The sequence below is a fragment of the Bacillus sp. HMSC036E02 genome (assembly GCF_001836235.1).
In the GTDB taxonomy this organism is placed as follows: domain Bacteria; phylum Bacillota; class Bacilli; order Bacillales; family Bacillaceae_G; genus Bacillus_A; species Bacillus_A cereus.
The window spans coordinates 95,602-210,944 of the sequence record NZ_KV827854.1 but is presented as its reverse complement, the minus strand read 5'-3'; the positions used below and the strand labels follow the sequence as shown (position 1 = coordinate 210,944).

The window sequence follows — 115,343 nt, the reverse complement described above, 5'->3', positions numbered from 1 at the left end:
CTTTATGTAAATAACGTTCACTAAACGCAAATGCTTGATTAATTGCTGTACTATTTTTTACAGCATCAATAATTTCTTGCATTTCACTTGCTGTTGAATTTTCATGTACAGATGTGATTTTCTGACGAAGTACTGGATCTTCCATCGCATATAAAGCAGGAAGTGTAATATTCCCTTGTAGTAAATCTCCGCCAGCAGGTTTTCCAAGTTTCTCTTCTGTGGAAACGAAGTCTAAAATGTCATCAATAATTTGATAAGACATCCCTACAAAATACCCATACCAAAATAGACGATTTACCGTATCACGATTAGCACCAGCAGCAATCGCTCCCAATTGACAACTCGCGGCAATTAATAATGCTGTTTTTCGCTTTATTCTTCTTAAATACGTTCTTAAATTTTGGTCATAATTGTATTTATCTTTAATTTGTTCAATTTCACCTTTACAGACTTCTAAAATAGTATGTGATAACGCTTGATGCGCCTCTGGAATTTCGATATTTGTTATACATTCAAGAGACTTAGCGAACAGATAGTCCCCTGTATACATCGCAATACGATCTCCCCATTTCGCATTCACAGTCGCACTGCCGCGTCGTAAAAATGCAGCATCAATAACATCATCGTGAACAAGAGAAGCCATATGAATAAGTTCTAACGCAACAGCAACATGCTTAATCGCATCTAACTTATAATCTCCAAATTTCCCTGCAAGCAACACAAATACAGGACGAATTCGTTTCCCACCAGCTTCAATAAGCTGTAATGCTGCCTCTTCTACTAATGGCTGTTCAGAAGCGACTGTCTTTTTTAATTCTTTTTCTATCACATTAATATCCGATCGTAAAAAAGAGTACATAAGTTGTAACTTCATATTGTTCACCTTAACCTAAAACTTCTTTTTTCTATTTTGATTCTGGTTTAATACCTAAATGCATCGCTGCTACCCCGAAAGTAAATGGTTTCACTTGCACACGTTCAAGTCCAGCTTGCTCAAACATTTGAGCCAATTCTTTCATCCCTGGGAACGTACTAGCAGATTCTTGAAGCCATGAATATTCTTTATAACTTTTCGCAAACATCTTTCCAAATAACGGCATGATATATTTAAAGTATAAAATATACCCTTGTCGAAAACCAATCATTGTTGGTTGAGATGTTTCTAAACAGATTACTTTTCCACCTGGTTTTACTACACGTGTCATTTCTTTTAATACGTGCATATAATCCGGTACGTTACGTAAACCAAACCCAATCGTCACATAATCAAACGTATTATCTTCAAACGGAAGTTCCATTGCATTCCCATGTAGAAGTTCTACTTGTTTTAATTGTAACGCCTCTACCTTTTGCTTACCGACAGATAACATATTTTCACTGAAATCTAAGCCAACAACCTTTCCTTGTTCACCTACGGCTCCAGCTAGCGCAATTGTCCAATCTGCGGTTCCACAGCATACATCAAGCGCTTGACTACCTGGTTGTACATCCATAATTCGCATCGTTTCTTTACGCCACGCTTTATGTCTTTGAAAACTAATTACAGAATTCATCACATCGTATTTATCAGAAATCTTTTCAAATACGTCATGTACTCTTTCTTCTTTTGATTGTTGCATGCTCGTACCTTCTTCCAATGTAAAATTGCTTATGTCTTCTATTTATTCCTTAACACAGAATTTATTTCATTTATGTCTGTGTGATTTTCTAAAAATTGTTTTTCTTTCTTTCTCAATTCCTTCATCCAACCATTAATCACTACTTCTGCTTTATCCCCTAAAGCATCTTGCATAGCTTGAAAAACAGGTGAATGTTGCTTATCAGCATACAATTGAATTTCTTTTTGAAGGCGATTTCCACCTAATACGTATGTAATAAATGGCTTCCAATGTGATAAATGAAAATGATCACATGTTTTTTGAAGGAGCGCAGATTCAATCGCTACTACGCTTTTCATTATGTCATCCGTCGTTTCATGCGCTTTTTGGTATAACATAATTTTGTGTTCATTTATCTCTTTAATTCCTTCAGCAAGTGCACGAATTAAAACAATATCACGATTCATAGACAATAAATAATAATATAGTCCACTATAGTAATCGCCTGCAAGTACTGTTAATTGACGACATTTATGGAATTCAATCTCTTCCTCGCCTGCTTTATTTGATACCCTTTCATGCGTATCAAGCGCAATTTGTACAAGCATAATTGTTACTACGTAATGCTCAATTTGTTCTATATGTAAGTTTGCACTCTTTAAAGCACCATATAACAATGCTATCTTTTCTTCATCAATAAATGGTTCTTCAATATAGTTTATAAAGTAAGGATGGCGTAATTTCTCCATCAATTTTTCTTTTATACCCGCATACCCTCCGTAGATGTCACACACAAAAAATCACCCTTGTTTTCTAATTCATAAAACTTATTATAACACATACACTCTATTTTCTATAACCAAAACTTGGCTACACCTACCATTCATGTAAGCAATCTTTCTAATCTCACTCTGTCTAGTTAAAACTATATCATTTATTTACTAAAAAAAAAAAAAGAAAAGCAGTTTCCCGCTTTTCTTTACTTCGTTTTAATAAACGATAAAATTTCACTGCGCGCTGCAGCATCATTTTCAAGCACACCACGCACTGCTGTCGTTACTGTTTTCGCACCTGGTTTTTTTACACCACGCATCGTCATACACATATGTTCTGCTTCTACTACTACCATTACACCATGAGGCTCTAGTACTTCCATAATAGAGTTCGCTACTGTTGATGTAATACGTTCTTGCAGTTGTGGGCGACGTGCAATTGTATCTACGGTACGAGCTAATTTACTTAACCCTGTCACCTTTCCACCTTGCGGAATATATGCAACGTGAGCAACTCCATAGAATGGAACTAAATGATGCTCACACATCGAATAAAATGGTATATCTTTTACTAGTACAAGCTCTTCGTGATCTTCTCCGAATACTTTATGCAAATGCTCTTTCGGATCTTCATGCATACCTGAGAACACTTCTGCGTACATTTTTGCAACACGCTTTGGTGTATCAAGTACTCCCTCACGATTTGGGTCATCCCCAATCGCCTCTAAAATAAGGCGTACTGCATGTTCAATTTGTTCTAAATTAACTTTTGCCATCCGCTAGCCCTCCCGAAAACCTAAAAGTGATACGAACACATTCTAGCATATTTATGTTTTTAAAAGCAAAAAGAAGAGTTCCCAAAAAGGAAACTCTTCTTCCCTGTTAATATGTAAGGATTATTTAACCGCATCTTTTAACGCTTTACCAGGTTTGAATGCAGGTACTTTACTTGCAGCGATTTCAATCTCCTCACCTGTTTGTGGGTTACGACCTTTACGAGCCGCACGCTCACGAACTTCGAAGTTACCGAATCCGATCAGTTGTACTTTATCACCTTGTTTTAAAGCTTCTAAGATAGAATCAAAAACAGCGTCTACTGCTTTTGTTGCGTCCTTTTTAGAAAGGGAACTTGCTTCTGCAACAGCATTGATTAAATCTGTCTTGTTCATGCCATTCACCTCCTCCCAAAGATAAGACTGTATAATGATCATAAAATGAGTCTTACTTTCATTTGTAGGCAATTTTTGCAAATTCTATACTACAAAGATGTAGATAAATCATTATCAACGCCTATATTATACGATTCTCCTTTATAATTCAATATTTTTAAGGAAATTGTTACTCTGAAAATGTGAAAATCTGATGAAACTTGACAATTTACAACAATGTATTAGATAATGACTGTTTATTTTTCTATTTTATAATCAAAAAAAAACAAAAAATCCCTCTACAGTGAGAGGGATTTTTTCTTATAGTATAATCGCAATTAATCCGCCAGATCCTTCATTAATAATTCTTTCTAGCGTTTCTTTTAATTTATATCTAGCATTTTCTGGCATTAAAGATAATTTCGCTTGAATTCCTTCTCGAACAATCGAGCTAAGTGAACGTCCAAATATATCAGAATTCCAAATTGATAACGGGTCATCTTCAAAATCTTGCATTAAATAACGAACTAATTCTTCACTTTGCTTTTCAGTACCAATAATCGGCTCAAACGTTGACTCTACATCTACTTTAATCATATGAATAGATGGCGCTACCGCTTTTAACTTCACACCAAACCTTGAACCGTGACGAATAATTTCTGGCTCATCTAAGCTCATATCCGCTAATGCAGGCGCTGCTACACCATATCCTGTTTGCTTAACCATACGCAGTGCATCCGCCACTTGATCGTACTCTATTTTCGCATGAGATAAATCGAGCATAAGCTTTAATAAATGATCTTTCCCTCGAATTTCTACTCCTACTACTTCTTTTAAAATCTGATCATATAATTCATCTGGCGCATATAAATCAATCTCCGCCACACCTTGCCCCATATCAATGCCAGCTAGGCTCGCTCGATCAATAAATTCATATTGACTAAACTGCCAAACAACGCGATCCACATCACGAAGACGTTTTATATCCTTCACAGTTTCTTGAACTGCTTCTTGATAACTTTGACGCAACCAATGCCCTTCATTTAGCACCATTACCCAGCTCGGAAGGTTCACATTCACTTCTAATACAGGGAATTCAAATAGCGCTTCACGAAGTACATTATATACATCTGTTTCTCTTAAACTCTCCACACTCATTGCAATAACCGGGATATCATATTCTTCTGATAAACTTTGGCGTAATTGCTCTGTATCTGGATGATACGGCTGTACCGTATTAATTATCATAATGAAAGGTTTTCCTACTTCTTTCAACTCATTTACAACGCGTTCTTCTGCCTCTATATAATCTCTTCTTGGAATTTCACCAATTGTTCCATCTGTTGTAATTACAACACCAATTGTTGAATGTTCTTGAATTACTTTACGCGTGCCGATTTCTGCAGCTTCATGGAATGGAATAGGTTCTTCATACCAAGGGGTATTAATCATGCGCGGGCCATTCTCATCTTCATAGCCCTTCGCTCCAGGAACCGTATATCCAACACAATCTACTAATCGAATATTCACTTCAAGTCCTTCATCTACTTCGATAGAAACCGCTTGGTTTGGAACAAACTTCGGTTCCGTCGTCATAATTGTACGACCAGCAGCACTTTGAGGCAATTCATCCTGCGCTCTTTGACGGTCAGACTCATTCTCAATATTTGGAATAACTACAAGTTCCATAAATTTTTTAATGAATGTTGATTTCCCTGTTCGAACAGCTCCTACAACTCCAAAATAAATATCACCGCCTGTTCGTTCTGCAATATCTTTAAAAATATCTACCTTTTCCAAGTGATTCCCTCCCTCAAAATTTTTGGGAATAATTCCGCGTTTATAGTCAACTAATACCTTCTCTAACGTTGCCTATAATATCTGATATAATATAATGGTATTCTAGAAGTTCGGACAATATATCATATAATTTTGTCCAATTTCATATGACTATTAAAAAATATCTTTTGTTTGCATCGTAAGTTGTATAACATAAAAAACCTTTCTTCTAGAACTTATTCACTAAAAGAAAGGTTCATGACTTATCATTTTAAAAAAATTGGTTCTCCATCCTTTACTGTGTACGGTAAAGAATAAGCTGGTACAAACGGGGAACCTTTCGAAAGTATATTTCGAATATCTTCTCCCTCCGTAAACTGCCCTTCATTTTTTTTCAAAGCGTCATATAAGTCGATTCTATAATCAACAAAAACTTCTCCTTTTTCATTAATTACAAAAGGAAGTCCTTTACCAGAATATGGGCTTGTCACTTGTGGCACATCTTTATATCCTAGTTTTTTGAAATCCAATTCATATACACCATCTGAAATTACTTTTTTAAAAGGTGGATATTGATGTTCATCACGGTATATCCTAAGCTTTAAAGATAGTTCCTGAATTTGTTCAGCCATCCTAACATCAATTAACTTTACTGTTGGATTTGTTTCAACGTCTATTAATACGTATTGATATACTCCTCCACTTTCATACGCATTCCCTGGCGCTTCTTGTATGTAACGCGGGGCAATCTGTTGAAAATCGATCGGATACTTTTGATAAATAGGTGTACTCATATCCCTCGTCTTAATTGGCAATATCCCATCATTTTGCTCCTTAAATGTCACAACAGCTTTTTGAACAACCTGTAGCTGATCTTCATAAGGAACCGCATTTTGCTTCATATTTTCTTTCGGATACAGACACCCCGTTAAAAGGCTCATACAACAAAATATTAAAATAATATGTAATTTTTTCACTAGCATCACCTTTTCATACTAATCTAATTTGCTCTGTATGTAGTATTTTCGAGACCATTCCATTTACTGCTGTACAGGTCCACTAAATACAACAAGAAAAATAACAATTCCTGACACAATCATAAGGGTGTACGCTACTAACGCTGTAATCCCTTTCAAAAATTTATTCTTTATTTTATGTCTACTTAATAAAATAAAACTTACTGCAAAAAACATAAATCCAATTGCCCCTAAAGCTAACCACATTTTCATAAGCCCTTCTGACATATACACACCCCTTTTTATTAATCTATTTTTATACTATTTTAACAAATTAAAATCTTTAAACAAATACAAAAAGAACATTTTACTACAAATTGCGAATATATAACTTTAATCAATAGGTTTTCCAGCATTTCTCACCAATCTAAGCAAAAATAAAACCGAAGCGATTGTATCTCTCGCTTCGGTTGACCAAATATGCCCAAAAACAGCTCTATTCCCATTCTTTCATGGCTATCATATGCAATCTACAAACTCTTTGTTTCTCATAATTTATTTTTTAAACATTTTGCTTAACGAGCCAAAATCTGTTGGCATATTATTATTAATAATCGCTTTTACAATTTGATCCTCTTGCTCTTTCGGCACTTCACGTCCCGCCATAAGAGCCACTTGATGAATTAATTGACGAAGTACAGTTTCATCACGTAAATTCGCATTTTGCACAGATGATGCTAATTTAAAAATATCCTCTTTATTTACTTTCGCTTCCTTCTCAATATTATTAAAAATGTTATTATCCATTCTTTTCACCCTCTCCTCAAGTTACTCTTCATCCTATGCAAAAATGAAAAAATGGTGAAAAGACCCAAAAAATAAAAAAAGCGACAGAAGTACAAATGTACTTCTGTCGCTTTTCTTTACAGTAAATCAGGTATAGCTTCCACTTCATGTTTTCGAACACGTCCCATCAATGAGCCTACCGCATCTTTTACGTTATTCCCATTGAACAGCACGTCATATAAAGCAGCTGTAATCGGCATTTCAACTTCCATTTTCTCTGCCAATTCATGAGCAGCTTTCGTTGTTCTTACACCTTCCACCACCATACCCATGCTTTCTAACACTTCTTCTAAAGAGTGTCCTTTTCCAAGCATATTTCCAGCACGCCAATTTCGGCTATGAACACTTGTACAAGTTACAATTAAGTCTCCCATACCAGTTAGACCAGCAAACGTTAACGGATTCCCGCCCATTTTTCTTCCTAAACGAGCAATCTCTGTTAAACCACGTGTCATCAATGCCGCCTTTGCATTATCACCTAATCCAAGACCATCAGTTATACCAGCAGCTAATGCGATAATATTTTTTAACGCACCACCAAGTTCAACTCCAACGATATCTGGATTTGTGTATACACGGAAATAACTATTCATAAATAAATCTTGTACTTCCTCAGCCGCTTCCATACGCTTTGCTGCAGACGTAACTGTTGTCGCTTGTCGTAAACCGACTTCTTCAGCATGACTCGGTCCAGACAGTACAACAACATCTTTAATTAAGTGCTCTGGAATTTCTTCCTCAATCACTTCCGAAATACGTTTTGACGTACCAGGTTCAATTCCTTTGCTCGCATGAATCCAAGTAATTGGTTCAGTAACAATTTCTTTCATCTCTTGTAATACATCTCTGTACGCTTTCGTTGGTACTACTAACAGTACTGTATTTACATCTACTAATGCTTCTTCTAAAGAAGAGTAGGCTACGATCGTGCTTGGCAATGTAATGCCTGGGAGATATCGACTATTCTCATGTTTCGTATTAATTTCATCCATAAGTTCTGGGCGATTTCCCCAAATACGTACATCATGTCCATTGTCAGCTAATACCATCGCTAACGCTGTTCCCCAGCTACCTGCTCCTACTACTGTGATTTTTGTCATAAAATCACATCCTCTCCATTAGTCTCTTGCTCTAGCGATAATGTGAATCGGCGTTCCTACGAAGCCAAATGATTCACGTAAGCGATTCTTTAAGAAACGCTCATATGAGAAGTGCAATAATTCTGGATCGTTTACAAACACAACAAATGTCGGTGGTTTTACCGCAACTTGTGTTGCATAGAAAATTTTCAGACGGCTACCATTATGAGTTGGCGTCGGATTCATCGCTACCGCATCCATAATTACATCGTTTAATACGTTCGTTTGAATACGGATACTATGACTTTCATTTACCTCATCGATAACCGGTATTAATGTTTGTGTACGTTTTCTTGTTTTTGCAGATAAGAAAACAATTGGTGCGTATTCTAAGAATTGGAAATGAGCACGGATATTTTCTTCAAATGCTTTCATTGTTTTTTCGTCTTTTTTCACTGCATCCCATTTATTTACAACGATAACAACAGCTCGCCCTGAATCATGAGCATATCCAGCGATTTTTTTATCTTGCTCAATAATTCCTTCTTCACCATCTAAAACGACTAAAACAACGTCAGAACGTTCAATCGCTCTTAGCGCACGAAGTACACTATATTTTTCTGTACTTTCATACACTTTTCCTTTTTTACGCATACCAGCTGTATCAATAATTACATAATCTTTTCCATCTTTACTATATGGTGTATCGACAGCATCACGAGTTGTTCCTGCTACATTACTAACAATTACACGCTCTTGACCAAGAAGAGCATTTACAAGTGATGATTTTCCTACGTTTGGACGTCCAATTAAAGAGAAACGAATTGTGTCTTCATCATATCCATCTTCTTCAATCTTTGGAAAATGTTGTGCAGCTTCGTCTAGTAAGTCACCTAACCCTAATCCGTGTGTACCTGAAATTGGGAATGGTTCGCCAAATCCTAATGCATAAAAGTCATAAATGTCACTGCGCATTTCCGGATTGTCCACTTTATTTACTGCAAGTACAACCGGTTTATTTGAACGATATAAAATTTTTGCAACTTCTTCATCAGCTGCTGTTACACCGTCACGACCGTTTGTCATAAAAATGATAACATCCGCTTCATCAATTGCTACTTCAGCTTGTTGACGAATTTGTGTCAAAAACGGCTCGTCTCCAATATCAATTCCGCCCGTATCAATAATGTTAAATTCATGATTTAACCATTCTCCAGCGCTATAAATACGATCGCGCGTTACACCTGGAATATCTTCTACGATTGAAACTCTTTCTCCAACAATTCTATTGAAAATAGTAGATTTCCCTACGTTCGGGCGACCTACTATCGCTATTACTGGTTTCGGCATATACTTTCATCCTTTCAACTTGCTTCTGTTTATTATGTAAAAAACCCTTCTTTGTGCAAGAAGGGATTTGCATTCCAGAATATTTCTCAACGTATCAAAACACCTCACATTATAACACACGTTGCTAATGTTTCACAATAATATATACATTCTCTTGTAAGCGATGTGCAATACCATCTAAAATTGCCTCTAAATTATTTGCAACAAATTCTAGTTCCTCTGTCGATTCGCAAACGAATAAAGGAGCACCACCTGCAAATTTTTCTGGAGTCGTTGTTATAACTGCCAGAATAACACTTTCTAACATCATCTCTTATCTCCCCTTCCTTTCGGGGCTTCCGATGACATATGGACAGCACTTTCTAACGTTGGTACATTTCCTATGACACCTATCGCTTTCTCTGCATCTTGATCTTGCGGCAGGACAAAAATCCCAACCCTGCCATCCTCTAAATCACGCTTTGCTAACGGTACAAGCGCTGGTGTACCAGAATCTCTATAAATCCCTAACGCTACTGAAACATCGTGTAAAATAGCTTGTCGTTGCCCTAAATTTGAGATTGTAACCATCGCATCAATTGATTTCGGCTTTAAAATAAAACCCATACCATATTTCATAATTTCTTCTTGTCTTGCTGGCAATCCAATATTCATAATGTAAATATTATCAATATATAGCCCCGCTCCTTCAAACCGAAGCGGAACATGCTCGATATCAACAAGATCATGTAACCTTCTGCCAGACATTAATTTTTTCGCAATAAAAAATGCGATGATCGCCATAATTACTCCAGCAATCCACGAACGAAACCCTATATATGCAAACGTCGTCACAAACGACGTTAACATTGCCAAATAGTTGCGACTTTCAAAAACCAATGCAATTCCTTCAATGTATGTATTTCCACGCGGTACGAGCTCATACCCATCTAATTGTTGAAGCGTATTTCTTTCCATATTACGTACATCACGAAATTGTGTCGCTGCTAATGTAAGAAATGTAATGGCAGAAAAATCTTTTTTCAAAATAGACGGGATTGCAATCGCTCCTAAAGCAGCTGCAATTAACCCCATTGCAATATGAATAATTTTCCCATGTAGCCTCGTCGGATATTGCCGCGTATCTGTCCGAAGCATTAGCACCCTTGTAACTGTCCCCGCTATTACGCCGCATAAAATGGCTGGTGTATATTCAGTCATGTATTACCCTCGCCTTTCTTTTACGTGTTTTTCTCTTAAACCGTTCCATGTATACTGATGCTTTTGCAATCCAAAACAATATTGCCATGAATAATGTAGAAATGGCGACGATATCAAAAAATGCTAAACTACCGTAATCATATGGAAAATTCAATTTCCTAAAAATAAATGTCACTAGCAGCTCTCCTTGTAACATCCCTACATATAGAGAACATAATCGTAATATGCGATCTCCATGCAATAACACCGATGCATACACAAGAGCACTACTTAGCAGAAACACTCTATCCACCACAATCCAAATCGGATCATATATTTCTAACAGATGAAAACTTGTATATAACATTGCAATAATAAGCGCCGAAAGTAAGCTATATAATTTTTTCCAGACAGAATATAGCGTGATCCCTATAAAAGAAATAATACAAAGTAAAAGAGCATTTACTGATACCACGAATGAGGCGATCGTTACATGTAACGGAGAGCAAATTATAAAAATCAGTATACAAGCGCCTAACTTCCACCGAATAAGGTCCTTTTTCATAAAAAAGGTTACAATGATCCACCCTATCCAAGCTACAAAATAAAAAGTACTTCCATCCATCAACTTCACCTCCTATGTTTTCCATTATGGGAACTTTTTATGAAAGTTAATCCACTTTATTTACGCATAGTTTTTTCTTATAACAGCAACACTTTTAACAAGGAGGTGTTATTCATTATGGGTAAAGATCGCCAAGAACGAAAACTACGAGAATCACGCCGCGTTGAATCCGATCGTGATCAATCACTACAATATCCAGGTGCAACTGGACTTGATACACCAGAACAGGCTCGAAAACAAAACCAGCACTAATTAATACAAAAAGACGGTTTCGATATTGTACGAAACCGTCTTTTACATATTTCTTCATAATTTCTACTCATAATACAATTCTTTTGTGTTCGCATTATAGATTCGATTACTTGACGTGGCATCAATCGTCACTATACCTATTGGTTTAGACTATAATTTACAAATATATCTGAGAATAGCGATTATCTCGATACCTATTTAAATTAATATTATATCTCTAACGAATAAGTATCTTTATCATTAATTGTACAAAATACTTCCTCGGCCTTTACAATATTATCAACTTTGATATACGAGTTTACCAATATAAACTTATAATAGTCAGATAGCATAACATACCCAGATAAAAGGTTTATAATTTCCAATTCATTTTCCCCTAATTGAAAATACAAATCAGCTAATTCTTTCGCTGCGTTTTCCATTTTAATAATATTTTGCTCTTTACTATTCGCTTTTTGTACCCTCTGCATAACGCTTAACAAATCACGCAATTGTGTTTTTCCAATTTCCCTCTCATTATATTTCTCAATCTTTAATTGGTACTGACAGTAAAGTACTAGCGCCTCGTATTTATAAAAATTCTTCAAATAAAATTCTATTAATTTTTTTGCTATATTTTTATCAATAGCCATATAACATAATACCTGCTTTACTAACTCTTCTTCCTCTATTTCCAAATCTAATTCATTCAAAATATCTACATTTTGGATGGCCCTATAGTCCTTCATCTCATAAAAATTAAAAATATAGTTAATATCATATTCTTCAACTTGTTTTTTGATTTCCTTGCCAATCCCGATAATTCGCTCTAATGAAAAAAAGACAGTTATAAAGATAGATAACGTTTTAACTACATCAGAACTATTAAACACATCATTAGCTAATATTACAATAGGTATAAACAATACATAAACTACTAATTTTCTAACTAGTTCTATTACTTTATTAGAACTCGAATTCATCCATATTAACAAAAATAAAGAGAGACCAATCAAGGCATTCATCTTAAGAGATATACCCCAAAAAATCATTTTCGTACAATAAGTCACGACAAAAAAGCTAATTAAAATTACTAACCAATAGCTAAACCGACTCTTGATAACCCTCGCCTTTTCTTCTGCTTTATTTAAATGATAAATGCGAATTGCACCACTTAAATACATAAAAAAATTAACATATTTTAAACTTCCTACACTTATATATCGTGTCATCCAAAAAAGAATTACTAGCCCAATTATTAATGCAAAAATCATATTTTCTTCAAGCATTATCAAATATACAAAAGACAACACACTTTGTACAATCAATCGAACTTTTATAGATTTAAATACCACTCTTATCACTTGACTAATTAACATAAAAATAAACACGATAATTGTCCATTTTATGTACAGACTAAAATCGCTTATATATTCATTCGTAAATTTCATTAACTTATCTGTCATCATGATTAATTTATTTTGCGTTTCGTAGCTAATATCCCCACGTAAAACCCCTTTAAGTATATCAAACAATTCAACAAAGTAATTTGATAATTCTATTATACCGACTTTTTTTAACAACATAGGAACCAACATTAATATACTAATAAAATATATTATATATAAAATCGCTATCAAATCTGATGTTTTTTTATTTTCTTCACCTTTTTCTAATAAATGAATTCGAAATTTGTCCATAAAAAATGCTATATCCCTCAAAACATTTGCTCCTTTCTAATACTGCCTTTCTATATTACAGCAATAAATTCACTAAAGAATAGCCTCTCTATATGAATATTTTTATATATTTATATACAAATTTAAAAATTCTATACGCAATTCATATTAATTTAATATCAACCGGATATAAATAATTCTCCGGTTGATATTAAATAACTTTATCTCCTACTATAATGCGCAGTATCAATACCACGCTGCATTAACCAATGATATGTTTCACCCTTTACAACAAGAGGTACAGATTGCAACTCTTCTATCGTCTTCGCACCAAGAGCTGTCATTATAAATTTCAAATCTGTATGTAGAAGCTCAATTTCATCCACTAACTTCTCGATACCATCTTGCATTAAAATACGTAAAAAGTAACCAGCAAACGCAGTTGTATTCGCCCCTAATGCGATCGCTTTCGCTACGTCAAGCGCTGTTTGTATGCCCCCAGATGCAATAAAAGAGAGGTTATTATTTGTAGAGGTTGCTTCAATAATCGAGGTTGCTGTTTGTATGCCCCAGTTATTAAAATAAGAAAGCATTCGCTGTCTTCTTTCATTTTCAACAGCAGCAAAATTCGTACCACCTTGCCCACCAATATCAATTGCTGTTACACCTACGTTCGCTAACTGCTGCACTGTTTCCTTACTCATCCCAAATCCAACTTCTTTTACAATGATAGGAACTTTACTATTTAAAACAATTTTCTCAATGCGCTGAAGTACTCCAGTAAAATCACGGTCTCCTTCTGGCATCGTTAACTCTTGTATGACATTTAAATGAATTTGCAATGCATTCGCTTCAATCATATCAACGGCACGCTCTGCCTGTTCGATAGTTGCCTCACTACCTAAATTAGCAAAGAAAATACCATTTGGATTTACCTTTCTGATCACCTTATAAGAAGCAGCTTCACTTTCATCTTTTAACGCCGCCATTTGCGAACCTACAGCCATAGCAAGGTTATGATGTTTCGCTACATATGCTAATTGCTCATTAATATGTAACGTTTTCTCTCCTCCACCACCAGTCATCGCATTGATAAAAATCGGCGAACTTAGTGAAAGTTCGCCGATTTTTGTTTCACATGTTATTGTGTCATAATTTGAATTTGGCAAGCTTTGATGCACAAAATCAATATCATGAAAGCCATGCGTACGAGACTGACCAGTAGAAAGAGCGTATTCAATATGATCTAATTTACGTTTTGCCCTTACCACTTGTACCCCTCATTATTTCTTTAATTTTTTCAGTTGTTCACCAATAATATCACTTAATTGGAAAGTAGCAGAATCAGCATTTGGCTCATACTGACTATAATCTTCAGTTACATTATTTTCCTCAAGCGCTTCTTTTATACTTAAAGAAATACGTTTCTCTGCTACGTGAACTTCAAGTACTTTCACTTTTACTTCTTGTCCCATTTCCAATACTTCATTCGGATTTTTCACGTGACGATTTGCAATTTGAGATACGTGTACAAGTCCTTCAATGCCCGGTAAAATCTCAACGAATGCACCAAATGTAACAAGGCGTTTTACTACTCCCTCACGAATATCTCCAGCTTTTATTTCGCCAGCAACGTTTTCCCAAGGTCCTGGTTGAGCTGCTTTAATTGATAAAGAAATACGTTGTGTATCAGCATCAACAGATAACACCTTTACCTTAACCTTTTGACCTTGCTCTAACACTTCAGAAGGTTGCTCTACACGTTCGTGTGAAATTTGTGAAATGTGAACTAAACCGTCCACTCCACCAACATTAACGAATGCGCCAAAGTCAGTTAATCGTTGTACTGTTCCTTCAACAACGTCCCCTTCTTTTAATGAAGAAATTGCTTCTTTTTTCTTAGAATCTAGTTCTAATTCTACTACCGCTTTATGTGAAAGGATTACACGATTTTTTTCACGGTCTAATTCAACAATTTTCACCGCTAATGTTTTACCTTTATAGTCAGTAAAGTCTTCTACATAATGTACTTCTACAAGTGAAGCTGGAATAAAACCGCGAACACCAAGGTCCACAACTAATCCGCCATTCACAATATCTTTTACAGTAACATCAAATACATGACCAGAAGTAAATTTCTCTTGTAGTTCTACCCATGCTTTTTCTGCATCAACAGCACGTTTAGATAAGACAAGATCATCTTCTTCTAATTTAATAATTTTCAACTCTAGTGTTTGATCTAATTCTACAACATCGCTTGCTTTTTCAATATGAACGTTAGCTAATTCACTAATTGGAATTACGCCATCTGTTTTGTATCCAACATTTACAAGCACTTGTTTCTCTTCAACCTTCGTTACAGAACCTGTAACAACGTCACCAACTTGTAATTCTTTTGAATCCATAACTTCTTCATTCATTTTCTCTACCATGGAAATACCTCCCTACAGAATTGACAAAGCATTTTTTATGTATATACGAAATGAAAACAAAGTTTTCATTTGCATGTTTAAGAATTTCTCATCACATACTCTTTTTCAATAACATTCACAAGAAAATATATTAAACCTATATAAATAGTATACAGCAAAACCAGCTTGAAAAAAGTATGTTTTGAAATATAATAGCGAATATATTCTGACAGTTTTATTCCTCTTTAACTAACTTCTTACAAATCAGCTCATTTGTCAAGGAAAGAGACTCACAATTCACGTATCCTTTACATTTCTATTTAAACAAAAAAAGAAAGAGGATTATCCCCTTTCTTTATTTCGCAAACACTCCAGAAACAATGCTCATAATTTTTTGGACAACTTCTTCAATTGATAAAGAAGTCGTATCTAATTCCAATGCATCATCAGCCTTTTTTAGTGGAGAAACTTCGCGTTCTGAATCTAATTTATCACGCTGAGCAATTTCTTCTTTTAGCTGCTCTAAATTAGAATCGAAACCTTTATTTAAATTTTCTAAATGCCTTCTTTCCGCTCTTTCTTCAACAGAAGCAAGCATAAAGATTTTCACTTCAGCATCCGGTAATACATGTGTACCAATATCACGGCCGTCCATTACAACGCCGCCTTTTTTCGCTAACTCTTGCTGACGACGTACCATTTCTTCACGAACAAGGCGATGTTTCGCTACAATAGATACTCGATTCGTCACATCAGGTGTACGAATTACTTCAGAAACATCTTGTCCATTTAAAAATACAAGCTGTGTATTTTCTCCTTGCTGAAACTCAATATTTACATTCTTTACAACTTCCATTAACTGCTCTTCATTTTCAATGTCTACTTTTTGTTGAAGGGCTGCATATGTAAGCGTACGGTACATTGCGCCTGTATCAATATAAACATAAGAAAGTTCCTTCGCAACAACTTTTGCCACTGTACTTTTCCCTGCAGCTGCTGGACCATCTATAGCAATTGAAATTCGTTTATCCATTGTAACACCTCATTTTTTCACTTATAAAACAAAACGAAAAGCAGGTGTTCACCCTGCTTCTTCTCATTTGCTTCGCGTCATTAAATCCTCAATTATTGTAGCATAATCCTTCATAGAAGAAAATGAAAACTACCGATTCACCTGCAAGATTTCCACTTTGTTTTTTACCATAACACCCTCATAATAAACAATTTTAGATAAATATTTCACTGATGACTTATGTATAAATAACAATTGTACAACAGAAAGACAAATGAATTGTATTATTAATATACGAATAAAAATTCTCTCCATCTTTTTCACCGTAATTTCTCCCTCCTATACTATATTTGCACATTTCGTTTCGTAATTTTATACATCGTACATATAGCAGTTAATTTTATTGTCATTTTCCAGGCATACTTTTATACATTTCCATTGTCGAATTTACTCAAAACATGTTATGTTCTAAATGTATTTTTTTACTTGAAAGGGGTATAAGCATTGAAAAGAATCCTAGTTTTACACACAGGTGGAACAATTGCAATGGAGGAAGATAAAGAAACTGGGGTCGTACAACCAGGTAAAAAAAATCCTCTTTTAAAATTCATTCCTGATTTAGAAGGCGATGTTGATTTAATCGTTGAAGATGTGTTCCATCTACCATCTCCTCATATGACACCGAGCGAAATGTTACAATTACAAGTCATCATTGATGAAAGAGTAAAACAAGACAACATTCATGGCGTAGTTATTACGCATGGTACGGATACATTAGAAGAAACAGCTTATTTCTTAGATTTAACAGTACAAGCAACTATTCCGATCGTAGTGACAGGTGCAATGCGTTCTAGCAATGAGTTAGGTGCTGATGGTCTATATAACTTCTTATCAGCTGTAAAAGTTGCTAGTTGTGATGAAGCTGCAGAAAAAGGTGTTTTAGTCGTATTAAACGACGAAATTCATTGCGCTACAAATGTAACGAAAACACATACAAGTAATGTCGCAACATTCCAAAGTCCACAATACGGACCAATTGGAATGGTAACAAAACGCGGCGTTGTCTTCCATCACGCTCTAGTACATCGCGAATCATATACGATAAATAAAGTGTCTAAAAATGTAGTTGTTCTAAAAGCATATGCTGGCATGGATGATACATTATTAGCAGCAATCGAAAATCTTCCTGTAGACGGCATTGTTATCGAAGCTCTTGGACAAGGTAATCTCCCTCCAAGAACACTACCTAGCCTAGAAAGATTATTAAATAAAGGTATTCCTGTCGTATTAGTTTCTCGCTGTTTCAACGGTATCGTTCAAGACGTATATTCGTATGAAGGTGGCGGTAAACACTTAAAAGATATGGGCATTGTATTCACATACGGCTTAAATGCACAAAAAGCACGCATTAAATTACTTGTTGCATTAGAGAATACAAATTCTCATGAATCCATTCAAAATATGTTTATGCACGAATAAAAAGGAGCTGTCGAGATTTTCCCGACAGCTCCTTTTTATTTTTCTCTTGATGCAATGGTTTGCGCAATCCCATCTCCATGAAATCTACCGTTCTCAATAAATATTTCATTTGCATTATTTCCAGCAGCAATGACACCTGCAATGAAAATATTTTCAGCATTCGTTTCCATTCTATCCTCTGTATAAATTGGACGTCCTGTTTCTTCATCAATCTGAACACCCATCTTCGTTAAGAAGCTATGATCAGGATGATAACCAGTCATCGCAAATACAAAATCGTTTTTGATTGTAAAAGCTTCACCATCAACTGTAAACGTTAATGTATGCTCAGTAATCTCTTTCACATGAGCTCCAAAATGCATTTGAATTGTACCGTTTCGTACTAACGCCTCAAATTCCGGCAAAATCCAAGGCTTTATGCTTGGTGAATACTCACTTCCACGATACAGTACCGTTACACGTGCACCAGATTTAACAAGTTCTAACGCGGCATCTACACTCGAGTTTTTCCCACCTATAACTACTACATCTCGATCAAAATAAGGATGCCCCTCTTTAAAATAGTGAGCTACTTTCTTCAATTCCTCACCTGGAACATTCATATAATTTGGATTATCATAATATCCAGTTGCTACAACAATATATTTCCCTATATACATTTCCTTACTTCCGTCACGCTTTGTCGTCTCAACCTGAAAAACTTCTCCATCTTTTTGAACTTTCTCCACTCGCTCAAAAGCATTTACACGTACAGATTTACGTTTTACTACTTCACGATAATACGCAAGCGCTTGATTTCGAAATGGCTTACGATTTTCTGTAATAAAAGCTACATCACCAATTTCTAATTTTTCACTAGAAGAGAAAAATGTTTGATGAGTTGGATAATTATAAATGGCATTTACAATGTTTCCTTTTTCAATTACTAACGGATTTATCCCTACCTTTTGCAACGAAATTGCAGCCGCTAATCCGCACGGACCGCCTCCGATTATAATAACTGTTTCTTTCTGCATACTCGTCCACTCCTAGTCTTCTACCAATGCACTTTTTATAAAAACAAGAAAAAACCTACTTACAGCAGTAGGCACCTATCTTTATTGTATTCATTTTTCATATATTTGTCATCTAAACGAAACGTACATCCGATAGACATCTGCTAAAAACTGCTGAAATTTAATACCTTGTTTCCCTAATACATTCTCAGGATCAATCTTTCTAGCTGGATCAAGCGTTTTATGTGACACGATATCTTTTTTCGGATTTAAGCCAAAGTTTTGGCATAAATACGCATGATACCATGTAAAACGATTATACGCTTCCCAAAAGTTAACATCACCACCATAACAAAGTTCCACTCCAATGGCCGCCTTATTCGCGTCATAGCCATATAAGTCATTATCCGTCGGCACACCATATCGAACATGATACGCAACTTCATTTATAGGAATAATCTCCAATATTGTTTTATCATCTATAAATGTATGCGCCGAAGCTTTCGGTTGTAATTCATTAAAGTAATCTCGATTGCCTATCGCATTGCTTCCAGGATTCCCCGTATCATGGCTTACGATAAATCTCACTTTAGTCAGAGGAATCCCCGGTCGTGAACTTCCATATCCAATATAATTGCGCTCTATAGGAAACATCGCCATTGCTACCAACTCCCGCTCTAGAAGATTACCTTACTTCTTTATATATGTATTCGGTAGCAATGTCCTTATCGCATATTTCTTACGCGAAGAGAAAATCGAAAATATTTGAAGTGAACACCATAAACAACAAGATACTTACAGCCACTCCATAAAAACCGTAAAACCAAACACAATCTTCTTTCGTATCTAAACCGAAAAATTTATTTACCGATTGTAATAATGTGCCACGCTTACTTTGTTTGTTGCGTAATACTTCCACTCGCTCTACAACATCTGCTGGCATCATAAATCTTTGGTCTACTGTCATTTTCATCATTTATCTCTCCTTAAAATCATTTCCGTTTTGTTTATCTAAGGAGAGTATAGCACATCTGTTCGCATAGAACAAGCGTTCTTTTTTGTTTTTATTTTATTTTTCAGCAAGCCAAGTAAAAATTGAGATTACAACGGCAATAATCGGCCCTACTACAACCACACCAAATATCAGAAACAGTAGCCCTTCCCCGAACATCCGAACGGTACTTATTTTGCGAGCTTTCATCGTTCTTGCGAGTTCTCCCTCTAACCTATTAACCTTTTCTTCTAATTGTTCTACTCGTTCCAACATTTCATTCTCCATATACAACACCTCATTTAATACTTCAACAAAAAAACGTGATTCCCTCGAAAGGAAATCACGTTTTCTCAAGATATAATATTTTATACCCAACCTCTGAAGCGGCTTGCTTCAGCCATTTTACGAACACCAACCATGTACGCCGCTAAGCGCATGTTCACTTTACGAACTTGTGCTGTTTCATAAATAGAATCAAATGATCTTACCATTACTTTTTCTAAACGTTGTTCTACTTCTTCTTCAGTCCAGTAGTAACCTTGGTTATTTTGTACCCATTCAAAGTAAGATACTGTTACACCACCAGCACTTGCTAACACGTCTGGAACAAGTAAAATTCCGCGATCTGTTAAAATTTTAGTCGCTTCTAATGTTGTTGGACCATTTGCAGCTTCAACAACGATTTTCGCTTTAATATCATTAGCATTTTCTTCTGTAATTTGGTTCTCAATTGCAGCTGGAACTAAAATATCGCAATCAAGTTCTAACAATTCTTTGTTTGAAATTGTATTGTTAAATAGCTTTGTTACTGTACCGAAGCTATCACGACGGTCTAATAAATAATCAATATCTAATCCGTTTGGATCATGTAACGCGCCGTAAGCATCTGAGATTGCAATAACTTTCGCACCTGCATCATGCATAAATTTAGCTAAGAAGCTACCAGCATTACCGAATCCTTGAACAACAACGCGTGCCCCCTTAATATCAATGCCACGTTTTTTCGCAGCTTCGCGAATACAAATTGTTACACCTTTCGCTGTTGCTGTTTCACGTCCATGTGATCCACCTAGTACAAGCGGTTTACCTGTAATAAATCCTGGTGAATTAAATTCATCAATACGGCTATACTCATCCATCATCCATGCCATAATTTGAGAGTTTGTGAATACATCTGGAGCTGGAATATCTTTCGTCGGTCCTACGATTTGGCTAATTGCTCGTACATAACCGCGGCTTAATCTTTCTAACTCACGGAATGACATTTCACGTGGATCACAAATAATTCCACCCTTACCTCCACCATATGGTAAATCAACAATACCACATTTTAAACTCATCCAGATTGAAAGTGCTTTCACTTCATTTTCTGTTACATTCGGATGGAAGCGAATTCCACCTTTCGTTGGACCAACAGCATCATTATGTTGCGCACGATATCCTGTAAATATTTTAACAGTCCCGTCATCCATACGAACTGGTATTTTCACTGTCATCATACGAATTGGTTCTTTTAATAATTCATATACTTCGTTTGGATAACCCAATTTTTCTAACGCTTCACTAATAACAATTTGTGTTGAATTCAATAGTTCAAAATGTTGTTCCCTTTGTTGTTGTGTTTTTGTTTGAGTTCCCTTTTCGGCTACCATAGTAAGTAAACCCCCTGTAATTTCACTTGTTTAGTAAACCTTCATTGCCTAGTATACACCCTTAAATTTGGAATGCAATAGAAAACGCTAACAAATATATACAAACTACTTTCTATTGCAAGCGTTTTCACTATTATTATAGTCCTTTTATTACTTTTAGAAAAGTAAAATACTTAAATATTTAAATATTTTTTATTTTCATCAACCACACTCCCATAAAACTGCATATTTTATTTTCAAAAAGTATGTTCGAGTATTTACAATCATCCCTTCCCTTCTCCAAATAAGAACAAAACCTCAGCTATGTTGTATTAGCTGAGGTTTTGTTTTTTCACAAAGTAATTGTGTATTTGTTCTATCGCGTTAACATCCATTAATTCTTTACCGTACTCCATGATGCGATAAATGGTTGCTGTAGACGGATTACCGTATTCCGCTAAAATAGCTATAAAATCCGCCTTTAACAATTGAATTTGTTCCTCTTCTTCCACCCAAAGATAGAAGCGCTCATCCCACGTATATAGCTTTCCGCCAGTTACACCAAGGTTATATAAGCGATTCGACAGGTTAATTACGTCATCTAGCGTAGCAAACTCATATAATATATGCTCACTTTCATCTAGAGTCACTTGCATTTCAATAAACTCGTCACGGAACTCATCATCTGTATCTATTTCTTGATTTTCTTTCGTTACAATTACAACCATCCCTTGTGCTTGTAGAGAAAACACTTCAACTGCAATCGGACCATCTGCTTCAAATCCTAATTCCTTATTTGCTTCTTGCATCATATCACGAAATAATTGCTGTACTTTCGGTGCATTTCTCCATAAATCTTCTTTCGTTAATCCTCGTTCAGATAAATCATCAAATGTTAGAAAAATTTTTATCTTATTGTAATTTAATCGTTCCAGCCTCATCTCATACCCTCCCTACGTAACCAATGCATCTAATTTTTATTATATGAAATAGAAAATAGATGGTTCTTTTCGAACAACTATTCCGACATTTTTAACCATCCATCCCATTCTTCTTTCGTATCACCAATTAAGATTGTTTCAATGTCCAACTGGTTTAGAACGCCTAGCTTTCCGATAAATCCAACTAAAAGAGATTCCCTTTTTTCTTGTAATAAATTTATAAAGTTCATCGTCTTTTTCATTTCTTGTTCGTCAGCAAAAGATATAAATACATATTTCGGCTGTATTTCCTCTACCGCTGATAACATACCATCTTCAGCTAAGCTTGTCCTAATATATATCGCCTCATATCCTTTTAAGCGTAAATAAGTTGAAAAAATAAATCCTTTCAATGCATCCTTTTCTAACACAATAACTTTGTGTAAAGAGGAAAACATTGAGGCATTGTGATACACCATCCCTAGACGCGTTTGTAAAAATGATAGTGCATATTGAAATTGCACCATTGAAATCTCATTATTATTTTTTGACGTTAATAATTTGTCTGTCACTCGAAGAACAATACTGGCAACAACCTTCTCTGTTGAATATATACTAAAAGCTTCGTTTAATAATGCAGCAATTGTAATTTCATCAAATTTTAACAAAGCTTGTAGCAAATCGTCCACTAAAACAACTTCTTTATCGAAATGTATCTCTTTTTGAACTGTACTCTGCAAACGATTCTCTTCTAATAATTGAACTGCTTGTCCAATCATCATACCGGAAGAAACTTTTTCCATTAACCATTTTAAAATTTGAATATGCTCTTCTGTATATAAACGATGCCCAGCTTGATTCCGCTTTGGGGCAATAATTTGATATCGTCTTTCCCATGCACGAAGCGTACTCGGCTGAACTCCAATTATATTCGAAACGGCTTTTATATTGTATTTCCCATTAAGAGTTGGCATCATTTCCCTCCGCACAATGTAATGATGTGTGTTTGAGCAGGTGCTCGGAAACGAAGTGGTATCAATGTTGTTCCATACCCATTACTAACAAAGAGAATCGTATTTAAATGGTTATATACGCCACCTTTTAAATATTTTTTAGATGGGAATAATCGGATTTGCCCTCCATGCGTATGTCCACTTAAGACAAGTGAAATCTGTTCATTTCCAGACATTTTTTTTATTATATCAGGGTTGTGACTAACTAGGATACGAAAACCATCTTCTTTACAATCCGCCAATGCCAAATCTAGACGATCACGGTGCAATCCAACATCATCTATACCGAGCAAACAAATTTTCTCGCCTAATTCAGACTCAAATACCACTCTTGTATTATCTAAAACTTTTACGTTATTTTCTAATAATAACGCATCTAATTCATGATATTCTATCTCATAATCATTGTTTCCCCACACAAAATATACAGGAGCTATCTCTCTTAACTTTTGAATATTCGCAGAGATTTTTGATAAAGAGACACCTTTCTCTGCTAAATCTCCTCCGATAATTACGAGATCTACTTTTCCTTTTACTTGTTCAATTAACAAATTCGAAATGACTCTTCTATGAATATCAGAAATAAAAAACACATTTACTTTTTGAAAACTTTTCGGAAATTCTTTAAATACTAAAGTATGTTCCAACACCGTATTACGCATCGCTTCTTTATACATCACAAGAAGCAATAAAATCCCCATGCCTATGAGAGTACTGAATAATATAATCCATATCATATTTTTGACTCCCCTCCTCATAAAGATAATCCTAGGCTTTTATAACAAACTGTGATCGCTTAACTCACTAGCTTTCTTGCTTTGTGGACTTATCTTTTATCGGAATTTTTAATTCTTGACCTGCACTCACTTCATCGTCTTGCAAGTTATTATACTTTTTAATTACTTCAATTCCATTTCCATCTGAAAAATATTGCTTCGCTATACTTTCTAAAGTTTCTCCCTCTTTCACAGTATGCGTTATTACTTTTTCAGAATGTTTCTGCGACTCAGATTTAGCTGAATCAAAGAAGATTACTTCAAACGCACTTTTTCCGGCATTATTACTATCACCCTTCACCTGAATATATTTATCCGTGTACCACAAAATACTAATCGGCAGCAGAATGAATAGAAATGTTAAAACCCGGACGAAAATGTGATTTATTTTAAACTTTTGTTTTTTTTCTTTATTTCTATGAATTTCACTACGCGGCGGTAAACTTTCTTTTTCTTCCACTCGCTCAACTTCTAATTCCTCTTCAAAATCAGGAATTCGTTTCCTCATGTTGTTCACCACCACCTTCCATTTATTTTCTTAATTGGAGTCCCATTATAAAATCAACAAGAAAGTGTGCAAAGATTGTTATAAACAAATTTCCTGTCCATTCAAATACATAACCAAAGACAAAACTAATGAAACAGACGAAACAAAACAAAAATGGCTTTGTTATATAACGAATATGTAACACTGCAAATACGAAGCTCGCAATTACAATTCCAAAATGAGTCTGTACTACACCTCTAAATAAAAATTCTTCTGCAAAACCAATTAAGAACGTAATAACGAGTAAATGCAGAACGGACATTCCTCGAAACATCTTATCGTTAATACCACCATCATCAAACCAAGACTCCGGAAACACTCGCATTGCAACATAATCTAATAACACAATACCAATCGCTAACAAACCACCTATAATAAGTACAGATACTGGTTCCCATTTCCATAAATTAAAGACTTCTTTTACATCTTGAAATAATATATATGCCAGTAAACAGCCAATACCGATAATAATTAACTGTGTTATATATAGATTCAGCCTTATTTCCTGCGGACTCATATCTTCAACATTATGCCTTTGAATGTTCATCATTCCTCCATCTTTTCTAGGCCGAAAAGCTTTTGTAACTCTGTTTCCCAATTATAGTCGAAATCCGATTGTTGCGCTCGTCTTTTTTTATAATCTTCTTTTGTAATACCGCAATAATCGCAGCAATTAATTAACTCTTGCTCTTTCCTATAACCGAACTGTTGCAGCACATATTCACGTCTACATCCTTTAACTTGTATCCATGACTTCATATTTTCTAGCTCACTATATTTATTACGCAACCTTATTTCTACTTCAGCTATTAATCGGTTCATAATTTCATCTGACAAACCTTCTAATAATAATCTTCGTTGTTGTATAATTCCAACCTGTTCGAGATGATAACGAACGAAACGCCAATATTGCTCATTAAATCTTGCTGCATTATAACAAATTTCTTCTACATCTTCTATTGGTAATTCTTTCGTTTGAAACATTCTTTCTTGTAGTAAAGAAAATAAAAATTGTATTTGTGACTTACTTGGCAATTCATCCTCAATGATTGAAATTGGTAAATCATGATCCAACGGACTACATAATAAAATAGCTATACTCGGTTCGCCATCTCTTCCAGCTCTTCCGATTTCTTGTAAGTAAGAAGCTATATTAGTTGGATAATGAAAATGAATAATATATCGCGTATTCGCCTTATTTACCCCCATACCAAATGCACTTGTGCATATTACAAGTTGCAATTGATCGTTCATAAACTGCTGTTGAATTAACATACGCTCTTCATGTTCCATACCACCATGATAAAAAGCTACACCAGTAACACCTTTTCCTCTCAAGTATTCCGTTAACCTTTCTGTCCACGCTCTACTTGAGCAATATACAATCCCCGGCCCTTGTAAATACATCACCTGCTCTAAAAGCGCCTCTTTCTTTTCTTCTATCGTCTCTACAAATTGCACATCCATTGCAATATTAGGACGGTCAATAGAGTATACATGTTCCGCGGCACCCTTTAAATTTAAACTATTTGCGATATCCTGCAGTACCCCTTTTGTCGCTGTGGCTGTCAATGCTAATACTGTAGGAGAACCAATATTTTCAATAACTACATTTAGTTTTTTATAGTCCGGTCTAAAATCATAACCCCATTGAGAAATACAATGAGCCTCATCAACAACAAATAATGAAATATGAATTTTCTTCAATTCCCTAATTAATAACTCCGACTGTAACATCTCTGGTGAAACAAAAATAAATTTATATGAAGATAATTTTTTCATCGCTTCTCTTTTTTCATTTAATGTCCGAAAACTATTAAATGCTATTACTCGGTTTTTCACAACATACTTTAATTGTGTTACTTGATCTTCCATTAAAGATAATAACGGTGATACAACAAGCACTGTTCCTTCTCGCATAAGCCCCGGAAACTGATAGCACATAGATTTCCCTCTTCCAGTCGGAAGCATTGCTATCACATCTTTTCCTTCTAATAAATCTGTAATAACTCCTTTTTGACCTGGACGAAATTCAGAATATCCAAACCACTTATATAAATATTCTTCAAGTTTCATTTACACCCTCCATCCGCGCTAATACAAGACGAACTTCAAAATAAGAGATATCTTCTCCAACCGCTTGTTTCAAAACACGTAACTTCCGCGTTTGCAATGCTTCAATTACTTTTATTACTTTGTCTATCTTTTCTTTTTCCATAAACATTTCAATAGAAAAATCTTTTTCTCGCAAAGCAATTTCAACAAAATGATCTTCTATCGTTGCAACCTTTAAATTCCGAATCGTCGCTATTTCTTCTAAAGAACGTCCTTGTCTCCAAAAATTATATGTTTTTTTCGTCGATAAACTAAATAATTCAGCTCTCTCATTTGGATAAGATATAATTTCAGCTAATAGTGGAAATTCATTTTCTTTATCACGAACTTCTTGTATAAAGAAATGCATTGTACCCCAAAATAAAAAATACACTCTGAATATATCTTGTTTCGTAATTTCTGCTAATTGTTGCAATGTACAACCAATACGTTCATAACCCGTTAGTCGATATGTTACAATCGTCGCTTCTATCGTATTGCTCTTTTCTAAAAGATTATGTACTTCCGTCCATAGTTTTCTCGCCAACTCACTTCTCTTATATGGTATTCCTGTTAGAAAACGTTTCACCCACATCATTATTTCTGTATCTTGCTGAATTGGGATAAACTTCGTATTATTCTGTTGTAAATTTGATATAGTTTGAATAATTAATGATAATCTTTTCCAAAATGTTTCACCTAATTCACCATAATGTAAACCATGCAAATGCGCCGGAAAAGCATAAACTTCCTCCCATTTATGTAACTGCATTTTACCCGTAGGTGTTAACACATATGTATTTTCATGTATTTCTTGAATAAAATTCGCTTGCAACAACTTTGCAACTTCACCATCATAGTCATTTCTATTCAATGATTTGTATATTCCGAACAAAAAAGAAATTCGGAACATATTTCCATCTTGTAAAGTTTGCGAAGAACGTTTGCCCTTTAGTAAATAATAAATAGAAGAAACGGTTCTTTCACCATTCAATTGTTTTAAACAATGCAACAAAGTATATTGTATTTGCATGACCGCTTCCACCTTCCAATCTTAACTTCATTCTTTTCAGTACAATTACACTATCTACTTTCGCTCATTAAACTTATCATATGAGAACTATATACTTGTATATATTCTATTGTATCAAACGAAATCATATTTACGTATTTTGAAAATCTTATGACATAATTCAAAAATAAGTTGACACTCTAATTGATAAGCATTATCATTATAATTTTATGTTGAAAAGTTTTACAAACCGTTTTACAATAAGGTTATAATTTTTATGGCGAGCTTTTCACATACATATTATCAGGAGGGAAAAAAGATGGCAAAATATACAATCGTTGATAAAGATACTTGTATTGCATGTGGTGCTTGTGGCGCTGCTGCACCAGACATTTATGACTATGATGATGAAGGTATTGCATTTGTAACATTAGATGATAACCAAGGTATCGTTGAAATTCCAGATGTATTAATTGAAGATATGATGGATGCATTCGAAGGCTGTCCAACTGACTCAATTAAAGTTGCTGACGAATCATTCGACGGAGACGCTTTAAAATTCGAATAGTCTTTTATTAACTTCAAAAAATGCCCCTCATCAATATGAGGGGCATTTTTTGTATCTAAATTTTATTTTCCTTAATAAAAAACCATTAGTAGTTTCACACTACTAATGATTTTAATATATATTATGCATTTTTCATTTTTGCAAACACCCATACTTTCAGGCGTGAGAATAATGCTACAAATACAATTGTTACAACAATCCCTTTAATTAAATTAAATGGTAAGATTGCCGTTACAACCGTTGTTCTTATAGCTTCGCTAGACATAGCCGGTGAATTTAAAAACCAAGTGTAAGCCGGGAATATGATGATGTAGTTTAATACACTCATAATAAGCGCCATTGTAATTGTCCCTAGCATTAATCCTGTAGTTAAACTCTTCACAGTACGATACTTTCTAAATAAGAAAGCTGCTGGTCCAATAAATAAACATCCTGCAATAAAGTTTGCAATTTCTCCAACTGGTACTCCCGTTAAACTTCCTTGAATCCCGTAATGTAAAATGTTCTTTATCGCCTCTACAATCACTCCTGCTACTGGTCCAAAGATAATTGCTGCAATTAGAGCTGGTACATCACTAAAATCAATTTTCAAAAATGGCGGAAGCCCTGGGAACGGGAAATCTAACATCATTAGTAAATATGCAATACTACTTAGCATCGCTACACTCACCATCTGCACTACACTGTTTTTTTGTTTCATCTTTCTCTCTCCTTTTCCATCGATCATCTCATGGAAAGTGGAAAGGTTCTGCTATGCCTATTTTTTCATAGAACGAAAAAACCCTTTGTGTTTTACACAAAGGGAGAATTTAAGGCACATCAAACAGACGTTCAAATCCATATCTTTTTTGAACGCTTGAACCTCCATCTTCTCCCATCCAGACTATACTGTCGGCTTTGGAATCACACCAAATCCTGCCTTAACGGCTCGCGGGCTTAGAACAAAATCATAAATAGTTCATCACCGCCGGTCGGGATTTTCACCCTGCCCCGAAGATAGACCGATATTCTATTTTCCCCTTCATTATACAACAACCTCATAACATTGTGAACTAAAAAATTGTAACTTATTTAAAATTAGTTATTTATTTTTCGTAACAAAAAAAATAAATTGCGAGATATTTTACAATACAATCCATATTTTTTATTATTCGGCATTTCTCTTTTGAATTACCTAGTCATATATAATTAAAAGTGATAAGATATTGAATTGTTAAGATAAGAACATTTTCTGAGTTATGGAGGAAATGTCATGAAAAAAGACAAGAGACATTCTATTCGAGAAGCAATGAAAAAAAACTTAAGAAAAGAATACTTTTACTTAAAAAAAGAATTACTTTTCTACTGCCCAATTGATTTAGGCACATTCTCAAACGAGACATACTATGCTACTTTCGATGAAGATGGCATTAGTATTTATCAGTATGATAAAAAAACAGAAAGTAAATTAAAATTGTGTGAGCGTCATCCGTGGAAGAGTTGGAATAAAGTGAAGATTGATCACTATTTGACAACTTCTCAATTTATTTTTCAGGGTGAGCGAAATTGGATCTTATCTCTTTTTCAAAAAGGAAAAGAAGCTCAAAAAATTATTGAAGAGCATACATCTTTACAAACAGAAGTTGTTTCCCGCTCTTTCTTAAAAAAACTTCCTGGTTTTCGTTCTAATACACCACTGAATAAATACATCGGTAGTATTTGTTACACTGCACTTATTGCATTTTTATTAAAATGGATGATTCCATTTCAAGCACCACAAATCGCCCTGTATTCTATTTCGATTGGTTGTATGCTTCTTGGCCTACTTTGTTTGACAATCGGTTTAATTGAACCGACTATCGTACTGTTTCGAACAAAAGAGAAAACAAGAACAAAAGTTTTTTACTTATATAGCTATTTAGCTATTTCTGGATTTATATGTGTCTTTATTTTTTGGTAAAAGAAGCCGTCCCAAAATAAATTTTGGGACGGTTTTCTTTTAGATATAGATGCTCTAATTCACTCAATAGTTCTAGCAAAAGCGCCCATATAATTTCATTTACATTGAACCTTATTTAAGAAGAACATAAATTTGTTCAAAGTTTAATTTTTGAAATGTTTCCTTCACTTAACATATAATTGTTGATTAGGATAAATTAGCTCTTGCTGCAATCCATTTTTTTCTTTAATTTCCTTAAGTGTCATACTAAATTTCCGTGCAATACTAACTAAAGTATCCCCTTTTTGTACGACATATAATGATGAAGAAACAACTTCATTTCTTTGTTCATTTAAAACAAGCAATGGGTTCATCGCATTCTTTTTCGCCATCGTCCATCTTCCTTGATGAAGTTCTAGATGTAAGTGTGCACCTCGCGATTCTCCCGTGTTCCCTACTTCTCCAATTTTTTCTCCTTTGGAAATATAATCTCCTTGCCCCACATATCTCTTATTTAAATGTGCATATACAGCCTCATATTCTCCGTGTTTAATAAATACAACATTTCCATAACTACTTGAATAATAAGACTTCGTTACCCTACCATCTTGAATAGCTGCCACAGGCGTTCCAATCGGCGCAGCTACATCAATACCATAGTGTTTTCCATGCCTTGTCCCAAAATAATCACTTATCTGACCTTCAACAGGCCATGTCCATCGATTTTCTTCTGCATAAACATGTAATTGAGATACAAACAGCATACTCAATAACATGACGCCGCATTTTAAAACTTTCATATACATCCTCCGTTTTCTAATTACCACCATACCTTCTCTATTTTGGTATATTACAGAAAAAAGTATACAAAAAAAGAAAGTGAATTACTCCACTTCCTTCTCTTTCTTATCACGAAAAACTAATGCACTACGGTTATACTCCACATCTTTCACTTGTAATCGGGCATTTATTACTCGAGCTATCGCAAACAAATAATCAGATAATCTATTTACATACTTTAAGACAACTTCATTTATTTTCACTTCTTTTTGCAATGATACTATAGAGCGTTCTGCTCTCCTTACAACAGTACGTGCAATATGAATAGTAGCCGCCGCCTCGCTACCACCTGGCAAAATAAAGCGTTCTAATGGCGGGGCTTCTTCTATATATAAATCAATCTTTCTTTCTAAACTTTCAACCATCTCAATTGTCACTTTATAAGGAATTTTTTGTTCCACTATTGCCAAGTCTCCTCCGCAATCAAATAGTTCATGTTGAATATTTTCGAGCTCATTGTAAATATCTCTAAAAGCCCCGCCTTGAACCTTAGTCATTGCATATCCAATATGAGAATTTGCCTCGTCTATTGTTCCATACGCTTCCACACGGATATCATCTTTATCAACCCTGCCACCTATTACACTTGTCGTTCCTTTATCTCCTGTTTTTGTATATAATTTCATTTCTTCACAGCACCCTCTCTTGTTATTCTTGATTCGACCAAGATAGAAAAAAGTTCTACCATTCTTTATTTAATTGAGTTTACAAAAAAATAAAAAACAGCAGAACTTTATTCATTATCAACTTTAAAAAAGCATATCTAAATTATACGATTCGGTAAATATACAGAGAATGTAGTTCCTTCTCCAACAACACTTGATACAGAAATTTTACCGTCATGGCCTTGAACAATATTTTTCGCAATTGCAAGCCCGAGTCCTGTTCCACCCTTTTTCCCACGTGTTCTTGCTTTATCAGCTTTATAGAAACGATCAAATAAAAATGGAATATCCTCTTCTGGAATGCCTACACCCGAATCTTGTACTTCAAAAATGAGGCCATTATTTTTCGTATCAATTACAAGCGTTACATGTCCACCCGCATTCGTATGACGAATTGCGTTATCAATCAAGTTCGTCAACACTTGTTCCATCCGATCTGCATCAAACGCATATTCTTCAATCTGATTCCGGAAATCAACTGTTAGTTCAACTTCTTTATCCTTTGCAATCCCTTGGAATTTACGACCAATTTTTTCCACAAACGGATGTATGTCCACTTCACCAATATGTAACTCTACGTGACCGCTTTCCATACGAGCTAAATCTAACAATTCATTTACAAGTTTACCTAAACGAACGGATTCATCATAAATGATTTGAACAAACTCATCTATTTCCTCTTTCGTTTGCACAATATCATCTAAAATCGCTTCACTATACCCTTGCAGCATGACCATCGGTGTACGAAGTTCATGTGATACATTCGCAATAAAGTCTTGACGCATTTTCTCAAGACGACGTTCTTCCGTCATATCTCGCAGTACCGCTACAGCCCCACGAATTTTCGTTTGATTGTAAAGTGGTGTCATAAGAACTACATAGTTCCCTTTTTGTAAATTAATTTCAACAACTTGTTGTTGCTCGCTTTCTACAACGAGATGGAATAGTTCCACAAGTTCAGAAGGTAATTTTTTACTTAACTCTATCTCTTTTTCTTCTTGCCAAACTTGTAAGAAATGTTCAGCCGGTGGATTAATAACTACGACTTCACCTTCTTGATTTAACGTAATAACTCCATCTGCCATACTACTCAAAATACTAGCTAACTGTTCTTTTTCTTGCTGCAAAGCATTCATATTAAACTTCAACTGTTTACCCATTTGATTTAAGGCCGTTGCCAGCTCACCAATTTCGTCCTGAGATACCATAGGAGCCTTTGCATCAAATTTCCCACGTGACACTTCAAAAGCAACCTCACGCATTTTACGAAGCGGTGCTGTAATCCGAGTAGATAAGAAGAACGCAAAGAAAGTTGTTAATATAATCGCAATCCCAGCGGCTAAGAAAATGAAATCAGTCGTTCTCTCCATATCTTTTATTGGCACTTGTAAAGATTCATATACGAACACTGCGCTTTGATTTTTTGATTGCACTGGTTTCCCAACGATCACAATATCATTTTCAGTGCTTTTATTCTTTCTACTATCAGAAGCTTTTCTAATGTTGTTCTTAATTTCTTTTTTGTCCGTAAAAACAGCGGCTAATTCTTTATCTTCTTTTAAATTATCCATTGTAAGGGTGACTAACCCTTCTTGTTTCGGTGAAGAAGAGATTTCCTTGCCATCTTCTACAATAATAATCCTTGAAAGTGGATCAGAGAATTTGTACGCGATGTTCTCAATCGTTTTTACATCGGCACCTTCTTCAATTAATTCCGTAACACTTGTTGCGACTTTTTGAAGTCTATTTTCACTCATATCAACATAATACGTTCTAAAAAATTGTGAAAGTAAAATCGCAACAAATCCAAGAACAAACGAAACGAGAAGTAATATGGTCATCCATAACTTCCCTACTACACTTCTCCAAAGCATCAGTCGTTCACAACCTCAAATTTGTAACCTACACCCCAAACAGTAACAATCATTTTCGCTGCATCTGGTGATTTTTTGCTTAACTTCTCACGTAAACGCTTTACATGTGTATCAACTGTACGTAAATCTCCGAAGAATTCATATTGCCATACTTCTTTTAACAGCTGCTCACGATCGAATACTTTATCAGGAGCTTTCGCTAAAAATAATAGTAACTCATATTCTTTCGGCGTTAAGTTTACTTCATTGCCATCTGCAGTAACACGGTGTGCATCGTTATCAATTGTTAAGTGAGGGAATACAGTAACATCTTTTGTCGTTGTATCTTGTGTAAAGAATGTTGTTGGTACAGCACGACGTAATACCGCTTTCACACGTAGCACGACCTCACGTGGACTAAACGGCTTTACAATATAATCATCTGTTCCAACTTCAAATCCTTGTACTCTATTTACTTCTTCACCTTTTGCTGTCAGCATAATAATTGGTGTCGCTTTCTTCTCACGAACCCCTTTACATACTTCAATGCCATCTTTACCAGGCATCATAAGATCTAATAAGATTAAATCGTAATCATTTTGCAACGCCATTTCTAAAGCTGTATCACCATTATCTGCTTCTTCAATCGTATATTGTTCTCTTTCTAAGTACATTTTCAATAAACGACGAATACGATCCTCATCATCTACAATTAAAATTCTTGATTCATTTTCCATCTCTACCCGCTGCGTACTCTCACCTCAGCGGTTCACACCTACCCTTCTTTAACTATTATGTTGCGCTATTCTCGTTTATTTAAGCAATCTTCTAAATGTTTCACTTCCCATATTATGCTTCACAAGAATAATAAATTTTGTTCAATTTTTTTCCAAAACTATGTATTTTTTTTGAACTGTATATAATGTCCTCGACATCATTTTACAAAATCAACCGCTACTTTGTCATGTTTTTCTCAAAAAAGAAGAAAAGTTGACAAAAATAAAATAGGAAAGTGACATGCACTCTCCTATTTTATTTCTCTATGCATATGAATGTAAACCGGCAATAATTAAGTTTACTACAATAAAGTTAAACATAATGATTGCAAAACCAATTACTGCAAGCCAAGCTGATTTCTCTCCATGCCACCCTTTAGATAATCGTAAATGTAGTACTGCAGCATAAAAGAGCCACGTTATAAGTGCCCAAACCTCTTTCGGATCCCAGCCCCAAAAGCGCGTCCACGCTATTTGAGCCCAAATCATCGCAAAAATTAATGCACCTAATGTGAAAACTGGGAATCCAATTGCAATAGATCGATATCCGATTTCATCTAGTAAATCACTATTCGTATTCTTTACTAACGGCTGAAGTGCCGCCGATACTCGCTTCCGTAAAACGAGTCTTAATACAATATACAGTAATGTTCCAACTAACACTGACCAAATAACAGTATTTAATTTTTTTGCATTTACAATTACTGGAACTTCAACTGCCGGTTCTAATTTATTTTCTGTCAGTAACTTCCCTTCATGCGGTCCAACTAAAGCCGGAAGATTGTACTTCATTTCCAGTTGTTGTTCATTTTTATCAATCCATTGAAACTTCGCTTCATATTTCATACTAGAAAATACCGTTGTTACTCCAATAAATCCAACTGTACAAACAAGTGTAAATACTACCGTCTCTAGCCAAAATGTACGTTTACTTCTCGTCGATTGATCTACATTTTTCAATAAATACATAACGCCTGTAATAAAACTAATCGCTAAAATGGCTTGTCCTGCTGCTGCCGTCGTCACGTGAATATGTAACCAATTACTTTTTAAAGATGGAATAAGCGGAGATATTTCCCTCGGAAACATACTTGCATAGGCAATTAATAAAAGCGCAACTGGTAATGCAAATAGTCCGATTATGCTTACACGGTACATAAAATACATGACAATAAATGCTCCTACAAGCATCATGCCGAAAAATGTACCGAATTCAAAAAAGTTACTAACTGGCGCATGCCCTGATGCAATCCACCTTGTAACAAAATATACTGTTTGTGCTATAAACCCTAAAATTGTAATCGTTATTCCTACATTTGCCCATTTATGACCCTTTTCTTTAATGGCTCCCCCAAAAAATAGAGTCGCAATTAAATATAAAATAAATGCGGTAAAGAGAAAGTTACTACTTATTTGCACCATATCGTTTCCCCACCTTAACTAATTTTTTTATCAATTACTTTATCATTTGGCTGTGGAATTGCTGTACCTTCTATTACTCTTTCAATATCTTTCTTTAAACCGAACCAATTTTTATTTGTATGCCCTGCAATCCACCATTCATCATTAACACGTTGTATCCAAATACGGCGATGATTCCAATACATACCTTGAATGACACCAACCATAAATATAAATCCTCCAATGCCGAGAATCCAAAGCGTTAAATCTTTTCTTACAGTAAGTGCTGTTGCATTCTGCATTTCAACACCTGCAAACGACATTTTATATTTGTTGTTTCCATCTGGTTCTATATTTTGCTGAATACCAACAAAACTCACTTCACCATCTGGTGTTTCAGGTGTAAACATTTTAAATACAAATGCAGGATTGTTTGGTAATTTCGTTTTCGTATTTGGTTTTCCATTCTCATCAAAATAAAAATCAGGAAAATAGCTTAATAGTTCTAGAGAATAACCAGTTCCTAAATCATATTTTTCCTTAGGATTCGTTAAATCTACTTTAATCGGTCCCCACTTTTGATTATTTTCTTTATTTTGTAAGTTAAAGGACATACTTTTAAATTCACTTTCTTTATAATCCACTTGATACACTGCAAATTGATCAAATTTCAGTGGTTCATTCACTCGAATTTCCGCTTCTTTTACTTTTTCTAATTTCGGTTTTTGTCCTGCTATATTTTCTCCTACTGCTTTATATAATACGGCATTCGTTTGGAAGTTTTTCGCAATCATTTTATCGCCTACACGATCAATCGCTTCATCAAAAACTTCCTTGTCCTTACTTTTATCATAAACTTCTTTTATAAATTTCTCGTTTTTTAAGTAGTATTGTCCATCCGTCCCTGGTATCTCTTTCGTTTCACCGTCACGTAACCAAAGTGCTTCGTCTACGTACATACTCGGTAAAAAACGAAGCATCGCACCGAATAAAAAGATAATAAGACCGATATGATTTACATATGGACCCCAACGCGAGAAGCGTCCCTTTTCTGCTAAAACGTTTCCGTCTTCCACTTTCACGTTATAGTTTCTTTTCTTTAAATTCTTTTGCACTCTTTCCAGGTCACCTTCTTGCGGTGTACCAGTCCCATATAATCTCTGTCTCTTTAAAAAGCTAGGATGTCTTTTTACGCCTTGCTTTTTTAAAGCTTTATAAAGTGGAATAACACGGTCTAAACTACATATCACAAGTGAAATACCGATAGAAGCAATCAAAATCATATACCACCATGAACCGTATAAATTATTAAACCCTAATTGATAGTATAATTGTCCTAAAAATCCGTATTCTTGTTTATAATATTCAGCTGGTGCAATCCCTGGAGTTATGTACATTTCTTGCGGAAAAATAGTTCCTATCGCTGATGCAGCTAAAGTTATTACGATTAGCCATACACCCACTTTTACAGAAGAGAAAAAGCTCCAAATTTTATCGATTATCGTTTTTGTCTGCGTGAGAGATCTCCGTGCACTCCCCTCATAGCGCATATCCAATAGTTTTGTATTTTCATTGCTTTCAAATGGTTTCCCGCAAGCTTCACAAAAAACGGTTCCTATCGGATTAACATGTCCACATTCACATTTAATTTCTTTCAACACTCTCACCGCCCCTGTATCTATATGTACTATTGTATATTCTAACCTCAAGTTACCGCAATACTCAGAATTTTTAAACCAGAGGCACTATAGACACGCACCCCTTATGTAAAGGCTTTCTTTATTACGGAGTAATTTTCTTTAAATACCCTTCTAACTGTTCTTTCGTTTGTTCACCTATAATTTGCTCCACTACTTTTCCATCTTTATCAATCAAAAAGCTTGTCGGTAATGGACCTACTCCATATGTTCCTATAATCTTTTGTCCTTTATCAATGGCAACTGGGAATTTCAAACCATACTGGTTCACAAAGTTCTTTACTGCAATATCCGTTTCATCTGCATCTAACGCTATGATTTCAACACCTTTTTCTTTATACTTTGGATATAATTCATTCATATAAGGCATTTCTTTTTCACAAGGTTTACACCACGTGCCCCAAAAGTTTAAAAATACACCTTTTCCCTTTAAATCTTTTAGTTCAATTTTCTTCCCTTCTAAATCCGTCACAACAAAGTTAGGTGCTTCTTTTCCGATTTGCATTTTCTCTTTATTAGCAAAGAATCCTTGATAAAGGGTAAATCCTACAGCACCACATAAAATGAGTAGAATAATAACGCGAAATAATAAGCGATTTTTCTTCATATTACTTCTCCTCTCCTCGATAAATGTTATGTATTATCTTCTGTAAATGTTGTATTGAATAAATCACCAGCAGAGCACTCCACTGGTGAATTTTTAACTCTATAGCTTATCTTGGCTTTGTAGAAGCAAGCGCGCGTAATTGTTTCACCTCATGTGGTGTCAATTCTCTCGCATCACCAGGTCGCAGGCTTCCTACTTCTAAGAAAGCATAACGTTCACGTTTTAATTTCACTACTTTACAGTCTAACGCTTCAAACATACGACGTACTTGACGATTACGTCCTTCATGAATTGTTAATTGTACAATAGCCATCTCTTTACGCTTGTCCCAAGAAATAATTTTCACACGTGCTGGTGCTGTTTTACCGTCTTCTAACGTAACACCGCGTTCTAACATGCGAATTTTCTCACCTGTTAATGGCCCTTTTATTTTTGCAACATATGTTTTTTCAACTTTATATCTAGGATGCATTAATACGTTTGCGAAGTCCCCATCATTTGTCATTAATAATACGCCAGACGTATCATAATCTAAGCGTCCGATTGGGAATAAACGTTGTGTAATTTCCGGGAAAAAGTCCGTTACAACACTTCTTCCTTTATCGTCTGATACACTTGAAATTACGCCAGTTGGTTTATATAGTAAAAAATAAACAGGTTCTTCTTTTTCAAGAGGGATGTTATTTACTTCTACTTTATCTTGAGGAGTTACTTTTGTCCCTAACTCCTTCACTATTTTTCCATTAACTTTCACTTTTCCTTGCTGAATTAATTCCTCAGCCTTTCTTCTCGATGCAATACCTGCTTGCGCAATCACTTTTTGTAATCGTTCCATTTCTTTTTTTCACCTCGAATTTATCTTACCTTACATTAGAAAGACTTGGCAACCGCATACGCTTTACGGCTATTCGCTTCATCTTACTTAAACAACATAGCGATGATAATAAACATATAAAGGTCAAATCATGTTTTTACCTTTTATTATTGTCCATATTTTTCATATTTCTCACAATAAAAGTTCATCATTTTGTCAAAAATACCACATAAAAAAACCACTATTAAGCTACACCTTAATAGTGGTCGTATACGTATTATAAGCGAAATAGCGTAAAAAATGAATAGTATTACTGAAACAATAAAGAAACGAACACAATTGAGCATATAATCCCGATTAAATCTGCAAAAAGTCCTACTTTTAGTGCATCACCCATTTTTCTAATCCCGACCGCTCCAAAATATACAGTTAAAATATAGAAAGTCGTATCTGTGCTCCCCTGCATCGTAGAAGCCAATCTCCCAATAAACGAATCTGGCCCATATGTGGCAATTAAATCGGTCGTAATACTTAAACCAGCAGAGCCTGAAATAGGGCGTATAAGTGCTAGTGGAACAATTTCTGCTGGAACATGGATCAAATCTAACATTGGCTTCATTACCGATATCATTGCATCTAACGCACCTGAAGACCGGAATATAGAAATAGACACAAGCATTCCAACCATAAACGGTAAGATGGAAATTGCAATTTGAATCCCTTCTTTTCCTCCCTCAACGAACGATTCATACGTCGGTACTTTCTTTATTGTGCCATATAAAAGGATAAAACCAATTACACAAGGAATTACCCATAAGGAAATTGTATTTACAATACTCATTTTTTCCGCCCCTTTCTACTCCTTCTTCGGTAAAAATAGCGGTCAATCCAAATTGCTCCAATCATAGAAAGTACTTGTGCAATAAATGTTACCCCAACAATTTCAGTAGGATTCGCTGATTCATACGTCATTCGAATGGAAATGACTGTCGTAGGAATTAATGTAATGGCTGATGTATTTAATGCTAGAAACGTCACCATAGAACGGCTCGCCGAATCCTTTCCTCCATTTAACTCTTTCAGTTGTTCCATCGCTTTAATACCAAGAGGGGTTGCTGCATTACCTAGACCAAAAAAGTTTGCCATCATATTTGATAGAATAAATCCCATGGACGGATGATCCTTTGGTATTTCTGGAAACAACCTTTTTACTATCGGCATAAAAAGTGTAACTAATTTTTTTAACAATCCGGCTTCCTCTGCAATTTTCATTAAACCGAGCCAAAATACTAAAACACTAATAAGTCCTATACAAATCGTTACCGCATCTTTTGCTCCGTCAAATACAGCTTTATTCACTTCTTCCATCGTGCCATTTATCATGGCGTATACAATCCCAATGACAGCCATCGCTACCCATACGAGATTAACCATCGTTCCCAACACCTATCATGTAAGAAAAAATTTCTTTCACATTATTCCAGTAAAGTCCCGTTGTAGCTACTAACTTCCGTTTACTATAAAATAAATTCCGTTCTCCAACTTTTTCATTACCAACATAAATGTCTGTCTTCCCAACCTTTACTCCATCCGTAAGTTTTATACTTTTATGGAGTTCAACTTTTAATACTACGTTCTTTTTTTCTTCTTCAGTTAACGGTACCGAAAAACTATTTTTCGTATAAACATGGTTGGCATACTTCTTTTCATTTATTTCAGCAATTGCTCCTTGTCCTAAAACTTTCGTTTGTTTGAAACGTTCAAAACCTTTATCAAACAAATTCATATGATCATCCCAATCACTAGAGGCACTCAAAGTTACGACAATTAAATCTAGTCCATCTTTTGATGCCGTTGTCACAAGCGTTCGCCCAGCTTTCTTCGTAAAGCCTGTTTTTCCTCCTGTTGCAAATTCATAATAAGACGTTACCAGCTTATGTTTATTTTTCCACGGGTAATCCCAAGAATCTGATTTATATGTTTTGGTTCCAAAGATTTTCTTAAATGTCTCGTTTCCCATTGCATATTTCGTTAATAATGCCATATCGTAAGCCGACGAATAATGTGATCCATCTCCATCTAAGCCGTGAGGGTTTGAGAAGTGCGTATCTTTCATTCCAATTTCTTTCGCTTTTTGATTCATTAAATATACGAATCCATCTATACTCCCACCCACACTTTCAGCAATTACTTGCGCTGCGTCATTACCAGATCTAAGCATGAGTCCGTATACTAAATCTTCTAACTTCACTTTTTGTCCAGGCTTTAAATAGATTGCCGATCCTTCCACCCTCACCGCTTCATTACTAACTGATACCATTTCTTTCATCTTCCCTGATTCAGCAGCTAATAAAGCGGTCATAATTTTTGTTATACTAGCAATTTTTTGAGGCTCATGTTCTGCTTTTCCGTATAATACACGACCAGACTGTTGCTCCATTAATACAGCATTTCGAGCACTGACATTGCTGTTCATCTTTGCATATGTAGGAATCGGCATAACGCTTGCATACATCATAAGAAGCGTAATGATTACACAAATTCGTCTCATATTTCCCCCCACGTCCTTTTGGCACTTTTTGTACAAGTGTATGCTTGGCCTTTTAAAATATGAACGAAATCTTCCTTCTACTTCCATTAAAAAAGACGCAGAGAATTTGCGTCTAATATGGTGTCCATTCAATTTGTTTCGCAGTTTCAAACCTTTTTTCTACATCAGGCCAATTTACAACATTCCACCAGTTTTTAATATATTCATCTTTTCGATTTTGGTATTGTAAATAATACGCATGTTCCCAGACATCTAGTACAAGGAGCGGTATCGTATCCCATTGTGTAAATAATTGATGAAGTGTACTTTGCAAAATTTCTAACCTTCCAGACCGGGGTACCCAAACGAGAATTGCCCAGCCTGAACCTTCTACTTTAGAGGCCGCTTCTGTAAAATGTTTTTGGAAACGTAAAAAGCTCCCAAAATCTTGTTCAATTTGTTGTGAAAAAGCTCCTCTTGGACTTCCACCACCGTCTTTTTTCATGTTATTCCAAAATATCGTGTGTAAGTAATGACCTGACCCATGAAAAGCCGCTTCCCTTTCCCAATGCTTAATTAAATCAAATTTATTTGTTTTTCTCGCTTCTTCCATCATCTTCTCTGCTTTATTTAACCCTTCCACGTAACTCCGATGATGTTTATCATGATGTAACATCATAATTTCTTTAGAAATATACGGTTCTAATGCATTATACGGATAAGGTAATGGCGGGAGTGTATGTCCTCCAATTGGGACAGCTCGTTCACTATCCCCTCTTTCATATAATTCATATTCCTCTTCTTCTTGCATAAATACTTCCTGCAAGTGATGCTGAATATGTTCTACATCATCGCTTATTTCATACATAAACTCTGCATCTGTTTCATACTCATGCTCTTTCATACGCTCTAATAACGTCTGAATTTTATAGGCAAGCATATGGACATCATACACTTCCATTGCGCGGCTATCTAATACGTGAAGAACACTTTCACACCAATTTTCTACTTCATGAAAGTAATCTGTAAATACACCTTGCTGATTCATGTTGCACCTCCCTAATGCTATCCACTTAACTATATTCAATGAAAATCCCTTATATAACTGTACAAAAGGAAAAGAAGCTAAGTAACCTTAGCTTCTTTTCCTCAATCAATATTTGTGTAACATCTTTGTCTGATAATCCGTCTCATAATATTCTAGTTCTTCACGCATCAATTGAAATTTACCTTCTAAACTCTTCATCACTTGCTCCAAAGATGCAGGTGGTGTTTGTTGAAAAACGATAGAATTTTTCCCTGTATATGCAGACCGACTATTTTCATACCAATGATCACTCTTCGGTGAAAAAAACTCTGCAATTACTTGATGGTAAATCTTATATAAAATTTTTTCAGCTGCTGTTTTTCGAAATGGCTGGCTATTCAACAAAACAAAACATGCATCCTGTCCTTCTTCGCAAAAAACGAGAAGTCGTCTCATTGATGCTAATACCCCTTTATAATATTGCTCATTCCCTGCTGGTGTTTCCTCTAATAAAGAAGGTAACGTATGATAATTTACATAATTGGTTATCAAATTAATAGCATCTTCTAAAAATATAGAAACTTGTTCTGTTTGATTTTCAACCATCAAATTAGACATTTTTCTCTCTCCTTTGCCATTTCACGCTATTTCTACTCTTTTATTTTTATGTAATTCAGCCAATATTTCTTGTACTTTCGACACCGTTCCCTCATCAAAATATTGTTGAAATTCTTCCATATTATTTAAATACAAACGTTTTTGCGCACGAAGCTCCTTATCTTTCACTAAACAACATATCGCTACAATATCACGCAAATATATGTTTTGTTCTTCTACTTTATACACTGGATTTCCTTCAAAAGGAGTAATTTCTTGTAAAACTTCTTCAAAATATCGAACGTATAAAACCGAAAAAGTTTTCTCTTTACCATTTAATATATATGTCACTTCAGATCTGTTAAAAAAATCTTCTGATGTATTAGGTTTCGCTTTTTCTAACTCATATCCTACGTAACCTTTTATAATCATATACTCCCCTCCCCCTCTTTCATCTTATTCTAACTTAATTTTCTGATAAACAAAATATTCTTTTAAATATACCTATATAAAAAATAGCTCGCCTATACAGGAATTTACCTTTTTATTTTTCTGGAAGTTTGTCATAATAATATTATTGTCTCAGTTTTCTTATACAAGGAGAGTTGTATTTATGTCGTTTTCATGGAAACGTTTCTTACAAATCGGGAAAATTGTCTTCCCATTTGTTGTATTAACAATTGTATTCTTTCAAGCAAAAAAAGAATTAGCGGGCATTTCTTTTTTAGAAGCGATTGATACAATTAAAAACATTCCAACTGGAGGAGTCTTTTTAGCAATTACACTTGGTGCATTCGCTGTATCAACAATGTTCTTTTATGACTATGTTATGCTTCGTTACTTAAAAGCTGATATCCCTGTCCAAAAGATTTTCCGTATCTCGTGGATTGCTAATACTTTAAATGGATTTATCGGGTTTGGTGGTCTTGTTGGAGCCGGCGTACGCACAATGCTTTATCGTCCATATATAAAAGAAAATGGAAAACTTATTAAAAGTATCGCTTGGATGACAACTGCCTTTATTAATGGATTAGCCATTCTTTCATTTCTTGGTCTCATCGGAATATTAGACACGAGATTTATTTTGCATGAAAAACCATGGCTATGGCCTGTTCTTATCTTCTTCGCTCTTTTCGTCCCTATATATATCGGATTTTCTAAATTAAAAAATAGAAAAGCGACGCAAACAGAGGAACAAGAAGAAGAGGAGAAAAACCCAACTGTTTTATACTCATTAGTTTCATTAGTCGAATGGGTATCTGCTGGTATTGTTATGTACGTCATATTACTATTATTTGGCATTGAAATCGAATTCCAAAAGTTTTTAGGCGTATATGTTATTGCTGCTTTAGCTGGTGTCGTTAGTCTTGTTCCTGGTGGCCTTGGATCATTTGATCTTGTCTTCTTAACTGGGCTTGGGCAATACGGCATCGATACAGGTGTTTTACTCCCTGCTATGTTATTATATCGTCTCGTCTATTACATCTTGCCCTTCTGCCTTGGTCTCATTTTTGCAGCTTTTGAAATGACAGGAGTAGCCATTAAAAAGTTTGAAGATAAACCTTTTATTGCGCCTGCATTAGAGACAACTGGTGTTATATGGACTTTGCAGCGTGACTTTCTAGGAAAGTTAGGTTCTTGGGCATCTGCTGCTTTAACAGTATTTGCTGGCTTAATGGTTATTTTATCAACCATTCTACCGACAAGTATAAATCGGGCACACGCCTTACATATTCTAGCTCCAAAACATCTTATTCAATTTTCTTTTAGCTTATCGCTAACATTCGGTATTCTCCTCCTCATTCTTTCGCGGGGGATATATTACGGAACAAAACGTTCTTATTATATGACGATTGTTTCTTTAATTGGAGCGGCTATTTTTAACACACTAAAAGGAATTGATGTTGAAGAAACTTTTATTTTATTAATCGTACTCGCTGTATTGTATATGCTTCGTAAAAGGTTTGTACGTGAGAAAATGGAAGTCTCACTTTCCGATATCGTAAAAGTTTTTATATTCCTACTTGTAACGTTATATTTATATAAAAACTTAGGTATTTTATTTGCAGGTGCAAAAGAAGCTTTCAAACCTGATTTTGTCGTTCGTAATATTACACAAGTGAAACGAAGTGCATTAGCAGCTGCCTTTTTTGTTCCTACTTTTTTACTAATTGGTTCACTCATTGCAAATCGTTATCGAAATGAATTTCCCGGGCAACCAGCTAATGATAAACGATTACAAAACTTCTTAGATGAACATGGTGGAAATGTACTTAGTCATTTAGGTTTTTTAGGAGATAAACAGTTCTTTTTCAGTAGTGATGGAAAAGCACTCATTCTCTTCTCAATAACTGGAAAACGACTTATTGTACTAGGTGATCCAATTGGGGACCCTTCCTCCTATCGTACTGTATTGCAAGAGTTTTTAGCTGAGGCTGATCGATTTGGATACATTTGTGTATTCTATCAAATTGAAAGTAAATGGATGAGTTTATACCACGATTTTGGTTATAACTTCTTTAAGCTTGGTGAAGAAGCTGTTGTTGATTTAAATACCTTTACAATAACAGGAAAGAAACGCGCTGGCATGCGAGCTACTTTCAACCGTTTTGAAAGAGAAGGCTATACATTCTCTATTCATGAGCCACCTTTCTCCGACGAATTATATGAAGAGTTAAGAAAAGTTTCAGATGCATGGCTTGGTGGAAAAAAAGAGAAAGGTTTTTCACTCGGATACTTCGATCGTGAATATATTAGTCGCGCTCCTATCGCAACATTATCTGATGCGGATGGAAAAATTATTGCATTCACAACATTCATGCCTGTATATCAAAACGGATCATTATCTGTCGATTTAATGCGATATTATCCAGATGCGCCTAGCGGCATTATGGACGCAATTTTCATCCACTTATTCCAGTGGGCAAAAGAAAATGAATACCACTCCTTTAATATCGGTATGGCACCACTTTCAAATGTTGGTTTATCCACACAGTCTTTCTGGTCTGAACGAGTGGCTGCTGCAATCTTTAATAACGTTCGTTATACGTATAGTTTCAGCGGATTACGACATTTTAAAGAAAAATATAAACCAGCATGGAGCGGTAAATATTTAGCATTTAGGAAGAATCATTCTTTACCAATTACAATGCTCTCTGTAACAAAATTAATAGGAAAAAGAAAAAACAGCTAAAATCTTAGCTGTTTTTTCTTTTTTGAACTTGTACAATAAATTCTTTTTCATACTTCTTACCATTTATATAGAAATTCCCCCACATTTTATACGTGCCTTCGGCAGGAAATGTAATTCGGTATTGTAATTGTTCATCCGTATCTACAGGCATAGCGTATAAAAAATTCTCCTTCGTTTCATCCACGATATAGAGTGACTCTACTTCTCCTCTCTCTGAATGCAATTTCAATTTTTCACCCTTTTTCGCTTGAAACTGAAATGTTAACGTAACTGGTTCATTCGGATGTAATGCGCCAAATAAAAGAGAAACTTCATACTCTCCTATTTTTTTTGTAAGTACACTGTCGATTGGAAATTTCACTTTTTTCTTATTGTTCTCCTCTTTCGTTCTACCAAAATTCTTCCTAGCGAATGACTCTACGGACTTATTTTTGTCTTCGTATAAAAATATTGTATATTCTTCGTCTTTCGCTATTTTGGAAGATAACTTATATGACCCGTTCCCTGCAAATGTGGGTTTAATTTGTTGTATGTTTTTTAACTGTCCATCTACAATCACTGCCCGCATTTGATCATTTACACCACGAATTTCATTATTCTTGTTGTTTAACAACTGAAATACAATATCTACTTTCTCATTTCCCTTTCCATTTGAAACACCCCACTTTACTTCCTGAACATCTCCTACAGTCTCTTCGTTTTCTTGATATTTTTTTATGTAAAATCCTCCTGCCACAATAAGTACTAACGCAATAAGCCCGATGACAAGATTTTTCAAAACATCACCTACCATTTTTATTGTCTCTATTCATACAAAACTTCTTAAGATATATATTCTAGATTATGATTTATGAAATCCTCCTATTTTGCACATATTACAAATAATAAAAAGATTTTAATTGAAAGGATTCGTAGTGTATAATGCAAATGATATTGATTTCTATCAATACATTATAAGGAGGACTTTTTTATGAGTGTACATATCGAAGCAAAACAAGGTGAAATCGCTGAATCTATTCTATTACCTGGTGATCCATTACGTGCAAAATATATCGCTGAAACATTTCTAGAGGACGTTACTTGCTATAATAATGTGCGTGGTATGTTAGGTTTCACTGGAACTTATAAAGGAAAACGTGTATCTGTTCAAGGTACAGGTATGGGTGTTCCTTCTATTTCTATTTATGTAAACGAATTAATCCAAAGCTACGGAGTTAAAAATTTAATTCGCGTTGGAACTTGCGGTGCAATTCAAAAAGATGTAAAAGTTCGTGATGTTATTATCGCAATGACGGCTTGTACTGATTCTAATATGAACCGTTTAACATTCCCAGGATTTGATTTTGCACCAGCTGCAAACTTTGACCTTTTAAAGAAAGCTTATGATGCTGGAACTGAAAAAGGATTACACGTTCGTGTCGGTAACGTTTTAACAGCAGATGTGTTTTATCGTGAAAGCATGGACATGGTTAAAAAACTTGGAGATTACGGTGTATTAGCAGTAGAAATGGAAACAACTGCTCTTTACACATTAGCAGCGAAATACGGTGTAAATGCATTATCTATATTAACAGTTAGCGATCACATCTTCACTGGCGAAGAAACAACATCTGAAGAGCGTCAAACTACATTTAACGAAATGATTGAAATCGCTTTAGATGCAGCAATTCAACAATAATACACTAAAGAACTTGTCATACGTCTGGCGAGTTCTTTTTATGTGACTTTTTATAAATAACTACTTTATAAAGAGACAGATTTCTCCCCTCTACTTTCTTGTAACGTTTGTTATAATAAAGTGAAACTTTAATCAGTGGAGGTTTTTTCCATCCCCCACTGATTATTAGTTGAACCAATCGGATTTTACGGGCAATTGATTTCCCACTTAACTCCCTTGTATTCGCCGAATTTTGAAGTGGGAGTCTTATTGCCCGTTAAAGCGGGATAAAGAAATCATTTACAGTATTTCTCATAAGAGGTGACGTAGTGAAAAACAGAAGTATCGTCTTTAAACTATTTTTATTAACATCCACTTTATTTACAATCATATTCCTACTTTTTTTCCTAGGACAATCTCTATTTTTAGAGAAATTTTATATTAATAAGAAAGTAAAAACAGTCCAAACTGCTTTTGAAAAATTCGTAGATAATTATGATAAAAGTGATAAAAGTTATGAGCAGGTTAGAAAACTAAAACAAGAATTTCATGATAAAACAAATGCCGATATGCAGTTTTTGGACTCTAACGGTATTATTAAAAGTGATAACAATTACTATATCGATGTATTTAATCCCAACAATAATAAACAGTATTCCATTCCACTCAATAATCTTTTAACACCAGAAGAATATAATAAATTCGAAAATTTAGGTTTAAAAAAAGATGTAATAATCAATGTTGATGGAGTCGTGCAAGAGAATAATATAATCACACCACAAAAATTAGGAACGAATTATAATCAATGGCAAAACGAACATTTCTATTCGGATTTTCAGTCAATTAATGGTAACCCTTCTAAGAACAGACTTGCAAGCCGATACAAATCTACAACTCGAATCGTCTTTACAGGTGTTATAACTAAGTTACAGCTCCCATCCAAAGCTGAGGTTCGTCTTGCAAATGATATTGAAACATTACAAGCCGTTCAATATTTTGCAGATATGATTAGAGAGGGAACTTCTAACTCGAACCAATTAAGTACTTTCATATTAGATGGCGGAGAAAATATAAAAAATAGTATCTTTGTAAAACCGATTATAGAAAATGGAAGGATTACAGAATACGCTTTTGCGATAGCATCTTTGCAGCCTGTTAATGAAGCGATGCTCGTTTTAAAAGATTATTATGTCTATGCCTTAATCATCGTGTTTCTCGTAATTATTTTGTTATCCTTCTACTACTCAAAAATCATTGTTAAGCCATTAATTAAAATAAATCGTGTTACAAAAAAAATGGCTAATTTTGATTTCAGCGAGAAATTACCTGTTACAGCTGACGATGAAATTGGCGGGCTTTCTGGCAGTATCAATACATTATCTGTAAATTTAAAAGATCGAATCGATCGATTAAATGTTGCTAATACAAAGTTACAACAAGATATTGAACGTGAACGTCAATTAGAAAAAACAAGAAAAGAATTCATTTCTGGCGTATCACACGAATTAAAAACACCGCTAAGTGTAATTAGAAGTTTTGCAGAAGGAATTAAAGATGGTGTTAGTAAGGATACTTCGTATTATACTGATGTTATTTTAGAAGAAACAGAAAATATGAACAGGCTGATTGTTGAAATGTTAGAATTAGCAAAGTTGGAATCTGGTACTTACAAACTAGATATGACGACGTTCTCAATCGGTGAATTAACGCAACAAGTCTACACAAAATTATTATTTAGCATGGAAGAAAAACATTTACAAGTGAACATCGATGCAGACCCTTCTATACTTGTTACAGCAAATCGCAGTCGCATTGAGCAAGTAGTTGTGAACTTACTAAGTAATGCAATCCGTTATACGCCAGAGGGAGAAAAAATACAAGTCTCCATTATAGAAGCAGAAGATACCGTAAAAGTCGAAATCGAGAATACAGGAAACCCTATTCCTGAAGAAAGTCTTGAAAAAATTTGGGATCGCTTCTATCGTCTAGATGCATCACGTAGCCGTCACACTGGAGGTACCGGTCTCGGATTATCTATTGTAAAAAACATTTTAGACCTACATCATGCCGAGTATGGTGTGTATAATACGACTAACAGTGTTGTATTCTATTTCAATTTACAAAAAGTAAAAGAAGTCAAATAATTTGTCTTAATTTCACTAGGAGTTCACATGAAATTCACACTCTCCCTTTATAGTAAGAAACAAGTTAATCCTTTCCTTTACACATATAAAAGAGGAGAGTGCGTGAAATGAAACAAGCAGGACAACCTATTCAAAATGAAAAACAATTAGAAACTATCAAAAATATACTTTTACAATCTTCGAAACGTGATGGCTTATTATTCGTATTAGCTGTAAATTCTGGCTTAAAAGTAAGTGAAATCTTACAATTAAAAGTTAGTGATGTAATCGATGAAAATGAAAATGTTCGCCATTCCATTTTATTTTACAATGAAAAAGTGAAGAAACATAAATGGTTTGCTGTAAATGAAGACTTACAGCACGCAATCGAAGACTACATGAAAGAACGTAAAACTTGGAAACGTAATGAACCATTGTTAAAATCTCAAAAAGGAACAAAATCTATTACGAGACAACATGCATGGTACATTTTAAACAAAGCTGCAAAAGAAGTTGGATTAGAAGGGATTAGCTCACATACACTTCGAAAAACTTGGGGTTATTGTGCATACAAATCAGGTGTTGATATTGCGTTTTTACAACACTTCTTTGATCACAGTACTCCATCAAAAACTTTAAAGTATATCGGTATTGCTTAATAACTCTTATACATAAAAAAGGTTACCATTTTAAAATTTGGTAACCTTTTTTATATTTCATATTCTCTTTTCTTGTCTCTCCTATACTGTAGTGGTACTCTAGTAATAAGGGGGAGAAATTATGAACACACTTACAATTGAATTACCAAAAGAAACGGCTGAAAAACTTGATTTATTAAAACAAGCTTATGAAAAGAAAACAGGTGCTTCTATCTCTGAGAGCACTCTCGTTCAAACACTTATCTCAAAAGAATTTATCCAAGCGATAACTCCTTTTGATTTACAACAATTCGTCAATGGAAAAGAACAGCATTAATCGCTGTTCTTTTTTTATCTCTATTTAAAATACACAAAGTTTTATATATATTTTTAGAAAAACCATTGACAATGATAATGATAACCATTATCATTTATTATGAAGCCAACAATTGATGAATCAACCAAACGCTCAGTAACATTGTTACCCCTCTTTTTCATATAGAAAGGCACTGTACATTCCCCCTGTTTGTACAGTGCCTTTCTTGTTTATTATCATTCAAAAAAATTTAATTGCTCCGGCTTCGGCTCACCATATGTAATGTTCATCATTTTCATAAGCTGTTTCGCATTATCTGCTGCATCCCCACCTGAATTGTTGTTAAACAGTACGTATATATCCTTTGTTTTCTTTTTTAATTGCTCTAGTCGTTCAACCCATTCTTCGAGTTCTTTATTGTTGTAGCGATATAAACAGCGAACCGCTCTCCAATTTTCCCCTTTATCAAGCCAACCATGAACATTTCGACCGTGAAAACGTATTAATGCCATGTCTGAATTTGTAACCTCTAACACGAGTGGCACAGAACCTATCCCAGCCTGTGGTTCATCACAAATTGTATGAATCCATTTCTCCTGTTCTAGAAACTGTAACGTCTTATCTCTCATTTCTGGATAAAACCATGTTTGATTTCGAAATTCTATTGCACATGGTAAACCTTCCATTTTTTCTTTCGTATATCGAAGAAAATCTACATTTTTCTTTTTGCAATCAAACCATGGTGGATATTGAAATAAAATTGTTTTTAATTTATCAGCTTCTATTAAAGGAAGAATAGACTGTTTATACACATCAAACATCTCATCGAACGTAGAAAAAGGAATTTCACCTTTCATATGTCCTGTCATTCCTTGATACGCTTTTACGATAAAAGAAAAATCTTTCGGCGTTTCCATTGCCCATTTTATATAATTTCGTGCAGGTTGCATCGCGTAAAATGAACTATCCACTTCCACAATAGGAAAATACTCGCTGTATGTTCGTAATTTATTTCTATTTTCATAGGGATTTATGTATAAAGAATCATGATCTCCCCATCCTGTCACTCCAATAAACAGCACATATACCCCTCCCTTTTTAACTTCATCTTCTATTCACTTTGCATCATGTAGCCTTTTCTTTAAGGGTATCCTTATAAAAATATGATATACTATATGGAAGAATTTTTAAAATGAGGGGTTATTTATTTATGCTTCCAAACGATGCTACTGTATCTCATGAAAAACGAATTGAAGAACTAGAAAATAAAGTACGTTTTTATGAAGAACTTGTGAATCAATTACCACATCATTTCACATACAAAAATCCACATATTGGTTTACGAATAAAGAAAACTAGAACGACTCATTCCATTCAAGAAATACCAAAAGAGAATAAAGAGGCTCATTTTCAACTTACTTGTGATTCATTATTTTTATTTGAACAACTTGAAAAACACTTTGTACATATTTTTGATGCCTTTTCACATCATGTAACCTTTATCGATAGTAAAGGGAATATTACTTTATGTAATCAAGTTGCTGCAGATGATTTCGGTGTAATACGAAATGATATTATCGGAAAACCGATTCAACAATTACTAAACTTGCCGGAAGAAAAAATTAAAGCAATTGAAACATTAAAAACGGGAACAGAAATATATAATGAAGAAGTTTTAGACAAAAACTATGGCATTATAAATAACCGAATTATTCGCGATTATAACGGGGAGATTTTTAGAGTTATCAGTGTCTTTCATTATTTAAATACAGAACGTGATGCTGAGAAGTTTTCGTTAGCAGGGCGAATCGCAGCTGGAATTGCACACGAAGTACGAAATCCTCTTACAACAGTACGAGGATACTTACAATTTTTACAAGAAAGCATTTCTCCATCAAATAAAGAGTTATTTAAAAACTTGCTTATCCCTGAATTAGATCGTGCAAATAATATTATTACAAAATTTTTAGCCATTTCAAAAACACGGGAATTTACAAGAGAACCGTTTCCCATCAATACATTTTTACGTGACTATATTCAACAGTTACTAGCTAGTGAAGTCTCCTTGCATAATATTTCAATTGATTATAACTTCTCTAATGAATTAGATGATATTTTAGTCAATATTGATCGACATGAACTTGTTCAAGTGTTTTTAAATCTATTTCAAAATGCCGTCGATGCTCAAGGCGACAAACCTCTTTCTATTCAAATTACTAGTTATCGCCTTAATAACTTCGTTCGGATTACTTTCACAGATAATGGAATTGGTATTCATCCAGCTATTCAAGAATATATCTTTGATCCATTCTTCTCAACGAAGGATTCGGGAACAGGACTAGGCTTGTCAGTAACAAAAAAAATCATCCAAAATCATAACGGCACATTAAAAATGACTAGTAATGAAGATGGTACAACTTTCACTATTTCAATTCCAATCTTACCTAAAACAACCCTTGAAAAATTAAACCAATGTAAATAAAGGACTAATCCACGAACTACATGCCAATTGTTAAACACTCCCAACAATTAGCATGTAGTTTTTTATGTTGTACTTTTCTTCTTTACATTATATAAACCTTTCTCTATATCTTACTTATTTCTTTCTAGGTGGGCCAATTTCTTATTTTTTTAGAAATGGTAGTTTGTCCATCACGAATTTAGTATAAATTTCATTTTAATATATAGTAATGACTAATGATTCTATGAAAGAAAAGAATGAAAAGATGAACAATAAAAATAAAGGAAAAGTATTTTATGGTAATGATTGTTGCAAATTAAGAGCATGTAGCCATATTAACATCCCTAAGTCAGAACTTACAGAAAGACTTCTTCAAGCTCTTGGTCAAGCTATTCTAGTTCAATATAGATCTGGTTGCCTAGGCGGAGGAACTACGGGGACTACTGGTGCTCAAGGGCCTCAAGGCGCTCAAGGACCTCAAGGCGCTCAAGGACCTGCGGGCGATACAACTGCGACACTATCTGTCTTCCGAATTTACTAACCACAATTTCCGAAAATATTTTGGGAGGACTAAGCACATTTATAAGTAATAGATGTGATTTTGATTGTCTATTAAATCTCTCTTTTAATAAAAAGGAGCACTTGTTTGGGAGGATAAGTGCTCCTTCTTTACGTTTCTTTACCTCAAATTTACTCTATCTTAATCCTCATTTTGTATGATAAATAATGAAGTCAAAGATATGAAAGAGGGATGAAAAATGAGAGTTATGTCACCGATACGCATTTGGATTGCTCTTATGATATGCATTATTTTATGTGTAGGATTTTTTTTAACTCTAAAATATTCCACTATTTCAAAAGCAGATAGAAAAACTGTTCCATACAAAATTTTGTATACGAAACAAAGCAACATCCCTTATTCCAATGCAACAAAAAATGAAAAGAAAGTTATAACGGGAATGCTTATTACGAAAGCTTCTAGTTCCGAAGCATTACTTCAAATTGCTGAAACGATTAAAGATCAGTATACAAATAAAAAAATCGATGAAATTACACTTTCTATCCACAATAAAAATAATGGTAATTACGAAGAAGAATTACCTTACGAACCTATTAGTAAAGGAAAAATAATTGTCACATACGATTCTCAATCCTTTGGCAATACGAACATTATACTTAACGAGTAGTAACTAGTACGGAGAAGGGATAATTTCAATCGTTTAAAATTTCATTTTGTTTTTCATACAAAAAAGAGGCGAATTTCATTATTCGCCTCTTTCTTTTACCAAAATGAAGGAATCCATTCTTTCACTTTATCAATCCACTCTTGTTGCTCTTTTTTTCTTTGTTGTTCCTCTTCTTTCCTTCTCTTCTCTTCTTCTTTTCTTCGTTTTTCCTCTTCTATTGTAGTCAATTGTTTTTTATAATCAGCCTCAGATATGAGCGATAACTGAAATGCTTTTTGAGCTGGATTTGCGTTCGCTTTTTTCATAATATCCCGGAACATTGTCGTCGTAATTTGACTACCACCCGGAACATAATGATCGCTATCTGTTTTATCATATCCTACCCAAATCGCACCTACCAAATCTGGTGTGTATCCAACAAACCATGAATCCTTTGCGCCGGTGCTTGGGCCATTTACAATTTGAGTAGTTCCTGTCTTACCAGCCGTATCAACATTATTAACTTTCGCCTTTTCGCCCGTTCCCTTTTCGACAACGCCTTTTAATAAATATGTCATCTTTTGAGAAATTTTCTCGCTTGTCACTCGTGTCTCTTTCTTATACCACTTTCCAATCGTTTCACCTTCCGCATTTTGTATCTCTCTAATCGCATGAGCTTCCACTTGAACACCATCATTTGCAAATGTACTATACGCTTGAGCCATTACAAATGGGGATGTTCCTACATGCATACCGCCTAAAGCGATTGGATACGTACGATCTTCTGGCGCTAATGGAATACCAAATCGCTCTAAAGATTTCAACCCTTTATCTAATCCAATCTGTTCCAATAGCCAAACAGCCGAAACATTGTACGACTTTGCCACAGCTTCATACATTGTCACATCACCGTGAAAAGTATGATCGCTATTTTGTGGTTTATATTCTTTAATATTAAATGGTTCATCTTTCAATATATCGTATACTTCATACCCTTGCTCTAACGCGGGTACATATACAGCTAAAGGCTTTAACGTTGAGCCAGGTTGTCTTTTTAATTGGGTTGCATGATTAAACTGTAAAAACTGGTACGGTCCTCTCCCTCCAACTAAAGCTGGTACACCACCTGTTTTTGGATTCATAAGAACTACACCCGTTTGCATCAGTTGGTCTGAGCCATTATCTTTGAAATAACTATCATTATTCACAACGTCTTCTACAGCCTGTTGTTTTTTCGGGTCAAGCTCTGTATAAATACGATAACCACCCGCTAAAATTTCATTTTGTGTCAATTCGTACTTGTCCATTGCTTCTCTAACAATATAGTCTACATATTGAGAATATTTTCCCTTGTATTTATCATCCACACCACGTTTTAATACAAGACCGCTCTCTTTTTCTTTATTATACTGTTCGTCAGAAATATACCCTTGCTCTTTCATTAAGCTTAATACGACATTACGTCTTTCAATTGACTTGTTAAAGTTTTTATAAGGTGAATATGCAGATGGTGCTTTAATCAAGCCTGCAATCGTTGCAGCTTCTGAAATTGATAAATCTTTTACATCTTTATCAAAATAAGATTTTGCTGCCCTTTTTATACCCCAAGCACCTTCCCCAAAATAAATTTGATTCATATACATTTCAACAATTTCATCTTTTGTATAAGTACGTTCTATTTTTTTTGTTAAAAAGTATTCCTTTATTTTACGAGAAAATGTACGATCTTGTGTCAGAAATACATTCTTCGCAAGCTGCTGTGTAATTGTACTTCCCCCAGCTACAACTTCTCCTGCTGTAATATTTTTAAAAACCGCACTTATAATTCCACTATAATAAATACCATGATGGTTAAAAAATTCCTTATCTTCTACTGCAACAATTGCCTGAACCATAATATCAGGAATATCTTTTCTTTTAACGCCTTCTGTTTTCGAAGAAGCTAATTTAGTTGCGACCTCATTATTTGCATCATAAATTAAAGTCGGTTGTGGAACAGCTTGTTTTAGTTCAGATATGTCTTGAATGGAAATTATTATATTTACAGCAATAAATAGAGTAACGAATACACTTCCCAATACAATTAATGAATTACGAAGTTTCTTCCTCTTATTGAACCACTCAAGCATTTTTTTAAAATGAGTGTTCTTCAATTTCATTCGTTCACTTCCTTCATTTATTTACACTCTTCTTTTTAAAAGGAAGAATATACCGCCTTTTAAATTTATTATAATAACGTAGTCATTCCTATAGTGTAAAGCTTTTCTTTTACATTCATACTTTTTGCAAGAAAAGGACATTCTACAAGTAAGATATTCACTATTGGATATTAATATTATTAATAGAACAACGAGAGTTATGTTAAGTTTTTGTAAACTTTTCGATAAAATGTTTTAAAAAACGACAGTTTTTTGTTAGAATTGATTAGCCAATATATTTTACATATATTACTTTTGTGGGGGTAACAATAATGGTCTTTAAATCAAAAAAAGATAAATTTTCTGAAATGTTAATGAATGTTTCCGAAAATTTAAAAGAAGGCGCGCAGTTTTTCGTGGAGTATAAAATTAAAAATGCTAGCGATTTAAAAGAGTTTTCTATGCGCATGAAAGAGTATGAGTCAAAAGGTGACTCATTTATTCACGAAATCATTATGGAGTTAAACAAAGCGTTTATCACTCCGATTGAGCGTGAGGACATCCTACAACTTGCAATGAGTATGGATGATGTATTAGACGGATTAGATCACAGTGCTGGTCTGTTCGAAATGTATTCTATTACAGAAGCTGATGAATACATGATTAAATTCGTAGAAGCAATTAATCAATGTGCGATTGAGATTGCAAACTCTGTTGAATTAATGTCTAACAAAAAATTAGTCGACATTCGTACAAATGCGATTAAGATTAAGGATTATGAATCACAGTGTGATGATATTCGCCGTCATGCGATTAAGCACTTATTCTCTCGTGAAAAAGATCCGATTAAGATTATTCAATTTAAAGAGATTTACGAAGAGCTTGAAGAAGTAGCTGATAGCTGTCAAAGCGTTGCAAACGTATTAGAAACAATTATTATGAAGAACGCGTAAGGAGTTTGATCATGGATACACTCTTGATACTGACCGTTTTAGTAGTCATTTGCGCTTTAGCTTTTGACTTTATCAATGGATTTCACGATACAGCAAACGCTATTGCAACGGCTGTTTCAACGAAAGCTCTAAAGCCTAGACATGCCATTATTATGGCGGCTATTATGAACTTTTTAGGCGCAATGACATTTACAGGTGTAGCAAAAACGATTACAAAAGATATCGTTGATCCATTCGCCTTACAAAATGGTTCTCTTGTAATTTTAGCTGCTTTGCTTGCGGCAATAGCTTGGAACTTAATTACTTGGTACTACGGTATTCCAAGTAGTTCTTCGCATGCAATTATCGGCGCAATCGCAGGTGCTGCAATTGCGGCCGCTGGGATTAGCTCGCTAAATCTTAAAGGATTCATTAAAATTATTGAAGCTTTAATCATTTCACCGATTATCGCTTTTGTTATTGGTTATATCGTATACAGTATTTTTAAAGTAGTATTTAAAAACTTTAACTTAACGAAAACGAATAAGAACTTCCGTATATTCCAGATTTTCACTGCAGCATTACAAGCCTACACACACGGTACGAATGATGCACAAAAAGCAATGGGGATCATTACGATGGCACTTATGGCTAATAACTATCATACTTCTAGCGATATCCCGTTCTGGGTACAATTATCTTGTGCTGTCGCAATGGGGCTTGGTACTTCTGTCGGTGGATGGAAAATTATTAAAACTGTCGGTGGACAAATTATGAAAATTCGTCCTGTAAATGGTGTAGCTGCCGATTTATCATCATCACTTGTTATTTTCGGTGCAACATTCATTCACTTACCGGTTAGTACGACGCACGTTATCTCTTCTTCTATTTTAGGGGTTGGTGCTTCTCACCGTGTGAAAGGGGTAAAATGGGGAACTGCAAAACGTATGTTAATTACATGGGTTATTACACTTCCTATTTCAGCTTCTTTAGCTGCTCTGTTTTACTACCTATTACATTTTGTTTTCTAATCAAAAGTCGTCTTCCTTATTTTTCTAGGAAGACGACTTTTTTGTGAACAAGCCTATTTCTCATTAAAAAGCGTGTATAATAATTGGTGGATAAGTTATTTAGAGGAGTTGGCAATTTTGGAATACATCATGTTACTTTTCATCGGACTAATCGCCGGAACAGTCGGCAGCCTAGTTGGGCTTGGAGGCGGAATTATTATTGTTCCGTTATTAATTGGATTACACAGTTTATCACCACAACTTGCAGTAGGGACTTCCATGGTAACAGTCGTTTTCACAGGACTATCTTCCACCCTTACTTACATGAAGCATAAGCGAGTAGATTATAAAAGTGGACTTATTTTATTTATCGGAAGCGGCCCTGGTGGTATTATCGGATCATGGGCAAATAAATTTTTAAACCAAGACACATTTTCTTTATACTTTGGGATTTTCCTTATATTCGTCTCAATTCTACTTATGCTTCGAGACAAATTAAAACCTCTTTCCCTCTCAAATACGTCTGTAATTAAGCGTTCTTTTACAGATAATGATGGAAATACTGTACACTACCAATTCCCACCGTTTCTTGCTATCTTTATCGCCTTTATAGTTGGGTTTATATCTGGATTATTTGGAATTGGTGGCGGTGCCTTACTTGTTCCAGCAATGATGCTTCTTTTTGCATTCCCAGCACATATTGCAGTAGCAACTTCAATGTTCATCGTATTTCTATCAGCAATTGTAAGTTCTGCAACTCACATCTCACTTGGAAATGTCAGCTGGATTTATGCATTAATCCTGATTCCGGGTGCATGGATTGGCGGAAAAATCGGGGCTTACATTAATACAAAACTAAGTGGTAACGCCGTAATTAATTTATTACGTATTACGTTGATTATTCTTGGAACTAGATTAATCATTATTTCCCTTTTATAACGTATTCTTTTTAGAATGCGTTTTTCTTATACACATGAATATAAAAATCCTCCGAGGAGAACAAATAAAATTAAACAAACACATAATAACATATAATTTGAAATATGTACTTTCTTCAAGTTGACCACTCCTATAACTGCGACTGTTATCTTTATGATAGCGAAAAAATAGTTCACTTGCAGTTACAGAGTGCTAACAATGCAAAATCAATTATTACAAATTTTATCCTTATATTTCATTTCTTTGTATATTCTATCGATTTAATAAAAAAAGATGTCATATTGACATCTTTTTTAATGAAGAAGTGACCACCCCATGAAGTCTTCATGTACTTGGCACGCCCTCTTATCGTTTCGATCATATAATTCAGCATAGCTATCTGTTTCTTCATCATAAGCCATCGTATAAATAATTTGGCCGTCTACTTCAACGGATAAAACGACTCCACCTTTCATCTCTTCTACATGAATGATAGCATTCGCCGGAATTCTCATATCCGTCATTCTCATCGCATCTAACAATATACTAAACCCCCTACAGCGTATTCATTGCTAGTACTATTACACACTAAATAGTATACTACTGTAATAGCATACATTTCGTCAATGAAATTGCTGTTGAAATAGCATATTGTCTATATACATATACGCTAAAATAGAAGAAATAGAAACATATTAATGGGGGGCTAACATTGATTCTACACAAAGGAGATGTACTATTCCGTCAAGGCGAGGACGGTCCTTTATACTTTATAAAAACAGGCTTATTAAAAGTAGTTCGGCTAGAAGAAGACGGAACACCATTTTTATTCAACATTATCGTTCCAGGTGAAACGATACCTCATCATTCTTTAATTTCACCGAAAGAATATCACGGTACAGCTATCGCTTTAATAAAAACAGAAGTGGAACCGATCACTAGTAGTGAATGGTACGAGAGACTTCAAGCAAATCCCGAATCGTATGCTAACATCGCTATGCAATTGCAATCTAAATTAAGAATGATGCAACAACGAATTGATCAATTGACAACCGTCTCTCCGAAAGAACGTCTTCATCGTTTACAAGAATGGTTCACCCTATATTTAGGTGACATTCCTATATATGAAATATTAACACAAACCGAAATTGGTCAACTGATAGGTATACGCCGTGAAACAGTAAACCGTTTATTACGAGAACAAATAAAAAACGAGGTAAAATAAATACCTCGTTTTTTTGCTTATTGTAAGCTTGTTGCTGGGCCGAAAAATTCATAATGAATATGCTCTTGTTTCACACCTAAATCAGTTAGTGCAGCATTTATATGCTTCATAAATGCTACTGGACCACAGAAATAAAACTCTGCTTCAGTTGTCGGAATAATAGTTTTTAACCATTCACTTTCAATGAAACCTTCTTTATCAAAGTTCTTCATTTCTAAATCTTTTTCAGTCGGTGCAGAATAACAAGTATATGCTTTAACTTGTTCATATTCATTTTCTACTGCCTTAACGTCTTCTTTCATTGCATGTGTATTACTATTTATTGCTGCATGAACAAAATATACATTACGTTTTGAATCTTGTTCAATTAACGTATTTAACATACTCATCATCGGTGTAATCCCTACTCCACCACTAATTAGTACAACTGGTAATGTTGAATCCATATTTAACACGAAATCTCCCGCTGGTGCACTTACTGGTAAAACATCTCCTTCTTTTACATGTTCATGTAAGTAATTAGACACTTTACCGTCTGGTGTATCTACACCTTTTTCTTTTTTTACACTAATACGATAATATTCTTTCCCAGGAGCATCGGATAAACTGTATTGACGATTATGTGTATATGTCTCACCTTCAATATTGATTTGAACCGTTACATATTGACCTGGGATGAATGAAGAAACTTTACCTCCATCTTCAGGTTTCAAATAAAATGACGTAATAACATCGCTTTCCTTCACTTTTTTAACAATCACAAAGTTGCGGAAGTCTTTCCATCCACCTTCTTTATGTGCAGCTTCTTCATACATCTCTGCTTCAATGCTAATGAATGCATCAGCAATGACACCATACGCTTCTCCCCATGCGTTTAAAACTTCATCAGGTGCACCTGCGACCTCTTTAATGGCACGCAGTAAACATGTACCTACAATCGGGTAATGCTCTGCTTTAATACCTAAACTTCTATGCTTATGACCAATTTGTTTTACAACTGGAATAATAGCTTCTAAATTATCAATGTACGTTGCAGCTGCATAAACAGCATTCGCTAACGCTTGTTGTTGTCTTCCCTTTTTCTGATTTGTATGGTTGAAAATATTCAATAACTCCGGATGTTCCGAAAATAAAATTTCGTAAAATCTCGTTGTAATTTCAACGCCTTTTTCTTGTAATAATGGTACTGTTGACTTTACGATTTCAATTGTTTTTGCACTTAACATTGTATCCCACTCCTCTATTTCCTTAACTATTTTTAGTTTAACTGAATCTTATAATGCAGATTGTGATTTTAATCACTATTAACACGGTGTTTTTGTGAATAATATATGAACATTATATTTACAAAAGAAAATAAGCTAACTAGAATTCTAGCTAGCTTATTATTTTGTTTGTATAGCTTGTTCAATTACTTTTATATCTTTCCCATCGCCAAACTCCGTATACCCCCAGATATTCGTTTCACCTCTATATTTATTTACGATGATATCCAAGTCATGATATACACGGTGGGCATACACTACATACTCAATATTTTGAAGTTCCACACCTTTTTTTACAATTTCATAGCTTCTATTTACATCGCGTTTTATTTTTTCATTCTTTATTTCCATATGTATATTTTTTAAAGATTGTTCTTGCTGTTGAAACCATTGCTTAAATTGATTCCAATCCCCATCTGTATAATTCTCTGCTTTACCGTAATTTAAGAAATTATTATAGCTTTCATGTGTCATTCGAATAAAATCTAGCACTTTTGTCTCTTCTTGCACATCTTCTATTTGAGCTATTGTATTTACCTCAGCAGGCTTATTCGCATAATGTAACAGCACATTCATAAGACTATAACTCGCAATAATCATCACGATAATAATACCTAATACACTTAACAATTTCTTCATATACAGAACTCCTTCTCTACTAAAAATATTACAACGTATGACTATACTTGTAACATTCTCTTGTAGAAATATAATTCCTGTATAAATTCTTCCTATCATTTCGACAATATTTTTCTATACATTTCTCGTTGGCAAATGTTCTTGTAAAACAATATATCCTTCATAAGCTGTGTAACCGAGTATAGCCATTAATCCGATATAACAAGCAAATACTGTCCATTTCGTTTTCGCATCCACTTTATAATAGTTTTCTTGTTGTTCCTTTTCTGTTTTCCATTCATTTAATTTTCTTTCTGACGCTTCAAATGCTTCCCTTATGTGAATTGTATACTCATCTTTTTCATCTTCATATGGAACATAATCTAACGGTTCGAACTTCGGTAAAAGATACTCTAACACTTCCATTTTTTGAAGTTCACCTATTTGTAACTCTTTTTCCCGTTCTCTTTGTCTTAATGCATTCATCTCATGATGCATCACGTATATAGTCCGATGTACAGCACCCGTTTCTTTTAATTCCTCTTCAAGCCTAGTAACATATTCTTTCATCCCATCAATTTTATGCCCTAATTCCTTAATCGGCTCATCTCTCTTTATTACTCTATATAGCTCCATACAACCGATAATAACAATAAATCCTCCCAAAATACTTTTAAAGTAAATTGAATAGCCAAGTAATAAAATAAGGCCTGCTCCCCAAATTTTAGTACTGACAACTGAAATAATTCGCCCACCATCTAGCGGCGAAACGGGAATTAAATTAAAGAAATTAATCATACTTCCAAGCAAAATAACAAGCGCCCAAAATGGCTCTTTCGTCATTATATAAAGCGGTATCGCTGGTAAAAATGACAGAAGTCCGAAAAACGGACCCATATAGGCAATGTAAGCTTCATCTTTCGCATTTTTCGGCATCTCTTTCATTCCAATAAGGGCCCCCATAAATGGAATAAAGATTGCTGGCGATGTTGGGATCCCCTTTCTTTTCGCAGCCCATAAATGGCCCATTTCATGAACAAACAACAAATAAATGAGCGCCACTCCAAATTTCCAACCATATAGAACTGCGTATGCGCCAAGCGATAGAAACATACTAAATACCGTTGAAAACTTTGCTAATTTAAAAATTGCAAATACCCACTTTAACTTAGACAGTAAAAATAGACCTATCGCAACAATAATTCCCCATAATCCTTTTTTATTATTTTTCATATTCCTCTCCTTTATCTCTCATTAATGAATCATATTCATTCATTAAAGCTTGTTCTTTTCTCTATTATGACATATTTTTTTCTATTGTTAGAAATAATGTTTATATAATCCATTTTCAGCCAAAAATATAAATAAAAGGAGGTGCACAAAAATGAATTTACAATCTCTTATAATAGGTGCTCTATCGTTTTTAGCTTCAACTCTTATTTTTTATACCGTTAGTTACGTATTATTATTAGATTTGTTGCCCAATCACGTATTTATTGCCCTTGTCATCCTTTCCGCTCTTATGATTTCTTTTCTTATTACACGAAAATCAATGAATGAGCCATCTGCAAAAGCAAAGTAATAGAGAGGGGTGCTTTCCCCTCTCTATTATCATTTCCTAGGAAAAGTCATATAGATTTGACGAGTTTATATTCATTCCAATCCGTAAGGGCTAATTAAAGTCTTACTTTATCTTTGAAAATTCATTTTTTTACCATAATCTTTAACAATCTGAATTATATTTTGAAACACACCTATTTTTTCTTTTTTACTGTTTAATATTTTCAAATCATAACTTTCGTAATATGTTTCTAATGATTTTAATTGTGATTCTGAAGCGCTTTTTATCGGAACAGTAGCATGTAATTCATATTGCTTATACCCTTCCTTTACTTTTTCACCTAAAGTCATTTCACTCTCTTTTGCTCCAATTAATTTTTGAACTTTTTCTGGAAAATTGAGTTGTAAATAATATTCTTGCTCCTTCACTAACTTATTGTATAGTGATTGTGAAATCGTATACCGTACCGTATAATTCACGTTTTGATCGCCTGTTTTAATATGAAACGCGGTAATCTGCAAATCTTTTTTTGTTACTTCCGTTAAAGGGCTTACCTGCATCTCATCTTCTTTTTGTTCTGAGACATTTGGAAATATATCCAAAAGCTTTTCCGTATCTTTTTCATTCAACATATACATAGCTTTCTTATATTGCACCCATCCTCGTCTATCTTCTCCCCTTAACCATGCATAATAAGTTTCTTTTTTCCCATCTCTACTAATTTGTATTTCATATTCAGGTTCACCGAAGCTTCCTGTTATTTCTTGTTTCTCAGCTTTATTCAAAATGTCTATTACTAACTTCGCTTCTGATTCCTGCAACTTTTTCTCTTTATATTTTTTTTGTATAACGGTTACCCCTATTGTTTCTTTCACTTCATTCACCGTCTCTTCTACTTTTTTTGTTTCTTTTTTCGGCTCAACTTGACCACAAGCTGCTAGTAACATAACAAACAACAACACCAATACATATTTCCCTTTCAAATTAATCCTCCTCTTACGATAAGAAATCCTTATAATCTTCATACATAAAACAAAAACGTGACATCCTATTAAATACGCTATACTAATCATTGAAAGGAGGTCTTTATCATGTCCATTAATTTTCATGATGAAAATAATAAGTACACATATGCAACAAGAAACGCTCATATTTCTTGGGCTGAAATGGTAAAAAACATTACAGAAATACAAAACAAGCAAATAATTGATATCGGCTGTGGTGGTGGGATTTATACGAAAGAACTCGCTCTTATGGGAGCCAATAATGTTGTGGGACTTGATTTTTCAAAAGAAATATTACAAGCTGCAAAAGAAAATTGTAACAACTTTTCAAACATTTCATTCATCCACGGTGATGCACATAATATCCCATACCCTAATGAAACATTCGACATAGTTATTTCACGTGCAGTTATTCATCATTTACAAGACATTCCTACATTTTTACGTGAAGCTTCTCGTATATTAAATAAAAACGGTGTACTTATTTTACAAGATCGAACAATTGAAGATTGTACAATTCCAGGAAGTCCCGAACACATTCGCGGATATTTTTTCTCTCTATTTCCAAAACTTATTGAAATAGAGTCAAAAAGACGTCCAAAAACCAACACTATACAGACTGAATTGCAAAAACATTCTCTTCATGTACTTCCCACACAAACACAATGGGAAATACGAAAAATACATGATTCTGTAGAAGCATTATTGCAAGATTTATCTCCTCGAACAGGTCGATCCATTCTATATGAGTTAACAGATGATGAACTTTCTCAACTTCTACAACATATACAGACCGCATTACAAAACGTCTCTCCTATTATTGAAAGAGATCGATGGACAATTTGGAGCGCGATGAAGTTGTAAGGAAGGAAGCCTCACAAAATATTGTGAGGCTTCCTTTCTTTCATAATCTAATTTTGCAACACTCTTGATATCCTCCACTTCTGGCCTGTGCACTTCCACACTTCGGACATACTAAATATCTAGACTGATTTGTCAACAAACTACCTTTTTGAAAGAGTAAAACTTCTGCTTGTTTAAACGAACGCGAATAATATAACCACATAAAACCAATTATAGCAATAATGCCAAATAATACTCCCATCGCAAGCATTTCAGTCACCTCTTTTGGTTTGTTCTTTCCAGCAAGTGGATTGTTGTATTATTCTCTATAAATTCAAACAATCCCTTCTTCACTCCTATAAATATCAATTTTCTCTATAAAATTTACAATTCATCATTACCTTTACAACAACGAATATCACTTTCGATATTTCCGTATATAAATATATCTTTCCAAAAACATATTGACTTTCTAAAAAAAACATGCAACAATACTGTCAGAATACTTGAATAAAAATTCATTGACGAGAACGAGTACGTTATAGAACTGTTCCCCAGAGAGTTGGCGATTTGCTGAAAGCCAACGTTCAGTGCGTAACCGAAAATCATCTCCGAGAAGTAGAACCGAATGTTACAGTAAGTTCTTACCGGCCGTCCCCCGTTACAAGGAACACGTATCATGTTGTACGTTGCAAAGCCGTATACATATAGATTAATTTCTACATGTGTAAATTAGGGTGGTATCGCGGGTAAATATAACTCGTCCCTTTCTTTAGGGACGAGTTTTTTGTGTTCTTACAAATGAATGAAAAAGGAGGAAAAACAATGAACACTGTATCAAAAAAACATATTTTTTTCACGGGTCTTATGCTATTTTCTTTATTTTTTGGGGCAGGTAATTTAATTTTCCCTCCCATGCTTGGGCAAAACGCAGGTGAAAACTTTTGGCCAGCAATGATTGGATTTTTACTAACAGGAGTTGGCTTACCACTACTTACTGTTATCGCAATTTCTCTATCAGGAAATGGAATGCAACAACTTGCAAGTCATGTTCATCCATTATTCGGAATTTTCTTTACAGTGGTTGTATACATTGCCATCGGTCCATCCATGGGCATCCCACGTGTTGCAAATGTCGCTTATGAAATGGGTGTTAGTTCTTTCTTGCCAGAAACAATCCGCTCTAGCAGCCTAGTACTATTTGTATATACAATCATCTTCTTTACTATCGTATTTTGGCTGAGTTTGAATCCATCTAAACTTGTTGATCGTATTGGAAATGTATTAACACCTATTTTATTACTCTCTATTTTCTTATTGTTTGTTAAAAGTGTATTTACACCACTTGGACAATCAGGACCAGCAATGCAAGAGTTTCAAACTTCTCCAATCTTCAAAGGCTTTATGGAAGGCTACTTAACAATGGACACCATTTCAGCACTTGCATTCGGAATTATCGTTGTAAATGCAATTCGCTCTAAAGGTGTGAATGATCGTAAGTCCATTGCCATCGCCACAGCAAAAGCAGGGCTTATTGCCGCTACAGGGCTCGTACTTGTATACGGTGCACTCGGCTGGCTTGGGGCAACTAGCGTCTCGCTCGGATATGCAAAAAATGGCGGACAGCTACTTACTGTTATCGTACAACAATTATTCGGTCCATATGGTTTGCTCCTATTATCTCTTATCGTTACACTCGCTTGTTTAACGACATGCGTTGGACTCGTCTCTGCGTGCAGCCAATATTTTTCAACATTATTGACTACATTTTCATACAAAACGTTCGCGAGTATCATTTGCGCATTAGGATTACTAGTTGCCAACTTAGGTTTAACGAAAATTATCGCAATCTCTGTTCCAATTCTGCTTGTTGTGTATCCAATTGCAATTGTACTCGTACTACTATCATTGCTTCATAAATACTTCGGTGGATATCGCTCTGTTTATGTAGGTGCTTTAATCGGAGCAGCTGTAGTAAGCGTATTTGATGGATTAAAACAAGGTGGTATTTCAGTTTCATTTATCACACCATATTTTGAATTTATCCCTTTATATAATGAAGGAATCGGCTGGCTAATACCAGCATTAGTAGGAGCTCTTATTGGTCTTGCAATGGCTAAGCTAAGCGGTACGAAAAAAGTTCCATTAGTAACCGACTCTCACGAAGTAAAAGCCTCCTAAAAAAACTCCCAAAAGGGAGTTTTTTTACATTTGATACGCAGTATGATTAAAACTGCTTATTTTATAAGCTTTCGTATAATATTCAATATTCGTATCAACTGTTTCTACCTTGACAACATCATAGTGCTCTTCTTGCTTTACTAAAAATAAATAGTATTCCTCTGTTGCCTCAATAATCGCAATTTTATCTGTTTCAACATTATATTGTTCACAAAGCGCTTGTAATGCGTTCACATAATCCCCTAATTTTTTAGACTTATCCATTCCGAATATAGTTTGAACTAACATATACATTCTCCCTTTTATATGTACTGTTAACACCTCAATGATAACGCTTACATTATTTATCGTCAATAAAAACATTCAATTGTTTTAACGCCAAATCTATATTGTATCTAGCCAATAATTAGCGAGGAATTCCCCGCCAATTAAAGCTTCACTTTATCCCGCATTAACTGCCCGTAAAAACCCGATTGGTGAGAGCTGATAATCAGTGGGGGATGAATCCCTCCCACTGATTAAAGTTTCACTTTATCACTTCGTTAATTGATGCCTAAATGCATAAATAACCGCCTGAGTACGATCACTTACATTCAATTTATTTAATATATTACTCACATGTGTCTTTACCGTTTTCAGTGCAATAAATAACTCGTCCGCAATCTCTTGATTACTTTTCCCCTCTGCAATTAATAACAAAATCTCAAACTCTCTTTCCGTTAAATCATCATGCAAAGGTTGCTCTTTCTTTTGACGCATACGGGACATCATTTTCCCGGTAACTTTTGGCTCTAATACTGTTTCTCCATCATAAGTAGCTCGTACAGCATCAGCAATATCACTTGCCCTTGATGTTTTTAATAAGTAACTGGTCGCCCCAGCCTCAATAACAGGATACAATTTTTCGTCATCTAAAAAGCTTGTTACAACTACAATTTTTGCTTCTGGCCATTCTTGGATAATAGCACGTGTTGCTTCGACACCATCCATCTCATCCATAACAAGGTCCATTAAAATAATATCCGGTCTTAATTGCAATGCTAATTCTGATCCTTTTCTTCCATTTTCAGCTTCTCCTACTACTTCAATATCTGGCTGTGTAGATAAATATGCCGATACACCCATACGAACCATTTCATGATCATCGACAAGCAATACTTTTATCATACTTCTCCCCCTCTCTCAATCATAATCGGTACTTTTACTTCTATTTGTGTACCTTTTGCTGGGAAACTAAGTACCTTGAGTGTCCCACCAATTTCATGAACACGCTCTTGCATCGATCTTAGGCCATATGAACCAGCCTTATTAACCCCTACTTCAAACCCAACGCCGTCATCAATGATTTTTAAAATCGCATATTGATCAATTTTTCGAAGGCGCACTTCTGTTTTCTTTGCCTTCGCGTGTCGCAACGTGTTTGATAGCGCTTCTTGCACAATACGGAATAAATGATCTTCTACACCTTTTTTTAATTCTATTGGCTCAATAAGCCATTCAATTTTCATATGTTGTTTTCGCGATAATTCCGTTAATAATTCCTCTATACCTTCTGTCAGTTTCTTACCTTCCAATTGTACAGGACGTAAATGAAGGAGCAATGCTCTCATTTCTGATTGAGCATTTACAACCATATTTTCAACAAGTTGCAATTGTTTTTTTGTCACATCTGGAAATTCAGTTATTTGTTCATTAATCGCTGACATCATCATCGACATTGCGAAAAGCTGCTGACTTACTGAATCATGCAGCTCCCTCGCCAATCGATGCCTTTCTTGGGAAATCGCTTCTTGTCTCATCTCTTCATTCCAATGAGCTCGTTCATTCGTTACTTTTTGAAAGAGTCCAGCTTGCTCCTCTAATCGACGAGCCAGAACGATTACTTTTCGTTCCACTTCATGAAATTCATCATCTGCAGTAAACGAAACATCGCTCGGAAAATTCCCTCGCTCTACTTCAAATAGAAACGTATTTAATCCTTGTATACGCTGCTCTATATAGTAACCGATTGCATATCCTACAATTCCCCCGATAAGTAAACTTGTAGTCATAATAAACAAGCCAATTGGAACAGAAGCGATGGATTCCTTCCATAATAAATCATACACTTGTTGCTCGCTTTTCCATACATATACAATTGTACAAATGAGTGCGATACTAACAGAGGACAACATAGAATAACGAATATACATCCACGAAATATTTTTTTGTTTCTTCATTATACTTTCCTCACTTCCGTGTCGCCTACGACAAGCGAAGAAATAATTTTAATACGACGAGGAGCCTCTTTATACTGCTCTGTTCTAAATATAACATTGCGGTTAAACCCTGTCTCTTCATGACCTGGCAAGAGCACACGTCCGACAATAACAGAATGATTTAAAGAAAGTTCAATATCATATGGCACATATAAACGAATATTACCAACGACACCTCGAATAACAATTACCGTTTCTCCTTCTGGAATCATAGCAGTCGTTAAATCTATTTCCACATCACAGGCACCATATTGAACATTAATATCCTCAAGTTCATAAATATGATCCATCATTCGTACATTGCCTACAAACATATTTTTTAAATATGGTTCTGTACGATATATTTGCTTCTCTTCGTCTATAATCCCTTTTTCTTTAATTTCAACCTTCATTGCTTTTTGCTGATGTCCTTGTTGAATCAGTTGATAACCTATTAAAGCTAAACAAGCAAATACGACAAGAACAAATGCTGCTGATGAAAATAAGAAGAATAAAAATACGATACCACCAACAAATAAAAATACATTTCCCCGTACATGACGATTCTTTTTACGATAATGCCTTCCAAACATAAGCATAATAAATGCAAAAATGAGACCACCTGGTTCAAAATGTCCAAGTATCATATCAAGAAAAAGACCGAATCCAAATATGATGAGGAGCATCCCCATTAATTGTGTCTTTGAAAAATGTTTCTTCATTTCAGCTCCCCCCCTTCTTGTCACATATACATAGAAGAAAAGGCATTGCTTTCCAACACCTTTTCTCCTATCACTATATCATAAGCCTGTTTTATAATATACTACTATTATTTTGTTAACTCTTTCGTTAACGATACATCATTCTTTTCTTTCATTTCACGCTCAAGTTTTGCAATTTTCATATCAAACGTGTCACGCTCATGCTCTTCATTCATACGAGTTTCTAAGTCACGAATATGATCTTCAATCTCTTCAAATCGTAAGAACGGATTATTTTCATCCATTTTATGCATCGCAGTATTCATACGACGATTTGCATGTGCCATATTTTCACGTGCCATTAGTTCCATACGCTTTGCGTGCATTTCTTTTAATTTATTTTTCATTTCAGAAAGACGACGCTCTAACTCATCAATTTGCTCTACAACACCTGCATACATTTCTTCTAATCGAGTTACTTGCCCTTCATAATAAGCTACCTCTTCTAACGCACGTTCGTGCAATTGTAATTCGCCTGCTTCTTGAGCAATGATAGATTGCTTTGATCTTTTATTAACGAAATAACGTGCTTGCTCAAGCTCACGAGCAAAATTAGATTTTAATGTTTTATGACGCCCAATTAACTTCTCAATTTTTGTTATTTCACGCTCACTATCACGTAAATATTGGTTTAACATCGCAATTGGATTTTTTCTTTCCTTCTCATCTAACACGTTATGAAAATCAGCTAAAATTGCATCGCGTACACGTCCGAATAAAGATTGTTTCATTATAAATCTTCCTCTCTTCTACTTTATTTATAATTTGATTTATTGTTTTAGTTTTTCATTAATTTGTTCCACTCATCTTCAAAGTTGCTATATGGTTTAGAACTTTCTGGAGCAGATTCAACAACTACATCTTTTTCTTTTTTCCACTCACGGTATCCGTAGTATAAAACCACTAAAGCAGCGATACCGATTAATGCTGGCGAATGAGAAAGTGCAATGGATAAACCGATTAAACCAACAATACCCCAAGCTAACTTTCCAAAAAATGATTTAGCTCGCACAAATGATTTATAGCTCCAATATACAACTCCTGCTCCGATTGCGAATCCTACAATACCAGCAAGACTACCAAGAGCAATTAAAGCCAAAATACCGGCTGCGATAAACGCTAGAAATTGTTTCATCTTGTGCTTGCCTCCCTTCGATTTGATACTCTTATCTTAACTAATTTTTCATCTTCCCATAACGAGCTTAAGAACCGTTTTTAACTCAGACTTAAGACCGAGTCATATTCAGCCCTTTACGCAAAAAAACGCGCAGAATCTATTCTCTGCACGTTTTTTAATTACTAACATTCATATTAAATTAAGCTGTTTTATGATACTCTTTTTTCTCAGCTACTTTCGAAAACCTTGGAAACCCAATTAAAATAGAAACAATCCCACATACTCCAACTAACATTGGATAAAATGCATATGGCAACAATTCAACCGGAGATAACGCTGCAAATCCTGCTGCCGTTAACATTTGGGCACCGTACGGAATTAATCCTTGCACACAACATGAGAAAAGATCTAATACACTCGCTGATTTACGAGGGTCTATTTCATATTGATCTGCAATATTTTTTGCAAGAGGGCCTGTAAAGATAATTGAAATCGTATTATTCGCTGTACACATATTCGTCATACTCACTAAACCAGCAATACCAAATTCCGCTCCTTTTTTCGAACGAATATTACGTGTTAATACATTCATTAAATATTGAATACCACCATTATATTGGATTAATTCAACCATACCGCCAATTAATATAGCAAGTAATACTAACTCCATCATACCGCCCATTCCAGTCGTTACACTTTTAAAGAAACTTTCTAACGTGTAACTTCCATCTATAAGACCGATAACACCAGATAGTACAGTTCCACCAGTTAATACAATAAGTACATTCCAGCCAAGTAGCGCTGTAATAAGTACTCCTGCGTACGGTAAAATCTTTATCCAATCAAAGTTATGTGCTTTAATGTGCGTGTCACTTCCTGAAGTAACTATTACTAATAGTACAATTGTAATAATAGCCGCTGGTAACACAATTAAAAAGTTCGTTTTAAACTTATCTTTCATTTCTGTTCCTTGTGAACGAACAGCTGCAATTGTTGTATCTGAAATAAATGATAAATTATCACCAAACATCGCTCCGCCAACAACAGTAGCCATTGCAAGCGCAATTGAGATATCAGTTTGACCACTAATACCTACAGCAATCGGCGCTAATGCTGCAATTGTTCCCATTGAAGTTCCCATCGCTAATGAAATAAATGCACCAATAACAAAGATTCCAGCTACGATAAATCCTGGCGGTAAAATAGTTAACGCTAAATTAACAGTTGAGTCTACTCCGCCCATTCCTTTAGCAGTTTCAGAAAATGCACCTGCAAGCACAAAAATTAATACCATAATCATAATATCCGGATTTCCTGCACCTTTAGCGAACCGCTCTACTTTCACATTAAAACTTTCTTTACGATTCATCACTAAAGCGACTCCTACAGCAATTGAAATCGCTACAAGTATCGGCAATTTATAGAAATCACCTGTAATAATTCCAGAACCAATAAATAGCGCCAAAAATATCCCAAGTGGTAATAAAGCTAAACCATTTTCTCTCGTTTCTTTCAAAGTACCATCTCTCCCTAGTTTCAACCTTTTTCTAATGAATAACAAAAGACCTCTTCCGATGAGAAGAGGTCTTATACATCTATAAGAAACACTCTTCTCATCTTTCAAGCACACGCTTGCTGGATTTGGCACAGCACTCTGAAATCGAGTCCGCTGCCGAGGCATCGTAGGGCCAGTCCCTCCGCCTCTCTTTATAAGAAGGTTTCATATTTATTTTTTAATAATAATTTCTTCCCTAACTTTACTCGCTTACAAAACAAAAGTCAATTATTTTTTGTATAGATTTTTTTGGTAATTATACAAAAATTTGAATACAACAATCATTTCAACTTTTCTATTTCTTCTTTCAATATTGAAATCCAATAAAATTTACTATTATTTATTGTTGCTAATATCCATTTCGTAGTACACCAAGCCAACTCATACTCTTCCTTCGTGACATCGCCACTTTTATAAGCATACTCTAGCTCCTCTTCATCTAATACATACACCTTACCGCTAGGTAATAATACTACATCTAAATATAAATCATCAAAATACGGTAAACCACGATCGTCTATTTTATATTCTTTCGCCACATCTATATAATATTGCACTAATTTTTTCTGATCATCTAACATAGCGGTAATCGCAAAGTTTTTCCCGTCTATGAAATATTGAATCCACGTATACTGATCCGCTGCAATACAAAGTTCTTCACCATCATATTCTTTACAACTAGGCTCTCTCACCTTTTTTATATCCAGTATTCCGAGCATTCCCTCTCCCACTTGCTTAACCGTATAACTCTTTTCTATTAGTCTCTTCCACGAAGAACCGTCACCATATTTTCGTTTCATTATGTCTGCTCCTCTTCTATATACAGAAAAGCTCCCACATATTATGTGAGAGCTTGTTCATATTATAATTAAGCCGCTTGACCCTTTTCAGAAATCTCTTTTAAATAAGCTTGTCCTTTTTCAGCGTCATATTGACCTTCCCACTTAGACATAACTACAGCTGCTAAAGAGTTTCCTACAACGTTAACTGCTGTACGAGCCATATCTAAAATACGGTCAATACCAGCAATGAACGCTAAGCCTTCAGGTGGAATACCTACTGTACCAAGTGTCGCTAATAATACAACGAATGATACGCCCGGTACACCTGCGATACCTTTTGATGTAACCATTAATACAAGCAATAATGTAATTTGTTGTGTAATAGATAAATCAATACCGTACATTTGCGCTAAGAAAATAGCCGCAATTGCTTGATATAAAGTTGATCCATCTAAGTTAAATGAATAACCTGTCGGAATAACGAAAGATGTAATTGCTTTCGGACAACCGAATTTCTCCATTTTCTCCATGATTTTTGGTAAAACTGTTTCTGAGCTTGCTGTAGAATACGCTAAGATCAGCTCGTCTTTTAAAATCTTAAAGAATTGGAAAATGTTGATTCCAAATATTTTCGCTGTAAGTCCTAAGACAACTACGACGAAGAAGATCATTGCCCCATATACGACAATTAGTAATTTCCCTAATGGAATTAATGAAGCAAGACCAAATGTAGAAACTGTAACACCAATTAGTGCAAACACACCAAATGGTGCAAATTTCATAACTTGGTTTGTTACGTAAAACATTGCGTCAGCTACACCTTGGAAAAATTGAAGAACTGGTCTTCCTCTTTCACCAATTGCTGCTACACCTAAACCAAATAGTACAGAGAAGAAGATAATAGCAAGCATATCTCCGTCAGCCAATGACTTCATAATGTTCGTTGGAACAATATTTACAAACGTATCTGCAAATGAATGACTTTGTACTTGCTCTGTCGTATGTGTATATTTCGAAATATCTGTCTTTGTTAACTGCTCCATATTTACGCCTTTTCCTGGTTGGAAAATATTCGCTATTAATAGACCAACAATAATTGCAATTGTTGTAATAATTTCAAAGTAAAGAATTGTTTTTCCGCCTAGTCGACCTAGTTTTTTAACATCACCAACACCAGCAACCCCAACAACAATACTTGCTACAACAATCGGTACAACGATCATTTTAATTAATCGGATGAAAATATCACCAATTGGTTGTAAGTACTTCACAACAGCTGGATTATCAAAGAAAATCGCCCCAACCGCAATACCAAGCGCAAGCCCTATTAATATTTGCCATGCAAGTCCTATTCTTTTCATATTTGTTGTAACCCCCTCTTCGATGTGTCACTCTATCTCTCATTCTATCTCTATAAAACTAAGAAATTAAGAGTATTACATATTATTCGACAATTCACTACATTTTGTCCCTGTTAAAAATCATAAATCAAAAATTTAAATCTGACAACAAAATAACTTTGCCCGAACACAAATAATTTTCTTGACAAAAAGCAGACCCATGTCAGAAAACCTAACATGAGAACGATTCCTCACTAGTGTTTTATTAGCTTTCCAAGTAATATTTCACCTCATAAAAACGATTACTTTCCTTCTTCATTTTACAGATTAATTCCAAAATATACCTTTGTTACACATATGAATAAAATGTATGTACTATGACAATTACAGTTGAAAAATGATAAATTCCGACAAAACTTAGCAATTTTATAAAGTTTTCTTTACATTATGATTACAACGATAGACACTCTTCTTCTTATGATATATAACATTCATAGAGAAAGGAGTCAGACAACTATGAAAAAGAAATTTGCAGCGTTTAGTGTTTTAGCAGCAGGAACGATTTTTGCTTCCCCGTTACTTTCACCCGTATACGCTGAAACAAATCAAGATAAATTATCTAACATTCAATCTGAATTAGAAGGCAAACAAAGTGACTTACAAAATAAATCAGTCGAGAAAGAACAAATAGAAAAAGAAATTCAAGAATTACAGAAGAAAATTGATGAATTAACTACTTCTATTAATAAAAACGAAGCTGAATTAAACGATACAAAAAAAGAAATTAGCAAAACTCAACAAGTAATTGCTGACAAAAAGAAACATATAGAACAATTACAAACAAACATAGATACACGTCAGGAAGTTATTAAACAACGATTACAATCTATGCAAGAAAAACCTCGTACAAATATCATTACAGAGGTACTAACAAATTCTTCAAATATTGCCGATCTTGTTGATAATATGTACTCCGTAAGTTTAATATTAAACAACGATACAGATATTGTAAAAAAACAAACATCTGATCAAAATGCTGTAACTACAGAAAAAGAGGCTGTTGAGAAAAAAGAACAACAACTGAAAGAATCTGAGCAAAAACTAGAACAAAAACAGCAAGAATTACAAAATAACCAACAACAGCAACAAACTCTTATTAACGATCTACATACGAAAGTAGCAAAAGTAGATTCAGAGATTGAAGGATTAGAAGAATCCAAAGGCATTTTAGAAAATCAACGTCAAGCTGTGCAAAAAGCAATTGAAGAAGAAAAACGGGCCGAAGAAGCTCGTAAAGCGGAAGAAGCCCGCCAGGCAGAAGAGGCCCGCAAACAACAAGCTACTAAATCTGCTCAAGCAACTCAAGCAGCTCCAACACCACATGATACAAACATCGGTGGCTTTATCAAACCAGCAGCTGGATCAAAAACTTCCGGATTTGGTGTACGTTCTTTAGATAACCATAAAGGAATTGACATCGCTGCTTCGGGAACGGTTCCAATTATCGCCGCTGCAGATGGCGTTGTTATTCGTTCAGAATTATCATCTAGTTACGGAAACGTAGTGTATTTATCTCACCGTATAAACGGAAAAACATATACGACAGTATATGCTCATATGAATAGCCGTTCTGTATCGAATGGACAAACTGTAAAACAAGGCGATCAGCTTGGATTTATGGGGAACACGGGCCAATCATACGGACAACATTTACACTTCGAACTTCATCTTGGAGAATGGAATGTCGGCAAGACAAACGCAGTTGACCCATCTCCTTATATCGGATTATAAAAAACCTCGGTGCCTACCGAGGTTTTTTATTTACACTTCACACAATATAGGCATTCTACATAGACTATAACTAAATGCCTATAGTTTACGGGGTGATCAATATGAATACGCAATTACAACAAAAAATAGAAGAAGCTAGAGAGACGTATATTGGCCGGATATTTACATTTGGCGGCTCAGTATTATTTTTAATCGGTTCATTCCTTGCAGTCACTACAGCCTATAAAGCATATAATCGTTTATTACACTCATCAACATCCACATAAAAAAAGACGGGAGATCCCCGCCTTTTTTTATGCAAACATTTTAAATACACCTATCGCATTTAAAAATACAATTATTACAGTTACCGGAATAACATAACGAAGTAAGAAGAACCAAATGTTAAATAACGTTTTCCCCTTCGTTTCCGTCACTTCTAATTCTTTCATCAATAACTCTTTACTCATTTTATTTGGTACAAATAATGAAATAGCTAGTACTCCTAACGGTAGCAATACGTTACTTACCGAAAAGTCAACTAAATCAAAGAATGTTTTCCCGAATATTTTCACGTCACTCATAATCCCAAATGATAAAGCTGATGGAATACCGACTGCAAAAATAAGAATACCGATTAATAATGATGCTGACGGACGCTTCTTCTCATTACCTTTCGCAACAGATGCTACTACAATTTCAAGCATTGAAATTGCTGATGTTAAAGTCGCAAAGAAGAATAAAATTAAAAACATAATAAAGAAAAATTGACCAAATGGTATTTTTGCAAATACTGCTGGAAGGACGATAAACAGTAATCCTGGTCCTTCAGTTGGTTTTACTCCTAATGCGAAAATCGCTGGGAAAATTGCTAATCCTGCAAGTACTGTAACAAAAACAGTTAAACTCACAATAGATGTTGCTGATTTCGCTAAATGTTCCTCTTTCTTTAAATACGAACTATACGTGACCATTACTGAGGCACCTACTGTTAGTGAGAAGAAAGATTGTCCCATCGCGTATAAAATCGTATCTGCTGTAAGCTTTGAAAAATCTGGCTTTAAGAAGAACTCTACTCCAGCAAAAGCACCATCGAGTGTTAACGCACGAACAATAATCGCAATAAATAAAATAAATAATAGCGGCATCATGTACTTACTTGCCTTTTCTATACCTTTCTCTACACCTTTACTTACGACAAAAATTGTACAAAGCATAAAGATAAATTGTGCTCCAATCGCACTTAACGGATTTGAAATCGTTTCACCGAACAATTGTCCATAATCAGCTGCTCTATTCCAGAAACTTCCTGTCACACTATAATATAAATAAAGTAAAATCCATCCACCTACAACACTATAAAAAGATAGTACACTAAAACAAGTAACAACTCCCATACGACCAATCCAAGGATATACTTTGCTATTTGGCACTAGTACTTTATAAGCTGTAACCGCCTCTTTTTGCGTGCTACGTCCAATAACAAACTCCGCTATTAAAAGAGGCATACCTATAAATAAAGTTAATAGTAAAAATACAAGGAAGAATGCGCCTCCCCCGCCATTACCTGCAACATATGGAAATTTCCATATCGCACCAAGACCTACTGCGGCTCCGGCTGCTGCGAGTACAAAGCCTATTTTCGACGTCCATTGCTGTGTTTCTTTCATCATAAATTCTCCTTTTCTGAATATTTAAACTTTTGTTAATTATACACTTTCATTTCATACTCGCACACCTCCTTTAGAAAATAAAAAAGTCCCCTACACGCAAATATGCATGTAGAGGACGATATATGTAATATAAATACCGTGGTACCACCTCAATTGGATTGATAAATCCCACTTGTTCAAGTACAGGAATAATTCCGATACTCTATCCTTTTAACGGCGGAACCCGGGTTGCCTACTACAATGTTCAACATACCTCTCGCAAGCCCATTCTGTATATTTTATCGTACCGGGCTCCCACCTAACCCCAGCTCTCTGAACGCATCAAATATACGTACTCTTCTTGCTCATCGATTTTATCTATTGAAGTTACTTGTGATTATAAATTATATTTTTATATTTGTAAAGCTCACTTTATCTTTTATTATTTTAAAACCTTTTCCTCTAATTCTCGTAAAAAACTTTCTCTTTTCCCCTCGTTTTGCACATATACTGATTTCAACACTTCTTGGAGCAATATATTTCGCTCTCTCTTTTCTAACTGTAAATCTTTTAACTTCACCCTTACTTCATATAAAAAATCTAAATACAATTCATATGTCTCATCATATTTATTTGCAATCTCATCTCGAATTTTTTTTGCGAGCTTAGGGCTCGCTCCCCCAGTAGAAACTGCTATATTAAGTAAACCACGATGAATTGCTGCCGGAAAATGAACATTACCACTTTCCGGATTTGTAATAACATTTACTAATTGATTCTCGGCGGCATCTTCAGCAACTTGTTCATTTAATATTGAATCACTACTCGCTGCAACAACTAAAAAAGCACTTTTAATATCACTTTTTTCATATTCTCTTTGATACCAACGAATTTTCTTTTCTTCCACAAGTTTTACTAAATTCGCATCTAATTCTGGACTTATCACAACTATATCCGCACCCTGTTTGAGTAAAGGAATAATTTTAAATCCTGCAACTTTTCCCCCGCCAATAACAACAACGCGTTTCTCATTAACTCGCACTGTAAGTGGATACATTCTGATCTCCTTTCAATAACTCCGTCGTTTTCTGAATTAACATATCTTGAAACGCTTCATTCTTCCCTAAATATGGACTGATTTTTATCTCTTCCAATTCATATTGGCGCACTTCTTTCTCAATATGTTTCATAAGTAAACCTGTAAATAACAAGTAAGGCAGTACAACGATGTTCTTTTCTTTTCGTTCTACAACTTCCTTTAACTTCTTCTCAAATTTTGGCTCTGCAGCCGCTAAATAACAAACTTCTACTTTTTTAACCTTCTCTTTTGTTTGAAATAAAGAAGCAATCCAGTTTATATCTCTTAATACTTCAGGATCACTACTCCCTCTTGCAACGAGAAGTAACGTCACTTCATTTTTATCTTCCTGTTCGATGCCACTTCCGCTATACACCGATTTAACAAGTGTTTCTGATACACCAAACGGATTACCATAAGTCACTTTAACATTTGGATATTGATTCTTGAGCTTTACCAATTCAAACGGAATATCTTTCTTCACATGACCTGCCGCTAATAAAAAAACAGGGATAGCAATAATCTCTGTGGCCCCACGCTTCACACATGTACGAAAACCATCTTCAATAGAAGGATTCGCTAACTCTAAAAAACAAACTTCTTGAATAGTCGCTTCTATACGGCTCATACACGATGTAATAAATTGAATCGCCTCTTCTTTCGCTGTCTTCAAACGACTTCCATGACATATATATAAAACGGCTTTCATTTTACAACACTCCACTTACTTGATAAGCATTTTCTGTCTGCTTCTCAAACCAATGAATTTTTTCTCTAAAACGGACAACTTCTCCAATTACAATCATGCTCGGATTTTGAATTTGCTCTTTTTTCGCAACATCTACAATTGTCCCTAACGTTCCAACAACTGTGCGTTGCATAGACGTCGTCCCCTGCTCAATAATAGCAGCTGGCGTACTTTTATCTTTTCCATGCTTCATAAGTTGCTCACATATGTAGGGCAAATTACTAACCCCCATATATACCGCTAAAGTCTCTACACCTTTCGCTAAACTTTCCCATTTCACTTCTTCTTCAGCACCTTCTTTCCTATGCCCAGTCACAATAGCAAAACTTGCACTTGCATCACGGTGCGTCACTGGAATGCCCGCATAAGCAGGAGCAGCTATTCCAGCTGAAATACCAGGAATGATTTCAAATGGTACACCTTGCTTTGCTAATGCTTCAGCTTCTTCTCCCCCTCTACCAAACACAAATGGATCGCCGCCCTTAAGCCTCGTTACAACTTTTCCTTTTTTCGCATACTTAATAAGAAACGTGTTAATTGTCTCTTGCTTCATCGTGTGATAATTCGGGAGTTTTCCGCAATAAATTAAATCCGCGTCAGGCTTTGCGTGTGAAAGCAGCTCTTTATTCACAAGTCGGTCGTATAAAATAACATCTGCCTTCTCAATACATTTCAACCCTTTAACAGTAATTAAATCTGGATCGCCAGGACCCGCTCCAACAATATAAACCTTTCCCATCATCTCTCCTCATTTCTTCTATTAAAATGAAACTTCCATTCGTATATAAGAATGGAAGTTTTTATTTTTTCGTATTACTGATCTCTACTCATGGATAACAAATGCCGCACCTTTTCGAATCTTCTTTTTTTCAAACAAAGAAATCTCTTTTACCTCTGGCAACGGTAAAAAATGCTTTTCAAGCTCAATCTCCGCAAGCTTAAATGCCTGTTCTTCACTTTGAGCAACAACAACAATCGGAACAATACTATTTACTAACACAGCTTCAAATCGATATAAATCCATATCGTCCCTCCTAAGACGCTATTACTTCTTCTAGCACGTTATTTAACGCTATTTGTAATGTATCTACACCAACACGACCTACAAAATCATAAAATGTTTCAGCTGGTAATTTATTCTCTTTGAAATAACTTATAAATGATGCGAGTACATCAGGTAGATCCTCGCCATCTATTTTTCCTTTTAACTTTTGATTGTAGGCACCGCCATCTAATAATGTTCCACCTACGTATATTTCAAACGCTTCAACAATGCCTTTTTCCTTCGTTTTCATTTTCACACCTTGTAACCCAATGTCAGCAATTTGACGTTGACCACATGAATTCGGGCAGCCTACCATATGAATTCGAACTGGAACATCGAGTGCAATTTGTGTATCTAAGTATTCTGCAATTTTTCGTAATCTTTCTTTCGTTTCTACTAGTGCAAGATTACAATATTCAATACCGGTACATGAAACCGCATGACCAATAAATGATTTCGGGCTAGCAGATATCGCTTCAAACAGCGGTTCACTAAGTAATCCTTTTACATTTTCCGGAGGAACGTTCGGAATAATGAAGTTTTGCGAGTTACATGTACGAATTTGTCCATTTCCATATTGCTTTGCGATTCTTGCAATCTCAAACATTTCTTCTGCATGTAAACGACCTACCGGTACATTAAAACCTACATATTTTAATCCCTCTTGTTTTTGGTCTTGAACACCATAAAAATAGCCTGCATTCCATCCTTTGAGTGCACTTTCCCCTTTACTTTGTAAAGGCCCTGTATACTCTATTAGTTTCTCTTTAAATTTCTCTGCTCCCCAGTCCGCAACAAGAAATTTCAACCGAGCTAAATGACGTTTTTCACGATATCCAAAATCACGGAATATAGTAGCAATCGCAATCGCCACCGCCTTCACTTCTTCTGGTAAAACGAATACATCTAATTCATCAGCTAAATACGGACGGGCTGATAATCCTCCACCTACTTTTATATGAAAACCAACTTTTTTCTCACCATCTATTTCTTTCGTAGCAGGTGTAAATGCAACACAGTTAATCTCTGCGTTTGCTGAGTTATAAATATTAGAACTAATAGACATTTTAAATTTACGTGGTAAATTAGAAAACTCTTCATTGTGCTGGAAGTAATCGTATACTTCTTTTACAATATGCGTTGTATCAAATAATTCATTTGCATCAATGCCAGCAAGCGGATTACCTGTAATATTACGCGTTATATCACCACAAGCCCCCGCTGAAGATAACCCAACTCTTGCTAATCTATTAAAAATATCTGGAATTTGCTGAATTTCTAACCAGTGAAACTGAATCGCTTGTCTCGTCGTAATATCTATTACATCACGTCCATAATCTTCAGCGATAGAAGCAAGCACTTCTGCCTGTGCATTTGTAATAATCCCTGACGGAATATTTACCCGCATCATAAAATAACCAGCTTCTTTTGGACGTTGTAAATACAATCCTGCCCATTTAAAGGCATCCCACTCTTCTTTCGGAATAGATTCGAATCCATTTTCCGCATAGTAAGGAATATCATTAAAAATTTCTAAGCCATCTTTTTCTAATTTATTTTTCTCCGTCTGATTTAATTTTTCATTGTTAGCCCATACTTTTTCATAACTCATTGTTTATCCCCCTATATAAAACTACGCTCTTGTAAATACTTCACGATTTGTTCCGCACATTCTGCAATAGAATATTTGTGCGTTTCTACAATTAATTCCGCTTGTGCTGGCTCTTCATAAGGCGAATCAATACCTGTGAAATCCTTAATGTCACCTTTTCTTGCCTTTTTATAAAGCCCTTTCGGATCTCGTTTCTCACACTCTTCAATCGGACACTTCACAAAAATTTCAATAAATTCATCTGCCGCTAATAAATCTCTTACTTGTTTACGGTCTACTCGAAATGGTGAAATAAATGCTGTAAGGACAACTGTTCCTTGATCTACAAATAACTTTGCCACTTCGCCAATACGTCTTATATTTTCCATGCGATCACTTTCAGAAAATCCTAAGTCTTTATTTAAACCGTGACGAATGTTATCCCCATCCAGCACATAATTTCCAATATTCTTTTCAAACAGTTTACGAGCGACCGCATTCGCTACTGTAGATTTACCCGAAGCTGATAAACCAGTAAACCAAATTACAAAACTGTGATGTCCATTCTTCGCTCTTCTCTCATCTTTTGAAACCGACGCTGTATGCCAAGTAATATTCGTATCCATCTCGTTCTCTCCCTATTCTGTTACTACTGCTTTTTTCAATCCTTTAATTAGTACTTCCACTACTTCTTTACGACTAAATGTACTCGGCGGAATCTCACCGTTTCTTAATAATTCTCTTACTTTTGTACCCGATAAAATAACATGATCTTCTTTTCCGTGCGGACATGTTTTCGTTGAAGCCATCGCTTCACATTTCGTGCAGTAAAAACTATGTTCAAAGAATAGTGGTGTAATTCCTAACTCTTCTATCGTAAAATTCGTGAAAATTTCTTGCGCTTCGTATGTTCCGTAATAATCTCCTACTCCAGCATGATCACGCCCTACAATAAAGTGGGTACATCCAAAATTCTTTCTTACTAACGCATGAAATATTGCTTCCCTTGGTCCTGCGTAACGCATTGCAGCAGGAAATACACTTAAAAAGACACGATTTTTCGGATAATAGTTTTGAAGGAGTACTTCATAGCTTTCCATTCTTACATCAGCAGGAATATCATCCGATTTCGTTTCTCCAACGAGTGGATTTAAAAAGAGACCATCTACAATTTCAAGAGCAGACTTTTGGATATACTCATGGGCACGATGTACCGGGTTTCTCGTTTGAAACCCGACCACTGTTTTCCACCCACGTTTTTTAAATTCTTCCCTCGTTTCAATTGGGTCTAAATGATAAGAAGGAAATTGATTATTTTCAAAGCGTTTTGTTAGAATAATAGTTCCTCCAACGTAAACGTTTGGTCGTTCATATAATTTTTCCACTCCTGGATGAGCCCCATCCGTTGTTTTATATACAAGTAACGCTTCTTTTTCTTTATCTGGTACAAAAATATCTTCTATTTGAATGACACCATATATATTTCCATTGTTGACAAGCTTTACTTCCTCTCCAACTTTCAGGCTTTCTGCGACTTTTTCTGTTACAGGTAATGTAATTGGTATACTCCACACACTACCATTTGCTAAACGAAGCGTTTCTACGACTGAATCATAATCTTCCTTCCCTAAAAAACCAGTAAGGGGGCTATATCCACCTGTCGCCAATAGTTCTAAATCACTTAACGCAATATTGTCTAACTTAATTTCTTTTTCAATTTGTGATACGTCATATGCCTCATCTATACGGTTTACTAATTCGTTTACTATGCTCATTTTTCTATATCCTCTCTTAGCTTTATTTCAAGATTCATCTTATTGGTAATGAAGACCACATTCAGTTTTCACTTTTCCAGCCCATCTACCATCTCTTGAATCGCCACCATCCCCAACAGGTAACGTACATTTCTCACACCCAATACTTGGATAACCAATATCATGCAACGGGTTATACGGCAAGCTATGTTTGTATACATATCGCCAAACTTCTTTCCACGTCCAATGAATGAGTGGACAAACTTTAATAGATTGAAAACGATGATCTTGATTTATAAACTTTGTATGCTTACGTGTTTCTGATTGTTCCCTTCTTAAGCCTGATATCCATGCTTTTTCCACTACTAATGATTTTTCTAAAGGTAAAATTTTTCTAATCTTACAACAAAGATTCGGATTGCTCTCCCACAGTTTTTCACCATGCAACTTCGTCTGTTCATCAAGTGTAAGTTCTGGCTGTTTTTCTATAATATTCAATGAAGGAAATCTTTCCCGCACTTTCCGAATTAATTCATACGTTTCTTGAAAATGAACATTTGTATCCAAAAATACGACTTTAGCATATGGATTTACTTGGTTTATAAGGTGCAGCAATACCATACCTTCCACCCCAAAGCTACATGCGTAGACAATTTCATCTTTATACTCTCCATAAGCCCACTTTAATACTGATAGCGCGCCTTTTGTTTCGTCTTCTTCCGAAAATGAAACAACATTTTCTTCCCACGTTTCATACGTCAACATGTTTTTTCCCCCTGTAAAAGCAAAAAGACGGTTTTAACCTAATGAAAATAGGTTAAAACCGCCTCTAGTTTTTCTAGTCAGCGCTTTTCACTTTAAACGTACTTTTTCACTTTTCTCTAACTGAATTACTTTTCCATCTTGCACAACAATTGTAATTGAACCATATTTCATATCAGCAAGCATCGCTTCAATCTTCTCGGATACTTCATCAAAATGTTCCCGTACACTCACGCAAACAGCCCCCCTTTTTATTCATAAAAAAAATCTTTCCCATTTCGAAAAGACTGTTCGGTAATATATTTTACCTTATCTTTCAAAATGGATCCCATTTTGCTGGATTTAGCACCTTGCTTTCTATAAGCAGGTTGCCGAGCTTCTTCGGGCCAGTTCCCTCCGCTTCTCTTGATAAGCTTTGTATTTGTATTTTATCACAATTCTGATTTTTTTCAATCCTAGTTTTCCGATATATTTTAATTATTTTATTTTATAAAAAAGGAATTGCCCATACGAACAACTCCTTTTCCTATTTAGACAAGCTCTTTAATACGTATGCGATCGTTCCCAATAATATTTTCATATGTTTCACGTTCCACAACTACTTGCGATGTTCCGCCTTTTGCAAAGACAACGGCTGGTCTTCGAATCCGATTGTAATTATTCGCCATCGAGTACCCGTATGCTCCTGTACAGGAAACTGCTAGTAAATCAGAAGCAGCGACTTTCGGTAAATGAATATCCCAAATCAACATGTCTCCACTCTCACAGCATTTCCCGGCAATCGAAACGAGTTCCTCATTCTCATCATTCCCTCGATTCGCTAACATCGCTTCATAACGCGCGCTATATAAAGCTGGTCTTAAATTATCTGTCATTCCACCATCGACTGATACATATTTCCGAATACCAGGAATATCTTTCACAGATCCAACTGTATAAAGTGTTGTCCCAGCATCACCTACAATGCTACGGCCTGGTTCAACCCATATTTCTGGCAATGGATATTCACATACAGTAAATTGTTCTCTCACTGCACTTGTTACAGCTCGCACATATGTCTCAAGAGTTAATGGTGTATCTGACTCTGTGTAACGTATTCCAAATCCTCCGCCTACATTTAACACTTTTACTACATAGTTTGTTTGCTCTCTCACTTCTTCTAAAAATTGGCGAAGAACTTCAATCGCTCGAACAAAACCAGCTGTTTCAAATATTTGTGATCCAATATGTGAATGGATCCCTAGCACATTATAATTTGATTTTTGTAAAGCAAATCCAATTGCCTGCATCGCTTGACCGTTTGAAACGCCAAATCCAAATTTCGAATCATCTTGACCTGTTGTAATATATTCATGTGTGTGCGCCTCTACTCCAGGCGTTACACGAATTAATATGTTCACAAATTTCCCATGTTGCATCGCTAAATCGTGTAAAACTTCTAATTCAAAGAAGTTATCTACGACAAAACAACCGATATTCGCCTGAAGAGCCATCACTATTTCTTCTTCTGTTTTATTATTTCCATGAAAATGAATACGTGATGCCGGAAATCCTGCTTGGAGCGCAGTATATAATTCTCCCCCAGAAACAACGTCTAATGACATACTCTCTTCACGAGCTACTCGGCACATCTCCATGCACAAGAACGCCTTGCTTGCATATGCTACTTGATAAGAGAAACCACTTTCTTTAAAAGCACGATGAAATGCTCGACATTTTCCTCGGATAGACTCTTCATCGTATACATAAAGTGGTGTTCCGTATTGCTTTGCTAGCTGCGTCGTATCGCACCCTCCAATTTCTAAGTGTCCTTGCCCATTAATTCGGCTTGTGCCGTGTAAATACATTTAAATTCCTCCCTTATTTCCTCTAAAACTCATAACCCCAATCTTCTATTCATTGCAGCACGCTTTTAGATAGACAAAAAACGCGCGGAACAATGTTCACACGCGTTTCTTATTAGGAAAAATATATATTGAAAAAATAAACGAGTTGTTATCTCCTCAAAATAAGAAACCGCATCAACATCTCCAAATAGCTCTCCATAAAATAAATCTTATGACAGTACTACATTTATTCAATGCAGTCCCAATATATGAATAAGATGGTTATTCTTATATTTCGGCAATAGTCCCTTTCAACCTATGATCACAGATTCCATTAAATCTCCCATAGCTTACTCTTTCCTATCGCGGCCTCTACCTTTGAGAGTAGATGAGGTAAGTCTATTTAATTTTCAAACATCTAATTGTTGCTATTAACAATACCAAAGGACCATTTTATTTGTCAAACAATTTTTTATATTGTTTTTTTGCAGTTTAATTTCGTATCGTCTGGTAAGCGCTTTACTAATACCTTTGTTACTTCCCATTCGCCTTCTTCGTTATTAAATGTAATCGTTACCTTCTCAAATGGTGGAGCAATTTTCCCAGCAACACGTTCATACTTTGTCACTTCAATACTTGCTTGAAATAAATATGTACCGCTATACACTTTTTTTAAACTAATAATTTTAGGACATTGATAAGGTTTCAAACTTCCATATTGTTTTTCAATTGCTTTATTTATTTTTGGAAATAAAACAGAATAAAGTGCATCTTCCATAAGAGGTGCATCATATTGGGCTACCGACACACTCGGTGAAGTAAAAAGTATAACACTACTGCATGCTATAAAATATAATAATTTTCGCATTATAACCTCCGTATTATCACGCGATTCTTTCTGCGTACGATAATTATCATACATAGAAATTCTGTTTTATTGTCTCCCACCACTCTTTTTCTACTCGATTATTATAAAAAAGCCCACAACCTTCTTTTATTTTCGTATAATGATACTCATAGTATAATAATCATAATAACAAAGGACTGTTCGTATATATAAAATGAGTCGTTAAGCAAACTGACTCTCAAGAACTGTCATGCTTTTTAGGAGAGGAGTATATTATGCTACAACATCTGTTTCCAAAACTGCGATTTGCACTCGTTGCAGTCGTTTTACTATGGATTAAAACATATATTGTGTACAAGCTAGCATTTGATATTAAAATTGATAATTTCTTTGAAGAATTCATGCTTTTTATCAATCCACTAGCTGCGTTACTTTTATTTTTCGGCTTAGCTTTACTTGCATCTAAGCACCGAAACCGAATTATAATTGGAATCAGTTTTATACTGTCATTTATTTTATTTGGAAACGCAATGTTTTATGGGTTCTATAACGATTTCGTTACTTTCCCAGTTTTATTCCAAACAAACAATATGGCTGATTTAGGGACAAGTATAAAAGAACTCTTTACGTACAAAACATTACTTTTATTTGCAGATGCAATTATTTTAATGTTTATTTCGCGTAAATTCCCATCATTTGGCGACAAAACACCACTTTCCCGCTCAGAGAAGCGAACTTTCTTTAGCGGTGTAACAGCTTTATTAGCACTACAAATTGTTGTATCAGTTATTTATAAACCACAAATGTTCTCACGCTCATTTGACCGTCAAACTGTCGTGAAGAATTTAGGTTTATACACATATCATCTATTTGATATTACGCTTCAATCCAAGTCCTCAGCTGAGCGTGTATTTGCAAGTGGGGATGGGTTTTCTGAAATTAAAAACTATACAGACTCAAAAGACAAACAAGTTGATAAAAACTTATTTGGAGCTGCAAAAGGTAAAAATGTAATTTTAATTTCAATGGAATCTACACAAAGCTTTGTTATTAATAAAAAAATAAATGGAAAAGAAATTACACCATTTTTAAATGAATTTATTAAGGATAGTTTCTATTTCGATAACTTCTATCATCAAACTGGACAAGGTAAAACTTCTGATGCTGAATTTATCGTTGAAAACTCACTTTATCCGCTAGATCGTGGTTCTGTATTCTTTACTCATGCAACAAATGAATACACAGCGACACCAGAACAATTAAAGAAATACGGATATTCTTCTGCCGTCTTCCATTCAAATGATAAAACGTTTTGGAATCGGGATGTAATGTATCCTGCGCTTGGATATGATCGTTACTTTAATTTAAATGATTACGCAGGAACGGAGCAAATGTCTGTCGGTTGGGGATTAAAAGATAAAGAGTTCTTTGAACAATCTATTCCAAAGTTAAAATCTTTACCGCAACCGTTCTATACAAAATTTATTACATTAACAAATCATTTTCCATTTCTTCTAAATCCGGAAGATCAATATGTTGATGAATTCAACTCGGAAAGTGGTGTTGTAAACCGCTACTTCCCAACTGTTCGTTACACAGATGAAGCTCTTAAATTATTTATTAAACAATTAAAAGAAGAAGGATTGTATGATAATTCCGTTATTGTCATCTATGGTGATCATTACGGTATTTCCGAAAACCATAACGCAGCTATGGCACAGTTCCTAGGAAAAGATACTATTACACCATTCGATTCTATGCAATTACAACGAGTCCCTCTTATTATTCATGTGCCTGGCCAAGAAGGAAAAGTTGTTTCTAAAGTATCCGGTCAAATTGATATTAAGCCAACGCTCCTTCATTTACTTGGTATTAAAACAAATAAATCCGTTGAATTTGGAACTGACTTATTTATTAAAGAGAAAGACCCGCTTATGGTAATGCGTGATGGTAGCTTTGTTTCTGAAGAGTATGTTTATACAAAAAATATGTGCTACAAAAGAAGTACGGGTGAAGAAGCTGACATGACGCTATGTCAGCCGTATATTGAAAAAGCAAAAACAGAATTAAAACTCTCCGATAAATTAATTTATGGAGATTTATTACGCTTCGATCCTAATAATCGATATAAAACTGGAACGATGACAACGAAATTTGAATAGTAAAGGAAGCAACTTTATACAAGTTGCTTCCTCTTTTTATTTTCACTTAATTTTCAAACCATCCTTCTATGAAATCTTTCACAAATTGGTAATTTCTTTCGTATGAGGAATAAATTTATGGTATGATAAAATAAGTAAACTTTCATACACTAATTAAGAATTTATTACAGAAAGCAAGGGATCAGATTTTGTATAGAGCAGCTATTCCAAACTTATTTACGCTCGGAAATTTATATAGCGGATTTTTATCAATCGGCTATGCATCTTTAGGATATTATAAATCAGCTGCTATTTTAGTACTTATCGGGATGATGTTAGATAGTCTTGATGGTCGTGTTGCTCGTTTATTACGTGTTGATTCACAAATGGGAAAAGAGCTCGACTCGCTTGCAGATGTCGTAACATTTGGTGCAGCACCAGCTGTTTTAATGTATTACACATCTTTCTCAAACTACGGAATCATCGGATTATACATAGCGGGATTATTCCCTCTTTTCGGAGCATATCGTTTAGCACGATTTAATGTAACACCATCTTCTACTTCAATGAAATATTTCACTGGAGTACCGATTACAGCAGCGGGAGGGCTTGTTGCTTTCTTAACATTATTTTCACATACCATTCCAAAAATCGTTCTTATTACCGTATTTGTAACGTTCGCATTTTTAATGGTGAGCCGCATTCGTATCCCAAGTTTAAAAGATGTACCAATTCCACGATATAGCATCATTATTACACTATTTTTAGTTGGAATCATTATTACAATGTATCAAACAGGATTTGGAAATTTTTCTGTTTTCTTATTTATTGCCATTCCACTATATATTTTGTACATGTTATCTCAATTCATTAGACAAAGACCGTCTAAAAAAGCGAATAAAGAAAAATAAGAAAACCTTCCGAGTCCGGAAGGTTTCTTTTTATTTTGTAACTAATACCTTTTGATTTACAGGTGTTACTGGCTCTTCGCCGTTTAATACAGCTAAAATATTTCTGACAGCCATTTCAGCCATCGCATCACGAGTTTCAAATGTTGCATTCCCTACGTGTGGAGCAAGTACTACATTCTTTAATTCTTTTAGCTCTTCTGTAATTTTCGGTTCAAATTCAAACACGTCAAGAGCTGCTCCTTCAATTTCATTCGTTTTTAATGCATGAGCAAGTGCTGCTTCATTCATAATTGGTCCACGTGAAGCATTTACAATATACGCTGTTTTCTTCATCATTTTAAACTGCTCTTCATCAATCATATGATGTAAATTTGGATTATAAGCACAGTTAATTGTAATAAAGTCTGCTGTTTGTAATAATTCTTCCAACATCACATACGTTGCCCCCAGCTCACTTTCAGCTTCAAGCTTACGATTTGGCCCTGTATATAAAACATCCATTCCAAATGCTTTCGCACGTTTTGCAACAGCCTTCCCGATTTCTCCAAGACCTATAATTCCGATTGTCTTACCATGAACTTCTCGTCCTAAGAAAAATAACGGTGCCCATCCGTTAAATCCAGTCGTACGACATAACGTATCCCCTTCAGGAATTCTACGCGCCGCTGCTAAAAGAAGTGCAAATGTTAATTCTGCAGTCGCTTCCGTTGATACTTTCGGTGTATTCGTAACTGCAATTCCTTTTTCGCCCGCATACTTGTAATCAATATTGTCGTAACCAGCACCATAGTTTGCAACAATCTTTAAATGAGGCGCTGCATCAATAACTTCTTTTGGCACCTTTGTCGAAAGTAAACTTAACAATGCATCTTTATCTTTTACACGCTCTGTTAATTCATCTATAGAAATTAACTCCTCTTTATCGTACATTTCTACATCATGATCTTTTAATAGTTCTAATCCAATTTCCGGAATTTTTCCCGCTACTAATATTTTTGCCACTACTAACACCTCTTCTATAGAAAATAAGATATCTCTTATATTTCATTGTAAGAAATCCACATATAAAAACCAAGGAATTTGATTATAGTTTTAAAAATCGACACTTTTCCATGAAAAAAGAGGAGATGCAACTCTCCCCTTTTCTTACGCTTTTTCCTGCGATTCTTTTCCAAGCTTCACATCAATCGTTCCTTCTGCAACCGTATCGCTAATTTGCTCCTCAATAACCGATTGAGATTCAGCATTCGTTTCAGAAGTATAAGCTTGTTGCTGTGCACCTTGTACATTTTGTTTATTTTGTTGTTTCGCCATTTCTTACCCTCCTTTTCATTCTTTCTTATTTTGAACAAAAAGGACGGTTTTCATCAAAAAATTGCGTTTCATTTTGAATTTGTTACTTCTTCTTCAAGCGACCTCATTACTCTTGCTCGCTTCGTAAATGTTGCAACCTGATTAACACCGTGAGCTAGTAATGTTTGTACATTTTCTTGTACATAATTCCCTAAATCATTTGGATAATGGGCATCCGAAGAAATCGTAATTGGAACACCATACTTAGCTAATACTTGTAAATATAGTGGACTTGGGCACATTTCACGAACAGGATAACGATAGTATAATCCTGCATTTATTTCTGTTGCCGTATTCGTTTCTACTAACGCACAGGCAATTTCCTCATAATAAGAAAGCTGTTCATTCTCATCCAATCGATAATTAAATACCTTTATATTATCAAGATGAGCGATAATATCAAATAACTCGGTACGAATCGCACTCTCAACTGTTTTAAAAAACATATCATATAATGCGCGTAGGTCATGCTTCTCAAAATATTCTTTCGTATCTGGATTATCAAATCCCCAGCCATTTAAAAAATGAACGGAACCAATTATATAATCAAAGTCTCCTAGCGCTAATAATTCTTTTAACTCTCCTTCACAACCAATAAAATAATCCGCTTCAATTCCAAGTTTAAGTGTGACACCTCTTTTACTCCATCGTTCTTTCGCCTCTTCAATGACCTTTGTAAAATCATACAGTGAAACTACCCTTACTTGATCTAACCATTCCTTCTGTATACGACCGAGCTTAGAATCACTAATATCTACATATTTTTCATAATATCCTTTCGCTTCATGAAAACGATATAAATGATCAACAATCCCAACTTCTGTTATACCTTTTCGCACAGCTTCTTCTAAATAGAGGTCCATCCATTCTGTTGTAAATGGCCCTTCCTTCACACGCTTTTGCAAACGCTCTTGTGTTTTCATAAGCCAATCAATAGAATGCCTTTCTTGAAGCGGTTCATAACGTTCCAGCGCTTCATTTATTTTAGCAAGCCATCCTATTGAATACGGTCCTTCTTCTAAGTGAAGATGATAATCTACTTTCATATACATTCCCCCTTATAATGTATCTATTTCCCTTCTATCCCCAACTCTCGAAAGCTTTCCATTTCGTTCTTTCACCTCCCGCATGACATCTTCCAATGTAATATTTTTTTCAGCTAATAAAACGAAACAGTGATAAAATACATCAACCATTTCTTTCACTACTTCTTCTTTATCATTATTTTTACATGCGATAATTACTTCAGCACACTCTTCACCAATTTTCTTTAAAATTTTATCTTCTCCTTTTGAAAATAAATAATTTGTATACGATTCAGGAAGTGGGCTTTCCTTTCGTTCTTCAATTGTTTTATACAGCAACTTAAAGGCATTTTCCATATGTATCCCCCTATATAATTTGATAGTGAAAACATGTCTTCTCTCCCGTATGACAAGCAGATCCTACTTGTTTCACATTCACAACAATTGAATCTTGATCACAATCTAAATATAAAGATTGCACATATTGAAGATTCCCTGATGTTTCCCCCTTATTCCATAACGACTGCCTAGAACGAGAATAAAACCATGTTCTTTTCGTCTCTAACGTTTTTTCATATGCTTCTTCATTCATATAAGCTAGCATTAAAACTTCTTTCGTACCTTCTTCGATGACAATTGCTGGTATTAATCCTTTTGAAAAATTAGGTTTCATAACCGCACCTCAACATTTGCATCTCTTAATTTTCGCTTTACACTCTGCACTGTCGCCTCACCATAATGAAAGATGGATGCCGCTAACGCTGCATCAACTGTTGTCTTTTGAAAAACTTCTATAATGTGATCCGTATGACCACAGCCCCCTGATGCGATGACTGGAATGGAAACACTTTTTGAAATTTCTTCTGTTAAACGAAGGTCATATCCGCTTTTCGTTCCATCTGCATCCATACTCGTTAACAAAATTTCACCTGCCCCAAGTTTAACAACACGCTTCGCCCATTCTATGGCATCCATTCCTGTGTCAACTCTTCCGCCGTTGACGTATACGTTCCATTTACCTTCTGCTACTTTTCTAGCATCAATTGCCACGACAATACATTGTGATCCAAAGTGTTCTGTCCCTTCTTCTATAAGCTTCGGGTTTCGCACTGCCGCTGAGTTTATTGAAACTTTGTCTGCTCCAGCTCTTAGTAAATTGTACATATCTTTCACACTTGAAATCCCCCCGCCAACCGTAAGAGGAATAAATACTTTAGCTGCTGTTTTTTCTACAACATCTATAATCGTTTTTCTTCCTTCATGAGTCGCTGTAATATCTAAAAATACGATTTCATCTGCCCCTGCCTCGTTATATGCTTCAGCTATTTCAACCGGATCACCGACATCTTGTAATCCTATAAAATTTACACCCTTTACGACTCGCCCTTCTTTCACATCTAGACATGGAATGATTCGTTTCGCTAACATAACTTCGTTACCTGTAACACTTCTTCTAAATCAATCGTTTTCTCGTAAAGCGCCTTTCCAATTATGACACCATATATATTCATATCATTTAACTTTTTCACATCTTGAATAGATGCCACTCCTCCAGAGGCGATGAGACGAATGCCCACACTTTTTTGAAGTATCGCTAATTGTTCAAAATTTGGACCTGCAAGCGTCCCGTCTTTCGAAATGTCTGTAAACACAATCGTTTGAACACCTAAACTTTCCATTTGTTTCGCTAAACTAACGTAAGAAATTTCAGACAGATCAAGCCAACCTCTCGTTGCTACGAAACCATTTTTCGCATCAATTCCAACAATGATTTTCTCTTTATATAGACGAACTGCTTCCTCTAAAAATGACTTATCATAAAGAGCTGCTGTTCCTAAAATCACTTTTTCTACACCTGCTGACAATAACTTCTCCACCGTTACAAGTGAACGAATTCCTCCTCCCACTTGCACAGGAATACGTACCGCCTTGCAGATTTTTTCAATGACGGGCAAATTTAACGACTCGCCAGCAATTGCACCGTCTAAATCAACAATGTGTAGTATTTCCGCTCCAAGCTTTTCAAATATGATCGCCTGCGCTACCGGATCTTCATTCATCACCGTTTCTTTACTAAACTCTCCTTGATAAAGTCTAACGCATCGCCCTTCTTTTAAATCGATAGCTGGGAAGATTTCCATGCTTCTACCACTCCTTGAAAATTTTTTAATATTTGCATGCCTATTTCGCCACTTTTTTCTGGATGAAACTGTGCACCAAATACATTTCCTTTCGCGACAAACCCTGGTATTTGCATTCCATAATCACTTACTCCGCATACAATTTCATCTGGACAATCCGCGTAATATGAGTGAACATAATACACGAAAGAACCATCCACTAATCCATTCCAAAGCGGAAATTCTCTTTCCTTCCTTAATTCATTCCATCCCATATGAGGAATTTTATACGAAACTTTTAACTTCCGAATTTCACCTGGTAGTAAACCTAACCCGCTACAATCTTTTAGTTCCTCACTTCGTTCAAATAAAAGTTGCATGCCCAAACATATACCGAGGAGTGGTTTTCCTATGTCACAAACTTCTTTTAGTACACACACTAAATCTCTTTCTTTTAATACTTCCATCGCTTTCGGAAATGCACCTACTCCCGGTAGAATCACGCCATCGCTTCTCAATATCTCTTCTTTATCACTCGTTACAATGTACTCTGCGCCAGTATATTTTAATGCTTGCTCTACACTGCGAATATTCCCCATTCCATAATCTATAATGGCAATCAATTACAACATCCCTTTCGTTGAATTTACACCAGTAATGTTGGCATTTTTTTCGACCGCTTCTCTAAGCGCTCTACCAAAAGCTTTAAATAATGCTTCAATTTTGTGATGTGTATTACTTCCGTATAGAACGCGCGCATGTAATGTAATATTGGCAGCATGTGCAACTGCTCTAAAAAATTCTTCCGTCAATTCTGTATCAAAATCCCCGAGCTTCGGATTTGTTAATTCCCCTTGAAATACACAATATGAGCGTCCACTTATATCAATTGCAACAAATCCTAAAGATTCATCCATCGGTACATACGCGGAACCGTAACGATTAATTCCTTCTTTATTTTGCAATGCTTCTTTCAAGCAATTTCCGAGTACAATTCCAACATCTTCAACGGTGTGATGTGCATCGACAAATACATCACCTTCTGCCTCAACTTGCAAACCAAATCTTCCATGTCTAGCAAATAAAGTCAGCATATGATCGAAAAAACCAACCCCCGTTTGAATAGATACACTCGTACTTTCATCAAGCTGCAAACTTAATTTAATTTTTGTTTCTTTCGTCTCACGTGCTTGACTGGACTGACGCATTATTTTTCCTCCTCAAACCTTATTTGGATTGCTCTCGCATGTGCATGTAACCCTTCTTTATTTGCAAGCTCTACAATATGATGCTGTACATTTTTTAATGCTTCCTCTGTATAAGAAATAAAACTTGATTTTTTCACGAAATCATCGACTGATAACGGAGAAAAAAATCTTGCCGTTCCGCTCGTTGGTAATACATGATTCGGTCCCGCCAAATAATCCCCGAGCGGTTCAGGTGCATATGGCCCAAGGAAAATAGAGCCTGCATGTTTCACATAATCTAGAGCATTCATCGGTTCTTTTATATGTAACTCTAAATGTTCTGGAGCAATTTCATTTGATAACTTTAGTGCCTCCTCTAAAGAAGCAACGATAAAGATGGCTCCATTTCTATTTATTGATTCACGTGCAATTTCACTTCTTGGTAACGTTTCTAACTGTCTTTCTACCTCTTTTTCTACTTCTTTAGCTAGTTCCATATTCGTTGTAATACAAATCGCCGTTGCTCTCTCATCATGCTCTGCTTGCGATAATAAATCCGCTGCGATATATTTTGCATTACCTGTTTCATCCGCGACAACTACAATTTCTGATGGACCAGCAATCATATCGATATTTACTATCCCGTATACTTCTCGTTTCGCTAGAGCGACGTACAAATTTCCCGGTCCAACTATTTTATCCACTTTCGGAATCGATTCCGTCCCGTATGCTAAAGCAGCAATTGCTTGTGCGCCACCTATCGTATAAATTTCATCTACTCCCGCAAGATTTGCAGCAGCTACTATATGAGGATCAATTCCCCCTTTCCTCGGCGGTGTTACCATTACAATTTTTTTCACACCTGCAAGTTTCGCCGGCAATACATTCATTAATACTGAAGAAGGATATGAAGCTGTCCCACCTGGTACATATACACCTACATTTTCTAATGGCCGAATAAGCTGCCCTCTAATTATGCCTTTACTTTCACAATCGAAGATTGAATACTTCTTTTGTTTTTCGTGATACGAAACAATGTTTTTCTTCGCCTCTTTTAAAGCTTCTAAAAATGAATTCTCTACAAACATACTCGCTTGCTGTATTTCTTCTTCACTTACACGAAAATCTTTCATCTCTACACCATCAAACTTTTTTGTATAGAAAGATAAAGCCTCATCATTTCCTTCCCTTACATGTCTAATGATTTCTCTTACACTTCTTTGAACAGTTTCTTCTATTATATTAGCGTTTTCTCTTAGCACTTTTATTTTAGATAATGCCTCCTTAAAGTCTTCATAAATGATTTCCATTTTAAATCCTCCTATTTCCCTGATAAGATTTCTTGCTCCATCATATTTATAATGCTGAATATTTCGTCTTTTTTAGTTTTTAAGGCTGCCTTATTTACAATCATCCGAGCCGATATAAAGTACATTTCCTCAAATACAATGAGTCCATTCTCTTGTAATGTTTTTCCTGTTTCAACAATATCTACAATCGCATCTGCCAATCCAAGAAGAGGAGCGATTTCTACAGAACCTTCTATTTTAATAATTTCTACATCCTCTCCCTTATCATGAAAATAAGTAGAAGTAATATGTGGGTATTTCGTAGCGATTCTTTTCTTCCGGTAACTCTTCGGATTATACGTAGGAATAGAAGCAACACAAAACTTACAAATCCCCACTCCTAAATCCAGCATTTCATAAATATCTTTCTCGTTTTCCATTAAAATATCTTTTCCAACGATGCCAATATCAGCTACCCCATGTTCTACATAAGTAGCAACATCAACCGCTTTTACTAAAATAAATGAAATATTTGTATTTTTACTTTGAAATACAAGCTTCCGACCTTTATTTTTGAGCTCGGAACAATCAATTCCAATCTGCTCAAAAAGTGGAATGACATGTTTTTCTAATCTTCCTTTCGTTAACGCAATTTGAATGTTACGCATGAAGCCTCTCCTTCTTTCTGGACTACCCATTTCTCATTCCATACATATTCCACTAAATATTCATTCTTTGCCTCAACAACCGTTCCTATTTTATTTTTTCTTGCAAATTGAAAGGTATCGCTTAAATTAGAGAATAGAGATAACCAAGCATTCTTCCCATCCTTTCGAAGTAAATTTCGTAACCTTTCTGCTTCCGCTAATCTATTTAACTCATAATGAATCACAATATCAATTTGATTTCGTTCATATGGTTCTTGCTGCTCTTGCAGCGCCTTCACAATTTGATTTACTTGTACCGCGAGTCCAACAGCTGGCAGCATTTCTCCAAAATTGCCAATTAGCTCATCGTATCTTCCGCCACTAACGATTTCTTCTCCAATTTCATATATATATCCTTTGAAAATAACACCCGTATAGTAATCTAAGTGTTGAATCATGCCCAAATCAATTGATATGTAAGAACCATATCCTAACGTTTCAATTGTTTCATACATTTCTTTTATTCTTGCAATTGCCATTTTCATTTCATTACTTGAAGCAAGCTTTTCTGCTTCCTCAATAACTTCTAAATTTCCAAATAGCCTTGGCAATTTCTCAAGTAACCTTACTGTCTCATCGCATCGATTTAATTTCTTTTCTCCGATAAAATTTGAGAGGGCTGCATAATTTTTACTTTCTATATACGTTCTAAGTACCCTTTCTTCTTCATCATGGATGGAGAGTTTTTTTACAATACATTTATATAACTGTACTTGCCCAATCTCAATTGTAAAAGATTGCACCTTCAACTTTTGAAGTGCTTGAATGACACTTATTACACATTCAATTTCAGCTCTTACATTATCAATCCCGATAACTTCAATACCACTTTGTACGATTTCATTATATTTTCCAGAATGGGATTCATTCGCTCGAAATACATTCCCGCTATACGTCACTTTAAGTGGCGTATCCCATCTCTGTGTTCCAATAACTCTCGCTAAAGGAATTGTCATATCTGGACGTAAAACGATAATCCTTCCCTTTTCATCAAAAAATTTATACATCTTCTCTTCATCTATCGGTCTATTTTGAAATGCAAAAACATCATAAAATTCAATTGTAGGTGTTCTTATTTCCTCATAACCTCTCTCTAAAAAAGTAAGCCTTAATTTCTGTTCTACTTCTTCAATTAACGTACATTCTTCGAATAAATAATCTCTCGTTCCATTCGGGTTTGCTCGTTTCCATTTTGTCATCTAAATTTTCACACCTTTCCCCTTCTAATGTATGCCTATTTCATTCCCCTAAGCCGAAAATAAAAAGAGCCTTGTAGACAAAATACCTACAAGGCTCTTCAGTAGAGTGTAGGTACAACGGGAATAACCCTTGTACCTACACGTTTTCACGCTAGGTTCAAGGGTTTCATGTATGATGATGTAGTTGTGTAAGCATTGTAATAGATTGCACGATATTCATAATACTTACTCCCTTTCTCCTCTGATTTTCACATAGTATATAACAGTTAATTTTGAATGTAAATACATTTTTAATATTCCGTCACTTTTTTAATGTAAAGCCACTTTTCTTTCATACTCTTTTATTTCTTGTTCATATTGCATTGTAATACTAATTTCATCTAAACCATTTAATAACTTCTCTTTCCACATTTTCTCGATTGTAAAATGGAATCTATGCGTATTCGTTGTCATTATTTCATTTTCTAAATCAACTGTAATTTGTTCCCTCGCATCTGTTTTAGCAAGTTGTTCACGCATATCTTTATCCATTACAATCGGTAACATGCCATTCTTCATACAATTCATATAAAAGATATCGGCAAATCCTCCAGCGATAATAACGCGGAAACCATAATCAGCAAGCGCCCATGGAGCATGTTCTCTTGACGAGCCACATCCAAAATTATCACCTGTGATTAATATACTGGCTCCTTTTCTTTCTTGTGCATTAAGCGGGAAATTAGGGTTTTCTTGGCGATTATTATCATATCGCCACTCATCAAATAAAAACTTCCCAAACCCAGTTCTTTCAATTCTCTTTAAATATTGCTTCGGAATAATTTGATCTGTATCAATGTTATCATTCATCAGTACTGCGGCAGTACCTTTATGAATACGAAATGGCTCCATCATAACTCTCCTTTCTAATATCAACAAAATGACCATATAACGCAGCCGCTGCCGCCATTGCCGGGCTAACTAAATGCGTTCGTGCTCCCTTTCCTTGTCTTCCTTCAAAATTGCGATTTGACGTAGAGGCACAATGTTCCCCTTCAGGCACTTGATCTGGATTCATACCTAGACACATTGAGCATCCGGGCTCTCTCCATTCAAATCCAGCTTCTTCAAATATGCGATGTAATCCTTTATGCATCGCTGCTTCTCTTACCCTTTGAGATCCAGGTACAACAAGTGCTCGCACACCTTCTTTTACTTTTTTACCTTTCACGACAGATGCAGCAATTTCTAAGTCAGAAAGCCTGGAATTTGTACAAGATCCAATGAAAACATGTTGAACTGGAATGTCATACGTACTTTGTCCGGGACTCAATCCCATATAAGAAAACGCTCTTTCGTCATTTTCATCATGCTTTTCTGGCAATTTCTCATCGATCCGAACGCCCATACTAGGATTTGTTCCCCACGTAACGTACGGCGCTAAATCCGTAACATCTACTAGAATATGTAAATCATAAACTGCATCTAAATCTGTATAAAGTTCTGACCATTTTTTCTTAATAGATTCATAGTCTTTCGGTGCATATTTACGCCCTTTTACGTAAGCAACCGTTTTTTCATCTGGTGCAATAATGCCAGCCTTTGCTCCCCCTTCAATTGCCATATTGCAAAGCGTCATCCTCTCTTCCATATCCATAGCATGAATGGCCTCTCCGTAAAATTCCATTACGTAACCTGTTCCAACTGCTACTCCGTACTTTGAAAGAAGGTGTAAAATAATATCTTTCGCATAAACACCTTGCGGTAACTTTCCTTTTAACTCAATGCCCATTGCTTTCGGCTTTCGTTGCCATAACGTTTGCGTCGCCAATACATGTTCCACTTCACTCGTACCAATACCAAACGCTAGTGCGCCAAAAGCACCGTGTGTTGCTGTATGACTATCACCACAAACAATCGTTTTTCCTGGCTGTGTGAGTCCAAGTTCTGGTCCTATTACATGAACGATCCCTTGCTCTTCATCTCCGATATCCGCTAATGGCACCTGAAATTGTTTACAGTTTTCCCGAAGTGTATCTAGTTGCTGCTTCGCAATGCGGTCGGTAATATTCCAAACATCTTTCGTTGGAATATTATGATCCATCGTTGCAAATGTTAAATCTGGTCTGCGGACTGTTCGATTTGTAAGCCGCAAGCCTTCAAAGGCTTGCGGTGACGTTACTTCATGAACAAGATGTAGATCGATATATAATAAATCCAATCCATTTTCATTAGTCGCAACTACATGTCTTTCCCAAAGCTTATCTAGTAACCTTTTCCCCATTATCTTCCTCTCCCTACTAACGCTTGCTCTTCCATTTCTTGAATAACTGCCTTTGTAAATGAAGTTGTCGTTTCAGTCCCCCCGATATCTGCTGTACATTTTCCTGATTTAAGGACTGCAGAAACTGCTTCTTCAATTGAATATCCTTCTCTCGTTAATCCGAACGATTGCCCAAGCATCATTGCAACAGAACGCATCATCGCAATTGGATTCGCCTTATTTTTCCCCGCAATATCCGGTGCTGATCCGTGAATAGGCTCGTATAATGAAGGCCCCTTTTCAGCGTGACTTGCTGATGGAAGCATTCCTAATGATCCAGCTAATACTGAAGCCTCATCACTTAAAATATCACCAAATAAATTTTCCGTTACAATAACGTCAAATCTTCCTGGATTCCGAATTAATTCCATAGCTGCTGCATCTACTAAAATGTGTTCTACTTCCACATTTGGGTAGCGAAGTGCTACTTCTTCTGTCACAGTTCTCCATAATTTACTAGACTCTAAAACATTCGCTTTATCAATAGATGTTACTTTTTTCTTCCGCTTATTCGCTAATTGAAAAGCATACGAAACGATACGTTCAATTTCATGGCGATGATACGTAAGTGTATCTGTCGCCACTTCTTCCGTTCGCTCTTTCGGATAAGAAAAATAAATTCCGCCTGTTAATTCACGAACGACAACGAAATCAATTTCATCAGCGTTTTTTAATGGTGATAAATGTGCAGTTGCACTTTCTACCGTTACAGGGCGAACATTCGCAAATACACCAAGTCCTTTTCTTAATGCTAATAATCCTTTCTCAGGCCTTTCTTTCGCACTATCCCACCTTGGTCCACCTACTGCTCCAAGTAAAACCGCATCACTCGCTAAACAGGCGGCAAGTGTTCGCTGTGGTAATGGTTGCCCAGTTAAATCGATAGCAACACCACCAAAGTACTCATCTTGCAAATGAAAATGATGTCCATATAGCCTTTCTACCATATGCAATACTTCCTTCGCACTTTCCATTACTTCTGGACCAACACCATCACCAGCTAAACAAACGATACGTTTTTCCATTTTTAACACTCCTTTTAACTGAATTTTCAGAACTTTAATTTAATAGGTGAGGAAAGCTTCTCTCACCTATCAAATATTTATTTCACAAGCGCTATAAGAGATTTTAATTTCCCTGCTGCATGGACATAAGCTCTCGCCGACGCTTCCAATACGTCTTGCGCAACTCCGAAACCTGATATTTGGTGACTACCTTCTTTTAATTCAACATGAACGTGAGCAAGTGCATCTTGACCTTGTGTAATAGATTGTATGCGATAATCTGCCAATTCACATTCTAATCCTAAAATTCTTTGAATCGCATTGTATATCGCTTCAATACTACCAGAACCAGTGGCTGCATCTTCATATACATTTCCTTCCTCATCCTTCAGCACAACTGTTGCGCATTGTGTACTATTTGATACGAAATGCACTTGTAATTGCGTAATGTTATATTGCTGAGCTGCAAATGCTGCTTCACCAAGCATAAGTGCGCGTAAATCTTCTTCAGTAATTTCCTTTTTACGATCAGCCAATTTTTTAAATGCTTCGAATGCCGCATCTCGCTCTTCATTTGTAAATTCATAACCAAGCTCTTTCATTTTTTCCGTAAACGCATGACGGCCAGAATGTTTCCCAAGTACAAAGAGATTTTGAGATTCTCCTATAAGCGCTGGTTCGATAATTTCATAAGTTGTTACTTCTTTTAAAACCCCGTCTTGGTGAATGCCCGATTCATGAGCAAATGCATTCGCTCCAACGATTGCTTTATTTTTCGGTACAACCATACCCGTTAACCTGCTTACTAATATACTCGTCGCCTTAATTTCTTTTAAAGTCATTGAAGGCTCTGCTTTATAAAAATCTTTTCTAATATGAAGAGCTACCGCAACTTCTTCTAACGCTGCATTCCCTGCTCTTTCTCCAATGCCATTAATCGTTCCTTCTACTTGCAATGCTCCTCCTTCAACCGCAGCTAACGAATTTGCTACTGCCATACCAAGATCATCGTGACAATGACAAGAAAAAATCGCTTTTTCATATGATGGAACGGATTCTTGTAAGTATTTAAAAAGAGAATAATACTCTTCTGGATTCGTATATCCAACTGTATCCGGAATATTAATTACATTCGCTCCTGCTCGAATTGCAATTTCTACTGCTTCAGCTAAAAATGCTCTCGATGTTCTTGTCGCATCTTCTGCAGAAAATTGTACTGTCGGAAATAATGATTTTCCAAGCGTAACCGAGCGATGAATACTATTTAACACATCTTCTTTTGACATACAAAGTTTATATTTCATATGAATATCACTCGTAGCTAAAAATACGTGTAGACGAGGAGATACAGCACCTTTCACAGCTTCATATGCTCTTCGAATGTCACTTTCTTTCGCTCTAGCTAAACTCATAACCGTAGCATTTTGAATTGTATTCGCAATACGTTTTACCGATTGAAAGTCACCTTCGGAAGCTGCCGCGAATCCAGCTTCCATTACATGAATACCAAGCCTCTCTAATTGCCTAGCAATTTGTAATTTCTCTTGTTCATTTAAATTTACTCCTGGTGATTGTTCGCCATCACGAAGCGTTGTATCCATGAACAAAACCTGCTTCATATTATTTAACCCCTACCTTTACTCGCGGCTGTACGAAAGGCATCATTTCACGTAATTTACGTCCAACTACTTCGATTTCATGTTTATTCTCTTTCTCATTTGTCGCATGGAAATTTGGTCTTCCTGCTTTATGCTCTGCAATCCAGCCTCTTGCAAATGTACCATCTTGAATTTCTGCTAATACTGCCCCCATCGCTTTCTTCGTATCTTCAGTAACAACGCGTGGTCCTGATACGAAGTCTCCCCACTGCGCTGTATCTGAAACTGAATATCTCATATTTTCAAGTCCACCTTCGTACATAAGGTCAACGATTAGCTTCAGTTCATGTAAACATTCAAAATATGCAAGTTCAGGCTGATATCCTGCATCAACTAACGTTTCAAACCCTGCTTTTACAAGTGCAGTCACTCCGCCGCAGAGTACAGCTTGCTCTCCAAATAAATCTGTTTCTGTTTCTTCTTTAAACGTCGTTTCTAGTACACCAGCTCTCGTTGCTCCAATTCCGTCAGCATAAGAAAGTGCTTTTTCAGTCGCAACTCCTGTTGCATCTTGATATACTGCAAATAATGCAGGAACAGCCCCGCCCTCGGCGAACGTACGGCGTACGAGATGCCCCGGTCCTTTTGGCGCTACTAGAAATACATCTACATTAGCTGGTGGTTTTACTTGATCAAAGTGAACATTAAATCCATGTGCGAACACGAGAGAGTTTCCAGCCTGTAAATTTGGTGCAATTTCAGCTTCATATACTTCTGGTTGTAATTCATCAGGCAGTAGAATCATTACTACATCAGCTTTTTTCGCTGCTTCTGCTACTGTATATACAGAAAATCCATCTTCATTCGCTTTATTCCAAGACTTACCTTTTCTTAAACCTACTACTACATCAAATCCGTTATCACGTAAATTTTGCGCATGTGCATGACCTTGCGAGCCATATCCGATGATTGCTACTTTCTTTTCCTTTAATACATTTACTGTTACATCTTTCTCATAATAAACTTTTGCCATTTTCATTTCCCCCTATATTTAAATGATTATTGAATTAACATAACTTGCTTATCTTGTTTTTTCATACTACGTGTAAATGCTGTTACACCTGTTCTAGCAATTTCTTTCAAACCGTATGGACGAAGTAATTCAATTAACGCTTCTACTTTATCTTGCGTACCTGTTACTTGCACAACTATGGAATCCTTCCCAACATCTATTACAGCGGCTCGAAACGGTTCAATTAAACTATATAATTCTGCCCTCGCTACAGAAGTTGCTACTTTAATAAGAGCAAGCTCTCTAGCAATCATCGCTTCTTCTGTAATATCTGATACTTTCAGTACATCAATTTGCTTATGCAGTTGTTTAATTAACTGCTCCACTTGCTGTTCACTTTCAACGTGTACAACAATCGTCATTCGTGATATATCTGATGATTCTGTATGACCTACTGAAATACTTTCAATATTAAAATGTCTTCGTGTCATAACCCCTGTAATTCTGTTTAAAACACCACTTTGATTTCGAACTGTCGCTGTAACAATTCTCTTCACCCTTTTTCCACTCCCTCCATTTGGTGAACACCTTTTCCTGGCGCAACCATCGGCATAACCTTCTCTGATTGAAGTACACGACAATCAATTACGACTGGCTCTTGTAATTCAATAGCATGCTGGATTTGCTTCTTTGCAAGAAGTGGATCGTCAATACGAACACCTTTTATGCCATATGCATTCGCAAGAGCGACGAAATCTGGTTGGCATGGTAATAAAGAATGTGAATATCTTTGATTGTAAAATTCATCTTGCCATTGTCTTACCATTCCTAAAGCTTCATTATTTAAAATAAATACTTTAACGGGTAAAGCGTGTTCTTTTAATACACTTAATTCTTGTAGAGTCATTTGAAACCCAGCATCACCAACAATTGCAATAACTAATTCTTCAGGCTTTGCAATTTGCGCACCGATTGCTGCTGGAAATCCAAACCCCATCGTTCCTAATCCACCAGAAGTTACCCATTTATCTGGATTTTTCAGCGGATAATATTGGGCTGCCCACATTTGGTGTTGCCCAACGTCTGTTGTTACAATCGCTTCTCCCTTCGTAATTTCATATAACATATCAATTGCGTATTGGGGCTTAATACTTTCAGAATTTCTTTTATAAGAGAATGGATATTGTTCTTTTCTCCCCTTTAATAAAGTGATCCATTCATGATGATTTTCTTTTCCCCCTTCTGGTTCAAGTAATACTTCCAATGCCCGCTTAGCACTTGCAACAATAGGAATTTCAGTTGGCACATTTTTCCCGATTTCTGCTGGATCGATATCGATATGCGCAACAGTAGCCCCTTTAGCAAAATAAGCTAAATTCCCTGTAAGCCGATCATCAAATCTCGCGCCTATATTAATGAGTAAGTCACATTCATATAACGCCATATTGGCTGTATAAGAACCATGCATTCCTCCCATCCCTAGAAATAGTTCATCATCTGGTGGAAAACCACCAAGACCAAGTAATGTATGCACAACAGGGATTTCATATTTACGAGCAAAATTTGTCAATTCTTTCGAAGCTTTCGCATGCAATATACCCGCTCCAGCTAAAATTAACGGTTTTTTTGCAGTTTCAATTACTTTGAGTAATTTGTTTATTTGAAGTAGATTCGGTTCATAATTAGGGTTATATCCCGGTAAATCCATTTGTACATTGCTACATTGCTCACCTTTCTCGACTACCATATCTTTCGGAAGGTCAATAACGACTGGTCCTGGTCTTCCAGTTTTAGCAATATGAAATGCTTCTTTAATAATTCGAGGTAAATCTGAGGCCTTTCGTACTTGATAGTTATGTTTTGTCACTGGCATCGTAAGTCCCATAATATCTGCCTCTTGAAAAGCATCGCTCCCAATTAACGTTGTTGCTACTTGGCCTGTAAATACTACAAGTGGCAATGAATCAATCATCGCATCAGCTAGACCCGTAATTACATTTGTAGCACCTGGCCCACTCGTTGCAATTACAACCCCTGGATGCCCTGTAATTCTGGCATACCCTTCAGCAGCGTGAATTGCCCCTTGCTCATGCCTTGTTAAAATATGCGGAATTTCACAATCATACAATGCATCATAGAGAGGTAAAACGGCACCACCCGGATAACCGAAAATCACTTCTACGCCTTCCTTTTCTAGCGCTTCTAACAATAGCTGTGCACCAGTTGCCAGTTTCTCTTCCGTTTTTGAAGACATTGTTCTTATAAGCCCCCTTTTTCAAACTTTTATACAATAAAAAAATCCTACGTCCACACTCCAGCTATGTGCTGAAGGGACGAAAGATTTCGCGGTACCACCCTTCTTCGCAAGAATACTCTTGCCTCAGTGATCCATAAATGGATCTAGCTAATAACGGAGCTACCGTCTAAGCCTAGACAAATGCTTTAGCTTAGCACTCAAGGGCGATGTTCGTCGACGTGAACCATCGGTTTTCAGCAACCACCGACTCTCTGTGAGGCTTCACAATCAACTACTCCTCCCTATCAACGCTTTCTTATGTTAAAAAAGTTGTTATCCAACTTTATTTTCTTCGTAAATTTTCTCTCCATCTTCTACAACTAACTTACGAAACTCTTTTAATAAACGGTTCGTATGTGGACCTGTTTGCCCTAAGCCAATCGTTCTACCATCTACTGTCGTAACAGCAATCACTTCAGCAGCTGTTCCTGTTAAAAACACTTCATCAGCTACATATACATCATGTCTTGTAAATAACTCTTCTCTTACGTCATACCCAAGTTTTTCGCCGATTTCTAAAATGGCGTTTCGTGTAATACCTTCTAACGCTCCAGCAGAACTTGGTGGTGTAATTAATTTATTTCCTTTAACAATAAACACGTTATCTCCTGATCCTTCAGCTACATATCCTTGATCATTTAACATAAGTGCTTCTTGTACTCCAGCTAATTTCGCTTCAATACGAACTAAAATATTGTTTAAGTAATTTAAAGATTTTACTTGAGGGGATAAAACATCGGGACGATTTCGGCGCGTTGCAACTGTTACAACTGGAATCCCTTTCTCATAATATTCTTGTGGGAATAAAGATAATTGTTCTGCAATTACTACTACATTCGGCTTCTTACATGAATCGGGATCCAATCCAAGATTTCCTGCTCCTCTTGATACAACAAGGCGAATGTATCCATTAGATAATTTATTTTGTCGAATCGTCTCAACAACAATATTTGTTACTTCATCTAATGAATATGGAATTTCTAAAAGGATTGATTTTGCTGATTCATACAGCCGGACAAGATGCTCTCTCAAACGGAAAACATTACCGCTATAAACTCTAATTCCTTCAAACACTCCATCGCCATATAAATAGCCATGATCATATACTGAAACTTTTGCCTCATCTTTTGGAACAAATTCTCCATTTAAGAAAATCCATTGCTCATTCACTAGAAGCGCCTCCTATGTTCTATGAATTTTTTATTGTTTCCTAGTTTACTCTCCTTTCTAAATAAATCAAGTGAATTTTTAGAAAATTTATAATTTTTATTCGTACGTACTTCTTTACTTATACTGATTTAACAACATTGTTAACGTTTACAAAAAAGTCAAAAATTTTTTCGCCAATTTCCACTAAAAAAAATATTTGTTTAAAAGAAGGATTTTCATCAATTGATACGAATCTATTGTATTCAATAAACGGACGTCCTATTTTATAAATCTGGGAATATATAACGACTTTTGCTGAAAAAGGGGGAAAATAACAAAAATAGCGCTGTCTAAAAATAACATTCATATTTTTCATTTCGTAATCATAATCCTATTTTTAAAAAACAATTTGTCAAAATAAAGGAGGAAATAAATATGGCGTGTGTACAAATTAAAGGAACGAGACAAGAGGTAGTAGAAATGCTGCAATTATTTGATCTAATGGATACGAAAGGTTTTTGTAAATTCGATAATTACGTAGAGGTAGAACCAAATACGAAAGAACATAATCATTTTATTGCTTCAATCGACATCCATTCAAATACTTCTTCAGCACAAGATACATTAAACGATCAATTCGTTAGTCAAATGCTTACTGGCGTATATAACGACTAAACAAAGATTTACTTCCTACCGTCTTTTCATAAATATATGCAGTGAACTTGAGCATACTAGCAATTAGATGGTAGGAGGTGATAATTATGGCTAGAATTGGCGTTGAAAACTCATTAACAGACGTTCAACAAGCTCTTCAACAACAAGGTCATGAAGTTGTTACACTTAACTCAGAACAGGATGCACAAGGGTGTGATTGTTGCATTGTAACTGGGCAAGATTCTAATGTGATGGGCATTGCAGATACATCAATTAAAGGATCAGTCATTACAGCTCACGGTTTAACAACGGATGAAATTTGTCAACAAGTTGAAAGTCGCACTTAAAAAATGAAAGAGGACTCCTTTTAAAAGGAGTCCTCTTTTTTATATTCACCTAACGGGAAAGTAACATATACTGGATGAAAGCCCTACCTCTCTCTCATCATTACGGTTCCACTGACCGCTCCTTGATTCACTAGTATACATATATAGCTTACAAATACAATTTATAGGGTTTGTTCACAAAAGTTGTTGATAAAATTACCCGATCTTTCGCAAACTTTTCGTATTGCATTCATAAGAGATATTTACTTTACACTAGCTGTAACCGAGACACGAATTAAAATTTTAACACCAATACAATAACTTGTCAACTTTTTTCCGCAAATTAAAAACAGACATTAACGGTTTGTCTGTTTTAGAATGGAGCTTTTTCTTTTATTACATATACAACAAAGCCGCTTACTAACATAAATAAGCCAACTACTAAGTTTTTGATATTAATCATAAATTCCTCTCCCTTATTCCACACATCATATATATTTACATTTCAATTATTCCGATCATCCTAAAGCGCACTTTTTCTAATATATCATAATTCCTAAAAAATGCAAGTTCACTTTTGACGACCATTCACAAATTTATCTACAGTGCTTGGTACAGTATTTAAAGCCTTTTCAATTAAATGTGTACTGCTGTTGAGATGTAATACTTGCACCCCATTAGAACCAACTACTAAAAAAGCTACTGGACTAATGGAAACCCCAGCCCCGCTTCCTCCTCCAAATGGATGCCGTTGTTTGTTCTCTTTATGCTGATTTTGCCCACCGTTATGTTTTTCAGTGATGAAATCCCCTTTAAAATCACTTCCACCAGCTCCAAAACCAAAAGCCACTTGAGATACCGTTAATACTACATTTCCGTCAGCTGTTGAAACCGGGCTCCCAACAATTGTATTTACATCTACCATCTCTTTTAAATTTGTCATTGCCGTTTTCATTAAATTTTCAATTGGATGTTCCATTATGTATTGCACCCTTTCCTCATTATTCCTTTTTATATTTTCCAAAATAGAGGAAGTCATACTAACTTTTCCTATTTCAAAAAAACATTTTCCTTCTTTTAAAAGATACTACTCCCTGTACATGCTCCGGTATAGTGAAACTTTAATCAGTGGGATGTGTACGTAGCTCGACTCCCACAAATAGCGGGATAAAAAAGAAAAAGAGATACATACTACTATTGAACCTTGTTATGAAAGGAGTCATGACTTTGACTGAGAAATTTGATGATTATAAAAAAAGAGATAGAATAGATAGTGATTATAGTGACTATAAAGAAGAGTACGCCGCTGAGGTTGCACCACAACGCATTGATTATGATTACGATGATAAAGACGATAAAGATGTTGTAAAATCGTCCGCTGCTGGATCAACTGCTGGTTTTATCGCTCTTGCGCTATCTATCTTATCGCTATTTACATTTCCAACACTATTTGGTCTTGTTTCTGTTTTACTCGGTATTTACGCTTATAATCGCGGAGCTACTGTAACTGGCGGTATCGCTGCAGTTGTCGGTGGAATTGCTGCACTTATCGCAATTTTATTCCGAGTAGCACTTATTGGTCTATTGTTCTCCCTGTTCTAAAAAAGAAAAAGGTATCTCGCTTAACGCGGGATACCTTATCCTGTAAACACATCTTCCGATGGATATTTTATTTTTTGTTTTGCTGGTCGCGCTAAAGAGAACACAAGTGTTAATGGTCCAATTAATCCGCAGAACATAACAAACATAATAATACATTTTCCGAATGCCGATAGCTTTGCAGTAATTCCCATCGTTAATCCGACTGTGCCAAACGCTGATATTGTCTCAAATAATAATTGAATAAAGCTGAAGTTTTCTGTAAGCATTAATATGAATACCGCTGCTAAAATAAGTATTTGACTGGCAACAGCAATCGCTAAGGCCCTCGTTACTGTCGACATTTTAATTGTACGCTGAAATAAAACAATTTCCTCCTTTTTTCTAAAGAAAGAAAGGACAGATGTAATTAAGATAACAAACGTCGTTAATTTAATTCCTCCACCTGTTGATACACTTCCTGCACCAATAAACATTAAAATCATCGTAAATAATATAGATGATTCTTCCATACCTCCATAGTCAACCGTATTAAATCCAGCTGTCCGCGGAGTAATACCTTGAAAGAAGGAAGCCCATAGTTTTTCATTTAAAGATAAATTCCCTAACGTCTTCACATTATTATATTCCAATACAAAAATCACAATCATTGCTATAACATTTAGTACTACTGTTCCAATAATCATTATTTTTGAGTGAAGTGATAATTTTCGAAAACTGCGACTATACCATATATCAATTAATACGGTAAAACCGAGTCCACCAATTACAATTAAAGAGCAAATCCCAATATTAATAATGGGATCCCCTACATATCTTGTTAAATTATCTGGCCATAAAGCAAACCCTGCATTATTATAAGATGCAATTACATGAAAAATACTATAGTATAAACCTTTTCCAAAACCAAACTCTGGAATAAAGCGAAACGATAAAAAGATGACCCCAATAAGTTCAATACAAATCGAAAATATAAAGACACGCTTTACTAATTTTACAAGACCACCTATATTTGTTTGATTAAATGCTTCTCCAATTAATAAACGATGGCGTAATCCGATTTTTTTACCTAGTACCCAAACAATTAAAATGGCAATTGTCATAAGGCCTAGACCACCTGTTTGAATTAAAAACATAATAACAATTTCGCCAAACATCGTAAATGTACTTGCTGTATCCACTACTCCCAAACCAGTTACGGTCGCTGCTGACGTTGCTGTAAAGAAAGCATCTACCCAACTAATATGTACTTTCGTTGCGAATGGTAATTTTAATAACAAACCACCAACCACAATTAAGCAGAAAAAGCCTAATGCTAATATTTGTGGTGGGTTTAATCGTATAAGACGATTATACAGCCCTTGTTTTTTTGTTACGTCCATATCACTAACTCCCTTATTAAAGTGAAGCTTCCCCTCATACAATAAAAAGCTTTTTAAAAGCCCTTAAATAATTGGGACAAACCTTATATTCTCATAATATAGTTGAGCATAATCTTTTTTTTCATAGATTACAACTTTTATTTATATTCAGATTCCTTTTCGTTTTATGCTGGAAAACTCTATATCCTAATTCTATATTGCTAGCAATAACAATTTCATATGTACTATCTTTCAAATCCCCATATCTTTCACTCTATGTTCACATAGAGGTCACATCCACCTTTTATAGTATATGTATCGAAGCTGTTCCTCCCTAATTTATAAGACATTCCCCAGTGTCTTAAAGCAACTTCCATCCCTAATTAAATTGACATAAATTGTCCCCTTCCTTGACCATCTTATAAATGATGGTCTTATTTTTTGTTTGCTTTATCTTTTATTCCGCTATTTGTGGGCAATAAACGCCCGATTGGTTAAGGCTAATAATCAACAGGGGATGAACAAAAAACACTCATTAAATTTTCATTTTATTTAAAACTCCCTCTCTCTTTCACT

General features: G+C 35.4%; 126 protein-coding genes, 4 riboswitches and 3 other annotated features (1 of these 133 running past the window's edge). Of the genes, 26 read left to right on the top strand and 100 right to left on the bottom strand.

All coding sequences use genetic code 11. From position 1 onward, the window contains the following. The 14 genes from hepT to HMPREF2590_RS16920 form a co-directional block, all read right to left on the bottom strand. Positions 1-874: the 5' portion of a heptaprenyl diphosphate synthase component II gene (hepT, locus tag HMPREF2590_RS16985; RefSeq protein WP_050821741.1), read on the bottom strand. It extends 89 nt beyond the left edge of the window; 874 of the gene's 963 nt are visible here — the first part of the coding sequence; the start codon lies at positions 872-874; the stop codon falls past the left edge of the window. A gap of 31 nt (positions 875-905) precedes the next feature. Continuing rightward, complete coding sequence (gene menG, locus HMPREF2590_RS16980) at positions 906-1,619, bottom strand: 2-heptaprenyl-1,4-naphthoquinone methyltransferase (RefSeq protein ID WP_001187674.1); 714 nt, start codon at positions 1,617-1,619, stop codon at positions 906-908. Positions 1,620-1,657: 38 nt separating this feature from the next. Then, positions 1,658-2,392: a heptaprenyl diphosphate synthase component 1 gene (locus HMPREF2590_RS16975; protein WP_000332850.1), complete on the bottom strand. Its 735-nt coding sequence runs from the start codon at positions 2,390-2,392 to the stop codon at positions 1,658-1,660. A 185-nt stretch (positions 2,393-2,577) separates the two neighbouring features. After that, a complete protein-coding gene (gene folE, locus HMPREF2590_RS16970; RefSeq protein ID WP_001151482.1) occupies positions 2,578-3,147 on the bottom strand; it encodes a GTP cyclohydrolase I FolE in 570 nt (189 codons plus the stop codon). Positions 3,148-3,267: 120 nt separating this feature from the next. After that, positions 3,268-3,540 (bottom strand): HU family DNA-binding protein, encoded by a 273-nt coding sequence (locus HMPREF2590_RS16965; RefSeq protein ID WP_001043860.1) that lies wholly within the window; start codon positions 3,538-3,540, stop codon positions 3,268-3,270. A 300-nt stretch (positions 3,541-3,840) separates the two neighbouring features. After that, complete coding sequence (spoIVA, locus tag HMPREF2590_RS16960) at positions 3,841-5,319, bottom strand: stage IV sporulation protein A (protein WP_000416519.1); 1,479 nt, start codon at positions 5,317-5,319, stop codon at positions 3,841-3,843. Between the two features lie 245 nt (positions 5,320-5,564). Continuing rightward, positions 5,565-6,275: a hypothetical protein gene (locus HMPREF2590_RS16955; RefSeq protein WP_000733111.1), complete on the bottom strand. Its 711-nt coding sequence runs from the start codon at positions 6,273-6,275 to the stop codon at positions 5,565-5,567. 63 nt (positions 6,276-6,338) lie between these two features. After that, entirely contained in the window at positions 6,339-6,542 is a 204-nt protein-coding gene (locus tag HMPREF2590_RS16950; RefSeq protein WP_001289004.1) for a DUF2768 domain-containing protein, read from the bottom strand. A gap of 267 nt (positions 6,543-6,809) precedes the next feature. Then, positions 6,810-7,061, bottom strand: a complete 252-nt coding sequence (locus HMPREF2590_RS16945) for a stage VI sporulation protein F (protein ID WP_000369754.1) — start codon at positions 7,059-7,061, stop codon at positions 6,810-6,812. Positions 7,062-7,177: 116 nt separating this feature from the next. Then, on the bottom strand, positions 7,178-8,200 hold the full coding sequence (locus HMPREF2590_RS16940) for an NAD(P)H-dependent glycerol-3-phosphate dehydrogenase (protein ID WP_000161763.1): 1,023 nt from the start codon (positions 8,198-8,200) through the stop codon (positions 7,178-7,180). A gap of 18 nt (positions 8,201-8,218) precedes the next feature. Next, positions 8,219-9,529, bottom strand: coding sequence for a ribosome biogenesis GTPase Der (gene der / locus HMPREF2590_RS16935; protein WP_001125893.1), 1,311 nt, complete (start codon positions 9,527-9,529; stop codon positions 8,219-8,221). Positions 9,530-9,653: 124 nt separating this feature from the next. Continuing rightward, on the bottom strand, positions 9,654-9,839 hold the full coding sequence (locus HMPREF2590_RS16930; RefSeq protein WP_000979059.1) for a capping complex subunit for YIEGIA: 186 nt from the start codon (positions 9,837-9,839) through the stop codon (positions 9,654-9,656). Next, positions 9,836-10,729, bottom strand: coding sequence for a YIEGIA family protein (locus HMPREF2590_RS16925; RefSeq protein ID WP_000141601.1), 894 nt, complete (start codon positions 10,727-10,729; stop codon positions 9,836-9,838). Before HMPREF2590_RS16925 ends, HMPREF2590_RS16930 begins: the two co-directional genes overlap by 4 nt. Further along, on the bottom strand, positions 10,722-11,333 hold the full coding sequence (locus HMPREF2590_RS16920) for a YphA family membrane protein (RefSeq protein ID WP_000349095.1): 612 nt from the start codon (positions 11,331-11,333) through the stop codon (positions 10,722-10,724). The genes HMPREF2590_RS16925 and HMPREF2590_RS16920 overlap by 8 nt, the downstream gene beginning before the upstream one ends. A gap of 117 nt (positions 11,334-11,450) precedes the next feature. On the opposite strand from HMPREF2590_RS16920, the gene HMPREF2590_RS30020 reads away from it, so the two are divergent. Further along, positions 11,451-11,585 (top strand): YpzI family protein, encoded by a 135-nt coding sequence (locus HMPREF2590_RS30020; RefSeq protein WP_000513900.1) that lies wholly within the window; start codon positions 11,451-11,453, stop codon positions 11,583-11,585. Positions 11,586-11,794: 209 nt separating this feature from the next. Here the strand turns inward: HMPREF2590_RS30020 and HMPREF2590_RS16910 are convergent, their stop codons facing one another. The 5 genes from HMPREF2590_RS16910 to HMPREF2590_RS30415 form a co-directional block, all read right to left on the bottom strand. Further along, positions 11,795-13,264 carry a hypothetical protein gene (locus tag HMPREF2590_RS16910; protein ID WP_141763545.1) on the bottom strand — a complete coding sequence of 490 codons (1,470 nt, stop codon included), beginning with the start codon at positions 13,262-13,264 and terminating at the stop codon, positions 11,795-11,797. 200 nt (positions 13,265-13,464) lie between these two features. Next, positions 13,465-14,514: a type 2 isopentenyl-diphosphate Delta-isomerase gene (locus tag HMPREF2590_RS16905; protein ID WP_000251037.1), complete on the bottom strand. Its 1,050-nt coding sequence runs from the start codon at positions 14,512-14,514 to the stop codon at positions 13,465-13,467. A gap of 12 nt (positions 14,515-14,526) precedes the next feature. Further along, a complete protein-coding gene (rpsA, locus tag HMPREF2590_RS16900) occupies positions 14,527-15,675 on the bottom strand; it encodes a 30S ribosomal protein S1 (protein ID WP_050821739.1) in 1,149 nt (382 codons plus the stop codon). A gap of 334 nt (positions 15,676-16,009) precedes the next feature. After that, entirely contained in the window at positions 16,010-16,687 is a 678-nt protein-coding gene (gene cmk / locus HMPREF2590_RS16895) for a (d)CMP kinase (RefSeq protein WP_000361257.1), read from the bottom strand. 129 nt (positions 16,688-16,816) lie between these two features. Next, positions 16,817-16,990, bottom strand: coding sequence for a YpfB family protein (locus HMPREF2590_RS30415; RefSeq protein ID WP_000738057.1), 174 nt, complete (start codon positions 16,988-16,990; stop codon positions 16,817-16,819). A 180-nt stretch (positions 16,991-17,170) separates the two neighbouring features. Between HMPREF2590_RS30415 and ansA the strand changes: the two genes are divergently transcribed. Then, positions 17,171-18,145, top strand: coding sequence for an asparaginase (gene ansA / locus HMPREF2590_RS16885; protein ID WP_000822026.1), 975 nt, complete (start codon positions 17,171-17,173; stop codon positions 18,143-18,145). A 35-nt stretch (positions 18,146-18,180) separates the two neighbouring features. Here ansA and HMPREF2590_RS16880 read toward each other — a convergent pair whose 3' ends face one another. The 12 genes from HMPREF2590_RS16880 to HMPREF2590_RS16825 form a co-directional block, all read right to left on the bottom strand. Next, complete coding sequence (locus tag HMPREF2590_RS16880) at positions 18,181-19,161, bottom strand: YpdA family putative bacillithiol disulfide reductase (protein WP_001168512.1); 981 nt, start codon at positions 19,159-19,161, stop codon at positions 18,181-18,183. A 108-nt stretch (positions 19,162-19,269) separates the two neighbouring features. Further along, entirely contained in the window at positions 19,270-19,800 is a 531-nt protein-coding gene (locus tag HMPREF2590_RS16875; protein WP_001240655.1) for a peptidoglycan recognition protein family protein, read from the bottom strand. A gap of 79 nt (positions 19,801-19,879) precedes the next feature. Next, a complete protein-coding gene (locus HMPREF2590_RS16870) occupies positions 19,880-20,116 on the bottom strand; it encodes a DUF3961 domain-containing protein (RefSeq protein WP_001983018.1) in 237 nt (78 codons plus the stop codon). A 93-nt stretch (positions 20,117-20,209) separates the two neighbouring features. After that, entirely contained in the window at positions 20,210-20,419 is a 210-nt protein-coding gene (locus HMPREF2590_RS16865) for a hypothetical protein (protein ID WP_000426768.1), read from the bottom strand. Positions 20,420-20,499: 80 nt separating this feature from the next. Further along, entirely contained in the window at positions 20,500-21,786 is a 1,287-nt protein-coding gene (gudB, locus tag HMPREF2590_RS16860) for an NAD-specific glutamate dehydrogenase (protein ID WP_000225173.1), read from the bottom strand. 311 nt (positions 21,787-22,097) lie between these two features. Beyond that, on the bottom strand, positions 22,098-22,706 hold the full coding sequence (locus HMPREF2590_RS16855; RefSeq protein ID WP_001235397.1) for a genetic competence negative regulator: 609 nt from the start codon (positions 22,704-22,706) through the stop codon (positions 22,098-22,100). Positions 22,707-22,783: 77 nt separating this feature from the next. Next, complete coding sequence (locus HMPREF2590_RS16850) at positions 22,784-23,659, bottom strand: MerR family transcriptional regulator (RefSeq protein ID WP_050821737.1); 876 nt, start codon at positions 23,657-23,659, stop codon at positions 22,784-22,786. Beyond that, complete coding sequence (locus HMPREF2590_RS16845) at positions 23,659-24,435, bottom strand: metallophosphoesterase (RefSeq protein WP_000637796.1); 777 nt, start codon at positions 24,433-24,435, stop codon at positions 23,659-23,661. The genes HMPREF2590_RS16850 and HMPREF2590_RS16845 overlap by 1 nt, the downstream gene beginning before the upstream one ends. A gap of 67 nt (positions 24,436-24,502) precedes the next feature. Next, positions 24,503-24,982, bottom strand: a complete 480-nt coding sequence (locus HMPREF2590_RS16840; RefSeq protein WP_001231550.1) for a LysM peptidoglycan-binding domain-containing protein — start codon at positions 24,980-24,982, stop codon at positions 24,503-24,505. 22 nt (positions 24,983-25,004) lie between these two features. Beyond that, on the bottom strand, positions 25,005-25,568 hold the full coding sequence (locus HMPREF2590_RS16835; RefSeq protein WP_050821736.1) for a CPBP family intramembrane glutamic endopeptidase: 564 nt from the start codon (positions 25,566-25,568) through the stop codon (positions 25,005-25,007). Further along, a complete protein-coding gene (gene recQ / locus HMPREF2590_RS16830; RefSeq protein ID WP_000762980.1) occupies positions 25,568-27,097 on the bottom strand; it encodes an ATP-dependent DNA helicase RecQ in 1,530 nt (509 codons plus the stop codon). Before recQ ends, HMPREF2590_RS16835 begins: the two co-directional genes overlap by 1 nt. Then, positions 27,087-28,148: a YpbB family protein gene (locus tag HMPREF2590_RS16825; RefSeq protein WP_001167008.1), complete on the bottom strand. Its 1,062-nt coding sequence runs from the start codon at positions 28,146-28,148 to the stop codon at positions 27,087-27,089. The genes recQ and HMPREF2590_RS16825 overlap by 11 nt, the downstream gene beginning before the upstream one ends. Positions 28,149-28,446: 298 nt before the next feature. On the opposite strand from HMPREF2590_RS16825, the gene HMPREF2590_RS16820 reads away from it, so the two are divergent. After that, positions 28,447-28,695, top strand: a complete 249-nt coding sequence (locus HMPREF2590_RS16820) for a ferredoxin (protein WP_001151993.1) — start codon at positions 28,447-28,449, stop codon at positions 28,693-28,695. Positions 28,696-28,816: 121 nt separating this feature from the next. Here HMPREF2590_RS16820 and HMPREF2590_RS16815 read toward each other — a convergent pair whose 3' ends face one another. Beyond that, complete coding sequence (locus HMPREF2590_RS16815) at positions 28,817-29,395, bottom strand: ECF transporter S component (protein WP_000810856.1); 579 nt, start codon at positions 29,393-29,395, stop codon at positions 28,817-28,819. A 162-nt stretch (positions 29,396-29,557) separates the two neighbouring features. Next, positions 29,558-29,697, bottom strand: a riboswitch (FMN riboswitch). A gap of 250 nt (positions 29,698-29,947) precedes the next feature. On the opposite strand from HMPREF2590_RS16815, the gene HMPREF2590_RS16810 reads away from it, so the two are divergent. Further along, positions 29,948-30,634: a hypothetical protein gene (locus HMPREF2590_RS16810; protein WP_000710837.1), complete on the top strand. Its 687-nt coding sequence runs from the start codon at positions 29,948-29,950 to the stop codon at positions 30,632-30,634. Between the two features lie 164 nt (positions 30,635-30,798). Here HMPREF2590_RS16810 and HMPREF2590_RS16805 read toward each other — a convergent pair whose 3' ends face one another. From HMPREF2590_RS16805 to HMPREF2590_RS16740, 14 genes are all read right to left on the bottom strand, one after another. Continuing rightward, a complete protein-coding gene (locus tag HMPREF2590_RS16805; RefSeq protein ID WP_000866125.1) occupies positions 30,799-31,413 on the bottom strand; it encodes a peptidoglycan DD-metalloendopeptidase family protein in 615 nt (204 codons plus the stop codon). An 84-nt stretch (positions 31,414-31,497) separates the two neighbouring features. Further along, positions 31,498-32,079 carry a cob(I)yrinic acid a,c-diamide adenosyltransferase gene (locus HMPREF2590_RS16800; RefSeq protein WP_000781277.1) on the bottom strand — a complete coding sequence of 194 codons (582 nt, stop codon included), beginning with the start codon at positions 32,077-32,079 and terminating at the stop codon, positions 31,498-31,500. Between the two features lie 137 nt (positions 32,080-32,216). Continuing rightward, positions 32,217-33,992, bottom strand: a complete 1,776-nt coding sequence (gene resE, locus HMPREF2590_RS16795) for a sensor histidine kinase ResE (RefSeq protein WP_000964697.1) — start codon at positions 33,990-33,992, stop codon at positions 32,217-32,219. After that, positions 33,992-34,708: a DNA-binding response regulator ResD gene (gene resD / locus HMPREF2590_RS16790; RefSeq protein ID WP_000426861.1), complete on the bottom strand. Its 717-nt coding sequence runs from the start codon at positions 34,706-34,708 to the stop codon at positions 33,992-33,994. Before resD ends, resE begins: the two co-directional genes overlap by 1 nt. Before the next feature lie 303 nt (positions 34,709-35,011). Next, positions 35,012-36,169, bottom strand: coding sequence for a cytochrome c biogenesis protein ResC (gene resC, locus HMPREF2590_RS16785; protein ID WP_000250082.1), 1,158 nt, complete (start codon positions 36,167-36,169; stop codon positions 35,012-35,014). Between the two features lie 14 nt (positions 36,170-36,183). Beyond that, positions 36,184-37,809, bottom strand: coding sequence for a cytochrome c biogenesis protein ResB (resB, locus tag HMPREF2590_RS16780; protein WP_000910547.1), 1,626 nt, complete (start codon positions 37,807-37,809; stop codon positions 36,184-36,186). Positions 37,810-37,930: 121 nt separating this feature from the next. Continuing rightward, on the bottom strand, positions 37,931-38,452 hold the full coding sequence (gene resA, locus HMPREF2590_RS16775) for a thiol-disulfide oxidoreductase ResA (protein ID WP_000742194.1): 522 nt from the start codon (positions 38,450-38,452) through the stop codon (positions 37,931-37,933). 106 nt (positions 38,453-38,558) lie between these two features. After that, entirely contained in the window at positions 38,559-39,287 is a 729-nt protein-coding gene (gene rluB, locus HMPREF2590_RS16770; RefSeq protein ID WP_000440556.1) for a 23S rRNA pseudouridine(2605) synthase RluB, read from the bottom strand. 289 nt (positions 39,288-39,576) lie between these two features. Next, the gene (spmB, locus tag HMPREF2590_RS16765; RefSeq protein WP_000029514.1) at positions 39,577-40,107 is read right to left on the bottom strand and encodes a spore maturation protein SpmB; all 531 of its coding nucleotides are present in this window, start codon (positions 40,105-40,107) and stop codon (positions 39,577-39,579) included. Further along, a complete protein-coding gene (spmA, locus tag HMPREF2590_RS16760) occupies positions 40,104-40,700 on the bottom strand; it encodes a spore maturation protein SpmA (RefSeq protein WP_000247811.1) in 597 nt (198 codons plus the stop codon). The genes spmB and spmA overlap by 4 nt, the downstream gene beginning before the upstream one ends. Then, complete coding sequence (locus tag HMPREF2590_RS16755; RefSeq protein WP_001252636.1) at positions 40,693-41,817, bottom strand: D-alanyl-D-alanine carboxypeptidase family protein; 1,125 nt, start codon at positions 41,815-41,817, stop codon at positions 40,693-40,695. Before HMPREF2590_RS16755 ends, spmA begins: the two co-directional genes overlap by 8 nt. 112 nt (positions 41,818-41,929) lie before the next feature. Beyond that, positions 41,930-42,844: a superoxide dismutase gene (locus tag HMPREF2590_RS16750; RefSeq protein WP_001075739.1), complete on the bottom strand. Its 915-nt coding sequence runs from the start codon at positions 42,842-42,844 to the stop codon at positions 41,930-41,932. 105 nt (positions 42,845-42,949) lie between these two features. Beyond that, a complete protein-coding gene (locus HMPREF2590_RS16745; protein ID WP_000067556.1) occupies positions 42,950-43,441 on the bottom strand; it encodes a YpuI family protein in 492 nt (163 codons plus the stop codon). 21 nt (positions 43,442-43,462) lie between these two features. Next, complete coding sequence (locus HMPREF2590_RS16740) at positions 43,463-43,852, bottom strand: hypothetical protein (RefSeq protein ID WP_000584363.1); 390 nt, start codon at positions 43,850-43,852, stop codon at positions 43,463-43,465. Between the two features lie 181 nt (positions 43,853-44,033). Here HMPREF2590_RS16740 and mprF point away from each other — a divergent pair, with 181 nt between their 5' ends. Then, positions 44,034-46,613, top strand: coding sequence for a bifunctional lysylphosphatidylglycerol flippase/synthetase MprF (gene mprF / locus HMPREF2590_RS16735; RefSeq protein ID WP_000010892.1), 2,580 nt, complete (start codon positions 44,034-44,036; stop codon positions 46,611-46,613). 4 nt (positions 46,614-46,617) lie between these two features. Here the strand turns inward: mprF and HMPREF2590_RS16730 are convergent, their stop codons facing one another. Continuing rightward, positions 46,618-47,406: a hypothetical protein gene (locus HMPREF2590_RS16730; protein ID WP_000232614.1), complete on the bottom strand. Its 789-nt coding sequence runs from the start codon at positions 47,404-47,406 to the stop codon at positions 46,618-46,620. Between the two features lie 177 nt (positions 47,407-47,583). Here HMPREF2590_RS16730 and deoD point away from each other — a divergent pair, with 177 nt between their 5' ends. The 4 genes from deoD (at position 47,584) to HMPREF2590_RS16710 (ending at position 51,368) form a co-directional block, all read left to right on the top strand. Continuing rightward, entirely contained in the window at positions 47,584-48,291 is a 708-nt protein-coding gene (gene deoD, locus HMPREF2590_RS16725) for a purine-nucleoside phosphorylase (RefSeq protein WP_000110705.1), read from the top strand. 308 nt (positions 48,292-48,599) lie between these two features. After that, positions 48,600-50,414 carry a sensor histidine kinase gene (locus HMPREF2590_RS16720; RefSeq protein ID WP_000797517.1) on the top strand — a complete coding sequence of 605 codons (1,815 nt, stop codon included), beginning with the start codon at positions 48,600-48,602 and terminating at the stop codon, positions 50,412-50,414. Positions 50,415-50,521: 107 nt separating this feature from the next. Next, positions 50,522-51,052 carry a tyrosine-type recombinase/integrase gene (locus HMPREF2590_RS16715; protein ID WP_000806236.1) on the top strand — a complete coding sequence of 177 codons (531 nt, stop codon included), beginning with the start codon at positions 50,522-50,524 and terminating at the stop codon, positions 51,050-51,052. A gap of 121 nt (positions 51,053-51,173) precedes the next feature. Continuing rightward, the gene (locus HMPREF2590_RS16710) at positions 51,174-51,368 is read left to right on the top strand and encodes a DUF3924 domain-containing protein (RefSeq protein ID WP_001094860.1); all 195 of its coding nucleotides are present in this window, start codon (positions 51,174-51,176) and stop codon (positions 51,366-51,368) included. A gap of 215 nt (positions 51,369-51,583) precedes the next feature. Here HMPREF2590_RS16710 and HMPREF2590_RS16705 read toward each other — a convergent pair whose 3' ends face one another. Next, the gene (locus HMPREF2590_RS16705) at positions 51,584-52,429 is read right to left on the bottom strand and encodes a DUF72 domain-containing protein (RefSeq protein ID WP_000897352.1); all 846 of its coding nucleotides are present in this window, start codon (positions 52,427-52,429) and stop codon (positions 51,584-51,586) included. Between the two features lie 128 nt (positions 52,430-52,557). Here HMPREF2590_RS16705 and HMPREF2590_RS16700 point away from each other — a divergent pair, with 128 nt between their 5' ends. From HMPREF2590_RS16700 to HMPREF2590_RS16690, 3 genes are all read left to right on the top strand, one after another. Beyond that, complete coding sequence (locus HMPREF2590_RS16700) at positions 52,558-53,829, top strand: ATP-binding protein (protein ID WP_000937241.1); 1,272 nt, start codon at positions 52,558-52,560, stop codon at positions 53,827-53,829. A 223-nt stretch (positions 53,830-54,052) separates the two neighbouring features. Beyond that, on the top strand, positions 54,053-54,349 hold the full coding sequence (locus tag HMPREF2590_RS16695; protein WP_002098656.1) for a hypothetical protein: 297 nt from the start codon (positions 54,053-54,055) through the stop codon (positions 54,347-54,349). Positions 54,350-54,566: 217 nt separating this feature from the next. Continuing rightward, positions 54,567-54,995: a hypothetical protein gene (locus HMPREF2590_RS16690; RefSeq protein WP_001265584.1), complete on the top strand. Its 429-nt coding sequence runs from the start codon at positions 54,567-54,569 to the stop codon at positions 54,993-54,995. 95 nt (positions 54,996-55,090) lie between these two features. Here the strand turns inward: HMPREF2590_RS16690 and HMPREF2590_RS16685 are convergent, their stop codons facing one another. Next, positions 55,091-57,133: a transglycosylase domain-containing protein gene (locus HMPREF2590_RS16685; RefSeq protein ID WP_000769240.1), complete on the bottom strand. Its 2,043-nt coding sequence runs from the start codon at positions 57,131-57,133 to the stop codon at positions 55,091-55,093. A gap of 311 nt (positions 57,134-57,444) precedes the next feature. Here HMPREF2590_RS16685 and HMPREF2590_RS16680 point away from each other — a divergent pair, with 311 nt between their 5' ends. The 3 genes from HMPREF2590_RS16680 to HMPREF2590_RS16670 all read left to right on the top strand — a co-directional run bounded on the left by HMPREF2590_RS16680 (position 57,445) and on the right by HMPREF2590_RS16670 (position 59,993). Continuing rightward, positions 57,445-58,065 carry a DUF47 domain-containing protein gene (locus HMPREF2590_RS16680; protein ID WP_000231447.1) on the top strand — a complete coding sequence of 207 codons (621 nt, stop codon included), beginning with the start codon at positions 57,445-57,447 and terminating at the stop codon, positions 58,063-58,065. A gap of 11 nt (positions 58,066-58,076) precedes the next feature. After that, complete coding sequence (locus tag HMPREF2590_RS16675) at positions 58,077-59,075, top strand: inorganic phosphate transporter (RefSeq protein WP_000380270.1); 999 nt, start codon at positions 58,077-58,079, stop codon at positions 59,073-59,075. A gap of 117 nt (positions 59,076-59,192) precedes the next feature. Further along, positions 59,193-59,993, top strand: coding sequence for a sulfite exporter TauE/SafE family protein (locus HMPREF2590_RS16670; protein ID WP_000455762.1), 801 nt, complete (start codon positions 59,193-59,195; stop codon positions 59,991-59,993). A gap of 293 nt (positions 59,994-60,286) precedes the next feature. Here HMPREF2590_RS16670 and HMPREF2590_RS16660 read toward each other — a convergent pair whose 3' ends face one another. After that, entirely contained in the window at positions 60,287-60,514 is a 228-nt protein-coding gene (locus HMPREF2590_RS16660; protein ID WP_000883009.1) for a hypothetical protein, read from the bottom strand. Positions 60,515-60,684: 170 nt separating this feature from the next. Here HMPREF2590_RS16660 and HMPREF2590_RS16655 point away from each other — a divergent pair, with 170 nt between their 5' ends. Next, entirely contained in the window at positions 60,685-61,197 is a 513-nt protein-coding gene (locus HMPREF2590_RS16655; RefSeq protein WP_000600585.1) for a Crp/Fnr family transcriptional regulator, read from the top strand. A 17-nt stretch (positions 61,198-61,214) separates the two neighbouring features. Here HMPREF2590_RS16655 and hmpA read toward each other — a convergent pair whose 3' ends face one another. The 3 genes from hmpA to HMPREF2590_RS16640 form a co-directional block, all read right to left on the bottom strand. After that, positions 61,215-62,423, bottom strand: coding sequence for an NO-inducible flavohemoprotein (gene hmpA, locus HMPREF2590_RS16650; protein ID WP_000947320.1), 1,209 nt, complete (start codon positions 62,421-62,423; stop codon positions 61,215-61,217). A gap of 159 nt (positions 62,424-62,582) precedes the next feature. Continuing rightward, complete coding sequence (locus tag HMPREF2590_RS16645) at positions 62,583-63,101, bottom strand: hypothetical protein (protein WP_000735540.1); 519 nt, start codon at positions 63,099-63,101, stop codon at positions 62,583-62,585. A 114-nt stretch (positions 63,102-63,215) separates the two neighbouring features. Next, positions 63,216-64,313, bottom strand: a complete 1,098-nt coding sequence (locus tag HMPREF2590_RS16640; protein ID WP_000794488.1) for a site-2 protease family protein — start codon at positions 64,311-64,313, stop codon at positions 63,216-63,218. Between the two features lie 151 nt (positions 64,314-64,464). Here HMPREF2590_RS16640 and HMPREF2590_RS16635 point away from each other — a divergent pair, with 151 nt between their 5' ends. Beyond that, positions 64,465-64,662: a hypothetical protein gene (locus HMPREF2590_RS16635; RefSeq protein ID WP_001053356.1), complete on the top strand. Its 198-nt coding sequence runs from the start codon at positions 64,465-64,467 to the stop codon at positions 64,660-64,662. Positions 64,663-64,769: 107 nt separating this feature from the next. On the opposite strand, the gene HMPREF2590_RS16630 is transcribed toward HMPREF2590_RS16635, so the two are convergent. After that, complete coding sequence (locus HMPREF2590_RS16630) at positions 64,770-65,624, bottom strand: YhfM domain-containing protein (RefSeq protein WP_000677069.1); 855 nt, start codon at positions 65,622-65,624, stop codon at positions 64,770-64,772. A 108-nt stretch (positions 65,625-65,732) separates the two neighbouring features. Between HMPREF2590_RS16630 and HMPREF2590_RS16625 the strand changes: the two genes are divergently transcribed. Next, positions 65,733-66,509 (top strand): class I SAM-dependent methyltransferase, encoded by a 777-nt coding sequence (locus tag HMPREF2590_RS16625; protein ID WP_000026285.1) that lies wholly within the window; start codon positions 65,733-65,735, stop codon positions 66,507-66,509. A gap of 40 nt (positions 66,510-66,549) precedes the next feature. Here HMPREF2590_RS16625 and HMPREF2590_RS16620 read toward each other — a convergent pair whose 3' ends face one another. Beyond that, complete coding sequence (locus tag HMPREF2590_RS16620) at positions 66,550-66,759, bottom strand: hypothetical protein (protein WP_000880630.1); 210 nt, start codon at positions 66,757-66,759, stop codon at positions 66,550-66,552. Between the two features lie 241 nt (positions 66,760-67,000). Continuing rightward, positions 67,001-67,259 (top strand) — a binding site (T-box leader). Positions 67,260-67,313: 54 nt separating this feature from the next. Between HMPREF2590_RS16620 and brnQ3 the strand changes: the two genes are divergently transcribed. Continuing rightward, positions 67,314-68,669, top strand: a complete 1,356-nt coding sequence (gene brnQ3, locus HMPREF2590_RS16615) for a branched-chain amino acid transport system II carrier protein BrnQ3 (protein ID WP_001099174.1) — start codon at positions 67,314-67,316, stop codon at positions 68,667-68,669. Between the two features lie 24 nt (positions 68,670-68,693). Here brnQ3 and HMPREF2590_RS16610 read toward each other — a convergent pair whose 3' ends face one another. The 9 genes from HMPREF2590_RS16610 to gltP form a co-directional block, all read right to left on the bottom strand. After that, positions 68,694-69,032 (bottom strand): DUF3922 domain-containing protein, encoded by a 339-nt coding sequence (locus tag HMPREF2590_RS16610; protein ID WP_002061028.1) that lies wholly within the window; start codon positions 69,030-69,032, stop codon positions 68,694-68,696. A gap of 171 nt (positions 69,033-69,203) precedes the next feature. Beyond that, on the bottom strand, positions 69,204-69,836 hold the full coding sequence (locus HMPREF2590_RS16605) for a response regulator (protein WP_000598707.1): 633 nt from the start codon (positions 69,834-69,836) through the stop codon (positions 69,204-69,206). Further along, complete coding sequence (locus tag HMPREF2590_RS16600) at positions 69,833-70,888, bottom strand: sensor histidine kinase (protein WP_000744326.1); 1,056 nt, start codon at positions 70,886-70,888, stop codon at positions 69,833-69,835. Before HMPREF2590_RS16600 ends, HMPREF2590_RS16605 begins: the two co-directional genes overlap by 4 nt. Further along, positions 70,888-71,628: a cell wall-active antibiotics response protein LiaF gene (liaF, locus tag HMPREF2590_RS16595; RefSeq protein WP_000716086.1), complete on the bottom strand. Its 741-nt coding sequence runs from the start codon at positions 71,626-71,628 to the stop codon at positions 70,888-70,890. The genes HMPREF2590_RS16600 and liaF overlap by 1 nt, the downstream gene beginning before the upstream one ends. Before the next feature lie 107 nt (positions 71,629-71,735). Further along, complete coding sequence (locus HMPREF2590_RS16590) at positions 71,736-72,398, bottom strand: PspA/IM30 family protein (RefSeq protein ID WP_000814135.1); 663 nt, start codon at positions 72,396-72,398, stop codon at positions 71,736-71,738. 47 nt (positions 72,399-72,445) lie between these two features. Beyond that, positions 72,446-72,802 (bottom strand): lmo0954 family membrane protein, encoded by a 357-nt coding sequence (locus HMPREF2590_RS16585; protein ID WP_000808640.1) that lies wholly within the window; start codon positions 72,800-72,802, stop codon positions 72,446-72,448. Between the two features lie 181 nt (positions 72,803-72,983). Beyond that, on the bottom strand, positions 72,984-74,300 hold the full coding sequence (locus HMPREF2590_RS16580; protein WP_000665465.1) for a Na+/H+ antiporter NhaC family protein: 1,317 nt from the start codon (positions 74,298-74,300) through the stop codon (positions 72,984-72,986). 94 nt (positions 74,301-74,394) lie between these two features. After that, positions 74,395-74,500, bottom strand: a riboswitch (SAM riboswitch). Between the two features lie 120 nt (positions 74,501-74,620). Next, complete coding sequence (locus tag HMPREF2590_RS16575; protein ID WP_000824670.1) at positions 74,621-75,139, bottom strand: ribonuclease FAU-1 family protein; 519 nt, start codon at positions 75,137-75,139, stop codon at positions 74,621-74,623. A gap of 68 nt (positions 75,140-75,207) precedes the next feature. Continuing rightward, positions 75,208-76,482, bottom strand: a complete 1,275-nt coding sequence (gltP, locus tag HMPREF2590_RS16570; protein WP_000821130.1) for a glutamate/aspartate:proton symporter GltP — start codon at positions 76,480-76,482, stop codon at positions 75,208-75,210. A 495-nt stretch (positions 76,483-76,977) separates the two neighbouring features. On the opposite strand from gltP, the gene HMPREF2590_RS16565 reads away from it, so the two are divergent. Both HMPREF2590_RS16565 and HMPREF2590_RS30410 read left to right on the top strand, forming a co-directional pair. Then, positions 76,978-78,252, top strand: a complete 1,275-nt coding sequence (locus HMPREF2590_RS16565; RefSeq protein ID WP_000726081.1) for a murein hydrolase activator EnvC family protein — start codon at positions 76,978-76,980, stop codon at positions 78,250-78,252. Positions 78,253-78,353: 101 nt separating this feature from the next. Beyond that, entirely contained in the window at positions 78,354-78,518 is a 165-nt protein-coding gene (locus HMPREF2590_RS30410; RefSeq protein ID WP_001096002.1) for a hypothetical protein, read from the top strand. A gap of 27 nt (positions 78,519-78,545) precedes the next feature. Here HMPREF2590_RS30410 and HMPREF2590_RS16560 read toward each other — a convergent pair whose 3' ends face one another. From HMPREF2590_RS16560 to HMPREF2590_RS16500, 12 genes are all read right to left on the bottom strand, one after another. Continuing rightward, positions 78,546-79,901 (bottom strand): sodium-dependent transporter, encoded by a 1,356-nt coding sequence (locus HMPREF2590_RS16560; RefSeq protein ID WP_000665441.1) that lies wholly within the window; start codon positions 79,899-79,901, stop codon positions 78,546-78,548. 111 nt (positions 79,902-80,012) lie between these two features. After that, positions 80,013-80,261, bottom strand: a binding site (T-box leader). A 64-nt stretch (positions 80,262-80,325) separates the two neighbouring features. After that, positions 80,326-80,940 carry an NAD(P)-binding protein gene (locus tag HMPREF2590_RS16550; protein ID WP_000283358.1) on the bottom strand — a complete coding sequence of 205 codons (615 nt, stop codon included), beginning with the start codon at positions 80,938-80,940 and terminating at the stop codon, positions 80,326-80,328. Further along, the gene (locus tag HMPREF2590_RS16545) at positions 80,915-81,670 is read right to left on the bottom strand and encodes a sirohydrochlorin chelatase (protein ID WP_000648891.1); all 756 of its coding nucleotides are present in this window, start codon (positions 81,668-81,670) and stop codon (positions 80,915-80,917) included. The genes HMPREF2590_RS16550 and HMPREF2590_RS16545 overlap by 26 nt, the downstream gene beginning before the upstream one ends. Position 81,671: 1 nt before the next feature. After that, a complete protein-coding gene (gene cobA / locus HMPREF2590_RS16540; protein ID WP_000521255.1) occupies positions 81,672-82,448 on the bottom strand; it encodes a uroporphyrinogen-III C-methyltransferase in 777 nt (258 codons plus the stop codon). Between the two features lie 84 nt (positions 82,449-82,532). Beyond that, on the bottom strand, positions 82,533-82,733 hold the full coding sequence (locus HMPREF2590_RS16535) for a DUF3906 family protein (protein WP_000366913.1): 201 nt from the start codon (positions 82,731-82,733) through the stop codon (positions 82,533-82,535). 10 nt (positions 82,734-82,743) lie between these two features. After that, positions 82,744-84,366 carry a nitrite/sulfite reductase gene (locus HMPREF2590_RS16530; RefSeq protein WP_000119614.1) on the bottom strand — a complete coding sequence of 541 codons (1,623 nt, stop codon included), beginning with the start codon at positions 84,364-84,366 and terminating at the stop codon, positions 82,744-82,746. Positions 84,367-84,377: 11 nt separating this feature from the next. Then, a complete protein-coding gene (cysC, locus tag HMPREF2590_RS16525) occupies positions 84,378-84,971 on the bottom strand; it encodes an adenylyl-sulfate kinase (protein WP_000380492.1) in 594 nt (197 codons plus the stop codon). Between the two features lie 12 nt (positions 84,972-84,983). Then, entirely contained in the window at positions 84,984-86,120 is a 1,137-nt protein-coding gene (gene sat / locus HMPREF2590_RS16520) for a sulfate adenylyltransferase (protein ID WP_000029484.1), read from the bottom strand. 39 nt (positions 86,121-86,159) lie between these two features. After that, complete coding sequence (locus HMPREF2590_RS16515) at positions 86,160-86,864, bottom strand: phosphoadenylyl-sulfate reductase (protein ID WP_000959011.1); 705 nt, start codon at positions 86,862-86,864, stop codon at positions 86,160-86,162. Between the two features lie 87 nt (positions 86,865-86,951). After that, positions 86,952-87,095 carry a YezD family protein gene (locus tag HMPREF2590_RS16510; RefSeq protein WP_000116158.1) on the bottom strand — a complete coding sequence of 48 codons (144 nt, stop codon included), beginning with the start codon at positions 87,093-87,095 and terminating at the stop codon, positions 86,952-86,954. A gap of 72 nt (positions 87,096-87,167) precedes the next feature. Then, positions 87,168-87,276: riboswitch (SAM riboswitch) on the bottom strand. 115 nt (positions 87,277-87,391) lie between these two features. Further along, the gene (lysA, locus tag HMPREF2590_RS16505) at positions 87,392-88,708 is read right to left on the bottom strand and encodes a diaminopimelate decarboxylase (RefSeq protein WP_000280677.1); all 1,317 of its coding nucleotides are present in this window, start codon (positions 88,706-88,708) and stop codon (positions 87,392-87,394) included. 180 nt (positions 88,709-88,888) lie between these two features. Beyond that, a riboswitch (Lysine riboswitch) is annotated at positions 88,889-89,070 on the bottom strand. An 89-nt stretch (positions 89,071-89,159) separates the two neighbouring features. Further along, positions 89,160-89,555, bottom strand: coding sequence for a DUF3888 domain-containing protein (locus HMPREF2590_RS16500; protein ID WP_001228824.1), 396 nt, complete (start codon positions 89,553-89,555; stop codon positions 89,160-89,162). Between the two features lie 254 nt (positions 89,556-89,809). Here HMPREF2590_RS16500 and HMPREF2590_RS16495 point away from each other — a divergent pair, with 254 nt between their 5' ends. Together HMPREF2590_RS16495 and pssA are read left to right on the top strand one after the other, a co-directional pair. Further along, the gene (locus tag HMPREF2590_RS16495) at positions 89,810-91,696 is read left to right on the top strand and encodes an LTA synthase family protein (RefSeq protein ID WP_000939082.1); all 1,887 of its coding nucleotides are present in this window, start codon (positions 89,810-89,812) and stop codon (positions 91,694-91,696) included. Between the two features lie 188 nt (positions 91,697-91,884). Then, complete coding sequence (gene pssA, locus HMPREF2590_RS16490) at positions 91,885-92,586, top strand: CDP-diacylglycerol--serine O-phosphatidyltransferase (protein WP_000285417.1); 702 nt, start codon at positions 91,885-91,887, stop codon at positions 92,584-92,586. 30 nt (positions 92,587-92,616) lie between these two features. Here pssA and HMPREF2590_RS16485 read toward each other — a convergent pair whose 3' ends face one another. The 21 genes from HMPREF2590_RS16485 to HMPREF2590_RS16385 form a co-directional block, all read right to left on the bottom strand. After that, a complete protein-coding gene (locus HMPREF2590_RS16485; RefSeq protein WP_001062829.1) occupies positions 92,617-93,588 on the bottom strand; it encodes an NAD(P)-dependent oxidoreductase in 972 nt (323 codons plus the stop codon). Between the two features lie 144 nt (positions 93,589-93,732). Next, positions 93,733-93,900: a YozQ family protein gene (locus tag HMPREF2590_RS16480; protein ID WP_001118880.1), complete on the bottom strand. Its 168-nt coding sequence runs from the start codon at positions 93,898-93,900 to the stop codon at positions 93,733-93,735. Positions 93,901-93,968: 68 nt separating this feature from the next. Next, a complete protein-coding gene (locus HMPREF2590_RS16475; RefSeq protein ID WP_000861845.1) occupies positions 93,969-94,985 on the bottom strand; it encodes a histidinol phosphate phosphatase domain-containing protein in 1,017 nt (338 codons plus the stop codon). A gap of 12 nt (positions 94,986-94,997) precedes the next feature. Further along, the gene (gene hisE, locus HMPREF2590_RS16470; protein ID WP_000426357.1) at positions 94,998-95,321 is read right to left on the bottom strand and encodes a phosphoribosyl-ATP diphosphatase; all 324 of its coding nucleotides are present in this window, start codon (positions 95,319-95,321) and stop codon (positions 94,998-95,000) included. A 10-nt stretch (positions 95,322-95,331) separates the two neighbouring features. After that, positions 95,332-95,637 (bottom strand): phosphoribosyl-AMP cyclohydrolase, encoded by a 306-nt coding sequence (hisI, locus tag HMPREF2590_RS16465; RefSeq protein ID WP_000803962.1) that lies wholly within the window; start codon positions 95,635-95,637, stop codon positions 95,332-95,334. Then, positions 95,634-96,392 carry an imidazoleglycerol phosphate synthase cyclase subunit gene (hisF, locus tag HMPREF2590_RS16460; RefSeq protein ID WP_000880110.1) on the bottom strand — a complete coding sequence of 253 codons (759 nt, stop codon included), beginning with the start codon at positions 96,390-96,392 and terminating at the stop codon, positions 95,634-95,636. Before hisF ends, hisI begins: the two co-directional genes overlap by 4 nt. Further along, positions 96,386-97,105 (bottom strand): 1-(5-phosphoribosyl)-5-[(5-phosphoribosylamino)methylideneamino]imidazole-4-carboxamide isomerase, encoded by a 720-nt coding sequence (hisA, locus tag HMPREF2590_RS16455; RefSeq protein WP_000402298.1) that lies wholly within the window; start codon positions 97,103-97,105, stop codon positions 96,386-96,388. Before hisA ends, hisF begins: the two co-directional genes overlap by 7 nt. Next, on the bottom strand, positions 97,078-97,707 hold the full coding sequence (gene hisH, locus HMPREF2590_RS16450; protein WP_000560362.1) for an imidazole glycerol phosphate synthase subunit HisH: 630 nt from the start codon (positions 97,705-97,707) through the stop codon (positions 97,078-97,080). The genes hisA and hisH overlap by 28 nt, the downstream gene beginning before the upstream one ends. Further along, positions 97,708-98,292, bottom strand: coding sequence for an imidazoleglycerol-phosphate dehydratase HisB (gene hisB / locus HMPREF2590_RS16445; protein WP_001249948.1), 585 nt, complete (start codon positions 98,290-98,292; stop codon positions 97,708-97,710). Beyond that, on the bottom strand, positions 98,292-99,581 hold the full coding sequence (hisD, locus tag HMPREF2590_RS16440) for a histidinol dehydrogenase (protein WP_000402914.1): 1,290 nt from the start codon (positions 99,579-99,581) through the stop codon (positions 98,292-98,294). Before hisD ends, hisB begins: the two co-directional genes overlap by 1 nt. A gap of 11 nt (positions 99,582-99,592) precedes the next feature. After that, positions 99,593-100,228, bottom strand: a complete 636-nt coding sequence (hisG, locus tag HMPREF2590_RS16435) for an ATP phosphoribosyltransferase (RefSeq protein WP_001244487.1) — start codon at positions 100,226-100,228, stop codon at positions 99,593-99,595. Then, positions 100,204-101,466, bottom strand: a complete 1,263-nt coding sequence (locus tag HMPREF2590_RS16430; RefSeq protein WP_000170293.1) for an ATP phosphoribosyltransferase regulatory subunit — start codon at positions 101,464-101,466, stop codon at positions 100,204-100,206. Before HMPREF2590_RS16430 ends, hisG begins: the two co-directional genes overlap by 25 nt. A 309-nt stretch (positions 101,467-101,775) precedes the next feature. Next, a complete protein-coding gene (gene leuD / locus HMPREF2590_RS16425) occupies positions 101,776-102,357 on the bottom strand; it encodes a 3-isopropylmalate dehydratase small subunit (RefSeq protein ID WP_000433189.1) in 582 nt (193 codons plus the stop codon). Continuing rightward, a complete protein-coding gene (leuC, locus tag HMPREF2590_RS16420) occupies positions 102,335-103,729 on the bottom strand; it encodes a 3-isopropylmalate dehydratase large subunit (protein ID WP_070861471.1) in 1,395 nt (464 codons plus the stop codon). The genes leuD and leuC overlap by 23 nt, the downstream gene beginning before the upstream one ends. Beyond that, complete coding sequence (gene leuB, locus HMPREF2590_RS16415) at positions 103,729-104,793, bottom strand: 3-isopropylmalate dehydrogenase (protein WP_000415386.1); 1,065 nt, start codon at positions 104,791-104,793, stop codon at positions 103,729-103,731. The genes leuC and leuB overlap by 1 nt, the downstream gene beginning before the upstream one ends. 77 nt (positions 104,794-104,870) lie before the next feature. Then, on the bottom strand, positions 104,871-106,391 hold the full coding sequence (leuA, locus tag HMPREF2590_RS16410) for a 2-isopropylmalate synthase (RefSeq protein WP_000815753.1): 1,521 nt from the start codon (positions 106,389-106,391) through the stop codon (positions 104,871-104,873). Position 106,392: 1 nt separating this feature from the next. Further along, positions 106,393-107,403 (bottom strand): ketol-acid reductoisomerase, encoded by a 1,011-nt coding sequence (gene ilvC / locus HMPREF2590_RS16405; protein ID WP_001151749.1) that lies wholly within the window; start codon positions 107,401-107,403, stop codon positions 106,393-106,395. Positions 107,404-107,429: 26 nt separating this feature from the next. Beyond that, positions 107,430-107,939 (bottom strand): acetolactate synthase small subunit, encoded by a 510-nt coding sequence (ilvN, locus tag HMPREF2590_RS16400; RefSeq protein WP_000822952.1) that lies wholly within the window; start codon positions 107,937-107,939, stop codon positions 107,430-107,432. Next, the gene (gene ilvB / locus HMPREF2590_RS16395; protein ID WP_000095832.1) at positions 107,936-109,636 is read right to left on the bottom strand and encodes an acetolactate synthase large subunit; all 1,701 of its coding nucleotides are present in this window, start codon (positions 109,634-109,636) and stop codon (positions 107,936-107,938) included. The genes ilvN and ilvB overlap by 4 nt, the downstream gene beginning before the upstream one ends. Positions 109,637-109,708: 72 nt before the next feature. Further along, positions 109,709-109,936 (bottom strand) — a binding site (T-box leader). A 15-nt stretch (positions 109,937-109,951) separates the two neighbouring features. Continuing rightward, positions 109,952-110,848 (bottom strand): branched-chain-amino-acid transaminase, encoded by an 897-nt coding sequence (gene ilvE, locus HMPREF2590_RS16390; RefSeq protein ID WP_001005487.1) that lies wholly within the window; start codon positions 110,846-110,848, stop codon positions 109,952-109,954. Positions 110,849-110,966: 118 nt separating this feature from the next. Further along, positions 110,967-111,203 (bottom strand): hypothetical protein, encoded by a 237-nt coding sequence (locus tag HMPREF2590_RS16385; RefSeq protein ID WP_000794204.1) that lies wholly within the window; start codon positions 111,201-111,203, stop codon positions 110,967-110,969. Between the two features lie 59 nt (positions 111,204-111,262). Here HMPREF2590_RS16385 and HMPREF2590_RS16380 point away from each other — a divergent pair, with 59 nt between their 5' ends. After that, on the top strand, positions 111,263-111,502 hold the full coding sequence (locus tag HMPREF2590_RS16380) for a DUF3911 family protein (protein WP_000752512.1): 240 nt from the start codon (positions 111,263-111,265) through the stop codon (positions 111,500-111,502). 86 nt (positions 111,503-111,588) lie between these two features. Beyond that, positions 111,589-111,828 carry a YkuS family protein gene (locus HMPREF2590_RS16375; protein ID WP_000101017.1) on the top strand — a complete coding sequence of 80 codons (240 nt, stop codon included), beginning with the start codon at positions 111,589-111,591 and terminating at the stop codon, positions 111,826-111,828. Between the two features lie 352 nt (positions 111,829-112,180). Here HMPREF2590_RS16375 and HMPREF2590_RS16365 read toward each other — a convergent pair whose 3' ends face one another. Both HMPREF2590_RS16365 and ytfJ read right to left on the bottom strand, forming a co-directional pair. Continuing rightward, the gene (locus HMPREF2590_RS16365) at positions 112,181-112,270 is read right to left on the bottom strand and encodes a hypothetical protein (RefSeq protein ID WP_000608227.1); all 90 of its coding nucleotides are present in this window, start codon (positions 112,268-112,270) and stop codon (positions 112,181-112,183) included. Positions 112,271-112,378: 108 nt separating this feature from the next. Then, positions 112,379-112,846 (bottom strand): GerW family sporulation protein, encoded by a 468-nt coding sequence (gene ytfJ, locus HMPREF2590_RS16360; RefSeq protein WP_001986234.1) that lies wholly within the window; start codon positions 112,844-112,846, stop codon positions 112,379-112,381. 188 nt (positions 112,847-113,034) lie between these two features. Here ytfJ and HMPREF2590_RS16355 point away from each other — a divergent pair, with 188 nt between their 5' ends. Beyond that, positions 113,035-113,409 carry a hypothetical protein gene (locus HMPREF2590_RS16355; RefSeq protein ID WP_000136535.1) on the top strand — a complete coding sequence of 125 codons (375 nt, stop codon included), beginning with the start codon at positions 113,035-113,037 and terminating at the stop codon, positions 113,407-113,409. 35 nt (positions 113,410-113,444) lie between these two features. On the opposite strand, the gene HMPREF2590_RS16350 is transcribed toward HMPREF2590_RS16355, so the two are convergent. Next, a complete protein-coding gene (locus tag HMPREF2590_RS16350; RefSeq protein WP_000383526.1) occupies positions 113,445-114,788 on the bottom strand; it encodes a TrkH family potassium uptake protein in 1,344 nt (447 codons plus the stop codon). Positions 114,789-115,343: the final 555 nt, after the last annotated feature.

Bases quoted from the DNA above. Each gene is read 5' to 3' on its own strand.
- der (WP_001125893.1), bottom strand. From the start codon at position 9,529: ATGCCGAAACCAGTAATAGCGATAGTAGGTCGCCCGAACGTAGGGAAA.
- HMPREF2590_RS16605 (WP_000598707.1), bottom strand. From the start codon at position 69,836: ATGATAAAAGTATTGCTTGTCGATGATCATGAAATGGTTCGTATGGGT.
- HMPREF2590_RS16965 (WP_001043860.1), bottom strand. From the start codon at position 3,540: ATGAACAAGACAGATTTAATCAATGCTGTTGCAGAAGCAAGTTCCCTT.
- recQ (WP_000762980.1), bottom strand. From the start codon at position 27,097: ATGAAACTTGAAGAATATTTATATAAGTGGTTTGGATATTCTGAATTT.
- HMPREF2590_RS30410 (WP_001096002.1), top strand. From the start codon at position 78,354: ATGAATACGCAATTACAACAAAAAATAGAAGAAGCTAGAGAGACGTAT.
- HMPREF2590_RS16610 (WP_002061028.1), bottom strand. From the start codon at position 69,032: ATGTTTTTATTGACGATAAATAATGTAAGCGTTATCATTGAGGTGTTA.
- spmB (WP_000029514.1), bottom strand. From the start codon at position 40,107: ATGAGTATTGTAAATACAATTTCCTTATGGGTAATTCCTTGTGTAATT.
- resE (WP_000964697.1), bottom strand. From the start codon at position 33,992: ATGCTTTGGAGAAGTGTAGTAGGGAAGTTATGGATGACCATATTACTT.
- HMPREF2590_RS16845 (WP_000637796.1), bottom strand. From the start codon at position 24,435: ATGATATGGATTATATTATTCAGTACTCTCATAGGCATGGGGATTTTA.
- HMPREF2590_RS16620 (WP_000880630.1), bottom strand. From the start codon at position 66,759: ATGCTTGCGATGGGAGTATTATTTGGCATTATTGCTATAATTGGTTTT.
- leuD (WP_000433189.1), bottom strand. From the start codon at position 102,357: ATGGAGCCATTTCGTATTCATAAAGGTACTGCCGCAGTACTGATGAAT.
- HMPREF2590_RS16875 (WP_001240655.1), bottom strand. From the start codon at position 19,800: ATGGCGATGTTTCCTATAGAGCGCAATTATATTGGATATGGAAGTTCA.
- hisI (WP_000803962.1), bottom strand. From the start codon at position 95,637: ATGAAACCTAATTTTTCAAAAGGATTAATACCAGCAATTGTCATCGAA.
- HMPREF2590_RS16585 (WP_000808640.1), bottom strand. From the start codon at position 72,802: ATGAAACAATTTCTAGCGTTTATCGCAGCCGGTATTTTGGCTTTAATT.
- ilvC (WP_001151749.1), bottom strand. From the start codon at position 107,403: ATGGCAAAAGTTTATTATGAGAAAGATGTAACAGTAAATGTATTAAAG.
- HMPREF2590_RS16730 (WP_000232614.1), bottom strand. From the start codon at position 47,406: ATGGTAGGTGATGTTTTGAAAAATCTTGTCATCGGGCTTATTGCGTTA.
- HMPREF2590_RS16865 (WP_000426768.1), bottom strand. From the start codon at position 20,419: ATGGAGAATGAAATGTTGGAACGAGTAGAACAATTAGAAGAAAAGGTT.
- HMPREF2590_RS16430 (WP_000170293.1), bottom strand. From the start codon at position 101,466: ATGACAAAATGGAAACGAGCAAACCCGAATGGAACGAGAGATTATTTA.
- HMPREF2590_RS16800 (WP_000781277.1), bottom strand. From the start codon at position 32,079: ATGAAATTATATACAAAAACAGGAGATAAAGGAACGACAAGTGTAATA.
- sat (WP_000029484.1), bottom strand. From the start codon at position 86,120: ATGAGCATAGTAAACGAATTAGTAAACCGTATAGATGAGGCATATGAC.
- folE (WP_001151482.1), bottom strand. From the start codon at position 3,147: ATGGCAAAAGTTAATTTAGAACAAATTGAACATGCAGTACGCCTTATT.
- HMPREF2590_RS16870 (WP_001983018.1), bottom strand. From the start codon at position 20,116: ATGATGAAAATGACAGTAGACCAAAGATTTATGATGCCAGCAGATGTT.
- HMPREF2590_RS16825 (WP_001167008.1), bottom strand. From the start codon at position 28,148: ATGCAAATACAATATACTTTGTTGCATTGTTTAAAACAATTGAATGGT.
- HMPREF2590_RS16475 (WP_000861845.1), bottom strand. From the start codon at position 94,985: ATGAAAGTAGATTATCATCTTCACTTAGAAGAAGGACCGTATTCAATA.
- HMPREF2590_RS16815 (WP_000810856.1), bottom strand. From the start codon at position 29,395: ATGAAACAAAAAAACAGTGTAGTGCAGATGGTGAGTGTAGCGATGCTA.
- HMPREF2590_RS16600 (WP_000744326.1), bottom strand. From the start codon at position 70,888: ATGAAGAAACAAAAAAATATTTCGTGGATGTATATTCGTTATTCTATG.
- hisG (WP_001244487.1), bottom strand. From the start codon at position 100,228: ATGCGTAACATTCAAATTGCGTTAACGAAAGGAAGATTAGAAAAACAT.
- cmk (WP_000361257.1), bottom strand. From the start codon at position 16,687: ATGGATAAACGAATTTCAATTGCTATAGATGGTCCAGCAGCTGCAGGG.
- leuA (WP_000815753.1), bottom strand. From the start codon at position 106,391: ATGAAGCAGGTTTTGTTCATGGATACAACGCTTCGTGATGGCGAACAA.
- HMPREF2590_RS16930 (WP_000979059.1), bottom strand. From the start codon at position 9,839: ATGATGTTAGAAAGTGTTATTCTGGCAGTTATAACAACGACTCCAGAA.
- lysA (WP_000280677.1), bottom strand. From the start codon at position 88,708: ATGTATTTACACGGCACAAGCCGAATTAATGGGCAAGGACACTTAGAA.
- HMPREF2590_RS16550 (WP_000283358.1), bottom strand. From the start codon at position 80,940: ATGTATCCACTTACAGTGCGAGTTAATGAGAAACGCGTTGTTGTTATT.
- HMPREF2590_RS16740 (WP_000584363.1), bottom strand. From the start codon at position 43,852: ATGATTATAAAAGGTTACGTAGGATATGAGTTAGAAAAAGCGAAACCT.
- HMPREF2590_RS16745 (WP_000067556.1), bottom strand. From the start codon at position 43,441: ATGTCTAATTTGATGGTTGAAAATCAAACAGAACAAGTTTCTATATTT.
- HMPREF2590_RS16925 (WP_000141601.1), bottom strand. From the start codon at position 10,729: ATGACTGAATATACACCAGCCATTTTATGCGGCGTAATAGCGGGGACA.
- HMPREF2590_RS16640 (WP_000794488.1), bottom strand. From the start codon at position 64,313: ATGAAAAATAATAAAAAAGGATTATGGGGAATTATTGTTGCGATAGGT.
- HMPREF2590_RS16645 (WP_000735540.1), bottom strand. From the start codon at position 63,101: ATGAAGAAATTGTTAAGTGTATTAGGTATTATTATCGTGATGATTATT.
- gudB (WP_000225173.1), bottom strand. From the start codon at position 21,786: ATGGTAGCCGAAAAGGGAACTCAAACAAAAACACAACAACAAAGGGAA.
- HMPREF2590_RS16530 (WP_000119614.1), bottom strand. From the start codon at position 84,366: ATGAGTTATGAAAAAGTATGGGCTAACAATGAAAAATTAAATCAGACG.
- HMPREF2590_RS16535 (WP_000366913.1), bottom strand. From the start codon at position 82,733: ATGGATTTATATCGATTTGAAGCTGTGTTAGTAAATAGTATTGTTCCG.
- HMPREF2590_RS16835 (WP_050821736.1), bottom strand. From the start codon at position 25,568: ATGAACATTCAAAGGCATAATGTTGAAGATATGAGTCCGCAGGAAATA.
- resC (WP_000250082.1), bottom strand. From the start codon at position 36,169: ATGGTGCAAATAAGTAGTAACTTTCTCTTTACCGCATTTATTTTATAT.
- HMPREF2590_RS16880 (WP_001168512.1), bottom strand. From the start codon at position 19,161: ATGCAGAAAGAAACAGTTATTATAATCGGAGGCGGTCCGTGCGGATTA.
- ilvB (WP_000095832.1), bottom strand. From the start codon at position 109,636: ATGTCTTCAAAAACGGAAGAGAAACTGGCAACTGGTGCACAGCTATTG.
- HMPREF2590_RS16755 (WP_001252636.1), bottom strand. From the start codon at position 41,817: ATGAGACGAATTTGTGTAATCATTACGCTTCTTATGATGTATGCAAGC.
- resD (WP_000426861.1), bottom strand. From the start codon at position 34,708: ATGGAAAATGAATCAAGAATTTTAATTGTAGATGATGAGGATCGTATT.
- liaF (WP_000716086.1), bottom strand. From the start codon at position 71,628: ATGAAGAAACATTTTTCAAAGACACAATTAATGGGGATGCTCCTCATC.
- HMPREF2590_RS16940 (WP_000161763.1), bottom strand. From the start codon at position 8,200: ATGACAAAAATCACAGTAGTAGGAGCAGGTAGCTGGGGAACAGCGTTA.
- mprF (WP_000010892.1), top strand. From the start codon at position 44,034: ATGTCGTTTTCATGGAAACGTTTCTTACAAATCGGGAAAATTGTCTTC.
- HMPREF2590_RS16575 (WP_000824670.1), bottom strand. From the start codon at position 75,139: ATGAAACGAAAATATGGTGACGGTTCTTCGTGGAAGAGACTAATAGAA.
- cobA (WP_000521255.1), bottom strand. From the start codon at position 82,448: ATGGGAAAGGTTTATATTGTTGGAGCGGGTCCTGGCGATCCAGATTTA.
- HMPREF2590_RS16710 (WP_001094860.1), top strand. From the start codon at position 51,174: ATGAACACACTTACAATTGAATTACCAAAAGAAACGGCTGAAAAACTT.
- HMPREF2590_RS16920 (WP_000349095.1), bottom strand. From the start codon at position 11,333: ATGGATGGAAGTACTTTTTATTTTGTAGCTTGGATAGGGTGGATCATT.
- HMPREF2590_RS16685 (WP_000769240.1), bottom strand. From the start codon at position 57,133: ATGAAATTGAAGAACACTCATTTTAAAAAAATGCTTGAGTGGTTCAAT.
- HMPREF2590_RS16380 (WP_000752512.1), top strand. From the start codon at position 111,263: ATGGCGTGTGTACAAATTAAAGGAACGAGACAAGAGGTAGTAGAAATG.
- HMPREF2590_RS16945 (WP_000369754.1), bottom strand. From the start codon at position 7,061: ATGGATAATAACATTTTTAATAATATTGAGAAGGAAGCGAAAGTAAAT.
- ytfJ (WP_001986234.1), bottom strand. From the start codon at position 112,846: ATGACTTCCTCTATTTTGGAAAATATAAAAAGGAATAATGAGGAAAGG.
- HMPREF2590_RS16840 (WP_001231550.1), bottom strand. From the start codon at position 24,982: ATGAGGAAACGAATTCCTGATTTTGAAGAGGAATTAGAAGTTGAGCGA.
- HMPREF2590_RS16675 (WP_000380270.1), top strand. From the start codon at position 58,077: ATGGATACACTCTTGATACTGACCGTTTTAGTAGTCATTTGCGCTTTA.
- gltP (WP_000821130.1), bottom strand. From the start codon at position 76,482: ATGAAAAGAATAGGACTTGCATGGCAAATATTAATAGGGCTTGCGCTT.
- rpsA (WP_050821739.1), bottom strand. From the start codon at position 15,675: ATGGTAGAGAAAATGAATGAAGAAGTTATGGATTCAAAAGAATTACAA.
- HMPREF2590_RS16690 (WP_001265584.1), top strand. From the start codon at position 54,567: ATGAGAGTTATGTCACCGATACGCATTTGGATTGCTCTTATGATATGC.
- HMPREF2590_RS16365 (WP_000608227.1), bottom strand. From the start codon at position 112,270: ATGATTAATATCAAAAACTTAGTAGTTGGCTTATTTATGTTAGTAAGC.
- HMPREF2590_RS16855 (WP_001235397.1), bottom strand. From the start codon at position 22,706: ATGAGGCTGGAACGATTAAATTACAATAAGATAAAAATTTTTCTAACA.
- HMPREF2590_RS16495 (WP_000939082.1), top strand. From the start codon at position 89,810: ATGCTACAACATCTGTTTCCAAAACTGCGATTTGCACTCGTTGCAGTC.
- HMPREF2590_RS16350 (WP_000383526.1), bottom strand. From the start codon at position 114,788: ATGGACGTAACAAAAAAACAAGGGCTGTATAATCGTCTTATACGATTA.
- HMPREF2590_RS30020 (WP_000513900.1), top strand. From the start codon at position 11,451: ATGGGTAAAGATCGCCAAGAACGAAAACTACGAGAATCACGCCGCGTT.
- HMPREF2590_RS16590 (WP_000814135.1), bottom strand. From the start codon at position 72,398: ATGAAACAATCTTTATTCGGACGTGTACGCGATGCAATTTTAGCTGAT.
- HMPREF2590_RS16560 (WP_000665441.1), bottom strand. From the start codon at position 79,901: ATGAAAGAAACACAGCAATGGACGTCGAAAATAGGCTTTGTACTCGCA.
- HMPREF2590_RS16910 (WP_141763545.1), bottom strand. From the start codon at position 13,264: ATGGACAAATTTCGAATTCATTTATTAGAAAAAGGTGAAGAAAATAAA.
- HMPREF2590_RS16695 (WP_002098656.1), top strand. From the start codon at position 54,053: ATGAAAGAAAAGAATGAAAAGATGAACAATAAAAATAAAGGAAAAGTA.
- hisD (WP_000402914.1), bottom strand. From the start codon at position 99,581: ATGGAAATCATTTATGAAGACTTTAAGGAGGCATTATCTAAAATAAAA.
- brnQ3 (WP_001099174.1), top strand. From the start codon at position 67,314: ATGAACACTGTATCAAAAAAACATATTTTTTTCACGGGTCTTATGCTA.
- hisF (WP_000880110.1), bottom strand. From the start codon at position 96,392: ATGTTAGCGAAACGAATCATTCCATGTCTAGATGTGAAAGAAGGGCGA.
- hisA (WP_000402298.1), bottom strand. From the start codon at position 97,105: ATGGAAATCTTCCCAGCTATCGATTTAAAAGAAGGGCGATGCGTTAGA.
- leuC (WP_070861471.1), bottom strand. From the start codon at position 103,729: ATGGGGAAAAGGTTACTAGATAAGCTTTGGGAAAGACATGTAGTTGCG.
- HMPREF2590_RS16385 (WP_000794204.1), bottom strand. From the start codon at position 111,203: ATGAAAAATATGAATGTTATTTTTAGACAGCGCTATTTTTGTTATTTT.
- HMPREF2590_RS16820 (WP_001151993.1), top strand. From the start codon at position 28,447: ATGGCAAAATATACAATCGTTGATAAAGATACTTGTATTGCATGTGGT.
- HMPREF2590_RS16810 (WP_000710837.1), top strand. From the start codon at position 29,948: ATGAAAAAAGACAAGAGACATTCTATTCGAGAAGCAATGAAAAAAAAC.
- HMPREF2590_RS16545 (WP_000648891.1), bottom strand. From the start codon at position 81,670: ATGAAAGCCGTTTTATATATATGTCATGGAAGTCGTTTGAAGACAGCG.
- HMPREF2590_RS16680 (WP_000231447.1), top strand. From the start codon at position 57,445: ATGGTCTTTAAATCAAAAAAAGATAAATTTTCTGAAATGTTAATGAAT.
- HMPREF2590_RS16565 (WP_000726081.1), top strand. From the start codon at position 76,978: ATGAAAAAGAAATTTGCAGCGTTTAGTGTTTTAGCAGCAGGAACGATT.
- rluB (WP_000440556.1), bottom strand. From the start codon at position 39,287: ATGGAACGATTACAAAAAGTGATTGCGCAAGCAGGTATTGCATCGAGA.
- deoD (WP_000110705.1), top strand. From the start codon at position 47,584: ATGAGTGTACATATCGAAGCAAAACAAGGTGAAATCGCTGAATCTATT.
- HMPREF2590_RS16375 (WP_000101017.1), top strand. From the start codon at position 111,589: ATGGCTAGAATTGGCGTTGAAAACTCATTAACAGACGTTCAACAAGCT.
- spmA (WP_000247811.1), bottom strand. From the start codon at position 40,700: ATGGTTAATCTCGTATGGGTAGCGATGGCTGTCATTGGGATTGTATAC.
- HMPREF2590_RS16750 (WP_001075739.1), bottom strand. From the start codon at position 42,844: ATGAATCAGCAAGGTGTATTTACAGATTACTTTCATGAAGTAGAAAAT.
- HMPREF2590_RS16715 (WP_000806236.1), top strand. From the start codon at position 50,522: ATGAAACAAGCAGGACAACCTATTCAAAATGAAAAACAATTAGAAACT.
- HMPREF2590_RS16700 (WP_000937241.1), top strand. From the start codon at position 52,558: ATGCTTCCAAACGATGCTACTGTATCTCATGAAAAACGAATTGAAGAA.
- HMPREF2590_RS16500 (WP_001228824.1), bottom strand. From the start codon at position 89,555: ATGCGAAAATTATTATATTTTATAGCATGCAGTAGTGTTATACTTTTT.
- hisB (WP_001249948.1), bottom strand. From the start codon at position 98,292: ATGCGTCAGTCCAGTCAAGCACGTGAGACGAAAGAAACAAAAATTAAA.
- HMPREF2590_RS16850 (WP_050821737.1), bottom strand. From the start codon at position 23,659: ATGCCAACTCTTAATGGGAAATACAATATAAAAGCCGTTTCGAATATA.
- HMPREF2590_RS16515 (WP_000959011.1), bottom strand. From the start codon at position 86,864: ATGTTGACGTATGAAACGTGGGAAGAAAATGTTGTTTCATTTTCGGAA.
- menG (WP_001187674.1), bottom strand. From the start codon at position 1,619: ATGCAACAATCAAAAGAAGAAAGAGTACATGACGTATTTGAAAAGATT.
- resA (WP_000742194.1), bottom strand. From the start codon at position 38,452: ATGAAGAAAAATCGCTTATTATTTCGCGTTATTATTCTACTCATTTTA.
- cysC (WP_000380492.1), bottom strand. From the start codon at position 84,971: ATGGATACGAATATTACTTGGCATACAGCGTCGGTTTCAAAAGATGAG.
- HMPREF2590_RS16625 (WP_000026285.1), top strand. From the start codon at position 65,733: ATGTCCATTAATTTTCATGATGAAAATAATAAGTACACATATGCAACA.
- HMPREF2590_RS16635 (WP_001053356.1), top strand. From the start codon at position 64,465: ATGAATTTACAATCTCTTATAATAGGTGCTCTATCGTTTTTAGCTTCA.
- HMPREF2590_RS16480 (WP_001118880.1), bottom strand. From the start codon at position 93,900: ATGGCGAAACAACAAAATAAACAAAATGTACAAGGTGCACAGCAACAA.
- leuB (WP_000415386.1), bottom strand. From the start codon at position 104,793: ATGGAAAAACGTATCGTTTGTTTAGCTGGTGATGGTGTTGGTCCAGAA.
- HMPREF2590_RS16950 (WP_001289004.1), bottom strand. From the start codon at position 6,542: ATGTCAGAAGGGCTTATGAAAATGTGGTTAGCTTTAGGGGCAATTGGA.
- hmpA (WP_000947320.1), bottom strand. From the start codon at position 62,423: ATGTTAAGTGCAAAAACAATTGAAATCGTAAAGTCAACAGTACCATTA.
- HMPREF2590_RS16805 (WP_000866125.1), bottom strand. From the start codon at position 31,413: ATGAAAGTTTTAAAATGCGGCGTCATGTTATTGAGTATGCTGTTTGTA.
- hisE (WP_000426357.1), bottom strand. From the start codon at position 95,321: ATGGAAAATGCCTTTAAGTTGCTGTATAAAACAATTGAAGAACGAAAG.